Origin of the sequence: Olleya sp. ITB9, assembly GCF_001315805.1 — a bacterium.
Lineage (GTDB): Bacteria > Bacteroidota > Bacteroidia > Flavobacteriales > Flavobacteriaceae > Olleya > Olleya sediminilitoris.
Genome location: NZ_BCBW01000039.1, coordinates 57,672 through 170,803, shown reverse-complemented (window position 1 = coordinate 170,803; position 113,132 = coordinate 57,672). Strand labels below are relative to the sequence as shown.

The 113,132-nt window shown below is 31.9% G+C and carries 101 protein-coding genes and 2 tRNA genes (1 of these 103 only partly in view); 43 read left to right on the top strand and 60 right to left on the bottom strand.

All coding sequences use genetic code 11. The features are described from left to right. Positions 1 to 26: 26 nt before the first annotated feature. Positions 27 to 635: a superoxide dismutase gene (locus tag ITB9_RS11960; RefSeq protein WP_054852425.1), complete on the bottom strand. Its 609-nt coding sequence runs from the start codon at positions 633 to 635 to the stop codon at positions 27 to 29. Positions 636 to 827: 192 nt separating this feature from the next. Here ITB9_RS11960 and ITB9_RS11955 point away from each other — a divergent pair, with 192 nt between their 5' ends. The 5 genes from ITB9_RS11955 (at position 828) to ITB9_RS11935 (ending at position 10,460) form a co-directional block, all read left to right on the top strand. Then, positions 828 to 3,971, top strand: a complete 3,144-nt coding sequence (locus ITB9_RS11955) for an exodeoxyribonuclease V subunit beta (protein ID WP_054852418.1) — start codon at positions 828 to 830, stop codon at positions 3,969 to 3,971. Between the two features lie 72 nt (positions 3,972 to 4,043). After that, the gene (gene kbl, locus ITB9_RS11950; RefSeq protein ID WP_054852417.1) at positions 4,044 to 5,237 is read left to right on the top strand and encodes a glycine C-acetyltransferase; all 1,194 of its coding nucleotides are present in this window, start codon (positions 4,044 to 4,046) and stop codon (positions 5,235 to 5,237) included. Between the two features lie 124 nt (positions 5,238 to 5,361). Further along, positions 5,362 to 6,804: an OmpA family protein gene (locus tag ITB9_RS11945; protein ID WP_054852416.1), complete on the top strand. Its 1,443-nt coding sequence runs from the start codon at positions 5,362 to 5,364 to the stop codon at positions 6,802 to 6,804. A gap of 69 nt (positions 6,805 to 6,873) precedes the next feature. After that, on the top strand, positions 6,874 to 9,621 hold the full coding sequence (locus tag ITB9_RS11940) for a PD-(D/E)XK nuclease family protein (RefSeq protein WP_054852415.1): 2,748 nt from the start codon (positions 6,874 to 6,876) through the stop codon (positions 9,619 to 9,621). Then, a complete protein-coding gene (locus ITB9_RS11935; protein ID WP_054852414.1) occupies positions 9,621 to 10,460 on the top strand; it encodes a S9 family peptidase in 840 nt (279 codons plus the stop codon). Before ITB9_RS11940 ends, ITB9_RS11935 begins: the two co-directional genes overlap by 1 nt. Before the next feature lie 65 nt (positions 10,461 to 10,525). Here the strand turns inward: ITB9_RS11935 and ITB9_RS11930 are convergent, their stop codons facing one another. After that, positions 10,526 to 11,323, bottom strand: coding sequence for a universal stress protein (locus ITB9_RS11930; protein ID WP_028607183.1), 798 nt, complete (start codon positions 11,321 to 11,323; stop codon positions 10,526 to 10,528). Positions 11,324 to 11,418: 95 nt separating this feature from the next. On the opposite strand from ITB9_RS11930, the gene ITB9_RS11925 reads away from it, so the two are divergent. After that, a complete protein-coding gene (locus ITB9_RS11925; RefSeq protein WP_054852413.1) occupies positions 11,419 to 12,744 on the top strand; it encodes an MATE family efflux transporter in 1,326 nt (441 codons plus the stop codon). 34 nt (positions 12,745 to 12,778) lie between these two features. Further along, complete coding sequence (locus ITB9_RS15665) at positions 12,779 to 12,946, top strand: hypothetical protein (RefSeq protein ID WP_187294272.1); 168 nt, start codon at positions 12,779 to 12,781, stop codon at positions 12,944 to 12,946. An 84-nt stretch (positions 12,947 to 13,030) separates the two neighbouring features. On the opposite strand, the gene ITB9_RS11920 is transcribed toward ITB9_RS15665, so the two are convergent. Beyond that, positions 13,031 to 13,672 carry a 2OG-Fe(II) oxygenase gene (locus tag ITB9_RS11920; RefSeq protein WP_054852412.1) on the bottom strand — a complete coding sequence of 214 codons (642 nt, stop codon included), beginning with the start codon at positions 13,670 to 13,672 and terminating at the stop codon, positions 13,031 to 13,033. Between the two features lie 93 nt (positions 13,673 to 13,765). Between ITB9_RS11920 and ITB9_RS11915 the strand changes: the two genes are divergently transcribed. Both ITB9_RS11915 and ITB9_RS11910 read left to right on the top strand, forming a co-directional pair. Beyond that, the gene (locus ITB9_RS11915; protein ID WP_028288972.1) at positions 13,766 to 14,218 is read left to right on the top strand and encodes a 6-carboxytetrahydropterin synthase; all 453 of its coding nucleotides are present in this window, start codon (positions 13,766 to 13,768) and stop codon (positions 14,216 to 14,218) included. 134 nt (positions 14,219 to 14,352) lie between these two features. Then, entirely contained in the window at positions 14,353 to 15,108 is a 756-nt protein-coding gene (locus ITB9_RS11910; RefSeq protein WP_054852411.1) for a UDP-2,3-diacylglucosamine diphosphatase, read from the top strand. Here the strand turns inward: ITB9_RS11910 and ITB9_RS11905 are convergent. Genes ITB9_RS11905 through ITB9_RS11895 form a run of 3 tightly spaced genes read right to left on the bottom strand, consistent with a single transcriptional unit; the run spans position 15,105 to position 18,527 of the window. Beyond that, positions 15,105 to 16,376, bottom strand: coding sequence for an MFS transporter (locus tag ITB9_RS11905; RefSeq protein ID WP_054852410.1), 1,272 nt, complete (start codon positions 16,374 to 16,376; stop codon positions 15,105 to 15,107). The two genes, ITB9_RS11910 and ITB9_RS11905, sit on opposite strands and share 4 nt — an antisense overlap. 1 nt (position 16,377) lies before the next feature. Beyond that, positions 16,378 to 18,069, bottom strand: a complete 1,692-nt coding sequence (gene recJ / locus ITB9_RS11900; RefSeq protein ID WP_054852409.1) for a single-stranded-DNA-specific exonuclease RecJ — start codon at positions 18,067 to 18,069, stop codon at positions 16,378 to 16,380. 38 nt (positions 18,070 to 18,107) lie between these two features. After that, positions 18,108 to 18,527 (bottom strand): OsmC family protein, encoded by a 420-nt coding sequence (locus tag ITB9_RS11895; RefSeq protein WP_028607189.1) that lies wholly within the window; start codon positions 18,525 to 18,527, stop codon positions 18,108 to 18,110. A gap of 61 nt (positions 18,528 to 18,588) precedes the next feature. Here ITB9_RS11895 and ITB9_RS11890 point away from each other — a divergent pair, with 61 nt between their 5' ends. Beyond that, a complete protein-coding gene (locus ITB9_RS11890; RefSeq protein WP_054852408.1) occupies positions 18,589 to 19,179 on the top strand; it encodes a carboxymuconolactone decarboxylase family protein in 591 nt (196 codons plus the stop codon). Positions 19,180 to 19,249: 70 nt separating this feature from the next. Here ITB9_RS11890 and ITB9_RS11885 read toward each other — a convergent pair whose 3' ends face one another. Both ITB9_RS11885 and rsmI read right to left on the bottom strand, forming a co-directional pair. Then, positions 19,250 to 19,594 (bottom strand): HopJ type III effector protein, encoded by a 345-nt coding sequence (locus tag ITB9_RS11885; protein ID WP_054852407.1) that lies wholly within the window; start codon positions 19,592 to 19,594, stop codon positions 19,250 to 19,252. A gap of 13 nt (positions 19,595 to 19,607) precedes the next feature. After that, entirely contained in the window at positions 19,608 to 20,282 is a 675-nt protein-coding gene (gene rsmI, locus ITB9_RS11880) for a 16S rRNA (cytidine(1402)-2'-O)-methyltransferase (protein WP_054852406.1), read from the bottom strand. A 93-nt stretch (positions 20,283 to 20,375) separates the two neighbouring features. Between rsmI and ITB9_RS11875 the strand changes: the two genes are divergently transcribed. Continuing rightward, positions 20,376 to 23,765: a gliding motility-associated C-terminal domain-containing protein gene (locus ITB9_RS11875; protein ID WP_054852405.1), complete on the top strand. Its 3,390-nt coding sequence runs from the start codon at positions 20,376 to 20,378 to the stop codon at positions 23,763 to 23,765. Here ITB9_RS11875 and ITB9_RS11870 read toward each other — a convergent pair. Genes ITB9_RS11870 through ITB9_RS11860 form a run of 3 tightly spaced genes read right to left on the bottom strand, consistent with a single transcriptional unit; the run spans position 23,754 to position 25,815 of the window. Next, entirely contained in the window at positions 23,754 to 24,134 is a 381-nt protein-coding gene (locus ITB9_RS11870; RefSeq protein ID WP_054852404.1) for a DoxX family protein, read from the bottom strand. The two genes, ITB9_RS11875 and ITB9_RS11870, sit on opposite strands and share 12 nt — an antisense overlap. Positions 24,135 to 24,155: 21 nt before the next feature. Further along, entirely contained in the window at positions 24,156 to 25,025 is an 870-nt protein-coding gene (locus tag ITB9_RS11865; RefSeq protein ID WP_054852403.1) for a DUF4238 domain-containing protein, read from the bottom strand. Between the two features lie 58 nt (positions 25,026 to 25,083). Further along, positions 25,084 to 25,815 (bottom strand): hypothetical protein, encoded by a 732-nt coding sequence (locus tag ITB9_RS11860; protein ID WP_054852402.1) that lies wholly within the window; start codon positions 25,813 to 25,815, stop codon positions 25,084 to 25,086. 121 nt (positions 25,816 to 25,936) lie between these two features. On the opposite strand from ITB9_RS11860, the gene ITB9_RS11855 reads away from it, so the two are divergent. From ITB9_RS11855 to ITB9_RS11825, 7 genes are all read left to right on the top strand, one after another. After that, positions 25,937 to 26,584 carry a thymidine kinase gene (locus tag ITB9_RS11855; RefSeq protein ID WP_054852401.1) on the top strand — a complete coding sequence of 216 codons (648 nt, stop codon included), beginning with the start codon at positions 25,937 to 25,939 and terminating at the stop codon, positions 26,582 to 26,584. Beyond that, positions 26,577 to 27,683 carry an alanine racemase gene (gene alr / locus ITB9_RS11850; protein ID WP_054852400.1) on the top strand — a complete coding sequence of 369 codons (1,107 nt, stop codon included), beginning with the start codon at positions 26,577 to 26,579 and terminating at the stop codon, positions 27,681 to 27,683. Before ITB9_RS11855 ends, alr begins: the two co-directional genes overlap by 8 nt. 96 nt (positions 27,684 to 27,779) lie before the next feature. Continuing rightward, a complete protein-coding gene (mscL, locus tag ITB9_RS11845; RefSeq protein ID WP_054852399.1) occupies positions 27,780 to 28,181 on the top strand; it encodes a large conductance mechanosensitive channel protein MscL in 402 nt (133 codons plus the stop codon). Between the two features lie 147 nt (positions 28,182 to 28,328). Next, entirely contained in the window at positions 28,329 to 29,318 is a 990-nt protein-coding gene (locus ITB9_RS11840) for an aspartate-semialdehyde dehydrogenase (protein WP_054852398.1), read from the top strand. A gap of 101 nt (positions 29,319 to 29,419) precedes the next feature. Beyond that, on the top strand, positions 29,420 to 31,594 hold the full coding sequence (locus ITB9_RS11835; protein WP_054852397.1) for a prolyl oligopeptidase family protein: 2,175 nt from the start codon (positions 29,420 to 29,422) through the stop codon (positions 31,592 to 31,594). Positions 31,595 to 31,690: 96 nt separating this feature from the next. Then, on the top strand, positions 31,691 to 32,947 hold the full coding sequence (locus tag ITB9_RS11830) for a hypothetical protein (RefSeq protein WP_054852396.1): 1,257 nt from the start codon (positions 31,691 to 31,693) through the stop codon (positions 32,945 to 32,947). Between the two features lie 67 nt (positions 32,948 to 33,014). Further along, the gene (locus tag ITB9_RS11825; protein ID WP_054852395.1) at positions 33,015 to 33,926 is read left to right on the top strand and encodes an ABC transporter ATP-binding protein; all 912 of its coding nucleotides are present in this window, start codon (positions 33,015 to 33,017) and stop codon (positions 33,924 to 33,926) included. A 76-nt stretch (positions 33,927 to 34,002) separates the two neighbouring features. Here the strand turns inward: ITB9_RS11825 and ITB9_RS15895 are convergent, their stop codons facing one another. Then, complete coding sequence (locus ITB9_RS15895; protein WP_054852394.1) at positions 34,003 to 35,724, bottom strand: WYL domain-containing protein; 1,722 nt, start codon at positions 35,722 to 35,724, stop codon at positions 34,003 to 34,005. 503 nt (positions 35,725 to 36,227) lie between these two features. Here ITB9_RS15895 and prfH point away from each other — a divergent pair. From prfH to ITB9_RS11790, 6 genes are all read left to right on the top strand, one after another. Then, a complete protein-coding gene (gene prfH, locus ITB9_RS11815; RefSeq protein ID WP_054852424.1) occupies positions 36,228 to 36,923 on the top strand; it encodes a peptide chain release factor H in 696 nt (231 codons plus the stop codon). Positions 36,924 to 36,928: 5 nt separating this feature from the next. Then, positions 36,929 to 37,480: a hypothetical protein gene (locus tag ITB9_RS11810; protein ID WP_054852393.1), complete on the top strand. Its 552-nt coding sequence runs from the start codon at positions 36,929 to 36,931 to the stop codon at positions 37,478 to 37,480. Positions 37,481 to 37,629: 149 nt separating this feature from the next. Then, positions 37,630 to 37,712, top strand: a tRNA-Tyr gene (locus ITB9_RS11805). Positions 37,713 to 38,404: 692 nt separating this feature from the next. Next, entirely contained in the window at positions 38,405 to 39,505 is a 1,101-nt protein-coding gene (locus ITB9_RS11800; protein ID WP_054852392.1) for a slipin family protein, read from the top strand. A gap of 131 nt (positions 39,506 to 39,636) precedes the next feature. Further along, positions 39,637 to 39,960 carry a DUF6331 family protein gene (locus ITB9_RS11795; RefSeq protein ID WP_054852391.1) on the top strand — a complete coding sequence of 108 codons (324 nt, stop codon included), beginning with the start codon at positions 39,637 to 39,639 and terminating at the stop codon, positions 39,958 to 39,960. Further along, positions 39,944 to 41,347: an RtcB family protein gene (locus ITB9_RS11790; protein ID WP_054852390.1), complete on the top strand. Its 1,404-nt coding sequence runs from the start codon at positions 39,944 to 39,946 to the stop codon at positions 41,345 to 41,347. Before ITB9_RS11795 ends, ITB9_RS11790 begins: the two co-directional genes overlap by 17 nt. 48 nt (positions 41,348 to 41,395) lie before the next feature. On the opposite strand, the gene ITB9_RS11785 is transcribed toward ITB9_RS11790, so the two are convergent. From ITB9_RS11785 to pdxA, 12 genes are all read right to left on the bottom strand, one after another. After that, the gene (locus ITB9_RS11785) at positions 41,396 to 41,857 is read right to left on the bottom strand and encodes a hypothetical protein (protein WP_054852389.1); all 462 of its coding nucleotides are present in this window, start codon (positions 41,855 to 41,857) and stop codon (positions 41,396 to 41,398) included. Further along, positions 41,835 to 42,533, bottom strand: coding sequence for a monofunctional biosynthetic peptidoglycan transglycosylase (gene mtgA, locus ITB9_RS11780; protein ID WP_054852388.1), 699 nt, complete (start codon positions 42,531 to 42,533; stop codon positions 41,835 to 41,837). The genes ITB9_RS11785 and mtgA overlap by 23 nt, the downstream gene beginning before the upstream one ends. 4 nt (positions 42,534 to 42,537) lie before the next feature. Then, positions 42,538 to 43,650, bottom strand: a complete 1,113-nt coding sequence (locus tag ITB9_RS11775) for an FAD-binding oxidoreductase (RefSeq protein ID WP_054852387.1) — start codon at positions 43,648 to 43,650, stop codon at positions 42,538 to 42,540. A gap of 21 nt (positions 43,651 to 43,671) precedes the next feature. After that, positions 43,672 to 45,027 (bottom strand): hypothetical protein, encoded by a 1,356-nt coding sequence (locus ITB9_RS11770; protein WP_054852386.1) that lies wholly within the window; start codon positions 45,025 to 45,027, stop codon positions 43,672 to 43,674. Between the two features lie 6 nt (positions 45,028 to 45,033). Continuing rightward, the gene (locus tag ITB9_RS11765) at positions 45,034 to 46,890 is read right to left on the bottom strand and encodes a hypothetical protein (protein WP_054852385.1); all 1,857 of its coding nucleotides are present in this window, start codon (positions 46,888 to 46,890) and stop codon (positions 45,034 to 45,036) included. Positions 46,891 to 46,925: 35 nt separating this feature from the next. Then, complete coding sequence (locus ITB9_RS11760; protein ID WP_054852384.1) at positions 46,926 to 47,603, bottom strand: hypothetical protein; 678 nt, start codon at positions 47,601 to 47,603, stop codon at positions 46,926 to 46,928. Positions 47,604 to 47,694: 91 nt separating this feature from the next. Beyond that, entirely contained in the window at positions 47,695 to 49,047 is a 1,353-nt protein-coding gene (gene accC / locus ITB9_RS11755; protein WP_028288942.1) for an acetyl-CoA carboxylase biotin carboxylase subunit, read from the bottom strand. A gap of 82 nt (positions 49,048 to 49,129) precedes the next feature. Further along, on the bottom strand, positions 49,130 to 49,612 hold the full coding sequence (gene accB, locus ITB9_RS11750; protein WP_028288941.1) for an acetyl-CoA carboxylase biotin carboxyl carrier protein: 483 nt from the start codon (positions 49,610 to 49,612) through the stop codon (positions 49,130 to 49,132). A gap of 34 nt (positions 49,613 to 49,646) precedes the next feature. Beyond that, positions 49,647 to 50,642, bottom strand: a complete 996-nt coding sequence (locus ITB9_RS11745; RefSeq protein ID WP_028288940.1) for a beta-ketoacyl-ACP synthase III — start codon at positions 50,640 to 50,642, stop codon at positions 49,647 to 49,649. Between the two features lie 176 nt (positions 50,643 to 50,818). Beyond that, on the bottom strand, positions 50,819 to 51,019 hold the full coding sequence (gene rpmF, locus ITB9_RS11740) for a 50S ribosomal protein L32 (protein ID WP_027879374.1): 201 nt from the start codon (positions 51,017 to 51,019) through the stop codon (positions 50,819 to 50,821). Between the two features lie 9 nt (positions 51,020 to 51,028). Further along, positions 51,029 to 51,568 (bottom strand): DUF177 domain-containing protein, encoded by a 540-nt coding sequence (locus ITB9_RS11735; RefSeq protein WP_054852383.1) that lies wholly within the window; start codon positions 51,566 to 51,568, stop codon positions 51,029 to 51,031. 72 nt (positions 51,569 to 51,640) lie between these two features. After that, complete coding sequence (pdxA, locus tag ITB9_RS11730; protein ID WP_054852382.1) at positions 51,641 to 52,687, bottom strand: 4-hydroxythreonine-4-phosphate dehydrogenase PdxA; 1,047 nt, start codon at positions 52,685 to 52,687, stop codon at positions 51,641 to 51,643. Positions 52,688 to 52,753: 66 nt separating this feature from the next. On the opposite strand from pdxA, the gene ITB9_RS11725 reads away from it, so the two are divergent. Then, a complete protein-coding gene (locus tag ITB9_RS11725; RefSeq protein ID WP_054852381.1) occupies positions 52,754 to 53,344 on the top strand; it encodes a riboflavin synthase in 591 nt (196 codons plus the stop codon). On the opposite strand, the gene ITB9_RS11720 is transcribed toward ITB9_RS11725, so the two are convergent. Then, positions 53,333 to 53,560, bottom strand: a complete 228-nt coding sequence (locus tag ITB9_RS11720) for a PID-CTERM protein-sorting domain-containing protein (protein WP_028607206.1) — start codon at positions 53,558 to 53,560, stop codon at positions 53,333 to 53,335. The two genes, ITB9_RS11725 and ITB9_RS11720, sit on opposite strands and share 12 nt — an antisense overlap. 216 nt (positions 53,561 to 53,776) lie before the next feature. Further along, complete coding sequence (locus tag ITB9_RS11715) at positions 53,777 to 55,321, bottom strand: hypothetical protein (RefSeq protein ID WP_054852380.1); 1,545 nt, start codon at positions 55,319 to 55,321, stop codon at positions 53,777 to 53,779. Between the two features lie 147 nt (positions 55,322 to 55,468). Here ITB9_RS11715 and ITB9_RS11710 point away from each other — a divergent pair, with 147 nt between their 5' ends. The 4 genes from ITB9_RS11710 to leuB are packed head-to-tail and all read left to right on the top strand — an operon-like array spanning position 55,469 to position 59,751. Beyond that, on the top strand, positions 55,469 to 56,644 hold the full coding sequence (locus ITB9_RS11710) for a 2-isopropylmalate synthase (protein ID WP_082396190.1): 1,176 nt from the start codon (positions 55,469 to 55,471) through the stop codon (positions 56,642 to 56,644). A 1-nt stretch (position 56,645) separates the two neighbouring features. Beyond that, positions 56,646 to 58,028 carry a 3-isopropylmalate dehydratase large subunit gene (gene leuC / locus ITB9_RS11705; RefSeq protein WP_054852423.1) on the top strand — a complete coding sequence of 461 codons (1,383 nt, stop codon included), beginning with the start codon at positions 56,646 to 56,648 and terminating at the stop codon, positions 58,026 to 58,028. A 2-nt stretch (positions 58,029 to 58,030) separates the two neighbouring features. Next, positions 58,031 to 58,621, top strand: a complete 591-nt coding sequence (gene leuD / locus ITB9_RS11700; protein WP_054852379.1) for a 3-isopropylmalate dehydratase small subunit — start codon at positions 58,031 to 58,033, stop codon at positions 58,619 to 58,621. An 11-nt stretch (positions 58,622 to 58,632) separates the two neighbouring features. Continuing rightward, on the top strand, positions 58,633 to 59,751 hold the full coding sequence (gene leuB / locus ITB9_RS11695; protein WP_054852378.1) for a 3-isopropylmalate dehydrogenase: 1,119 nt from the start codon (positions 58,633 to 58,635) through the stop codon (positions 59,749 to 59,751). Between the two features lie 212 nt (positions 59,752 to 59,963). Here the strand turns inward: leuB and ITB9_RS11690 are convergent, their stop codons facing one another. From ITB9_RS11690 to ITB9_RS11680, 3 genes are all read right to left on the bottom strand, one after another. Beyond that, positions 59,964 to 60,305: a P-II family nitrogen regulator gene (locus ITB9_RS11690; protein ID WP_054852377.1), complete on the bottom strand. Its 342-nt coding sequence runs from the start codon at positions 60,303 to 60,305 to the stop codon at positions 59,964 to 59,966. Positions 60,306 to 60,385: 80 nt separating this feature from the next. After that, positions 60,386 to 61,711 (bottom strand): ammonium transporter, encoded by a 1,326-nt coding sequence (locus ITB9_RS11685; protein ID WP_082396187.1) that lies wholly within the window; start codon positions 61,709 to 61,711, stop codon positions 60,386 to 60,388. A 38-nt stretch (positions 61,712 to 61,749) separates the two neighbouring features. Next, positions 61,750 to 62,736 (bottom strand): outer membrane beta-barrel protein, encoded by a 987-nt coding sequence (locus ITB9_RS11680; protein WP_054852375.1) that lies wholly within the window; start codon positions 62,734 to 62,736, stop codon positions 61,750 to 61,752. A 443-nt stretch (positions 62,737 to 63,179) separates the two neighbouring features. Between ITB9_RS11680 and gltB the strand changes: the two genes are divergently transcribed. Both gltB and ITB9_RS11670 read left to right on the top strand, forming a co-directional pair. Next, a complete protein-coding gene (gene gltB / locus ITB9_RS11675; RefSeq protein WP_054852374.1) occupies positions 63,180 to 67,676 on the top strand; it encodes a glutamate synthase large subunit in 4,497 nt (1,498 codons plus the stop codon). Between the two features lie 3 nt (positions 67,677 to 67,679). Beyond that, positions 67,680 to 69,146: a glutamate synthase subunit beta gene (locus tag ITB9_RS11670; RefSeq protein WP_054852373.1), complete on the top strand. Its 1,467-nt coding sequence runs from the start codon at positions 67,680 to 67,682 to the stop codon at positions 69,144 to 69,146. A gap of 191 nt (positions 69,147 to 69,337) precedes the next feature. Here ITB9_RS11670 and argH read toward each other — a convergent pair whose 3' ends face one another. The 17 genes from argH to mce form a co-directional block, all read right to left on the bottom strand. Then, a complete protein-coding gene (gene argH / locus ITB9_RS11665; protein WP_054852422.1) occupies positions 69,338 to 70,612 on the bottom strand; it encodes an argininosuccinate lyase in 1,275 nt (424 codons plus the stop codon). Positions 70,613 to 70,713: 101 nt separating this feature from the next. Next, positions 70,714 to 71,775 (bottom strand): M20 family metallo-hydrolase, encoded by a 1,062-nt coding sequence (locus ITB9_RS11660; RefSeq protein ID WP_054852372.1) that lies wholly within the window; start codon positions 71,773 to 71,775, stop codon positions 70,714 to 70,716. Next, positions 71,772 to 72,548, bottom strand: a complete 777-nt coding sequence (gene argB / locus ITB9_RS11655) for an acetylglutamate kinase (RefSeq protein WP_187294271.1) — start codon at positions 72,546 to 72,548, stop codon at positions 71,772 to 71,774. The genes ITB9_RS11660 and argB overlap by 4 nt, the downstream gene beginning before the upstream one ends. 166 nt (positions 72,549 to 72,714) lie before the next feature. Beyond that, complete coding sequence (locus ITB9_RS11650) at positions 72,715 to 73,650, bottom strand: N-acetylornithine carbamoyltransferase (protein ID WP_054852371.1); 936 nt, start codon at positions 73,648 to 73,650, stop codon at positions 72,715 to 72,717. Positions 73,651 to 73,737: 87 nt separating this feature from the next. Then, positions 73,738 to 74,868 (bottom strand): aspartate aminotransferase family protein, encoded by a 1,131-nt coding sequence (locus ITB9_RS11645; protein WP_054852370.1) that lies wholly within the window; start codon positions 74,866 to 74,868, stop codon positions 73,738 to 73,740. Continuing rightward, a complete protein-coding gene (gene proC, locus ITB9_RS11640) occupies positions 74,865 to 75,665 on the bottom strand; it encodes a pyrroline-5-carboxylate reductase (RefSeq protein WP_054852369.1) in 801 nt (266 codons plus the stop codon). The genes ITB9_RS11645 and proC overlap by 4 nt, the downstream gene beginning before the upstream one ends. Positions 75,666 to 75,825: 160 nt before the next feature. Further along, entirely contained in the window at positions 75,826 to 76,803 is a 978-nt protein-coding gene (argC, locus tag ITB9_RS11635) for an N-acetyl-gamma-glutamyl-phosphate reductase (protein WP_054852368.1), read from the bottom strand. A gap of 3 nt (positions 76,804 to 76,806) precedes the next feature. Beyond that, positions 76,807 to 77,991 (bottom strand): argininosuccinate synthase, encoded by a 1,185-nt coding sequence (locus tag ITB9_RS11630; protein ID WP_054852367.1) that lies wholly within the window; start codon positions 77,989 to 77,991, stop codon positions 76,807 to 76,809. Further along, entirely contained in the window at positions 77,981 to 78,607 is a 627-nt protein-coding gene (locus ITB9_RS11625) for a GNAT family N-acetyltransferase (protein WP_054852366.1), read from the bottom strand. Before ITB9_RS11625 ends, ITB9_RS11630 begins: the two co-directional genes overlap by 11 nt. A 431-nt stretch (positions 78,608 to 79,038) precedes the next feature. Beyond that, positions 79,039 to 80,307 carry a threonine ammonia-lyase IlvA gene (gene ilvA / locus ITB9_RS11620; protein WP_054852365.1) on the bottom strand — a complete coding sequence of 423 codons (1,269 nt, stop codon included), beginning with the start codon at positions 80,305 to 80,307 and terminating at the stop codon, positions 79,039 to 79,041. A 41-nt stretch (positions 80,308 to 80,348) separates the two neighbouring features. After that, positions 80,349 to 81,851 (bottom strand): ketol-acid reductoisomerase, encoded by a 1,503-nt coding sequence (ilvC, locus tag ITB9_RS11615; RefSeq protein ID WP_054852364.1) that lies wholly within the window; start codon positions 81,849 to 81,851, stop codon positions 80,349 to 80,351. Positions 81,852 to 81,873: 22 nt separating this feature from the next. Then, positions 81,874 to 82,404, bottom strand: coding sequence for an acetolactate synthase small subunit (ilvN, locus tag ITB9_RS11610; protein WP_054852363.1), 531 nt, complete (start codon positions 82,402 to 82,404; stop codon positions 81,874 to 81,876). Between the two features lies 1 nt (position 82,405). Next, positions 82,406 to 84,139, bottom strand: coding sequence for a biosynthetic-type acetolactate synthase large subunit (ilvB, locus tag ITB9_RS11605; protein ID WP_054852362.1), 1,734 nt, complete (start codon positions 84,137 to 84,139; stop codon positions 82,406 to 82,408). 29 nt (positions 84,140 to 84,168) lie between these two features. After that, complete coding sequence (gene ilvD / locus ITB9_RS11600) at positions 84,169 to 85,845, bottom strand: dihydroxy-acid dehydratase (protein WP_054852361.1); 1,677 nt, start codon at positions 85,843 to 85,845, stop codon at positions 84,169 to 84,171. A gap of 312 nt (positions 85,846 to 86,157) precedes the next feature. After that, positions 86,158 to 87,801 carry a S8 family serine peptidase gene (locus ITB9_RS11595; protein WP_054852360.1) on the bottom strand — a complete coding sequence of 548 codons (1,644 nt, stop codon included), beginning with the start codon at positions 87,799 to 87,801 and terminating at the stop codon, positions 86,158 to 86,160. A gap of 195 nt (positions 87,802 to 87,996) precedes the next feature. Next, positions 87,997 to 88,073: transfer RNA gene (locus tag ITB9_RS11590), tRNA-Ile, on the bottom strand. A 56-nt stretch (positions 88,074 to 88,129) separates the two neighbouring features. Continuing rightward, positions 88,130 to 88,531, bottom strand: coding sequence for a methylmalonyl-CoA epimerase (mce, locus tag ITB9_RS11585; RefSeq protein WP_028607225.1), 402 nt, complete (start codon positions 88,529 to 88,531; stop codon positions 88,130 to 88,132). Between the two features lie 84 nt (positions 88,532 to 88,615). On the opposite strand from mce, the gene rbfA reads away from it, so the two are divergent. After that, the gene (gene rbfA / locus ITB9_RS11580; protein WP_028288910.1) at positions 88,616 to 89,011 is read left to right on the top strand and encodes a 30S ribosome-binding factor RbfA; all 396 of its coding nucleotides are present in this window, start codon (positions 88,616 to 88,618) and stop codon (positions 89,009 to 89,011) included. After that, positions 89,012 to 90,217 carry an FtsX-like permease family protein gene (locus tag ITB9_RS11575; protein ID WP_028288909.1) on the top strand — a complete coding sequence of 402 codons (1,206 nt, stop codon included), beginning with the start codon at positions 89,012 to 89,014 and terminating at the stop codon, positions 90,215 to 90,217. A 139-nt stretch (positions 90,218 to 90,356) separates the two neighbouring features. Here ITB9_RS11575 and dusB read toward each other — a convergent pair whose 3' ends face one another. Then, a complete protein-coding gene (dusB, locus tag ITB9_RS11570; protein WP_028288908.1) occupies positions 90,357 to 91,352 on the bottom strand; it encodes a tRNA dihydrouridine synthase DusB in 996 nt (331 codons plus the stop codon). Between the two features lie 70 nt (positions 91,353 to 91,422). Between dusB and ITB9_RS11565 the strand changes: the two genes are divergently transcribed. The 3 genes from ITB9_RS11565 to ITB9_RS11555 all read left to right on the top strand — a co-directional run bounded on the left by ITB9_RS11565 (position 91,423) and on the right by ITB9_RS11555 (position 93,988). After that, positions 91,423 to 92,172 carry a prolipoprotein diacylglyceryl transferase gene (locus tag ITB9_RS11565; RefSeq protein WP_054852359.1) on the top strand — a complete coding sequence of 250 codons (750 nt, stop codon included), beginning with the start codon at positions 91,423 to 91,425 and terminating at the stop codon, positions 92,170 to 92,172. A 96-nt stretch (positions 92,173 to 92,268) separates the two neighbouring features. Continuing rightward, positions 92,269 to 93,660 (top strand): radical SAM protein, encoded by a 1,392-nt coding sequence (locus tag ITB9_RS11560; RefSeq protein ID WP_054852358.1) that lies wholly within the window; start codon positions 92,269 to 92,271, stop codon positions 93,658 to 93,660. 109 nt (positions 93,661 to 93,769) lie between these two features. Continuing rightward, positions 93,770 to 93,988, top strand: coding sequence for a hypothetical protein (locus ITB9_RS11555; RefSeq protein WP_051431100.1), 219 nt, complete (start codon positions 93,770 to 93,772; stop codon positions 93,986 to 93,988). Between the two features lie 7 nt (positions 93,989 to 93,995). On the opposite strand, the gene ITB9_RS11550 is transcribed toward ITB9_RS11555, so the two are convergent. Further along, on the bottom strand, positions 93,996 to 96,395 hold the full coding sequence (locus ITB9_RS11550) for a TonB-dependent receptor domain-containing protein (RefSeq protein WP_054852357.1): 2,400 nt from the start codon (positions 96,393 to 96,395) through the stop codon (positions 93,996 to 93,998). A 158-nt stretch (positions 96,396 to 96,553) separates the two neighbouring features. Here ITB9_RS11550 and lepA point away from each other — a divergent pair, with 158 nt between their 5' ends. Then, positions 96,554 to 98,350, top strand: a complete 1,797-nt coding sequence (lepA, locus tag ITB9_RS11545; protein WP_028288903.1) for a translation elongation factor 4 — start codon at positions 96,554 to 96,556, stop codon at positions 98,348 to 98,350. Positions 98,351 to 98,404: 54 nt separating this feature from the next. Here the strand turns inward: lepA and ITB9_RS11540 are convergent, their stop codons facing one another. Beyond that, a complete protein-coding gene (locus ITB9_RS11540) occupies positions 98,405 to 100,249 on the bottom strand; it encodes a sodium:proton antiporter (protein ID WP_054852356.1) in 1,845 nt (614 codons plus the stop codon). 169 nt (positions 100,250 to 100,418) lie between these two features. Between ITB9_RS11540 and ITB9_RS11535 the strand changes: the two genes are divergently transcribed. The 5 genes from ITB9_RS11535 (at position 100,419) to ITB9_RS11515 (ending at position 107,910) form a co-directional block, all read left to right on the top strand. Further along, complete coding sequence (locus tag ITB9_RS11535; RefSeq protein WP_054852355.1) at positions 100,419 to 101,267, top strand: universal stress protein; 849 nt, start codon at positions 100,419 to 100,421, stop codon at positions 101,265 to 101,267. Then, positions 101,264 to 103,450: a SulP family inorganic anion transporter gene (locus ITB9_RS11530; protein WP_054852354.1), complete on the top strand. Its 2,187-nt coding sequence runs from the start codon at positions 101,264 to 101,266 to the stop codon at positions 103,448 to 103,450. Before ITB9_RS11535 ends, ITB9_RS11530 begins: the two co-directional genes overlap by 4 nt. A 74-nt stretch (positions 103,451 to 103,524) precedes the next feature. Further along, positions 103,525 to 104,385 carry an MBL fold metallo-hydrolase gene (locus ITB9_RS11525; RefSeq protein ID WP_054852353.1) on the top strand — a complete coding sequence of 287 codons (861 nt, stop codon included), beginning with the start codon at positions 103,525 to 103,527 and terminating at the stop codon, positions 104,383 to 104,385. Positions 104,386 to 104,406: 21 nt separating this feature from the next. Then, positions 104,407 to 106,023, top strand: coding sequence for a S8 family peptidase (locus tag ITB9_RS11520; RefSeq protein ID WP_028288898.1), 1,617 nt, complete (start codon positions 104,407 to 104,409; stop codon positions 106,021 to 106,023). Positions 106,024 to 106,086: 63 nt separating this feature from the next. After that, positions 106,087 to 107,910, top strand: coding sequence for a M1 family metallopeptidase (locus tag ITB9_RS11515; protein WP_054852352.1), 1,824 nt, complete (start codon positions 106,087 to 106,089; stop codon positions 107,908 to 107,910). Between the two features lie 75 nt (positions 107,911 to 107,985). Here ITB9_RS11515 and ITB9_RS11510 read toward each other — a convergent pair whose 3' ends face one another. Beyond that, the gene (locus tag ITB9_RS11510; RefSeq protein WP_054852351.1) at positions 107,986 to 108,285 is read right to left on the bottom strand and encodes a hypothetical protein; all 300 of its coding nucleotides are present in this window, start codon (positions 108,283 to 108,285) and stop codon (positions 107,986 to 107,988) included. Between the two features lie 134 nt (positions 108,286 to 108,419). On the opposite strand from ITB9_RS11510, the gene ITB9_RS11505 reads away from it, so the two are divergent. Continuing rightward, a complete protein-coding gene (locus ITB9_RS11505) occupies positions 108,420 to 108,923 on the top strand; it encodes a hypothetical protein (RefSeq protein ID WP_054852350.1) in 504 nt (167 codons plus the stop codon). A gap of 75 nt (positions 108,924 to 108,998) precedes the next feature. Here the strand turns inward: ITB9_RS11505 and ITB9_RS11500 are convergent, their stop codons facing one another. The 10 genes from ITB9_RS11500 to ITB9_RS11460 form a co-directional block, all read right to left on the bottom strand. After that, positions 108,999 to 109,337 (bottom strand): hypothetical protein, encoded by a 339-nt coding sequence (locus ITB9_RS11500; RefSeq protein ID WP_054852349.1) that lies wholly within the window; start codon positions 109,335 to 109,337, stop codon positions 108,999 to 109,001. A 102-nt stretch (positions 109,338 to 109,439) separates the two neighbouring features. Next, positions 109,440 to 109,715, bottom strand: a complete 276-nt coding sequence (locus tag ITB9_RS11495; RefSeq protein ID WP_054852348.1) for a hypothetical protein — start codon at positions 109,713 to 109,715, stop codon at positions 109,440 to 109,442. A gap of 2 nt (positions 109,716 to 109,717) precedes the next feature. Further along, positions 109,718 to 110,098 (bottom strand): zincin-like metallopeptidase toxin domain-containing protein, encoded by a 381-nt coding sequence (locus ITB9_RS11490; RefSeq protein WP_054852347.1) that lies wholly within the window; start codon positions 110,096 to 110,098, stop codon positions 109,718 to 109,720. Beyond that, positions 110,050 to 110,289, bottom strand: a complete 240-nt coding sequence (locus ITB9_RS15500; RefSeq protein WP_148638450.1) for a hypothetical protein — start codon at positions 110,287 to 110,289, stop codon at positions 110,050 to 110,052. Before ITB9_RS15500 ends, ITB9_RS11490 begins: the two co-directional genes overlap by 49 nt. A gap of 155 nt (positions 110,290 to 110,444) precedes the next feature. Next, positions 110,445 to 110,726, bottom strand: coding sequence for a PepSY domain-containing protein (locus ITB9_RS11485; RefSeq protein WP_054852346.1), 282 nt, complete (start codon positions 110,724 to 110,726; stop codon positions 110,445 to 110,447). A 275-nt stretch (positions 110,727 to 111,001) separates the two neighbouring features. After that, positions 111,002 to 111,301 carry a hypothetical protein gene (locus ITB9_RS11480; RefSeq protein ID WP_054852345.1) on the bottom strand — a complete coding sequence of 100 codons (300 nt, stop codon included), beginning with the start codon at positions 111,299 to 111,301 and terminating at the stop codon, positions 111,002 to 111,004. A gap of 239 nt (positions 111,302 to 111,540) precedes the next feature. Then, positions 111,541 to 111,834 carry a hypothetical protein gene (locus ITB9_RS15495; RefSeq protein WP_148638447.1) on the bottom strand — a complete coding sequence of 98 codons (294 nt, stop codon included), beginning with the start codon at positions 111,832 to 111,834 and terminating at the stop codon, positions 111,541 to 111,543. 302 nt (positions 111,835 to 112,136) lie between these two features. Continuing rightward, complete coding sequence (locus ITB9_RS11470) at positions 112,137 to 112,529, bottom strand: hypothetical protein (RefSeq protein WP_054852343.1); 393 nt, start codon at positions 112,527 to 112,529, stop codon at positions 112,137 to 112,139. A gap of 1 nt (position 112,530) precedes the next feature. Continuing rightward, positions 112,531 to 112,716, bottom strand: coding sequence for a hypothetical protein (locus ITB9_RS11465; protein ID WP_187294270.1), 186 nt, complete (start codon positions 112,714 to 112,716; stop codon positions 112,531 to 112,533). Between the two features lie 159 nt (positions 112,717 to 112,875). Continuing rightward, positions 112,876 to 113,132, bottom strand: the 3' portion of a protein-coding gene (locus ITB9_RS11460) for a hypothetical protein (protein WP_028607243.1). Its footprint extends 115 nt past the window's final position; 257 of the gene's 372 nt are visible here — the last part of the coding sequence; its start codon lies off the right edge, out of view — the gene reads right to left on this strand; it ends in the stop codon at positions 112,876 to 112,878.

The following is a 113,132-nucleotide window of genomic DNA, read 5'->3' as shown; positions in this document are numbered from 1 at the left end:
CTTTTTTATAATGATTGCTAAACGTCTTATTTAGCCTCAGCGTAACGTTTTTCTACTTCGTTCCAGTTAATTACATTAAAGAAAGCTTCAATATAATCTGGTCTTCTGTTTTGGTAGTTTAAGTAATAAGCATGCTCCCAAACATCTAATCCTAAAATAGGTGTTCCTTCACAACTTACTCCTGGCATTAATGGGTTATCTTGATTTGGTGTAGAGCACACTTCAACCTTACCTCCTTTATGCACACATAACCAAGCCCAACCAGAACCAAATTGTGTTGCTGCAGCTTTACTAAAAGCATCTTTAAAAGCATCAAAACTTCCGTAAGCAGCTTCAATAGCATCTTTTAAGCCTCCAGACAAACGTCCTTTGTCTTCCGGATTCATAACTTCCCAAAATAATGAGTGGTTATAAAAACCTCCTCCATTATTTCTAACAGCCATATTATTCATATCTAAATTAGCAAGAATATCTTCAATAGATTTTCCTTCTAAATCAGTACCTTCTATTGCACCATTTAACTTGGTTGTGTAACCGTTGTGGTGTTTAGAGTGATGTATTTCCATTGTACGTGCATCAATGTTTGGTTCTAATGCATCATACGCATATTTTAGTTTTGGTAATTCAAAAGCCATAAGTGTATGTTTTTTAGTGTTAATATTCAATTATTTCAAAATTAAACATTAAAGCTTTCAATTGAAAATATTTATTGAATCTATTATTTCTATTTAATAATATTTTAACAAGCCTATTTAATTATTAAAGATAGTCTCAAAATATATTTAGCAACCATAATTTTGTTATTATCTTGTCTAAAATTATAGTAAATGTCAACAACTACACCCTTTAAAGTTTATGATGCTTCTGCTGGAAGTGGTAAAACCTATACACTAGTTAAGGAGTATTTAAAATTGTTATTTACTAATAAATTTAATGATGGTTTTAAGCAAATTTTAGCCATAACATTTACCAATAAAGCGGTTGGCGAAATGAAATCTAGAATTTTAGATACCTTACACCAATTTGCAAACCCTAACATTTTAGAAGGTAATGACAGTATGTTTTTGGCTATTTGTAGTGAGTTACGCTTAGAGCCTAAAACAGCACACAATAAAGCAATTGCAATGTTAAATACAATCATGCATAATTACGCAGCTTTTGACATTTCTACCATAGATGGTTTTAACCATAAACTAATCAGAACCTTTGCTCATGATTTAAAAATACCAATTAATTTTGAAGTCGAGCTTGACACACCAACCTTACTTAATCAAGCTGTTGATAGTCTGATTGCAAAAGCTGGCACAGACAAAAAACTGACTAAAGTTTTAATAGATTTTGCTTTAGAAAAAGCTGATGATGACAAAAGTTGGGATGTTTCAAGAGATTTTAACAGCACTGCCAAAGTACTTATTAATGATAACGATATTCCTTATTTTGAAAGTATCAAACATAAAACTATTGAAGATTTTAATGCATTAAAATCAAATTTAATTCAACAAATTAAAGCTAGTGAAACCCTAATATCCGAATCTGCAAAGGCTATTTTGGACATTTTTGCTGCTAATGGATTAGACAAAGCAAGCTTTACAAGAGGCACATTATTTAATCATTTTGTAAAAGCTTCCGTTTTAGACTTTGATAAGCTTTATGACAATTTACTAGCTAAAAATATAGCTGAAGGAAAAATTTATACAGCTAAATTGGATTCCGCGAAAGCGTTAATCATAGACCAATTATTACCAGATATAGATCGTGCTTACCATAAAATTAAAACTGCTGTTTTTGATTTAAAGTTTAAAAAATCAGTATATAAAAGTAGCACACCTTTATCTGTTTTAAATGCTATAAATCAAGAACTAAACACTATAAAAGAAGACGAAAATAAGTTGTTAATATCCGAATTTAATACACTTATTAGTAAAGAAATTAAAAATCAACCAACACCTTTTATTTACGAACGTTTAGGTGAAAAATTTAGACATTATTTTATTGACGAATTTCAGGACACATCAGAAATGCAGTGGACTAATTTAATTCCTTTAATAGAAAACACATTAACAGGTCAAAACCTAAAAGGTCAACAAGGTACAGCCATGCTGGTTGGAGATGCTAAACAGGCTATTTATAGATGGAGAGGTGGAAAAGCAGAGCAATTTATTGGACTGACACAAATGGACAACCCGTTTCCTATTGAAAAAAATGTTGTGCGATTAGAACACAATTACCGAAGTTTTAAAAACGTAATTGATTTTAACAATCAGTTTTTTGATTTTTTATCTTCTAACAGTTTTAGCAATTCAGAATATGCCACATTATACAAAAATGCACCGCAAAAACCTGTTATAAAACATGATGGTTATGTACACCTTAATTTTTTAGATATTCAAAAAGAAGATGATCAGGACGTATTATTTCCAGAAACTGTTTTAGATACCATCACTAATTGTCTAAACAATAATTACCAACTAAAAGATATTTGTGTTTTAGTACGAAAGAAAAAAGAAAGTGTAGCTATAGCAGAATTTTTAAGCGATAAAGGCATACGTATTACTTCATCTGAAACCATGTTAATAAACAATTCTGAACATGTAAGGTTAATTGTTAACGTGTTTAGACTTCTGGTAAACCCAAATAACCTAGAAGTTAGAGTCAGTGTTTTAGACTACATTGCAGATCAAAACAATATTGAAGACAAGCACCTATATTTTAAATCAAATTTAGACTTAGATCTTCAAGAGTTTTTTGACAATTTAAAGCAATATAATGTTGATTGTAATCCAAATTATCTTATCCAATTATCGCTATATGACTTAACCGAAACCATAGTAAGAAGTTTTAATTTAGCGCAAACATCCAATGCATACATCCAATATTTTTTAGATGTTGTTTTAGACTATTCTCAAAAACAAATTTCTGATATTCCTGGATTTTTAGACTATTATGATTCTAAAAAAGATACTCTTGCAATAGTTTCTCCAAACAATCAAAATGCGGTTCAAATCATGACCATCCATAAATCAAAAGGCTTGGAGTTTCCGGTTGTTATTTTTCCTTATGCTCAATTGGATATTTACAGAGAAATAGAACCAAAGGAGTGGTTTCCGTTAAATGAAACAAACTACAGTGGGTTTTCAAAAATATTACTAAACTATAATAAAGATTTTGAATTCTTTGGATCTATTGGAGAAGCAATACACACAAAACATAGGTCAGAACAAGAATTAGACAACTTAAACCTTTTATATGTTGCGTTAACAAGACCTGTAGAACAACTATATATTATTTCTAAAAAAGAAAAAGAGACCAAAACAGGTGTCACTTTAAAAACATATTCCGGCTTATTAACAAACTACTTAATGCATAAGGGATTGTGGAATGAAAACCAATTAGAATATACTTTTGGTAATCCAAAAAGAGAAATAACACCAGATGCAAACATTGAAACCAGCAAAGAAATTGAACAATTTATAAGTGTAGATAAATTGGATCATAATATTAAAATAATCACTAAATCTGGATTTTTATGGGATACAGATCAGCAAAATGCCATAGAAAAGGGTAACTTAATACATGATATTATGGCTGATATTAATACAAAGGATGATATCGATAAGGCTATAACAAACTACTTAAATGATGGTTTAATAAATAACAAGCAAGCAACTCTTTTAACTCAAACTATAAATCAAATAATAAATCATGAAGAAATAGCGCAATACTATACAAATGATTACCAAATTTATAACGAGCGTGATATTATATCAAAATCAGGAGCAATTATAAGACCAGATCGCTTAGTCATAAAAAACAACACAGTAAGTATTATTGATTACAAAACTGGGCTTCCTGACCCTAAATACAGAGAACAACTAGAAAACTACTCTGATATTTTAAAAGAGATGGATTATAAAATTGATCAAAAAATATTGATTTACATAAACGAAAATATAAAATTAGTAACCTATTAAATCAAAAGAATTTTAACAACACATAACTATAAAGCAAACATTAATTAAATTTGCACTACTAAAACAACAAACATGTATAGCAGTATCAAACAACATTTACAACAAGAAATACAAGATATAAAAGATAATGGTCTATTTAAAGAAGAGCGTATAATAACCTCTGCACAAGGTGCCGAAATAACTTTAAATACAGGTGAAACAGTCCTAAACTTTTGCGCAAATAACTATTTAGGGTTATCATCTCATCCAGAAGTAATTAAAGCAGCACAAGACACCATGGACACTCATGGATTTGGAATGTCTTCTGTTAGGTTTATTTGCGGTACACAAGACATACACAAAACCTTAGAAGAAAAAATAGCCAATTTTTATGGCACTGAAGATACCATACTTTACGCAGCAGCATTTGATGCCAATGGTGGTGTTTTTGAACCTCTATTAGGTAAAGAAGATGCAATTATATCAGACTCTTTAAATCACGCTTCAATAATCGATGGCGTTAGACTATGTAAAGCTGCGAGATATAGATATCAAAACAATGATATGGCAGACTTAGAAAAACAACTAATTGACGCTAACAAAAATGGAGCAAGATTTAAAATTATTGTTACCGATGGTGTATTTTCCATGGATGGCTTAGTAGCTCCTTTAGACAAAATTTGTGACTTAGCAGACAAATATGATGCAATGGTTATGATTGATGAATGTCATTCCGCTGGTTTTATTGGAGAAACAGGTCGAGGTACATTAGAAGAAAAAGGTGTTATGGACCGAATAGATATCATTACCGGAACTTTAGGTAAAGCTCTAGGAGGAGCAATGGGAGGATATACAACAGGAAAAAAAGAAATTATTGAATTGCTACGTCAACGTTCTAGACCATATTTATTTTCAAACTCATTAGCACCTGCTATTGTTGGAGCGTCAATTAAAGTTTTTGAAATGCTAGACAAAGACAATTCGCTTAGAGACACTTTAGAAGAAAATACAAATTTTTTCAAAAAAGGAATGAAAAATGCAGGTTTTGACATTATAGATGGTGACTCTGCAATTGTACCAGTTATGTTATATGATGCAAAATTATCTCAAACCATGGCAAATATGCTTCTAGATGAAGGTATTTATGTTATTGGATTCTTTTTTCCAGTAGTGCCTAAAGAAAAAGCAAGAATACGAGTGCAGTTATCTGCTGCTCACACAAAAACACATTTAGAAAAAGCCATCAAAGCCTTTATTAAGGTAGGTAAAGCACTGGAAATTATTTAGAAACAATCATAATTGGGTCGCAAAAAGAGGATATAATCAATATTTTTATATATTTGTCTTTGTTAATATTATTTAACAACTTATTTTTGCTTCTAATTAACACTTAAAAATTAAATTTTTGAATATGAAAAATCTTAGCAGATTATTGTTCACAATGTTACTTCTAACAAGTATGGGTAACGTTATGGCTCAAGACGAAAACAACCCGTGGGCTATTAACTTCGGTATCAACGCAGTAGATGTATATCCTGTAGGAGAAGATGCTCCTCAAGGAGGATACTTTGAAGAATTCTTTAACGTAGAAGATCACTGGAGTATATTACCTTCATTATCAACTATCTCTGTTTCTAAATATGTTGGAGATAACTTCTCTATACAAGCAGGTGGTTCTATCAACAGAATTAACAAATGGGGACAAACAGAAGACAACTTCACAAACCCTAGTTTAAGAGTTAATGATTTAGCATATTATGCTGTAGATGGTAACGTAAGATACCATTTTGCAAATATAATTGGATCTTCAAAATTAGACCCTGCAGTTGGTATTGGAGGTGGTTACACATGGATCGAAGAAGGTGCATATAACACATTCTCTACAGAAGCTGGTTCTAACAATTCAGTTGGTGCAGGAACATTAAACGCATCTTTAGGATTAACTTACTGGTTTACTGACAACATTGGTTTTTACGTAGAATCAAAATATAAGCATTCTTTTGAGGATTACTTAACTAAGCATTTCCAACATTCTGCAGGATTATCTGTTAGATTTGGAGGAACTGACACTGATGGTGACGGAATATATGACAAAAACGATGCTTGTCCAGATGTACCTGGTTTAGAAGCTTTCAACGGTTGTCCTGATACTGATGGTGATGGAATCGAAGATGCAAAAGACTCTTGTCCAAACGAAGCTGGTTTAGCTGAGTTTAACGGATGTCCTGACACTGATGGAGACGGTGTAGCAGATAACAATGATGACTGTCCAACAGTTAAAGGTTTAAAAACATTAAAAGGTTGTCCTGATGCTGATGGTGACGGTGTAGCTGACGCTAAAGATAAATGTCCAAGTGAAGCTGGTCCTGCTGCAAATGGAGGATGTCCTTGGCCAGATACTGATGGTGACGGTGTATTAGACAAAGATGATAACTGTCCTAAAGAAGTAGGTACTGTAGCAAACAATGGTTGCCCAGAAGCTCCAGCTGTACCAGACCAAGTTGTATTAGATAAATTAAATAGCTATGCTAAAACTATCTTATTTGACACTGGAAAATCAAGCTTCAAAAAAGAAACTTACTCTGTATTACAGTCTATTACTGCAATATTAAAAGAATACCCAGAGGCTAACTTTACAATCGAAGGTCACACTGATAGCGTTGGAAGTAAAACTACTAACCAATCATTATCTGACTCTAGAGCTAACGCTGTAATGGCTTACTTAATCGAAAACGGAATTGATTCTGCTAGATTAAATGCTTACGGTTTTGGTGAAGATTACCCAATCGACAGCAACAAAACTAAAGCTGGAAGAGTTAACAACAGACGTGTTGAAGTAAAACTTAAAAAATAAGTTTTAGTCAAACACTAAATTTTATAGAAAAACGCTTCGGGAAATCGAAGCGTTTTTTATTTTTATATAATGACAAACTTTATTCAAGATGTAATTCTAGATTTAAAAAATCAAAACGCATCTTTTAGCGATCTAATCTTTATACTTCCAAGTAGAAGAGCTGGTGTGTTTTTGAGAAATGAATTAAGCTTGGTGTTAAATCAAACAATATTAGCTCCTAAAATTCTGAGTATTGAAAACTTTGTAGAAGATTTGTCCAATTTAAAATCAGTAAGTAATACTGAATTACTCTTTCAATTTTATAATACATATTTAGAGTTAACACCAGAAAACCAAAGAGAACCATTTGATGCTTTTACAAAGTGGTCTCAAATTATACTTCAAGATTTTAATGAGATAGATCGTTATTTAATCCCTCAAAAAAAAATATTCGATTACCTAAAAGCTATCAAGGATTTAGAACATTGGTCACTTCAAGCTAACCAAACTGAATTAGTGACTAATTACTTAAGTTTTTGGAATAAATTAAATGACTACTACACACACTTTACAAAAAAATTAATTGACAACCGTCAAGGCTATCAAGGACTATTATATCGTGAAGCTTATAACAATATAGAGTCTTATATTGAAGAAAGTAATTCAAAACACGTATTTCTTGGTTTTAATGCGCTTAATGAAGCAGAGGAACACATCATACAAAAATTAATTAAAAATCATTTAGCATCGATTTATTGGGATACGGATCAAACATTTATTGAAAATAAAATACATGATGCTGGCTTATTTATTAGACAGCATAAAACTAATTGGAGTGTATTTGAAAAACAACCGTTTAATTGGCTAAACAATTATTATAAAACGGATAAAAACATCAACATATATGGAGTACCTAAAAATATAGGGCAAGCTAAAGCTGTTGGAAAAATACTAGATAACTTATCAAGCACAGACCCAAATCTAAAAAATACAGCAGTTGTTTTAGGAGATGAAAACCTATTAATTCCAATACTTAACTCGGTACCAAAATCTGTAGATGTTTTAAACGTGACTATGGGATTTCCTTTAAAGACTATACCCTTAGCTTCTTTATTTGAACATTTATTTAACCTTCAAAAAAAGCATAATAACAAACTTTATTATAAAGAAGTTATTAGCCTATTATCACACCAATATATTCAACCATTATTTAATAACGGAAGTGCAATTACACTTATTGATACAATAAATAAAAACAATATAGTGTATTTAAACGAAACTTCGTTGTTAGAAATAACTAAAGAGGAAACTTCATTAATAAAGCTACTGTTTGGAAATTGGAAAAATAACCCAAATATAGGTTTAGAAAATTGTTTCGAACTAATAACAACAATTAAAGAACAACTTTCAGAAGATAAAAAAACAAACCAATTAGGTTTAGAGTATCTATTTAGGTTTAACACCTTGTTTAATGAAGTAAAACGTTTAAACGACACATATAATCACATTAAAGACATTAAAGGTTTATATAGTATTTACAAAGAATTATTAAGCTCTGAAACTTTAGATTTTCAAGGAGAACCGTTACAAGGTTTGCAAATAATGGGAATGTTAGAATCACGTGTACTTGATTTTGAAACTGTTATTATTACCAACGTAAATGAAGGTATTTTACCATCAGGAAAAACAAACAATTCTTTTATTCCTTTTGATGTTAAACTAGAAAACAAACTACCTACGTACAAAGAAAAAGATGCAGTTTACACCTATCATTTTTACCATTTGTTACAACGTGCTAAAAATGTTTACATTTTATATAACACCGAAATTGACACATTATTAGGTGGCGAAAAAAGTAGGTTTATCAATCAGCTAGAATTAGAAGGCATACATAAAATTAATCATCAGATATTAACACCAAAAATTCCTAATTACAAAAAAGAATTAGCTGTAATTACTAAAACAGAATCTATAATTAGTCAACTAAAAACAATTGCGCAAAAGGGTTTTTCTCCTTCATCATTGACAAGCTATGTTCGTAATCCTATTGATTTTTACTATCAAAAATTATTAGGAATCTCTGATTTAGAGGAAGTGGAAGAAACCATAGCTGCAAACACATTGGGTACTGTTGTGCATAATACTTTGGAGGCTTTATATATCCCTTTAAAACAACAGTTTTTAACAGTAGAAATTATAAAATCGCTCAAACCTAAAATTGATGAATTAATTACCAAGTATTTTAAAGAAGAATATAAGGATGGTGACATGACTAAAGGAAAAAACTTGATTGTTTTTGAAATTGCTAAACGTTATGTTTTAAACTTTTTAAACCTTGAGATAAAATCATTAGAAGCAGGAAATACTATCAAGATAATAGATTTAGAAGCCCAAAGCAACCAAGTCTTTACAACAGTTAAAGGTTTAAATTTTTCTATAAAATTACGAGGAACTGTTGATAGAATAGATGAATTTAATGGCGTTACAAGAATTATAGATTACAAAACAGGTAAAGTAGACCAAAGCAAGGTTTCGGTTATTGAATGGGATGATGTATTGACAGATTATACTAAATACAGCAAATCATTTCAGGTATTAATGTATGCCTATATGCTAAAAAAAATGAATCTTGTAGAGTTACCTTTAGAAGCAGGTATAATTTCATTTAAAAACTTAAGTGCTGGTTTTATTCCTTTTACAAAAAAAGAACAAGTTAGAGGTGGTAATAAAACAACACTAATTACAGCTGAAATTTTAGAAGAATTTGAAATTCAACTACATAAATTAATTCTAGAGATTTTTAATCCAGAAATAGATTTTATAGAAAAAGAATTATAATGGAAATTAAGAATGAAGTTTTAAATAGAAAAGCACAAAAACCAATTATTTTTGATTTGTTTTTTAAACAAACTAACAAACCTAAGGCGTTGGTTATTTTTTGTCATGGATATAAAGGTTTTAAAGATTGGGGACCATGGGATCTTGTTGCGCAACATTTTAAAAATAACGATTTATTTTTCGTGAAATTTAATTTTTCTCATAATGGAGGAACAGTTAAACAACCTATAGACTTTCCTGATTTAGATGCTTTTGCAGAAAATAATTACAGTAAAGAGCTGCAAGACCTTGATGATTTAATTAACTATTTACTGAGTCAAAATAATGACTATTTATCAGAAATAGACATTAATAATATTACACTAATTGGACATTCTAGAGGTGGAGGCATAGCAACTATTAAAGCATCTGAAGACTCTAGAATAACCGACTTAATAACGTGGGCTAGTGTCTGTGCATTTGGAAAACGAACATCTACTACAGGAGATTTAAAGCAATGGAAAATTGATGGTGTAAAATATGTTTTAAACGGAAGAACAAAACAGCAGATGCCGCATAATTATCAATTTTATTTAGATTATAAAGCCAATAAAGAGCGATTAAACATAGAAAAATGTTGTAAAAAAATAAAGATTCCACATTTAATAATTCATGCTATTGATGATCCATCTGTTAAATTTGAAGAAGCTAAAAATCTTCATAAATGGAACCCAAATAGCAAATTATTTAAATTAGAAAACAGTAATCATGTGTTTGATGGTAAACACCCTTGGGAGGAAAAGAATCTTCCTAAAGCTTTGGAAGCAGTAACAAAACAAAGTCTAATGTTTATTACCTAACCATATACTAAACACCATAATGATTATTATATAGTATTGATAATAAATATTCAAACAAAGTACTTTTATTTCAAACCACTTAGCACTAAAACAGGAAAACTAGCAATGTAAAAATCACGCTTTAAAATGCTGTTTTTTTCCCACATTTTATTAAAAAAACCACGTTTACGTCTAACTACACAAAGTAAATCTGGATTTACTGCTTGATGATGCTCTAAAACACCTTGGTATGTCGTTGCATTTTCTGTTTCAACTTTATGATCAATTAAACTATCAAGTTGGTTATTTACTACAAAATCTTCGGTTTTATTAAAAGAAGTTTTTACAAGTAATAAATTTAAAGAAGCATTAAAATGTTCTTTTATATTAATTAAAGGTTTTAAAGCATCAACCTTTTGTATTACTGTAGATTTTAGTGCAAATAAGACAGAGTGAATAGGCTCAAACACATAGTTTTCAGGAACTATAATAGCAGGTATATTGGTTTGCTTAATGATTTTACCAGAAGTTTTGCCTAAATACACATCGTCTTTATCAGAGTTTGTTCTTGGCTCAACTAACAACAAGTCAATATTTAAATTAGAGCAGACGTCATTTAATGTTTTAATTAACTTTCCTTTTAAAGCCTTAACCTCAATATCTACATTTTTAGTATCTAATTTTGAAACTAATTCATTTAAAAAATCTAAACTGTCACGTTCTAAAATCTCATCTACCTTAGTCATTGATCCTGACATGGTGTATACATTATAAATTTGTACAATATATAATTTAGCCTCAAACTGTTCTGCAAAATCAACTGCATATTGTAAATGACTTTGAGCGTTTTGAGAAGATCCTACTGCAACTAAAATAGAGTTCATAAAATATGTGTTTAGAATACAAAAATAGAGAAATTAATTAAGTTAATTTAAACCAAAGTTTTACGACCTTTACATCTTAACATTCAGTTTACATTTTGAGTCTTTCCATAAGTATAAAACATATAAATAAATTGGCTATTCCAGCTTTAATTGCTGGCATATCAGAGCCCATTTTATCATTAACAGATGCTGCTGTTGTGGGTAATATTCCTGCCAATGCAACAGTATCTTTAGCTGCTATTGGTATTGTAACCACATTTTTATCAATGTTAATTTGGGTTTTAGGGCAAACGCGTAGCGCTATTTCTTCAATAATATCACAACATGTTGGAGCTAATAAATTAGAGCAAGTCAAAAATTTACCAGCTCAAGCTATTTTAATAATCACCACTTTAAGTTTAATTATAATTGCAACCACCTACCCTTTTGCCTCACAAATATTTAAACTATATAATGCCTCTGGTTTAATTTTAGACTATAGTGTGAACTATTATAAAATCCGTGTATTTGGATTTCCGTTTACATTATTTGTTATAGCAGTGTTTGGCACTTTTAGAGGTTTACAAAACACTTTTTACCCAATGATAATAGCTATTATTGGAGCTAGTTTAAATGTAATTCTAGACTTTGTATTGGTTTATGGTATTACAGACCTAATACAACCAATGCATATTAAAGGTGCGGCTTATGCAAGTGTGATAGCACAAATTATAATGGCTATAATGTCAGGTTATTTACTGTTAACCAAAACCTCAATTCCTTTACGTGTTACGTTTCCGTTTAATAAGCAAATCAACAATTTTGCTTTAATGATATTAAACTTATTTGTACGCACATTAGCACTAAACATAACCTTATATTTTGCAACAAAATATGCGACAAGTTATGGCGAAAACTACATTGCAGCTTACACAATTGCTATTAATTTATGGTTTTTAGGCGCTTTTATAATAGACGGTTATGCAAGTGCTGGTAATATTTTATCTGGCAAATTATTAGGCGAAAAAAGCTATAATTTATTAATACAACTTAGCAACACTTTAATTAAAATAGGAATACTACAAGGTATTGTAATAGCTGTTTTAGGTACCATTTTTTATTACCCAATAGGACAGATTTTTACAAAAGAACCCGAAGTTTTAAATCAATTTTACAATATATTCTGGATCGTATTAGCCATGCAACCACTATGTGCATTAGCCTTTATTTTTGACGGAATGTATAAAGGTTTAGGTCAAATGAAAGTTTTACGAAACCTATTATTAATATCCACAATATTGGTTTTTATACCTGTATTATTAATAACAGATTATTACAATTTAAAACTAACAGGAATTTTTATAGCTTTTACCTTTTGGATTATAGCTCGTGGTGTACCGTTAATTATATATTTTAGAAAACAATTTTTACCACTTACTTAAAACACGTAACTTTACAACATAAATTTAACAAAAAATGTTGTTAGCACTACTGCAAGTAAATATTGAAGAAAAAATTAAAAACGCTCCAAATGACAACTATCAAATTGGTATTTTAATTGGATCCTATTTACCATTAATTGCGTTAGTAATAATAGCTTATTTGTTATATAGATATAATAAAAACCGAAACAAAGCACAATAAAACATGAGCGATTTACTTTTTCCACTACTAGCACTATTTGTTATCATAGCCTACTTTTATAACAAGTTTCGTAATCGTAGATAATTAACGCGTTTTAAGCCAACCAGTAATACTTAATCTTTTAGTATGTACTGGTTTGACTTCGTGTTCTAAAATTTGGCTTTCAAAAATTACAACACGACCAGGAAAAGGATAAATAACGCGCTCTACTTCTTTACCATTTTTGTTTAAATACAACACTAATTCTCCACCATTTTCAGGTAACCAATCTTCATGATTTAGATAACATACAAAAGACAATTTACGTCTATCATCATTTTTAAACGTATCCAAATGACGCTTATAAAATGTACCTTTGGGGTAAATCGCATAATGAAACTCTTTATGTAAAATCCCTAAAAAGCATGTCTTATTTAAGTAATCAACTAGACTATTAATTTTACTAAAAAACAAAGTCTCGGCTATATTAGCCTTAACCTCATCAATCCATAAAATAACATCACCTCTAATAGATTTAACAATAAGTTCATCAAATTTATTACCTATAGCAGCCTTTTTAAAAGCATCTTCCTCATATTTTTCAGTAATAGACGCACGCAAAACACTTACATCCTCAGTACTAAAAAAATCATCAATAATTGCAAATTGTTGACTAGCAATATCACTAATAATACGTTCATACTGTACGTTTTCAACAAAATCTAAAGCCTCAAAAAGCTGACTCATAATGGTCTAAAATTTAAAAAAGTGCGCAAATGTAATCTATTAACCCTTCGCTTTTACAAAATCAATATCTTTGCACAATAAATAATTAAGTCAATGAGCAATATTCGCATAACAAAACAATTTACTTTCGAGACAGGACACGCATTATATGGTTATGACGGAAAGTGCAAAAACGTCCATGGACACAGCTACAAACTAGACGTTACAGTAATAGGCACACCAATATCTGATAAAAACAATGTTAAATTTGGAATGGTAATAGACTTTACAGATTTAAAAAAAATAGTAAAAGAAGACATCGTAGATGTTTTTGATCACGCCACTGTATTTAACAAAAACACACCACACGTTGAGCTAGCCAAAGAGCTTCAAGACAGAGGACACAATGTATTATTAGTAGACTATCAACCAACTAGTGAAATGATGGTTATAGATTTTGCCAAAAAAATCCAAGACAGACTACCAAACGACATTAAATTACACTCACTAAAACTATCCGAAACCGCAACCAGTTACGCGCAATGGTATGCCAGTGATAACCAATAAATAATTTGGGCGTTACCACAAGGGTCGCGCTATCACTACTCGCTCTCTGCGAGGAGCTCAAACAAACCGTTCTATCGCTAACGCACACACCAGCCAAAAACAAACCTAAAACACTAAATAAGTATCTTTGCCATATGCAGATTCCAAAAGGAAAAAAAATATATTTTGCCTCAGACAACCATTTAGGAGCACCAACACAAGCGCAATCCTTACCACGTGAAAAAAAGTTTGTAGCATGGCTAGATATGGTTAAACAAGATGCAGCAGCAATATTCTTACTAGGAGATATGTTTGATTTTTGGATGGAATACAAACGGGTTGTACCAAAAGGATTTACAAGAACCTTAGGTAAACTAGCCGAAATTAGTGATTCCGGAATACCAATCTACTACTTTGTAGGTAACCATGACCTTTGGATGAATGGTTATTTTGAAGAAGAATTAAACATACCAGTATACCATAAACCACAAGAGTATACCTTTAATAATAAAACCTTTTTTATAGGTCATGGTGACGGTTTAGGACCAGACGACAAAGGCTATAAACGCATGAAAAAAGTGTTTACAAATCCAATTGCAAAATGGTTATTTCAACGCTTACTACATCCAGATTTTGCATTACGATTAGGACAGTATATGTCTGTAAAAAATAAAATGATTTCTGGAGACGACGATGCTAAATTTTTAGGAAATGATAAAGAGTGGTTAGTCCAATACTGCAAACGCAAACTAGAAACTAAACATCGTGATTTTTTTGTCTTTGGGCACAGACACTTACCTTTAAATATAGACTTAGGTAACCAATCAAAATATGTAAATTTAGGTGACTGGATTCAGTATTTTACCTACGGAGTTTTTGATGGTAAAAACATGGAGTTAAAAGAGTATTAATGCTCTTCCTTTTCGTGCTCTTCAACATCTTTTGTTAAATCAAGATCACGAAGTGGTTGATTTTTAACACCAATTATAGCAACAATTATAAGTGTAGCTGTCCCACCAAATATTACTGCTAATGGAGCACCTAAAAGTTTGGCAGCAATACCACTCTCAACAGCTCCTAACTCATTAGACGACCCAACAAACATCGAGTTAACTGCACCTACACGACCTCTCATATGATCTGGCGTCTTTAATTGCAGAATAGTTTGTCTTACTACCATTGAGATTCCGTCAAAAACACCTGCTAAAAACAACATTAAAACACTAAGCCACATTAATTTTGAAGCACCAAAAACTATCATACAAATCCCAAAACCAAAGATAGAAACCAGTAACTTTTTACCTGTGTTTTTTGTTATAGGAATGTAAGTTGTCGCCAACATTGTCAAAATACTTCCTGAGGATAATGCAGCATTTAAAATACCTAAACCTTTTGGCCCAGCATCTAAAATATCTTTTGCAAAAACTGTAAAAATAGCGACAGCTCCTCCAAACAAAACAGCAATCATATCTAATGTTAATGCACCTAAAACCACCTTGTCGTTAAACACAAAACTAAGTCCTGCTTGTAAGCTTTCTTTTACTGTTTCTTTATTTCCGCTATTTAAAATTGGCTTTTTATTAATTAAAAACACCAATACTAAGGACAACATTACTAAAAAGAATATAATACCAAGTGTATGATGTACACCAATCCAAGCTATTAAAAATCCTGCAGATAAAGCTCCAAAAACACTTGCTCCTTTCCATGTACTACTACTCCATGTTGCTGCATTAGGATAAATCTTTTTAGGCACAAGTAAGGCTATCAAAGAAAAAATAGTTGGACCAAAAAAGGCTCTTAAAACACCTCCAAAAAACACCAATGCATAAATACTATATAAAATAGTTGGCATTTGCCAAGTGGCTTCAATAGTATTGGAGGTCAACCAAAACAGTCCAAAGCTAATTAAAGAAAATAGCGTAATACAAAGTGCAAATAGATTTCGTTTTTCTTTTTTATCTACAATATGTCCAGCAAAAGGAGCAAGAAAAAAAGCTGGCAAAAACTCGCATAAACCAATAATAGCAAGACTTAATTTATTATTAGTCATAGAGTAAACTTGCCATTCTATTACCACAAATTGCATAGACCAACCAAAGACTAAGGCAAATCTTACTAATAAAAAGATATTAAACTCTCTTATTCTTAATGCTGCGTAAGGATCATTTTTAGCCATATTATTCTTTTATATCTCTAATTTTTAATTGCAAGGACACGTTTCCATTCCAATGGTTTTCATCTACTGAATAAACAGCCTTAAATAATTGTCTATTCTTAATTAAATGTAATCTATCTCCTAGATTAAAACCAATACAAACAAATTTTTCAGGTCCAGATTGTGTCGCTGTAAACCTAATGTGCTTATCGTCTTCACCAACACACTTACCATAACCTGTATCTTTTAAATTTTCGGTCATAAAAACTGGTGACATATTTCCTGGACCAAATGGAGCAAATTGACTAATTATACGCCAAAATTTATCTGTAATATCTCCTAATTCTAATTGGCTGTCTATTTTTATTTCTGGAGTTAATAATTGCCTGTCAATTGTCTTGCTAACCTGATCTTCAAACGCTTGCTTAAAGGCTTCGTAATTTTCTTCTTTGAGCGTTAAACCAGCTGCATACATATGTCCTCCAAATTGCTCGATATGTTCAGAGCATGCTTCTAAAGCATTATAAACATCAAAACCAGTAACAGATCGTGCAGAAGCTGCTAGTTTATCTCCACTTTTAGTAAATACTAAGGTTGGTCTGTAATACGTTTCAATTAATCTTGAAGCAACAATACCAATCACGCCTTTATGCCAATCTTCTTGATAGACAACAGAAGCCAACCTATCTTCTTCTTTATTTTGTTTAATTTGTTCTAAAGCTTCAACAGTTATAATCTTATCAGTTTCTCGTCTATCGGAATTAAATTCTTCAATTTCTGCAGCATAAGTTATAGCTGCATCTAAATCCATTTGTGTTAATAAGTCTACTGCATATTGACCATGTTTCATACGTCCTGCAGCATTAATACGTGGTGCAATTGTAAACACGACATCTGTAATGGTTAACGTCTCTTTTTTTAATTGATTGATAATTGCTTTAAAACCTGCTCTTGGGTTTTGATTAACGACTTGTAAACCAAAATAAGCCAATACACGGTTTTCTCCTGTTATTGGTACAATATCTGCACCAATTGCTGTAGCTACTAAATCTAAATATGGAATTAAATCTTGTATTGTTTCGTCTGAAGTTTCAGCTAATGCTTGTATTAATTTAAATCCAACACCACAACCACACAATTCTTTATATGGATAATTACAATCGCTTTGTTTTGGGTCCAAAACAGCAACTGCATTAGGCACTTGACTTCCTGGTCTGTGGTGATCACAAATTATAAAATCAATACCCTTTTTTTCCGCGTAAGCGATTTTATCTATTGCTTTTATACCACAATCTAATGCAACAATTAGTGTAAAACCATTGTCTTCTGCAAAATCAATTCCTTTATATGAAATCCCATAACCTTCATCATATCTATCAGGAATATAAGTTGCTATGTTAGGTGTTTTGGTCTTTAAATAAGAAGACATTAGTGCTACCGAAGTTGTACCATCTACGTCATAATCGCCATAAACCATTATATTTTCTCCTGCTTTAATAGCTGCTTCAATTCTTGCTACAGCCTTATCCATATCCTTCATTAAATAAGGATCATGAAGTTGGTTTAAATTAGGTCTAAAAAAGGTTTTTGCGTCTTCAAAATTAGTAATACCACGTTGCACCAAAAGTTTAGCTATGGCTTGATCTACATTTAAAGCCTCTTGCAATTGCTTGACAGTTTCAGGATTAGGTTTTGGTTTTAAAGTCCAGCGCATGTAGTCAAATTAAAAAGGGTGTAATTGCTTTAGCAAATTTAATTGTTATGAAATATTATATTAATCTTCACGTCTGCAAATTGTCTAAACATTTCCATGACTCCACAATATTTTTCGGCAGACAAATCAACCGCTTTTTTAATTTTAGACTCGTTTAAATCCTTACCTGTAAAATGATAATCTATTGTTACTGTGTGATATGTTTTTGGATGCTCATCTGTTAATTGTCCTTCAACAACCATTTTATAATCATCAACCTCAACTTTCATTTTTTCTAAAACAGAGACTACATCTAAGCCAGAACAACCTGCTAATGATGATAACATTAAGGCTTTTGGAGATAATCCTTCACGTTCTTGACCTTCTACATCTGTATCCATCATTACATGATGACCACTTGGGTTATCAGAATCAAATAACATATTCCCTTTCCAATTGGTTGTAATTTTATGCGACATAATTAAATTATTTTTCGTTTATTGATATCAATCAAAAATACTATTTAAAAACGAAAAAACGATGCCATTAGTAACACCTTTAACAGCAGATCACGATTTAGAAACTAAAGAATTGGCTACATTCTTTAACGAAACCCTTGGGTTTTGTCCAAATTCTGTCTTAACCATGCAACGTAGACCTGCTATTAGTAAAGCCTTTATCAATTTAAACAAAGCTGTAATGGCTAATGAAGGTCGAGTAACCTCTGCTTTAAAACGAATGATTGCTTGGGTTAGTAGTAATGCCACAGGATGCAGATATTGTCAAGCTCATGCTATTAGAGCTGCAGAACGCTATGGAGCAGAGCAAGAACAGTTAGACAACATTTGGGAATACCGTACACATCCTGCTTTTAATGATGCAGAACGTGCTGCTTTAGATTTTAGTTTGGCTGCAAGTCAGATACCTAATGCTGTAGATAGTGATATACAAAAGCGTCTACACGACCATTGGGATGAAGGAGAAATAGTAGAAATGCTAGGTGTGATTTCGTTATTTGGATACCTTAATAGATGGAACGATAGTATGGGAACAACTTTAGAGAATGGTGCTATTGATAGCGGAAACCAATATTTAGGAAAACATGGGTTTGAAGTTGGAAAACATGCTTAATTAAACAAATTTACTTTTACAATAAAAGCCTTGTTAGTACTAACAAGGCTTTTTTGATTTTTATTAATATCTATTTTTTAGTTAATGGATCGTTTTCAAAATCCAAACCTTCAAAACCTGTTTTTATAAAATTTCTTATGTTTTGGTGTCCTGATCCACTTGGGTCTTTCAATACCTCATCAAAATAATATTGACCAAAACAGGCTAAAGTTTCGGTTTTAGATAAATTTTCTGCTTTAGCAAATGCAAAAACTTTACATGAACCTGAATTTTGTCCTTCGGCATTTTGTAACGTACCGTTTGTGAATGCTGTTGGTGTAAAATTAAAGTAAGTGTCCACTACGTCCATTGTTTCCGCGAAAGCGATAGTATTAGGAGCTGTTTTTAATTTTGTTTTAAACTCTTGAATGGTCATTTTTTAATATAATTTATTTAGATTTTCCTGCTACAACTATAACTATTTCACCTTTTGGCGGTTTATTGGTATAATGTTCTAATACTTGTTTTGCTGTACCACGAATGGTTTCTTCATATAATTTGGTTAATTCTCTAGAGACTGATACTGGTCTGTCCTCTCCAAAATACTCGCAAAAATGTCCTAATGTTTTATTTAGTTTATGTGGACTTTCGTAAAAAATGATAGTTCTGGTTTCTTCGGCTAAAAGTTTTAATCTGGTTTGACGTCCTTTTTTAACTGGTAAAAACCCTTCAAAAACAAACTTATCGTTAGGAAAACCACTGTTGACCAATGCTGGTACAAATGCTGTTGCACCTGGTAAACAGTCTACTTCAATATCATGCTCTACGCAAGCTCTAGTTAATAAAAAACCTGGATCTGATATTGCTGGTGTGCCTGCATCACTAATTATTGCAATGGTTGTACCTGCTTTTAATTTTTGTATTAAGCTGTCTACCGTTTTATGCTCATTATGCATATGGTGACTTTGCATTTGTGTTGTGATTTGGTAGTGCTTTAATAATTTTCCTGAGGTACGTGTATCTTCAGCTAAAATTAAATCGGCAGCATATAAAACTTCTATTGCTCTAAAAGTCATGTCTTTAAGATTGCCAATAGGTGTTGGGACTATGTATAATTTACTCATTTTCAATTAAATCAGATTCAAATTTACAATCTTTTTGATATATAAGAAGCAACCTTTTGCTAAATTAGACATCTATTAATTAACCAAACAAAAATGAAAAACTCGCTATTCTTCATCTTTTTATTAATATCTAATTTTTTATCTCAAGCACAAAGCACAGATTTATCTATTGTGGTTGAGGCTCAAGATTTATCAGGTAACGCTCTGTCTCTGGCTAATATCTATCAAGAGTTCCAATATATAATTACTGTTTTTAATTCTGGTAGTAATGTTAGCAATGCTACGTTTAATCAAATAATTGACAATAGCGTTGCCATACAAAGCTATACTAGCATAAATCAGACTGGTGGAGCAAGTCCAATAAATCCAATAACTATAACCGGAAATACTATTGATGCAACTATTGCTAGTTTACCTTCTAATAGTAGTGTAGCTTTAAAAGTAATTGTGAGAGTGCCTTTAGGTTCTGGTGGTATTGCGACTAATGTTAATGTTTTTCCGCCTGACGGAACAACAGACAGTGATACGTCTAATAATACTTCTATTATATCTATTGATATTGTTGAAATCCCTATAGATTTTACAGTTACTTACAACCAAATTAATCCAACTGCTGGAAACAGTATTAATAACTGGAACGAATCTATAACCTACCAATTTACGATCACTAATAATAGCAGTGTAAGCTACCCTTTGATGGGTTTTAAAAATATATTTACCAATAATCTGAGTACATTTTATGGTTACCCATACTTACAACTTTTAAGTGTTAATTGTACTTCTGCTTCTAACGGAATGAATTGTATTGATACCTCAAACCTAAATGGTAATCCAACTTATCTATCTTCATCTTTAGAATTATTTAATTACACCTCAGCAATCGAGTTTTTACCTGGAGGATCTATGGTTTTTGAAATGGAAGTTTTATTTCTGGACCCTTATTGCGCTACCATATTGTCTGATTTAGATTTGTCTAGTTTTGTTGAATTAACTTTAAGTCCCTCTGACATCAACCAATCACCTAATCAATCTAACAGTATAAACAATATTTTACTAGAATCTTTTATATGTCCTGAAGCAGATTTATGTATTTCTACAGTACAAACTAATCCGGACGCTACTCAAGAAGTTAGCTGGAATGAAGAAGTTACTTTTGTTACTGATGTTTGTAATATGGGTCCAGAGGATGCGTATATGCGTTTCTTTTTACAAAATTTAACTTCAGATGTAAATTGGCAAATCCAATCTATTACTTGTAATAGCACTACTGGCATGATTTCTTGTACTGACTTTACACTTAGTGATCAAAATTCTTTCTGGGAAAGTAGTGAGTTTATACTACCTGCTAACTCTACTATAACAGTTACTACAGTTGCAATATTTTTTGAACCAGACTCTTGTACTCCTACAACAGAAGACTACACCAATGTGCATATTAGAAGTGGTGTAAATTTATTAGACAACAGTATTATAGACCCTAATATCACTAATGATTATGATAGTGATTTTGTTTTACTTCCTCCTTTACCTTTATGTGATGTAGAAGAATTTGCAGATTTATCAATTACTAAAACACAAGTTAACCCAGAATTACCTGCTGGTATAAATAATGACAATACTATTGAATGGGGAGAAGTAACCTATAATGTTGTTGCAACAAATAATAGTAATGAGGATACAATAATAGAGTTATCTGATTTTTTAAATGATGGATCACCAGGAACATTGGTATCTGTTACTTGTTTAGAAACAACAGGAACTGCTTCTTGCTATACTATAGTTAATGAGAATGTTGGTGTTTTTATGGATGGTATTCCTGAAGATGGAGTTAATGATGTGTTTTGGCAAATTACTGCTGATGAAAATGTAACACTTCCTGCACAAAGCTCTATAACTTACCAAGTGGTTATAGATTGGGCTCCAGAATGCACAACAAATGATATCACTGTCAGAAACAACGCTACAATAGCTAGTGTTGACAACCCAAATGAAATTAATACAAGTGATAATACTGTTATGGTTGTTACCTATATGGCTCCTTGTATAGATATTTTAGTACAGACATATCCTGAGTTTACTTCGGTTGATGTGGATACTGCATTTAATTGGATTATAGATATTACCAACAGTAATTCTGGCTCAAGTGCTACTAATATCGATTTTGAAGATGTTTTAGGACCACAATTTACCATAAACGGATCACCAAGTTGCAACGTTACAGTAGCTACAGCAAGTTGCACACCAACATTAACCGTTTCTGGTAATACCGTAAATGGAATTATACCTATTATGGAAGCAGGATCTACAATACAAATAGTTATACCTGTTTTAGCTCCAAGTTTTGGTGGTGCTTTTACCAATACTGCACAAGCTATAGGTAATAGTAATGAAAATAACGAGCTAACACCAGAAACCAATTTGTCTATTAGTAATATGCAAGTTATAGCTCCTACAGTACTTAAAACGTTTACTCCAGATCAAATTATTGTAGGACAAGAAAGCACCTTGACATTTACTGTTTTTAATATTTCTGGTAATGCATCGCAATCCAATATAGCGTTTACAGACAATCTACCTACAGGTATGACAATAGCTGGACCAGTTAATTGGTCAGAACAAAATGGTTGTTCAGCAACTTTTAATAGTAATATAGGTGACACAAGTTTTAACGTTACTAATTTAACATTTCCTAATGGAGTTGAAAGCTGCACTTTTGAGGTTATTGTTACATCAAATACTGAAGGCGAATTTATAAACAACAGTACTAATTTTAGTGATTTAAATAATATAGATAGCGCTTTAGCTAATGCAACATTAACTGTATTAGAGGACAATACTGATGTTGACATACAGATATTAAAATCTGTAACACCATCTGAAGCCTCAATAGGAAATACAGTACAGTTTACTATTGCTGCCACCAATTTAGGAACTACAAATGCAACAAATATTGAAATTTTAGAGATGCTTCCTTTAGGCTACGCGTTTATTTCTGCTCAGACAAGCATGGGTAGTTACAATAATATTGACAACTTATGGAGTCTAAGTAACTTGCTTCCTAATCAATCCGAAACTTTAACCTTAAATGCCCAAGTTGTGTCATCAAACGACTTATTAAATCAGGCTAGTTTAGTTAGTGTCTCAGAGGTAGATAGAGATGATAGTAATAATGAAGATCAAGCCGAAGTTAATGTTAACAACTGTTTAAATATACCAAGCGGTTTTTCACCAGGTAACGATGCAACAAATGATACCTTTAAAATCCCTTGTATTGAAGACTATCCTTATAGCAGTCTAAATATTTATAATAGATACGGAACATTAGTATACCAAAATAATAACTACAACAACACCTGGAACGGAATGCCAAATTCTGGTCCTTTAAACCAAAATAGAAAACTACCCATAGGTACCTATTATTATGTTTTTACCATAAAAGCAATAACCAAACCCTTTGTAGGATATGTGTATTTAAACTACTAATTTTTTATCACGCGCTTCTTTACCTAAAAAATATGATATCAACACCAAAAATATTGTAAAAAATGACATTCCCAACAAACCATGCCCTGCATTATAATGTGCAACAGTTGCTAATACTACATCAAAGAAAAAACCTGCATAAGCCCATTCTGTAAGCCATATATTTTTACGCAATAAAATTATTACAACGCCTAAAACTTTAATAATAGCTAGTGGTATTACAATGTAAGTTGGGTAGTTTAAACTTTCAAAAAAGCCCTCTACCATTTTAGTATTAAAAAAATACATTTGTGCAGAGTATATAAATATTCCACAAACTAAAATTGTAGATATCCAATATATAATGGATTTTATAGAGGTTTGTTTCATGTCGGTGTTGTGTAACGTTTTTTATTTCAGTTTGTTAAATATGTTGATTTTTAATTCTTCAACAGAAATATTATACTTCTCAAAATTATTTTCTAAAATATCAATGTATCTTTCATCTGTGCAACTAACATATTTTATAGCCTGTTTATATACTAAAGTATCAACCATAAGTCTTAAATAAGCAGGGAATTTTTCTCTTCTGTTAGTTTTTATAAATAACCTATTTCCAGACAAAGGAAAAAGGTAATCATCTTCATAGACTTTTGGCATTACATTTTTTTCGAAAATCACAGGATTATCAGAACATAAGTATGGAAACTTGTCCGTACTTTCTATAATTGTGTATGGTGTTCTACATTCAAATCCTCTCATCGAGTCCATTAAAGAATTATAATACTTGTATACATTTAAAAATTGTTCGCTATTTTTTAATTCCTCTTCAAGTTTTTTGTCATTAATTCCTTTTTTGTCTTTTATTGCTAATCCTAAAGTGTTTAAATTATTGTTTTTTATGAAGTCTTTTAGTTCTTCTTTTCTATGAGGTAAACGCCAATACATTAAACTTACAAAGTGATTAAGAGCAGGCATATCATCTTCGTCTACATTGAAACGGTTATCATTGTTAGAGGAATTAATTTTGTCGATAAGTTTTGCTGCATTATTATCAAAATGGCTATAATGTTCAGTTTCCAAAAAATCTGTTTCAGATTCATTGAATTTTATTGTGTTACCATCTTTTTCAAAAAAGTAAGATTCTGGTGAAAATTCCTTTCCATTTTTAATAAATCTTTTTTCTTGAACATTATATATTTTAAACTTATTTGATTCTTTGGTAAAACCTTTTAAGTAAAAAACTGGTAAATAATGATGTCTCCAAGATTGATTTTTCATTCTAATTGCAATGGTTGGGGCAAATGTTACACAACGTTATGTATTGTAGACTAATTAATTATTCAAACCTAGAAGCTATGATTGCCATAAAACGGATTTCATAATCTTCTTTTCCTATCCAGTTATTGTATTCTGGTTTAACAACGTTATTTATTAAATTATTAGCTTCATCTAAAGAGGTTGATGTATTTAATTGTGATAATACTCGGTTATAATCATCTGGTTCACCATCAAACAAATGCTTGATAAACGCTAATTTATCATTTAGTCCAATATTTAATCCTGACTTAAGTTTATCGTTTAAACTCTTTTTTTCGTCTGCCAAAGATTTTATAACTGGTTCAAATACAGGAGTATCTCCAAAGTTTGAAGTAATGTCTTCAAAATCATTTTTTTCAAATTCTTTTTTAGGGATAACCGACTCAATTAACGAATCTACTTGATGGGTCTCCTCAGGCATTTGCGCAACTATATCTTTAATTTTTTCCATTAATGGCTCTGTGATTTCTTCGCCTTCGTCTTCATCTAAATGGACATACGTTTTATTATCCACTTCAATATTATCGCTAATTTTATTATTAAATGCAGAATCTAACATATCAAAAAACGAAGAGTCATTACCAATTGTTGGTAAGGTATCGTCTAGATTTTCGCTAGCAAATTTTAAAACAGTAAGTTTTTCATACAAAGCAGCAACCTCAGCATGCATTTTGTTAACATCATCTTTACCACCTAGTTTTAGAATTCTATGAGCAATACTCATTAGCTCTGCTTCCAATTTCTTCTTCATGGTTTTATTTTTTTTATATTTTTTTTCAATTTATTGCAAGTTGGCCTTTTGATTTTTAATAAATTTGACCCACCTTTATATAAAACGTGAATGCTTTACGTTTTAGTGCTAAATTTACAAAATGTTTCTTGAAAATACAGTAAATCAAAAAGAACAATTTGGATGGATTGAAGTCATCTGTGGATCAATGTTTTCTGGTAAAACTGAAGAGTTAATCCGTAGGCTTAAGCGAGCCCAATTTGCAAAACAAAAAGTAGAAATCTTTAAACCTGCAATTGATGTGCGTTATGATGAAGAGATGGTCGTATCCCATGACTCTAACGAAATTAGATCCACACCTGTACCTGCTGCTGCCAACATACCAATATTAGCCGACGGTTGTGATGTTGTTGGTATAGACGAAGCGCAATTTTTTGACGATGGGATTGTTAGAATATGTAATGACCTTGCCAATAAAGGGATAAGAGTTATTGTTGCTGGATTAGATATGGACTTTAAAGGTAATCCATTTGGGCCAATGCCAAACCTAATGGCAACTGCAGAATATGTTACAAAAGTACACGCTGTATGCACCAGAACTGGTAATCTTGCACAATATAGCTTCAGAAAATCTGCTAATGACAGCCTAGTATTATTAGGCGAAACTGATGAGTACGAACCTTTAAGCAGAGCTGCTTATTACAAAGCAACAATGCGAGAAAAAATTAAAAATATTAATGTTGAAGATCCTCAACAAATAGATACAAATCCAGAAGCATCTAATGGATAACGTCCAAGAAACTATTCTAGAAATAGATTTAAAAGCACTACAACACAATTTTAAGTATCTAAAATCTAGACTACATAATAACACCAAGTTTTTAGCAGTAGTTAAAGCCTTTGCTTATGGTAGTGATGCTGCTGAAGTAGCCAAATATCTTGAACAATTAAATATAGACTATTTTGCTGTAGCCTATACCTATGAAGGTGTTGCTTTGCGTGATGCAGGTATCACAACACCCATTTTAGTGTTACATCCTCAACCTATAAGTTTTGATGACATTATTAAACGATGTTTAGAACCTAGCATATATTCTCAACGTGTTTTAGATTTATTTATCGCTTCCGCAGAAATCCATAAACAACATAACTATCCTGTTCATTTAAAATTTAACACAGGTTTAAACAGACTAGGATTTGGGCAAAAAGACATACCAAAAATAGCACAAGCTTTATCTAAAACCGAAGCGATTAAAGTAACTAGCTTATTTTCTCATTTAGCCGAAAGTGAAGTACTTGATGATACAGATTTTACAAAATCACAAATTGAAAGCTTCACTAAAATTTATAAAGATGTTTATGCAACTTTAAGCTATAAACCATTTTTACACATTTGTAATACTTCTGGAATTATAAATTATCCAGAAGCACATTTTGACATGGTAAGAAGTGGGATTGGGTTAAACGGTTTTGGAAACGACCCAGAAGTTAACAAACACCTAAAACCTATAGCTGCATTAAAAACAAACATTTCTCAAATTCATCATATAAAAAAAGGTGAAAGTTTAGGTTATAACAGAGCCTTTATCGCTCAAGAAGACACCAGGACAGCAACCCTACCATTAGGTCATGCAGACGGGATTAAAAGACAATATGGAAACAAAAAGGGCTTTGTTACCATAAATAATCAAAAGGCTTTTATACTAGGTAATGTTTGTATGGACATGATAATGGTTGATGTTACTAATATTAAATGTAAAGAAGGAGATCAAGCAATTATTTTTGACGACAAACATACTGCCGAGGATTTAGCAGGACAAGTCAACTCCATTTCATACGAATTACTTACAGCTGTATCTCAACGAGTAAAACGTGTCATACGTCGATAACAATTTGTTAGTCGACCAATGATTTTGCTTGTTTTGTTAAAATTTTAACTAAATTCGAAGTAATTAATATTAACTAACAATTTAAATTTTAAAATTATGCTTAAAGAATTTAAGAATTTTATCATGACAGGAAACGTAATTGAATTTGCGGTTGCTGTAATTATGGCTGGAGCCTTAGGACAAGTAATTAATGGATTTGTAAATAACATTGCAATGCCATTTGTAGGTCACTTTGCAGGAGGTATTGATTTTGCAGCAAAAAAACTTGTACTTGATGAAGCTGTAGTAGATGCTGCTGGTGTAGTTACAAAACCAGAAAATGCAATCATGTATGGTACTTGGATTAACACAATTATTAACTTATTAATTGTAGGATTTATAATGTTTTTAATTGTTAAAGCTTACAATAAAACTAAAAAACCAGTTGAACCAGCTGCACCTGCAGGACCAACTGACAACCAATTATTAATGGAAATTAGAGATGCTTTAAAAAAGTAATCTAAATTTTATTATTATCACTAAAAACCGATTTTTAATTAAAATCGGTTTTTTTATGTCTTTTTTTTACGAAAAAATTAAGACTTTTTATATTTTTAAATACTCTAAATACGCTAATTTTAACCTTTAATTTAATTAGTATTTAAAATGAGAGTAGCAGTAGTTGGAGCAACCGGAATGGTTGGCGAAGTAATGCGTAAAGTATTAGAAGAAAGACAGTTTCCTATAACAGAATTTATTCCTGTAGCGTCAGAACGCTCAGTAGGAAAATCCATTGCGTTTAACGGTAAAGATTACACCATAGTAAGCTTAAAAGATGCAGTAAATGCCAAACCTGATATTGCTTTATTTTCTGCAGGTGGAAGTACATCTTTAGAATGGGCTCCAAAATTTGCAGAAGTTGGAACCACTGTAATTGATAATTCTTCGGCTTGGAGAATGGACGAAAACAAAAAATTAGTCGTTCCAGAAATTAATGCTAATCAGTTAACAAAAGACGACAAGATTATTGCTAACCCAAACTGCTCTACCATTCAAATGGTAATGTGCTTAGCTCCTCTTCATGAAAAATATAAAATTAAACGTATTGTAGTTTCTACATATCAATCTATTTCTGGTACAGGTGTTAAAGCTGTTCAGCAATTAGAAAACGAATTAGCTGGTGTTGACGGAGAAATGGCTTACCATTATCCAATATTTAAAAATGCAATTCCACATTGTGATGTTTTTGAAGACAATGGTTATACCAAAGAGGAATTAAAACTGGTCAATGAAACCAGAAAAATATTAAACGATAATACTATTGCTGTTACAGCAACAGCTGTTAGAATACCTACAGCTGGAGGTCATAGTGAGTCTGTAAATATTGCTTTTGAAAACGATTATGATTTGACAGAAGTAAGAGAATTACTAAGTCAAACAGATGGTGTTGTAGTACAAGACAATGTAGACGTAAACACCTATCCAATGCCACTTTATGCCAATGGTAAAGACGAGGTTTTTGTAGGTCGTATTAGACGTGATTTATCTCAAGAAAACTCAATTAACATGTGGATTGTTAGTGACAATTTACGTAAAGGTGCTGCTACAAATACAGTACAAATAGCCGAATATTTAGTTAAAAATAAATTAGTGTAAACACTACACATATTTTCTGTAATTTATTAAAAAGCGTTTGTTTTAGTTAACAAACGCTTTTTTGTTTAAATTTATGATCACAACCAAAACGTATTTTAAAAATGAAAAAAATAGCACTTGGCTTATTAACATTGTCCATAATTATGTCCTGTAAAGAAGAACAAAAACCACAAAAACAAACCAAAAGAGATATAGTTGTAAACTACCCTACTACAAACAAAGTAGATACTGTTACTAATTATTTTGGTACAGACGTAAAAGATCCTTACAGATGGCTAGAGGACGACAGAAGTCCAGAAACTGAAGCTTGGGTAAAAGCAGAAAACAAAGCAACACAAGACTACCTAAAAAACATTCCGTACAGAAAAGAATTAAAACAACGCCTTGAAAAGCTATGGAATTACGAAAAAATAGGAGCTCCTTTTAAAGAAGGAGACTACACTTATTTTTACAAAAATAACGGACTACAAAACCAATATGTAATTTATAGATACAAAACAGGCGAAGACCCAAGTAACGCAACAGTATTTTTAGATCCAAACACATTTAAAGAAGACGGAACTATTTCTTTAGGAGGTACAAGTTTTTCTAAAAACGGAAAGATTTTAGCGTATTCAATCTCTGAAGGAGGAAGTGATTGGCGTAAAATTTTAGTAATGGATGTTGAGTCAAAACAAATTATTGAAGACACTTTAGTAGATATTAAATTTAGCGGAATGTCTTGGTACAAAAACGAAGGTTTTTACTACTCAAGCTATGACAAACCAAAAGGGAGTGAATTATCTGCAAAAACAGATCAACACAAAGTATATTACCATAAACTAGGGACACCTCAAAAAGAAGATCAATTAATTTATGGTGGTACAGAAGATGAAAAACATAGATACATTTATGGAAGTGTTACTGAAGATGACAAATATTTAATTATTTCTCCAAGAGTTTCAACCTCTGGAAACAAATTATTAATTAAAGATTTAACAGAACCTAATAGTAACTTTAAAACAATTCTTAATCATACAGATAGTGACACTTACATTATCGAAAACGAAGAAAGTAAGCTGTTTATAGTAACAAATTTAGAGGCTCCAAACCAGAAAATAGTAACTGTTGACGCTGCAAACCCAACTCCAGAACATTGGGTAGATTTTATACCAGAAACTAAAAATGTTTTAAGTCCTTCTACTGCTGGTGGATACTTTTTTACAGAATATATGGTTGATGCAGTATCAAAAGTAATGCAGTATGATATGACAGGAAAATTAATAAGAGAAGTTAATTTACCTGGCATTGGTAGCGCTGGAGGTTTTAGTGCTAAAAAAGAAGACACTAATTTATACTACTCATTTACCAATTACGTTACTCCTGGAAGTATCTATAAATATAATATTAAAGAAGGCTCATCAGAATTATATCGTAAACCAGACATAGATTTTAATCCAGAAAATTACGAAAGTAAACAAGTATTTTATGCTTCAAAAGATGGAACAAAAGTACCAATGATTATTACACATAAAAAAGGTTTAGAACTTGACGGAAAAAATCCAACAATTCTTTATGGATATGGTGGGTTTAACGTTAGTCTAACACCAAGTTTCAGTATTGCTAATGCTGTTTGGATGGAACAAGGTGGTATATACGCAGTGCCAAATCTTCGTGGTGGCGGAGAATATGGAAAGGCTTGGCATGATGCAGGAACTCAATTAAAAAAACAAAACGTTTTTGACGATTTTATTGCTGCTGCAGAATTTCTTATTGATAACAAATATACTTCTTCAGACTTTTTAGCTATTAGAGGAGGATCAAATGGTGGTTTATTGGTTGGTGCAACCATGACACAACGTCCAGATTTAATGAAGGTAGCTATACCTGCTGTAGGTGTTTTAGATATGCTACGCTATCATACATTTACCGCTGGAGCAGGTTGGGCTTATGACTATGGTACAGCAGAGGACAATAAAGAAATGTTTGACTACTTAAAAGGTTACTCTCCTGTACACAATGTAAAAGAGGGTGTGCAATATCCTGCAACTATGGTCACCACTGGTGACCATGATGACAGAGTAGTACCTGCGCATAGTTTTAAGTTTGCTGCAGAATTACAAGCTAAACAAACAGGAACAAACCCAACATTAATTAGAATTGAAACTGATGCTGGTCATGGTGCAGGAACACCTGTTAGTAAAACCATAGAGCAGTATGCAGATATTTATGGTTTTACTTTATATAATATGGGATTTGATGTTCTTCCAACAGAAATTGAAGAATTTAAAGACTAATAACCAATACGTTAATAAAAAAAGGTGACTAATATTTTCTATTTGTCACCTTTTTTTATATTTGTTAAACCTTAACTAACCCAAATAATAATACTGATGAAAAAAACCATCCTACTGGTCTGTTTCGCAATTACATGTTTAAACATCAAAGCACAAAAAGCAGATGTAAAAACAAAAGAAATTAAAGCTACTTTTGAACAGCCAGAATTTCTTAAAAACATTAAAACTTACAGTTATACTATACAAGATGATGGTACCTACTGGAACTACACACCCACAGCACAAAACCCAACGTTAGCATCAAATACTGATGGTATAAATCTTAGTGGATTAGAACGTGTAAAAGATAGTGCTGACTTACAAATTGTTGTTGGTTTTTCAGGAAATCAATTAAAAACCAGTCCTGCTTTATACGTTTTACAAGGTACTTATCACATTATGGTACTAAATAAGAATAACAAATTATTGTTAACCATAGAAGAATCTGTTGAAAAAAATGTTAATGCAGGAGACAATAGATACAGCATAACAAACCGAGACTCTAGAAACATAACTAAAGCCCTTATTGTAACAGAACATGTAGAAAAACTTTTAAAGGAATACGAACATTTATTTTCAGGTACTGCAGACTTAAAAGTACCTTTTGGACTATTTAAGAAAACTAAAGGTGGTGTAGCAGAAAGTTTTAATAAAACTTCAAAACCGTTAATAGACTCAATCATTTCAAACAGTAATAATATTGAAAATATAGATAAAGCCATTACTTATTGGACAGAGCAATTAGAAGTAGATTTTGGAAAAAAAGTAAAAGACAAAATTAAAAACCGAGTAATTTATGCCAACTTAACGTCGGCTAATTTACTTAAAAAAGATTTAGATGCTGCTCTAACTAATTTTGAACTTGTTAAGGAAAACACAGGCTTTTTTGACACTTGGACATCTAGCTACAAAACCATTTTTAATCGTTTTGAAAGCTTTAAAGCAATAGGCAATCCTGATAAGCTTACAACCATTAAGCTTACACCTACAAGTACATACCTTATAACACTTCCTGCTGGTAAATACACCTACAAAAGCAGAGAGGCAATTAATTATCATAAAATTGAAATTGAAAATTTTGTACCTAACGTAAAATCTGGAATAGCGTCTTTAGACTCAAAAGTAAAACCAAAAATTTACGTCTATGAAAACGAAACAAAAAAAATTCGTCATTTTGGAGATGGAAACAATACCATCGTTACAGATGAAGGTGAAAAAATTGTGTTTAAATTACACAAAGGAGAATATAAAGCCTGTACCAAACAGGACGATGGTACTTATAAAATCTATAATCGAAATACTATTATAAAATAGTATACTCTTTTTAAAAATTAAAAACCGCTCAAGTTAATGAGCGGTTTTTTTATGTTATTTTTGTTATATGCTTCAAGTAAAAAATCTTTCATTTTCATTTAAAAAAACTCCTGTTTTAATAGGTATTGATTTTACTGTAAAACAAGGTGAAAACGTCGCTATTATTGGCGAAAGTGGCTCAGGAAAAAGCACTTTATTAAATCTTATTTATGGCGAATTTGATTTAGAACAAGGTGAAATATTCTGGAATGAGCATCAAATTTTGGGACCAAAATATAACTTAGTTGTTGGTTACGAATTTATGAAATATGTCTCACAAGAATTTGACTTAATGCCTTTTATTACTGTTGAAGAAAACATAGGCAAACATCTTTCTAACTTTTTTCCTGAAGAAAAAAAAGCTCGTACTGCAGAACTTTTGGAAGTTGTAGAGCTAACAGAATTAGCAAAAACCAAAGTAAAAACCCTGAGTGGAGGACAAAAACAGCGTGTTGCTTTAGCACGTGCTTTAGCTAAACAACCAGAAATTATTTTATTAGACGAACCCTTTAGTCATATTGATAATTTCCAGAAACAATCTTTACGCAGAAATGTGTTTAAATATCTTAAAGACAAAAATATTACTTGCCTTGTTGCAACACATGACAAAGAGGACGTTTTGGGTTATGCAGATAGAATGATTGTTTTAAACAATCACAAAATAGCTGTTAACAACAGTCCTGAACAATTATTTTTAAATCCCGAAACACCTTTAATTGCTTCATTTTTTGGAGAATTTAATATAATAGACAATACTATTGTTTATGCACACCAATTAAAAATTGTTGAGCAATCAAATTTAAAAGCAACAGTTATTGAAAACTATTTTAAAGGTAGTTATTACTTGGTTGAAGCCTACTTAAACGACGACATAGTGTTTTTTGAATCAAAACACAAACAAGCTTTAAACAAAATTGTTCATCTTGAGATTTGCAAATAAGGTCAATTACCTCAACAACAAACGTGTAAAAACACAGTTAAATCTTAACAAGGCAAACCTTGAAATAAATGAATAATTAAAAATCTTCACGTTCAGCATATTGCAACCCTTCAGGTAATTCGATTGAAGAAAATTCTAAATGTAAAACTCGCCTTGATTTCTGAGAGGTTGTTTTTGATGAAGCGTGTAATAAAAAAGGTTTCATTAATTGAACACCTCCCGAATTAACTTCACTTAAAAAAGGAATTGAATTATTAGAAATCAATTTGATTTCTTCATCATTCAATCGTTTATTATGTGATCCAGGAATCACTTTTAAAGCACCATTTTTAACCGTAACATCATCTAAATGTATACGCATTGCAAACGTATTTTTAGATATTTTTTCAGGAGGACACACACTAACAACACCTTGTTTATTAGTCCAAGACTTAAAACCATCTATCTCTTTTTTTTCTAAAACATTTATTGGCACATCTTGATGCCAAGTGACATACCAATTATCATTAGTGGATTTATCAAAATAAATTGCTTTTGTTAAAAAAGCCCCTTTATCAATGGATTTAATAACTTTTATAAAATTTTTATTAAATAAAATAGCTTTTATTTCTGGTATCTTTTTAAGCACCTCACGCATTCCAAAAGAGGCTTCGTCATTAGACTTAAAATAAGCATCAAATTTTGCCTTTAATTTTCTAATGTCTCTTTTTGTATATACATGATTTAAAATTCCAAAACCTTTATATTCTAATCGTCTTGCAATAGTCCGTAAATTTTTGTCGCTAATTTCAGTTTCATAAGCATCAACAGCATTATATAACCGTTCTTTTATATTTCGTTTTAAACGTTCTGGAGCCAAAACTTTGATACCTTCACCTAAACCTAAAATATCTTTTTCTAACTCAAAATTTAACTGAACCATTAATGATATTGTGACACCATAATTATCACGACTAATTTCTTTTTGCGAGTGATGTAAAGGTTTTGTCAACACATAAGGCGCTTGCTTATGGGTAACATAAAGCAATACAGTTTCAGGTTTTAAATTTGGACTAACCGACACTCCAATAGCATTATTATAATATGTTTCAGAGTTAAAATTAGTGTCTAAAACAAATTTAACATCGCTTTTATCGACAGACAAAATTCGGTCTAAAGCCAAATTCATAATACCTTCATTTTTATTTCGTCTACCAATGACAAACCATCTATTTCTAAACTCTTTTAACAAATAAGGATAAAAAATAAACGTGCTTTCACTTCTAGCTTTAAAAGATTGATATGTAATATTTATTGTTTGTTTTTTTTGGATAAATTGATACAGTGTATCCAAAAACTCTAAGCCTTTTAAATTTTCATTTTTTTCAAAATCAATTAATGATTTTTCATGTGTCTTTTGTGTATAAACATGATCTTCTAACTTTTGAACCATACTACCCAATTCATTAAAATGAGAAAACCCTTGAAATTGTTTTAAAAACGAAACTGCTTCAGATAATTTTTCCAAATCATGGTTAGAAATTGGACTGTTTGTAATACTGTAATTAACATCTTCATACTTATAATATTTTCTGTTATAAACAACAATTGGTGCATTGTAACCTAATTTATCACTACGCATCATTTGTAAATCCAATTGCACTGTACGTTTACTAACATCTACATCTTTGCCTTCATAGTCATATAACGCATCAGAAACCGCTTCAATTAAATCATTAAGTGTCCATTGTTTAAATGTATTTTGAAGACATTTATCAATGGTTTTATATCTAATTAAAGCATTTTTATTAACTGCCATTTTAAAAAATATTTGCTCTAATTTATGACAAAATATTTAGTACGCAAATATATTGCGTAAACATGAAACACCTTCAACATCTAATTTTAAACAAAAATTTCTTGCTTTTTTCAAAAAAATATAATACTTCGTATTATGAGGCTAAATTTTAACCACTTAGAAAAATAAATTTGGAAAATTCGAAAATAAATGTAGATATTTGCAACGCATTTCAACCAAAACTAAGTTGAATTAAAAAATTAGAAACTATGAGTTTATTTATAACATATCAAAACGATCCAAAAGGAATTCTTCCTTTTGTGACGCTTCGTGATTATCGTTAGATAAACTTTTCAATTTTATAAATGAAACATCCGAAGCAACTTAAAAACTGTTTCGGATGTTTTGTTTTCCAGTATTAGCAAACCTGCTAAGCACATTTCCAAAATAGTAAAACACAAACTGAATTGTATTTAGCATGCCAATAACGCATGCTTATATCCATCTCAGAAAATAATATTACAATGAAAACTAAAATAATACAAATCACCTCTGGTCGTGGACCAGCTGAGTGTTGTTGGGTTGTAGCGCAAGTATTAAAATACTTTATAGCTGATTTAAAACACAATAACATTAATTATAAAATAATACAAAGAGAAAAAGGTATTGAAAACTTGACACTTCAATCCGTCACAATTCAATTACAGGCAAAATCCTTAGATCGGTTTTTAAGCCAATGGATTGGAACAATACAATGGATTGGCGTGTCAGCTTTTAGACCTCAACACAAACGTAAAAACTGGTTTATAGGAATGTATTTAATAAATCAGGATCAAGAGTTTAAAATCAATGACAACGACATTATTTACCAAGCCACAAAAAGCTCTGGACCTGGAGGACAACATGTAAACAAAGTAAGCTCTGCAATAAGAGCCATTCATATACCAACTAAAACACAAGTGTTGGTTATGGATAGTCGCTCTCAGCATCAAAACAAAAAAATTGCTAAAATACGTTTACATGAAAAAGTAAATCAAATGCAGTTGGACCAATTAAAATCTAGTACTAAAAACCAATGGGAAAACCACTTAAATATAGAAAGAGGAAACCCAATACAAATTTTTAAAGGCTCTGATTTTAAAAAAAATACAATTGTAAAAACATTTAAAAAACAACGCAATACCTTAAAAAAAGAATTGCGAAACCAATTAAACAACTAAAAATAATGGACACTAATTTGTTAAATAATTACGTGCTTAAAGCCATAGACGCTTATCCATATGAGCTAGAAGAAACCGTAGAGAATCTAAATTATGCCTTGTCATACCAAAGTAATAACGCTTATGCGTTGTACTTAATGGCACGTTTGCAAGCAGAACAATTTGGAGACTACATAATGGCTAAGCAATATTATGCTGAAGCTTTAGCTAGTAAGATGGATTTTCAGAAAGTCTATCCAAGATACATACAAGTCCTTTTGGATAATGAAGATTTTGATGAAGCCCAAAAACTAATAGATTTTGCCTTAACAATTAAAGGTATTGACAAAGGAAGTATTTGGTGCAAACAAGGTCAGCTTCATGAAATTAAACTAAAACACAAAAAAGCTATTAAAGCACTGAAAACAGCAAAGCAATTTGGATTTAATAACGATTTTATTAGCTATATAGACACAGAGATATCAAGAAATAAAAGCAAGATAAAATCTAATAAGAAAACCTCAAAAAGCAAAACAAAGAAAAAAAAGTGCTGTAATAAGAAGAAAAAACAAAAGTAATTTTAAGTACGCAAAAACATTGCGCAATACTGTATAATATTTGCAGTGTAATTAAAAAGAAGTCTTTTGGAATCTGACTTTAAAAGTAACGCTCTGCTAGATAATGAAGCTAGCAGAGCTTAATAAAAGTTCTTTAAAATATTAAAACTGGAAGTATTGAGCAATTGGTTGGCTCGCCTGACTGTAAATCAGGTCTTTTATTAGCATGTAGGTTCAAGTCCTACTACTTCCACATCAAGTAAGTCTTGTTACGTGTTTCGATATAGCACTATTGTATAAATCCTTGCGGTTTCGCATCAGGTATTTATATCCAACTTGACTTGAAGGCTTTAAGGTTATTTGGCCAAATAAATAATCTCCTCTATGTACACAGGTTCGAATCCTGTCTTCCGTAACAGGAAGTAGCTAAGTCTGGTTAAGCAATAGACAATTTTGTAGGTTCGAGTCCTACCAAAACCAAATGGTTTTGTGGCGAAACGGTAAACGCACTGTATTTAGGTTACAGCAATTAGGATGGACTAAAAATCCATAATTCAACAAAGAAGGTCACTTTAAAAAATAGACCATCATTGTGTGTCTCACATAAAACGACAAAAAACAAAGCAAAGGACGACTAGCTTAAACACTTGTTGTTAAAGCAGTCTAGAAAACACCTTGAAATACAATTGTATTTTAAGACAATTTAGGTTTCCTTTTAAAGATTAACTTTTCATTAAATAGTTTGAAAGTTTTTCAACTAAAAATGATAAATCATCCGCAAAACGTTACTTAAATTACTTTTAATCGCTTGTATTTCCGTAGTTAGAAAGATCGTTGTCTTTTGCTTTGTTTTACCAAGAATAGTCATTTCAGCTAGACTGAAATTCTATTATAAATGTTTAATCATTCTGTAAAAATAAAACGCAGAATAAAAAATTAGAAATCATGAAGAGAGTAAGAATTCATGCAGGCAACGTAGGTTTAGTATTTAAAAATGGTGATTACAAACGTGTCATTACACAAGGCGTACATTGGTTAATGTTTAACGAAAGCGTTATAACATATAGCTTAACATCTGCTTTTAATTCACCAAAAGCATTGGATATCTTACTTAAAGATGATGCTTTGGCAAACAAGTTACATGTTATAGATATTGAAGACAATCAAATAGTATTGGTATATAGCAATAATAACTTTAAACATGTATTAACAGCTGGTCGTCATGCGTATTGGAAAGGAGTAATTGACTACAAATTTATTACGGTAGATTTTAACAATATTACCATTCCAAATACAATTGACAAAGCATTATACACCAATAATGCGTTGCGACAATACATAAGAAGCTTTGAGGTTGCAGCACACGAAAAAGCAGTTATGATTGTAGATGACACGTTTGATAAAATTTTAGACCATGGTACATACCATTTCTGGAGAAACAATCAAACCATCAAAATTGATAAAGCAGATTTACGTCAATTACAATTAGAAATTACTGGTCAAGAGCTATTAACCAAAGACAAAGCAACTGTACGTATTAATTTTTACGCACAATACAAAGTTACAGATATTGAAACTGCGTTAATGCGTAATAAAGATTACGAAAAACAATTGTACACTAATTTACAATTAGCATTAAGATCTTTTGTTGGCACGTATACTCTAGACGAGTTGTTAGAGCAAAAAGATAATATTGCAAAAGCAGTATTAGAAGACGTAAAAACACAAGCTACTAAATTAGGAGTTACTGTGTTACACACAGGTATTAGAGATGTAATTTTACCAGGTGACATGAAAGATATTATGAACCAAGTATTAATAGCTCAGAAAAAAGCACAAGCTAATGTCGTAACAAGACGTGAAGAAACAGCTTCAACCAGAAGCCTATTAAATACTGCAAAATTAATGGAAGACAACACCATGTTGTTTAAGTTAAAAGAAATGGAATATGTAGAAAAAATTGCTGATAAAATTGGCGAAATTACAGTCGCTGGAAACGGTAATGTAATCGAGCAATTAAAAGATATTTTTTCTGTGAATAAGTAAGGTTGTGGCGTAACCCAAACCAAAAAGGGTTTGGGTCGCGCTTTCCGCTAAATCTTTTGCAAAAAAAGCAAAAGGATACCGCATCAATCGCTTACGCAACAATCAGCTAAAATATTATACCACCCAAAAACATGGAAAAACATTTAGTAATTGACGATTTAATAAATACCCAAAAACAATTTTGGCTTGATTTACAAGTACATTGTATTATAGAATGTTGTGGAATAGATGCGCTTGAATTAAATAATTCTCATTTTATAACAATTGTAAATAAATATGGTGCGCTAAATATTATAAAGTATTTCATAAAAATACTTAAACATCTTAATTATTCACTTAACGAATTTGTATCAAGTAAGCTATTAAATATTTACGAAGACAAGATGGATTTTTCTAATAGAATATTAAAGTTATTAGAAAAAATAACAGAAAACAATTATGGAAACAAAGAATAAAATAACAGGAAACGATTTAATCCAATTAGGATTTAGACAAGGAAAATGGATGAAAGACGCCATTACACATATAAATAAGAATCAATTAGACCAAAAGCAAATGGAAACATATTTAGAGCAATTTAAATCTCCAGACCCAATTGCATTACATGTAAAATCAGTAGATTTTTCTATTAATATTAAAGCAGAAAACGACTTAGAAAAAGACAATGTTTTTAAAGTCGTAAACTCTATGCAAACCTTAATGAAAACACCAACATTAGTTGATGGAGCCATTATGCCTGATGCTTGTCCTACAGGTCCAGACGGAACCATTCCAGTTGGTGGAGTTGCAGTTGCAAAAAACGCAATACATCCAGGAATGCATAGTGCAGATATTTGTTGCTCTGTCATGTTAACCGATTTTGGTAAAGCAGATCCAAAAACTATTTTGGATGCTGCACATGCAAATACACATTTTGGTCCAGGAGGAAGAGATAGAGAGAATCAGTTTAGATTCCCTGATGAGTTATTAGATGCTTTTGAGTCTAATAGATTAATTGGTGATAAAGACATGATTAAAATGGCAAGAGCACATTTAGGAACTCAAGGAGATGGTAACCACTTTTTGTTTGTTGGTCAATCTAAAAAAACAGGAAACACCATGATGATTACGCATCATGGATCTAGAGGTCCTGGAGCAAGATTATATACCAAAGGAATGAAAATTGCAGAACGTTTTAGAAAAGAGTTATCTCCAGATACAATGAAACAAAACGCGTGGATTCCTTTTAATACAGAAGAAGGTCAAACGTATTGGGAAGCTTTACAAGTTATAAGACAATGGACAAAAACAAACCACGAAGTATTGCATAATGCTGTAGCTGAAACTTTAGATATTGAAATTGAAAACAGATACTGGAACGAACACAACTTTGTGTTTAAAGATGGCGATTTGTTTTACCACGCAAAAGGAGCAACACCTTTAGATGCTAAGTTTATGCCTGACATTACTGGTCCAAGATTAATACCTTTAAACATGAGTGAACCTGTTTTAATTGTGGAAGGAAACACCACTAAATCTAATCTAGGTTTTGCACCTCATGGAGCTGGTAGAAATATTAGCAGAACACAGCACAGAAAAAGTAAAACTGGTACAATTATGCAAATTTTTAAAGAAGAAACTAAAGGTTTAGATGTTAGATTTTTCTCTAAAGAAATTGATATTACCGAGCTACCAAGTGCATACAAAAACGCACAAACCGTTAGAAACCAAATGGAAGAATACGGTTTAGGTAAAGTTATTGACCAAGTTATGCCTTACGGTTGTATTATGGCTGGAGATTGGCAGAAAAATGCACCTTGGAGAATTAAAAGAGACAAGAAAAAACAAAGAAATAGAAAGTAAATTTTAGAAGGGAAAAGTAGGCTGATTTAGGTTGGTCTGCTTTTTGTATTAATATACCTCTGTAATAGTAAACTCTTGCTCTCTAAACACAATATTATCTCCAATAGTTTTACCCAATAATAATTGTGCAATTGGTGTATTAGCTGCAATAGCGTAAAATTTATTACTATCCACTTGTAACTCTCCAGCACTAATAGCAATATAATAATTAGCTTTAGTTGTAAACACAACACTACCTAAACCAATAATTTTAGAATGCTTTTCGGTACTTATTTTAACTAGCAATTGATTTACTTTTTGGATTTGCGCTAACTGCTTACCAGCCTTTTCACGTTCTAATTGTACCATTGCACGACCCGTTTCGTGTTTATCTCCTGCACTACTTTTAGTTTCAGAAGTTAACGATTCTTGTAACTCTTCAATTGTGTTACTAATTATATCTAATCTGTTTTGTGTAAACTGGACACATTGATTATGTAAACTAGATTTAATCTTTTGAGTTGTTTTCATCTTCAATTTTATAATTTAAAGCACCATAAAAATTCATCTGTGTTGTAATCCAGGTCTTTCTTGATGCTATGTATTTGGTCACAGGATTAGCCTTATATTTCCTAGGACTTGGTAATATAGCAGCAATTGCAGAGGCTTCTAATTTTGATAATTTAGAAGCAGGTTTTTTAAACCAATAATGTGCAGCAGCTTCTGCACCATAAATACCATTTCCCATTTCGATGCTATTTAAATAGACTTCCATGATACGTTGTTTGGACCAAGTCAACTCTATTAAAAACGTAAAATAAGTTTCTAAACCTTTACGCAACCAGCTTCTTTCTGGCCATAAAAACACATTTTTAGCTGTTTGTTGACTTATTGTACTTCCGCCTTTTATACGTTTTCCTTTTTTATTGTCTTGGTAAGCTTTTTCAATAGCCTTTAAATTAAACCCATTATGTTTTACAAACGTTTGATCTTCGCTACAAATAACTGCTAACTGTAAGTTTTTTGATATACTTTCAATAGGTTGCCAATCGTGCTTTAAAACTTTAGGACTATCTTTTTCAAAATATCTTATAACCATCAAAGGTGTTATTGGCACTGGAAACCACTTAAAAACTAATACTAATCCAAAAGTTATTATAACAAACCAAACTGCTATTTTAGCCAAAAATCTAAAAAATCTATTCATTAGTTTAATTAATAAGGTTTGCTAAATCTTCACCAATCAAGCTACCAATAGCGACTCCCATTCCGCCTAAACGCACACCACAATAGACGTGATTACTAAGCTGTTTTACAATTGGCTTTTTTTGATGTCCAACTCCCATAATTCCGCTCCAGCGATAATCAATTTCAAAATTAGTGGCAGGTAAAATAGTAGACTTTAAAAGCGATTCAAGTTTATTTTGTATTAAATCTGTTTGATTTAAATCCGTCGTTTCTTCAGCTTTAAAATCTAAATTTCGACCACCTCCAAAAAGGATCCGATTGTCAATATTTCTGAAATAATAATACCCTTCATCCAAATGAAAAGTTCCTTTTACATGAAGATTTTTAATTGGTTTTGTTATTAAAACCTGAGCTCTAGCTGGTTTAACTTTTGGTATATTTAAACCCGAAGCAAAACCATTTGTTGCAATTAATAATTTTGAAGTTGAAAAACTAAATTGATTAGTTTCTATTTTTACAGCATTTGTATCCTCTGAAAAATTAGTTACCAAAATATTATTTAAAATTTTAATGTCATTTAAGCGTACTTTACGCAGCAAAGCCTCCATCATTAATCCTGTGTCTATTTGTCCCTCAAATTGATTAAAACTGTACTGAGATTTGATGTTTTTAAAGCCAAAGGCATTAGGTTTTAAACTAAAAACAGGCTTTTTAAAAATTGGACTCAATAATGCATTAACCTCGTTTAGTTTAGCTTCACATGTTTCAAATAAACTAGTGTCTTCTGTAAAAAGCTCATAACCTCCTAATTCTTGATAATTTATAGTTTTATCACCTAAATTATCTCTTAATTTTTGTAAGCCTTTTTTTCGGTTGTTAACCAAATCTATAACCTCTTGCTCTGTGTGAGTTTTAAGGTCATCAATAATTTCGCTTAAGCTTCCATAACAAGCAAAACCAGCATTTTTGGTACTTGCACCTTGTGGTAAAGTCCCTTTTTCAAGAACTAAAATATTAGCTTTAGGAAAACGTTTTTTAAGTTGTAATGCGCAATTTAAACCTACAATACCACTACCAACAATAGTATAATCTACGTTGGTTAACCATGATTTAATTTCCCAGTAACTTAATGTCATTGTAGCAAGGTAGTAAATAGTTTATTGTTTTAAACTAAAAATAAACTGAGCCAAAGCATTAATGTTTTTATCTTTTAAATCTATTTGACCTTCAATTGCAATGGTTTCATCTGGATTACTAACTCCTGTAATGGTTAAGTTTTCAAGTTTATCAAAATAGGTGTTTAATAACGGAAAATAATTTTGTTGCTGCAGTTTTTCAAAATCTATATTAAAATCTAAAACATTAGAGGATTTGATATTTAGAGGTGCGTAATTTTTATTTAAGTCTGTACTAGCGTACAATCCGTTGTCTGTAGCATCAATTTTAAATTGATATAAAGGAAACACTCTTTTACTTAATTTACCTTGTCTAATTATTGTTAATTTCTCTAAATAATTATATAATTTTTGTCCTAGTGATGACAACTGAACATTAATTTCTGGCACTTGCTTTTGTACAGCTGATACAGTTTCGACTTTTTCAAAATCATCATTATACTCGTAAGACACTACAGAATCTGTTTGATAGGTTGCCTTAGCGACTTCTAATGCTAAATGCCCATTATAATACGTGTTTAAACTATCTGTATCCACATCTTGATTATTATGTTTAAATGACACATAATTGATAGTGGATACTAAATTAAGATCTAAAGTTATGCTAGCATCCTCTGAAAATGTTGTTCCAGACAACGTTTTTGGAACATCAAAAAATTGAGACAACACCAAATTACCATTTAACTGTGCTTGACCTGATTTAAAGTTTATATCTAAATTATTATCCTTTGTCAAATAACTGATATGCGAGTCTGCATCTTTAATTTTAGACCACAATTCACCATTACTATCTAACGATTTACCTTCTACCAAAAGCTCTTGAAAAACTTGATTAACATCTGTTGGTTGGTCACTATAAGCTAATACACAACGGTTGTTGTTATAAGCAATTTGTAAGGTGTTACTTGTATTACTTGATACGACATAGTTAGCTTGAGACCTAAAGTTTACAATTTTAAATTTTTGTGAAATAAAGTTTTTAAAGTCAGATGAATCTGAAATTTTTAAAGATGAAAATACAGATGTTTTAGGTTGGTTTTTTATAGTATATAAAAAGATATTAGAAGGAATATTAAACCCTTTACCTTGATCTGGACCATCTTCTTCAATCGTATCTTTTTCTGTTTTATTTTGAAGGTAAAAATCACTATTAGTTATAGCATTAACAAGCATTGATTGACCAATACCATCAATATCTATTTTAACAATCTGATCTGCGTTTTCATGTATCACATCTTTATATGACTTATAATCACGAAACATTAAAAACCCTTTAAAAACTAAGAGCAGCACTATTATAATAATGGCTGCTCTTTTTATAACTTTTTTAAAATTCATTGAGTTTTACTTTGCTATATTTTCAATAATATCAAAAATATATTTTAATGCATTTTCTTGGCTTGATGGCACACCTATTACCATATTTGTATTAACAGTATTTCCTTTAATTTTTGAAGCTGTTATGTATGCATCTTCAGAAGTGTTTAAAAACCACTCTAATTTACCTGATCTATCAATTCCCATTTCTTCAATTGGTAATTGATCTGCTAATTGTTGTGCACTAACATACATTGAATAGTTGTTTTTCGACATAATATTTTTATGTTTACTTGACACTTTAGCATTAAAAGTACCTGTTACTATCTTTTTCATCTCTACAGCTGACGTACCAACAAATATGATATCATCCTTGATTAAAAAATGTAATGATATTGGACTGCTTTTTTCTTTAAAAGTATAAAAGCCATCATTAAATGTTACAAACTCTTTATTTTTTGAGTATTTAATTAATTTAGTAATTATTTCAGAATCATCACTTGAAGCCATTAATAAAAAATCTGGTAATGTTTCTGTTTTCTTTTTTTCAACTTCAACATATTCGTAATCATCATTATACTCATAAGTTGTATATGTTACTTCTTGTTTAGAAATACCAGATAATAAAAACAACATATCTCCTTTAAGTACCTCTGCAACTGCTTCTTCATCTAATAACAATGAAAACAAATCAATTGCCAATACAGCCTCTTCACCATAATATGGCATATTTTGATAAATAGATTTCATTAATTTTGGATACTCTTCTAACATTGCTTTAGTATCCATAGCATAACTCATGTATGCAATCATTTTATCTTCATTAACATAATCAAAAAACTTTTTATTAAGTTTTCTAGAGCTCATTTTTTTATAGCTTTTAGCCATCATATCTGACATCGTGTACTTTGTATTAAGCATCATTTTGTCATCCTCCAAAAATAACTTTGCAGTTAAATTATTGTCTGCATACATCGCTCCTAAATTAAATCCTGCTAAATCTCTAAAATAAGCAGATCCTAGCATTTGAGAATATATTTTACCAAAATCGTTTACCCATAAAGTCGCTTCTGCTGTATTATCAATACTACTTAAATAAGATTTATTTTTTAGTATAGAATTAGCTTCGATTTGTAATAAAACTTCTTTTGCTTTTTTTAAATCCCACTGTTTAGACAATGTTCTTTTAATATCATAATTATTATTATAGCTATCATAATAATTATAAGTATTATTATCTTCTGTAGACTCTATAACTGTTTCTTCGATTTCTTCTTCTTCATAGATCTCTTCAGAAGCTTCCTTAACTGTTTCTGCTTCTTCAACCTCTATTGCTTCTGTTACAGCATCATCTGTGTAACCATAAATATTATCAGGCTTAAGACCATAACGTTTGGCTACTGTTTTATCATTAAAATAAGAATCAACAAGCGATCCTTCTACAATTACCAATGTATTATCATTCCAGATAATACCGCCTTCGCTATTATCTTTAAAAGATCGGATTCCGTTATTATTAACAAATTCATGTCGACTATTTGTGTTTTTGACAAAGGCATCAAATTTATCACCATTACTTACAGGAATAATAAAAGCATTATACATAATACTATCATTTACCTGAAAAAAGTAATGAGAGGATGCTTTAATGTTAATTCCAAAATCTTCAATACTACTATAATCAGCTTCTTTTCTAGAAAGCTCTTTAAGCATCTCTTGCATGACAAAAGAGTTATTCAACTCTTCAATAGACATTAACTGTGTTAAGTTCTCTCCTTTTATGGATGCTACAATTGATGCCTCTTTTGGGACTTTTGTTATAGTGTTTTGTGCAAATACAATTGATGCTGTAAACAGCATTACTGCTGTAAATAATTTTTTCATTTAATTTCGAATATTAAGTTTAAGTGTTGGTTATTTTATTTTGATAATTTTATTTGAGTACTTAAGTTTCCGCTTCCGTCAATAATTTCCATAGCATTTAGACGTTGCATAACTGCTTTTTTAGATTTAGAAACTTTAGCTTTTGGGTTGTTTTGAGACAATACAGTTTTATCAAATCTATAAATAGCTGTATATGATGCATCATCAAACACTTTTTTATTTTTACTATTTAATTTGCTGTATTGTTTTTTAATCTGATCAGAATAAGTATATTTTCTTTTAAATTGACTGTTATTTTTATCAAAAAAATAAGATGAAATCACCATTTTATTTTTTTGTTTATTGGATACATTAGTCGCAATCTTATTTATCTTGTCTACATCTTTAAAATTACATTTAACCGAAAAAATAAAGTTTTCATAATCGGCAGTTTTAGTAACATTTGTAATACCGTCAGCTTTATTAAGCTCGGCAACAATATCGTTTAACCCTTTTTGAATATCTTGTCTTGAGGGTACTTTATATCCATTTATTGAATCTAACAACATGATTGAAGCAATCTTGGACTTGCTTTTACTTAAGTTAAGCGTGTAAGTCATGGTTCCAGAACCGTCACTTTTAAGATCTATTTCCTCTATGACTTCAAAACAAGAGGTTATTGTTATTAGTGTTACTAGTAAAACACAGATTTTAAATAAGTTATATGGTTTCATAAAAGCGATTTTTTTTGAAAAATCAAATATACAGAGGTTTTAGTTTATAAATAAAAAAACTCCGAAAGAGATTTCGGAGTTTTAATTTTATTTAATTTTCTTCTTGCTTTTGCATGACAAAATCTTCCATGAATTTTGTAGTATAATTACCAGCAATATAATCAGGATGATCCATTAACTGTCTATGAAAAGGTATTGTTGTTTTTATACCTTCAATAACAAACTCATCTAAAGCACGTTTCATTTTGTTAATTGCTTCTTCACGTGTTTGTGCAGTAGTAATTAACTTTGCAATCATCGAGTCGTAGTTTGGCGGAATACTATATCCTGCGTAAACATGTGTATCTAGACGTACACCATGTCCACCTGGAGCATGTAATGTAGTGATTTTTCCCGGAGAAGGACGGAAGTCATTAAAAGGATCTTCAGCGTTTATACGACACTCGATTGAATGTAAATTTGGAGTATAATTTTTACCCGAAATTGGCACACCAGCTGCTACTAATATTTGCTCACGGATTAGGTCAAAATCAATTACTTGTTCAGTAATTGGATGCTCAACTTGAATACGTGTATTCATTTCCATGAAATAAAAGTTTCTGTGTTTATCCACTAAAAACTCAACAGTTCCTGCACCTTCGTATTTTATGTATTCGGCTGCTTTGACAGCTGCTTCACCCATTTTTTTACGCAATGCTGTTGTCATAAAAGGAGAAGGAACTTCTTCTGTTAATTTTTGGTGACGACGTTGTACAGAACAATCTCTTTCTGATAAGTGACAAGCTTTACCAGTACTATCTCCTACAATTTGTATTTCAATATGACGTGGCTCTTCAATAAGTTTTTCCATGTACATATCATCATTTCCAAAAGCAGCTTTTGACTCTGTTCTAGCAGACTCCCAAGCGTTTTGCAAATCTTCTTCTTTCCATACAGCACGCATCCCTTTACCTCCACCTCCAGCAGAAGCTTTTAGCATGACTGGATAACCGGTTTCTTTAGCTACTTTTACACAGTCTTCAAAGTTTTCTATAACTCCTTCACTTCCTGGGACAACAGGTACTCCTGCAGCAATCATTGTTGCTTTTGCATTAGCTTTATCTCCCATTCTGTCAATCATTTCTTCAGAGGCACCAATAAATTTGATTTGGTGTTCTTCACAAATTTTAGAAAATTTTGCGTTTTCAGATAAAAATCCATAACCTGGATGTATGGCATCTGCATTTGTAATTTCTGCTGCTGCAATAATGTTTGACATTTTCAAATAAGACTCGCTACTAGCTGCTGGTCCTATACAAACTGCTTCATCAGCAAATTTAACGTGTAGGCTTTCTGCATCAGCAGTACTATATACTGCTACTGTTTTAATGCCCATTTCTTTACAGGTTCTAATAACACGTAATGCTATTTCACCTCTATTGGCTATTAATACTTTTTTAAACATCTTTTTTAAATTAGATAATTAGACAATTGGATTATTTGATAATTAAAACTGTTTAAACAGTATTAATTCTAATAATCTAAAATTAAGATGGGTCTACTAAAAATAATGGTTGATCAAACTCTACAGGTGAAGAATCGTCAACTAAAATTTTAACTATTTTACCTGATACTTCAGATTCTATTTCGTTAAATAATTTCATAGCTTCAATTATACAAAGCACATCACCTTCACCAATAGTTTGCCCTACTTCTACAAATAATGGTTTATCAGGGGATGGTTTTCTATAAAACGTACCTATTATTGGTGATTTTACTGTAATATATTTAGAGTTTTCTTCTGCTTTAGGAGCTGCTGTTTCTGGCGCTGCAGGTGTTGCTACTGGAGCAGGTTGCATAGCTTGCTGCATTGGCATTTGTGCTTGCATTGGCACTTGTTGGACATACGTTGTTTCTGTCTCAGAACCAGTTCTGATAGTTATTTTTACATCGTCAGTTTCTAATTTAACCTCACTTGCTCCTGATTTTGCAACAAATTTAATTAAGTTTTGAATGTCTTTTAAATCCATAATTATAAGTTATTAATTAAGTTTTTTAGTTAGTTTATGAGTTGTAAGCCCATTTTAGATATATTGAGCCCCAAGTAAATCCACCTCCAAAAGCAGCAAACACTAGGTTGTCTCCTTTTTTAAGTTTAGATTCAAAATCGTTAAGTAATAATGGTAAAGTTGCAGATGTTGTATTACCGTATCTGTGTATGTTTTTTAAGACTTTATCGTCTTGTAAGTTCATTCTGTTAGCTGTAGCGTCAATGATGCGCATGTTAGCTTGGTGTGGCACTAACCATGATACATCATCATGAGATAAGTTATTACGTTGCATTATTTTTTCGCAAACGTCTGCCATATTTGAAACCGCAAACTTAAATACCGTACGTCCATCTTGGTGTACAAAATGTTGTTTGTTGTCTAGGGTTTCTTGAGATGGAGGTAATATTGACCCTCCTGCTTCTATTTTTAAAAACTCGCGTCCTGTACCGTCACTTCTTAGATATTCATCTTGAAATCCTAAACCTTCTGTATTTGGCTCTAGCAAGACTGCTCCAGCTCCATCTCCAAAAATAATACAGGTTGCACGATCTGTGTAGTCTATAATAGAAGACATTTTGTCTGCACCTATAAGTAACACTTTTTTATATCGTCCAGATTCTATATAACTTGTTGCTGTAGATAATCCGTATAAAAAACTAGAACATGCTGCCTGTAAGTCATAGGCAAAAGCATTAGTTGCTCCAATTTGTGTAGCAGTATACACTGCAGTTGAAGCTACAGGCATATCTGGAGTAGCAGTAGCTACTATAACTAAATCTATCTCTTTTGGATCTAGATTTTGTTTTTTCAGCAGGTCTTTAGCTGCGTTTATGGCTAAGAAAGAGGTTCCTTGGCCTTCTTCCTTAAGGATTCTACGCTCCTTAATACCTGTTCTGGAGGTAATCCATTCGTCATTAGTATCTACAAGGGTTTCTAATACCTTATTAGATAAAACATAGTCTGGCACATAGGCACCAACAGCAGTAATTGCAGCAGAGATCTTGCTCATATTTTAGCTATTTTAGTCAAAAAAAGGTCTAAAAATGACCCTATTCAACTTAATTTTATTAAAATTAGTCATTTACCGACTATTTCGTGCAAAGTAAATGCTTTTTAACGTAAAGAAAAACAAATCATAAAAAAAACGCCCACAAGTGAGCGTTTTATTGTATGCGTGCATAGTAATTATGCTACGTTTTCTTCTACTGAATTGTCAATTAAAACTTGACCTCTGTAGTAAAGTTTTCCTTCACTCCAGTGAGCTCTATGGTATAAATGAGCTTCACCAGTTGTTGGGCAAGTTGCAATTTGTGGCGCAGTTGCTTTATAATGTGTTCTTCTCTTATCTCTTCTTGTTTTCGAGATTTTTCTTTTAGGATGTGCCATTTTATATAATTATTTATCCGTTAATAGTTTTTTTAATGTATTCCAACGAGGATCTGTTTCCTCTTTGTCTTCTTTTTTATCTTTTAGCTTTGGGCTAAGTTCTTCTAATTTATCTAATATTTCAGAATCTAACGTTCCGTCTTCAACACCTGGATGAATACGCTTACTAGGTAGTGCTAACACTACTAATTCATAAATATACTGTTGTACATTTATTTCATATTCACCATGAGGAATAATTAATATATCAATGTGATCATCGTTATATTCTTCCCCAAATTTTATTACCAAATCAAACTGATTTGCTATTGGTAGGTCAAAAGGCTCATTAGTAACATCACAATTGACATTAACTGTTCCTGAAACTTGAAAATTTAACTCTAGTAAAGTTGCTTTTTTTTCTAAAAGCAAATCTACTTTAATATCACAGGAGTTAAAATCCTCATATTCAAAATGATCAAAGAACGCTTGTTCAATTTTATAGTCAAAATGATGTTTCCCTACTTTTAAACCTACAAATGGTATTGTAAATTCTTTTAATTGCTTCATTACCACATCTGTTTTGAGCCTGCAAATATATAAAATTTTCTTTACTTCTAAGACTTATAAACATTTTTTTGTTTATATCTTTCTTTTAGAGAATCTTAATGGGTTTTTATTAAGCTCTTGATATTCTTTTCTATTATTAAATATATGTATTCCTGTAAAGATTGCTTCTTTAAAAGAATTTACATCTGCAGTACCTTTTCCTGCTATTTCATAGGCTGTACCGTGATCTGGACTAGTTCGCACACGATTTAAGCCTGCTGTATAATTTACACCTTGACCAAAAGATAATGTTTTAAATGGTATTAATCCTTGGTCGTGATAAGAAGCTATAATGGCGTCAAAGTTTTTATAATTATCAGATCCAAAAAAGCTATCTGCTGCATATGGACCAAAAACCAGCTTACCTGAAGCTTTAATTTTTTGTAAAGTTGGCCTTAAAACAGTATCATCCTCTTCTCCAATAACACCATTATCTCCTGTATGTGGATTAATACCTAGTACTGCTATTTTAGGTTTATTAATTTTAAAATCTTGTTTTAAAGAATTATAAACTGTTTCTACCTTTTTTTCAATAAGTTCTGGTGTAATATGTGTTGCAACATCTTTAACAGGTACATGATCTGTTAATAGTCCAACCCTTAATCCTTCTGAGACCATAAACATTAAACTATCACCTTCTAATTCTTGATTTAAATAATCTGTATGTCCTGGAAATTTAAAAGATTCCGATTGAATATTATGTTTGTTTATTGGTGCTGTGACCAATACATCAATTGTGTTTTCTTTTAACGCTTTTGTAGCTTCTTCAAGAGATTTAATAGAATAAGCTCCTATTTTTTTATCCTCTTGACCAAATTTAATAATCACATTTTCTTTCCAGCAATTTAAAACATTAACACGACCAGGAATAGCCTGATTTACATTATGTATACCATTTAAATTAATATTTAATTTAAAATGGTTTTTAACAAAACTCATAGTTTTAATAGAGGCAAAAATAATAGGTGTACAAAAATCTAACATTCTATTATCTTCAAAAATCCTTAAGACAATTTCTGCTCCAATACCGTTTAAATCTCCAATCGAGATTCCTAATTTAATATTTTCTTCTTTCTTCATTAATACTACTAACTATTGTTTGTAAATTTACCAAAGCAAATTTAACCAAATAATACGATTAAGTAGATGTTTACAGGAATAATTGAAACCCTTGGTACAGTCAAGCAACTAACTAGACTGAAAGATAATTTAGATATCACTATTGAAAGTACAATTACTAACGAACTTAAAATTGATCAAAGTGTAGCGCATAATGGTGTTTGTTTGACTGTTGTCGAAATAAATAAAAACCAATACAAAGTAACTGCCATAAAAGAAACTTTAGACAAGACCAATATTGGTGACTTGCAATTAAATGATATTGTAAACATCGAGCGCGCAATGAAGCTTGGGGACAGACTAGATGGCCATATTGTACAAGGACACGTAGACCAAACTGCAACTTGTGTTGAAGCGTCAGAAACTAATGGAAGTTGGCTATATACTTTTGAATACAATCCAAAATTAAATAACATTACTATTGAAAAAGGATCTATTACAGTTAACGGAGTAAGTTTAACGGTTGTAAACTCGCAAAAAAACAGTTTTAGTGTTGCTATTATACCTTACACACATGAACACACTAATTTTAAGCACTTTAAAATTGGAACTAAAATAAACTTAGAATTTGATGTAATAGGTAAATATGTAAAACGATTAAATGAATTAAACGTTTAAAGTTTTTTGTTTCATTATCAGCTTATAAACTCCATAAACCATACCTAAAGCAATTAAAATAACTAAACCACCATCTATAGGAAGACCAGGAGGTGGTGTGCTAGCTGCGCCACCAGGAGCTGCTGGCATTGGAGGTGTCGCAATATTTTGCGACACTACCACTGAACTTATTAACAAAAATAAGACAGGTACGATTAATGTTTTTATTTTTTTCATTGCTAATTTGAGGCTGTAAATGTATAAAAAAAACGTCTCTAACAAAACTTTTAATTTGGTTTTTTAATCAAAAGCATCTTTAAAACGCTTTTTTTTTCGCTGAAATACAATTATTCAAGTGTTTTTACCGATTAATGTCAATTAATTTACATTTATATAATATAACCTTTTTATGACTTATTTATTATATCTAAATCCTAATCTATTATAGTAATCCTATTCGTACATTTTTAAATATTTATCTTTTACTACTTGACCTACTGGTTTATTATCAATTTTACTTTCTAACCAAGAAATGACATCTAGATATAAAAATGCACGACGCTCAAATGGATGACCTTCATATTGCTTTAAAACTTCCAACAATTTAATAAATTCTTTTTTTATGTCCTGAGGATAAACATCCTGCAAGCCTCTAATAAATTTAATCATTTCTTTTTGCACTTCATGCAAATCATTCATTTTAATTAAAAACTTATAGGTACTACGAAGCAAAGCTTCTAAATGATAATCTAAACCAGCTTCATAATGTGCTACAAGATTTAATACTCTTGAAAAACACAACAAATCTTCACGCATGGATAACGATTTGTTAGAAATAATTTTATCTAAATAAAAGATGCACTCTTTATTATTACCTGCTCCAAAATGCAAACTAGCAAACTTATAGTAAAAGACCATTTTATGATGCTCGTCTATCTTACTACTAAATTTAATTAACTCTGTTTCAATTTGCGGTATTAACGTTAAACCTTCTTCAAAGCTTCCATCTATAAAAAATTGATTGATTTTATGAAAATTACCATATAAAAAGACTAGAGAAGAGACATTTTCATCTTTAGGAAAATGTTTCTGATTAACAACCTCATAGAATTCGTCTAATTTTTTTATAAATTTCGGCTTATTCTTGATAAAATATAAAGACTCTAATAAATAATTGTTTCCTTTTAAAAAAAACACAGGATTTAAACTAATCATATTTGGGTTTTCATAAAATAAATCCACCCACTTTAAGGCATACTTATAGCAGTTCAAAAAATCTTGCATTAAAAAACTATACCACAAATAAGCTTTGTATAACCATAATTTTTCTCTGAAACCTAAATCAGCACGCTTTACTTTAGGCAGCCTGTCTTCAAAATAAGTAGTTACCGCTTGACTTTCTTCTTCATTTTTAACATAACCTGTTTTTAAAATTATACTATATAATTGTAATGATAAATTAGACAATTTACTAGTTATTACATTAGCTTCACTTAATGACTTTGCCTGTACGGTCAACTCGTCTGCACGACTACTTATACTTCTAGTTATGTATTGTGACTCAATAACCTTTTCAAGCTCTACAATTTCGTAAGCCAAATTTTTCTCCTCATTAACAATTGCAAGCTCTTTTGCTTTATCTAAAATTTTAAGACTTTGTTTATACAGTCCCTTGTGGTATAAAATAGAAGCAAAATCTAATTGCTCTCTTATTTGAGAACGTATATTTTGATGAGACGGGTTGAGCTTTAAACTAATTAGTATTTGCTTGTACAAATGTGCTTTAACATTGGCCAATTGCTGTTTTTTAACAACTCCGCTTTTCAATATAACAGCCTCGTTGTAAGAGTGTGCTTTATCTAAAAGGTTAAATAAATTTAAAAATTTAGAATCCTGATTAACACCAAGCCTTCCCACATACAGCTTAAACTGTCGTTTTTCCGACTTGGTTAAAGATTTAACTAATAAAAATAAATTATCTTTTTGATCTTTAGTCATCAATCTGTTTTTGTTTTAATAATCTGATTATCAGTACTTTATATGGTTAATTTAAGCTTGAACATCGTAGTAATGCACTTAACAAGCCTACAAACGGTTATCCAAAGTATAAATTAGTAATTCAATAGAAAAATAATTCTCTCGAAAATGTCGAAAAATAAAATACAAATATTTGACACTACACTAAGAGATGGCGAGCAAGTCCCTGGATGTAAACTTAATACAGAACAAAAAGTTATCATCGCCAAACAGCTTGACAAATTAGGTGTAGATGTCATAGAAGCAGGATTTCCGGTATCTAGTCCAGGTGATTTTAAATCAGTTGAAGCCATATCAAAAATAGTGAAAAACGCGACAGTTTGTGGATTAACACGATCTGTTGAAAATGATATTAAAGTTGCTGGAGAAGCATTAAAACATGCTGTAAAACCCAGAATACACACAGGAATAGGAACCTCTGACTCTCATATAAATCATAAATTTAAAAGCAACAAAGAAGACATTATACAACGTGCTTTTGCTGCTGTTAAATATGCAAAATCTTTTGTGGAAGATGTCGAGTTTTATGCTGAAGACGCAGGTAGAACAGATAACGAGTATTTAGCAAGAGTGTGCGAAGCTGCTATTAAAGCAGGAGCAACAGTACTAAATATACCAGATACAACAGGTTACTGCTTACCAAGTGAGTATGGTGCAAAAATTAAATACCTAAAAGAAAACGTAAAAGGTATTGAAAAAGCTATTTTATCTTGTCATTGCCACAACGATTTAGGTCTGGCAACAGCAAATTCCATAGAAGGTGTCATTAATGGAGCAAGACAAATAGAATGTACCATAAACGGAATAGGTGAACGCGCAGGAAACACTGCTTTAGAAGAAGTTGTTATGGTATTAAAACAGCATCCTTATCTTAATCTTGATACCAATATTAACACCCAAATGCTTTATGGGCTAAGCCAACTAGTATCAGACAGTATGGGAATTTACACACAGCCAAATAAAGCCATTGTTGGGGCAAATGCTTTTGCACATAGTTCTGGAATCCATCAAGATGGCGTTATAAAAAACAGAGCTACCTATGAGATTATCGACCCAAAAGATGTTGGTGTTACAGAATCTGCTATTGTATTAACAGCAAGAAGCGGAAGAGCTGCTTTAGCATACAGAGCAAAAAATGTAGGCTATGAGCTTACCAAGCTTCAATTAGATGATGTTTATGCAAACTTTTTATCTTTTGCTGACAGAAAGAAAGAGGTAAACGATAATGATATTCATCAAATAATCGAAACAAGTAATGTTTATCAACAAATTAAATCAGCTTAAAATGGGACAAACATTATTTGATAAAGTTTGGGATGCACATGTGGTTGATACAATTAAAAATGGCCCACAAATACTATACATTGACAAACACCTTATACATGAAGTTACCAGCCCACAAGCTTTTAACGAACTAGAAAACAGAAACATTCCTGTTTTTAGACCACAACAAATTGTCGCTACAGCAGACCACAACACACCAACTCAAAATCAACACCTACCAGTAAAAGATGAATTGTCAAGAAAACAACTAAAACAATTGTCCGAAAACTGTAAAAAAAACAATATAACTCTATACGAGCTAGGCCATAAATACAATGGAATTGTACATGTCATGGCTCCAGAATTAGGCATCACTCAACCTGGTATGACTATAGTTTGTGGTGACTCACACACATCAACTCATGGTGCTTTTGGCTCTATAGCTTTTGGTATTGGTACCAGTCAAGTAGCACAAGTTTTTGCTAGCCAATGTTTATTACTAACTAAGCCAAAAAGCTTAAGAGTAACCGTTAACGGTACACTTAAAAAAGGCGTACTACCAAAAGATGTTATACTATATATTATTTCAAAATTAGGCACAAATGCTGGCACAGGATACTTCTGTGAATACGCAGGAGATGTTTTTGAAAACATGTCTATGGAAGGCAGAATGACTGTTTGTAATATGAGTATCGAAATGGGAGCACGAGGAGGCATGATTGCACCAGACCAAACCACTTTTGACTATGTAAAAGGAAAAGAATTCGCACCTAAAGGCGAAGCGTTTGAAAAGAAAGTTAAGTATTGGAAAACACTACCAACCGAAGCAAACGCAACTTTTGATAAAGAATACACGTTTGAAGCTTCAGATATTGAACCAATGGTAACCTATGGTACAAATCCTGGAATGGGAATTAAAGTCACAGAAAATATCCCTACACTAAAAGACGCTTCATTTGAAAAATCTTTAAAATATATGAATTTCAAACAAGGTGAATCTCTAATCAATAAACCTATTAATTTTGTATTTATTGGAAGTTGCACAAATTCTAGAATTGAAGACTTTAGAGTTGCTGCAAGTTTTATAAAAGGAAAGAAAAAAGCCAATAACGTAACCGCTTGGTTAGTTCCAGGAAGCAAACAAGTAGAAACCCAAATAATTGAAGAAGGCTTAAAAACTATTTTTGATGACGCTGGTTTTGAACTGAGACAGCCAGGTTGTAGCGCTTGCCTAGCAATGAATGACGATAAAATACCACAAGGCGAGTATTGCGTTTCAACATCAAACAGGAATTTTGAAGGTCGACAAGGACAAGGTTCAAGAACGATTTTAGCCAGTCCACTTGTTGCTGCAGCTACCGCTGTAGAAGGTAAAATTGTAGACGTCACTAAACAATTAAATTAATTATGGAAAAGTTTAAAACATTACAATCAACAGCTATTCCATTAGCCATAGAAAACATTGATACAGACCAAATTATTCCTGCTAGATTTTTAAAAGCTACAGACAGAAAAGGTTTTGGTGATAACGTATTTAGAGACTGGAGATTTAATAAAGACGAAACTACAAACAGTAGCTTTGTTTTAAACAGCCCTAAGTATAATGGTCAAATTTTAGTTGCAGGAGACAATTTTGGTTGTGGATCAAGCCGAGAACATGCTGCTTGGGCTTTAAGCGATTATGGACTTAAAGTAATTGTATCTAGTTTTTTTGCAGATATCTTTAAAGGTAATGCATTAAATAACGGACTATTACCTGTTCAAGTTTCAAAAGACTTTTTAAAAGTACTTCTTGACATAGTCACTAAAAATCCAGAAACACAACTAACGGTTGATTTAGAAAAACAATCTATATCTGTTAAAGGAACTTCATTTAAAGAATCCTTTGAAATTGACGCTTATAAAAAAACATGTCTAATTAATGGCTATGATGATATTGACTATCTATTAAGCAAAAAAGAAACTATCAAAGCTTTTGAAGCTAAAAAAACCTACTAACTATATACAACATGAAAATTAATATAGCTGTTTTACCAGGAGACGGTATTGGTCCAGAAGTTACAAACCAAGCCATCAAAGTATTAAAAGCAATTGCTTTAGAATTTGACCACACCTTTTTGTTTAAAGAAGCACCTGTTGGCGCTATAGCAATAGACCAACAAAACAACCCATTACCAGATCAAACATTAGATTTATGCAAATCTAGTGATGCTATATTATTTGGAGCTATTGGAGATCCAAAATATGATAACGATCCTACCGCTAAAGTAAGACCAGAACAAGGCCTATTAAAACTAAGAAAAGAATTAGGGCTATACGCCAACATAAGACCTGTAAAAGCTTACGACATGCTACTAGAGAAGTCTCCTTTAAAAAGAGAAATTATTGAAGGCACAGATATTAGCATTTATCGTGAATTAACAGGAGGAATCTATTTTGGAAAAAAACACCTTAGCGAAGACGGAAACACTGCGTCTGATTTATGTGAATATTCTAAATATGAAATAGAACGCATTGCACATTTAGCTTTTAAAGCTGCCAGAAATAGAAAACAAAAAGTCACCTTAGTAGACAAAGCCAACGTGCTAGAAACATCACGTTTATGGCGCAAAGTTGTAACTAATTTAGCCAAAGGTTATCCAGATGTCACTTTAGACTTTTTATTTGTAGACAATGCTGCTATGCAAATGATACTTAACCCTAATCAGTTTGATGTTATTTTAACCGAAAATCTTTTTGGAGACGTCATTAGCGACGAAGCTAGCGTGATTGGAGGCTCTATTGGATTATTAGCATCTGCATCTGTTGGAAATAAACATGCTATGTTTGAACCAATCCATGGCTCATACCCTCAAGCCACAGGTAAAGATATAGCCAATCCTGTAGCATCAATCTTGAGCGCAGCAATGTTATTAGAACATTTTGACTTACACGACGAAGCCAACCTAATTAAGAAAGGTGTAGAAAAGTCACTAAAGCTAGAAATTACTACACCTGATTTAAACACATCTTATGATAATATCACAACATCTAAAGTTGGTGATTTTATAGCTGATTTTATTAGTAATCCAAATGATTCAAATATTAATTTTAACAATATTCACTTAGGACAATCTACTATTATATAATCACTTACATTTTATAAAAAAATGCCTGATATTGTTGTATCAGGCATATTTTTACTTTACACATAAAAACAATACTTAAAAAAAGCCCAAAAACTAGACGATTCGAGGCTTTTTTAACAAACTAACTAAAGATTAATATTCACATAAACAGTAGATCTGGATAGGATCTTATATTGTTTATTTTAGAATATTAAGCGTCTTTGATGTTTTAATTATCTTAATGTTTTATTTCCTTTTTCTTTAGTTCTTATTTTATATGCTTCATCAATAGTTGATACAAAAATTCTACCATCACCAATTTGCTCTGTACAGGCAGCTTCCATTATAGCCTTTATTGTTACTGCTTCAAAATCATCATTAACTATGATTGATAAATAACTTTTTACAGAAGTCATTTTAGCTTTTTCAGAAGACATCAAATCTAAATAGTCAGCATTTTCTTGACCAACTCCTGCAACTTCCCAATGCGTAAAAAAATCAACTCCAACTTCATGCAACGCCTCTTTGACTTCACTAAATTTAGACTGCCTAATAATAGCTTCAACTTTTTTCATATTTATCTTTTAAATTTAAGATACACAGTCCTTAAAAAACTATAAGGACTATGTCATCACACTTAAAACAAACTATTATTTTATCCTCTATCTCGTTTACCTGGATAAGCGATTTCACCATGCTCTGATAGATCTAAACCTACCAATTCTTCTTCTTCTGTAACACGAAGTCCCATTGTAGATTTTAATATTTTAAATATTATAAATGATAACACTATAGACCAAACCGCATAAGCTAAAACTCCAATTGCTTGAGATCCTAATTGACTAGCTCCTCCACCGTTAAACAAACCTATTCCTTTATCTCCATCAATACCCCAAAGCCCAATCACTAAAGTTCCCCAAGCACCTGCTACTCCATGTACAGATACTGCACCAATAGCATCATCTATTTTTAATTTTTTCTCTATAAATTCTATTGAAAACACGACTATAATTCCGCCTATCAATCCAGCAAATATTGCTCCTATTGCAGACATATTTCCACATCCAGCAGTAATACTTACCAAACCTGCCAATGCACCATTTAAAGTTTGTGGTAAATTTGGTTTACCATACCAAATCCAAGTTGTTACTAATGCACCAAGTCCACCTGCTGCTGCTGCTAAATTTGTAATTAAAACAACGTTTGAAGCTCCAATTGCATCGGTTCCTCCCCAAGCTAATTGAGATCCTCCATTAAATCCAAACCATCCTAACCACAATACAAAAACCCCTAAAGTTGCTAATATTTGATTATGACCTGGAATTGGCATAACTTTTCCGTTAACAAATTTCCCTATTCTTGGTCCAACCATAAAAGCAGCAATTAATGCTGCCCAACCACCAACAGAATGAACAATTGAAGAGCCTGCAAAGTCGATAAAACCAATATCAGCTAACCATCCTCCTACGACACCACCTTCCGTAGCACCTTTCCATTGCCATCCACCTGCTATCGGGTAAATTAACGCTGTCATCATTATTGAAAATATTGCATATGTAGAATACTTTGTTCTTCCTGCTATCGCACCAGATACTATCGTTGCTGCTGTTGCTGCAAACATTGTTTGAAAAAACAAATCTGCTCCTTCTCCCTGCATTAGTCCACTCCAGAAAAACCATCCATTAGATGTATCTCCATACATAAGCGAGTATCCCACAAGCCAATATGTTAAAGATCCCACACAAATATCAAGCAAATTTTTCATTGCAATATTTGCAGCATTTTTAGACCTAGTCATTCCTGTTTCTACAAGAGTAAAACCTGCTTGCATAAAAAATACCAAAATACCTGATATAAGCATCCATAGCATTCCTAAATCTCCGTTAATTGCAGTTACTGCATCCTCTACATCTTTTGTTGTTGCTGCCACAACATCTTGAGTGGCCATTAAATTTGGTAAAAATGATAATAAATTATCCATAATAATAGTTTGTTGTTTTATAGTTAGTTATTCTTATACTAAAATTTGTAAATAGCTGCCACAACGAAAGAACCCAAGCTTTTTGTTGCCATTAAATCTGTATCTATAAAAATATCTTCAGACCCACTATCTAATCTAAATTCTGGTTTTACAATTAAATCTTCATCAATCACATAACTTCCGGTAAGCGTTACAGAAAACACACTTGGATCATCATCAATAGACTCGCTTTGAGTTTGAAAATATTCACCTCTTAATCCAACAGTAAAATCATCACTTAAACTAAACTGCGGATACAAATCAACACCATAAAAACCCTCTCCATCATTATCAGCATAAGCCGCATTAACACCTATAAAAAACTCGTCTGAAGCATCAAAACCTCCAGTATAATCTACTTCAAAACCTAATCCAGCATCATCATATAATAGATTTAAAAACTGACCACTATACCCTAATTGAGCTCCAACAGCATAACTTCCATCAGGATTAAACTCGGTAACATCTGTCTGATTAAACACACCAAGCATCAAACTAAAATCATCAGACAATGTAAAGTCTGCCTTAATACCTGTATGAGAAAAAGGACCATTAGAAAACAAATAAGACGTACTATAGTTAAAGTTTCCCGCAGGAGCAATAACCTCATAACCTAAAAATGTATTAAACTTACCTAGTGTAAACTTAGTGTTTTCACTAATATTATAAAAAGCAAATAATTGATTTAAAACCGTTGCACTTGCAGCTTCTCCTCTTGGTCCAAACACTAAATCAGCAACAGCACCAACTCGACCTTTCTCGTAAGACGCAATAATATTACCCATACCTAAAGAAAAACCTGCTGTATCTGCAAATGATGTTTCAGGAGCTATTTGATTCTCATCATTTGGAGCTGTTAAGTTAGCTCTATAATAAGCATCTACACTCCCTTCAAAAGAAAACTTTTTTTCAAGACCATCAGAATCATCCTGAGCAAATAATGTAATAGATAAAAGCAAAATAGCCAGACTAGTTAATTGTTTCATAAATATCAATTTTTTAGTTAGTATACATTTCAAAACTATATTAAAATAATATTAACCCCTAAAAAAATAGGGGTAACTAATAAATTTTTATGATTTTGCTAAACCGAACCCTGTTTTAAGAAGGGTGAAATAAAAAATATAGTTGTTTTTTGTTAAATCAACAAAAAACAGTATTCACATTTATTCAAAAAAGAAGCTTTTAAATAAATTAATTCAATTTTTTAATATTAACTCAATCGATTTAGTGATAAATTAGTTAAAAAAAATACAATTATTTATATTATGTAATTCTCAAAAAAAAGTAATTAAATTTTATATACATTAATATATGTGCAACAAAATCAGAATATCCTAAAAGTGTTTTCTCTTTTTTCAAATTTGACTGATAGCGTGTATCTTAGGTAAAAAATAAGGCACAAAAAGCCTTGAAAATTTCACTTATTATGCTTAAAAAACAAGGACTTTATTTACCAGAATTCGAACACGACAATTGTGGTGCAGGATTTATATGTAGTCTAACCGGAAAACGATCTAATGACATCATCCATAAAGCACTTGAAATACTAGTAAAATTAGAGCATCGTGGCGCTGTAAGCTCTGATGGTGTTACAGGTGATGGAGCAGGTATATTAATTGATATTCCGCATAAATTTTTCAAGATTTTTTGCGAATTTGAACTACCGGAATCTGGAGACTACGCAGTGAGTAATGTTTTTCTTCCAAGAAAGGAAAATCAACGTCAATTTTGTATAGATATTTTTGAGAAAGAAATCCAAAATCAAGGACTAAATTTAATTGGATGGAGAGACGTACCTGTTAACAGTAAAGTTTTAGGAAAAGTAGCCAAAGAAACCGAACCTTTTGTTAAGCAAATATTTATAGGTAAAGCTAACAATGAACAAACCGAAAGAGATTTTAATATAAAACTATATGCTGCACGTAAAATTGCAGAACACACAATATACGACTCTAAACTATCGGAATGTAAATATTTCTATCTACCTAGTTTATCCACAAAAATTATCATTTTTAAAGGCTTATTAATGCCTGAGCATATTAATGAGTATTATCTGGATTTATTCAATTCGGCTTTAGATACACGTTTAGCATTAGTACACCAACGTTTTTCAACTAATACATTTCCAACTTGGGATTTAGCACAACCGTTTAGATACATTTGTCATAATGGAGAAATAAACACTGTTAGAGGTAACGTTTCTAGAATGTTTTCTCGTGAAGAAATCATGGAAAGCCCATTATTTGGTGACGACATCAAAAGGATAATACCAACAGTATTAAAAGGAAAATCAGATTCTGCAACCTTAGATATGGTTGTTGAGCTGTTATTAATGACTGGTCGTTCGCTACCTGAAGCAATGATGATGTTAGTACCAGAAGCATGGGAAAAAAACCCAAACATGTCTGACGCTAAAAAAGCATTTTACGAATATAATTCTTGTCTAATGGAACCTTGGGATGGACCAGCTTCCATACCTTTTACAGATGGTAATTTTATTGGTGCTGTTTTAGACAGAAATGGTTTACGTCCTTCACGTTACACAGTGACTAAATTAGGTAATGTTATTATGTCTTCAGAAACTGGTGTTGTAGATATCAAACCTGAAAACGTAGAATATCATGGTCGTTTAGAACCAGGAAAAATGTTTTTAGTAAACATGAATGAAGGTCGAATTGTTAACGATGAAGAAATAAAAGAAGAAATTGCTGCAAAACACCCTTACAGAAAATGGTTAAACGAAAACCTAATTCATTTAAAAGATATTGAAGCCAAACAAGGACCTATTAAATATGATGAAATCGACCTTAAAAAACGTGAAGTTATTTTCGGATATACACAAGAGGATTTCAACACTATTATTCGTCCTATGGCGCAATTAGCAAAAGAGCCAATAGGATCTATGGGAAGTGATACACCTATTGCTATCCTATCCGAAAAACCACAGTTAATTTACAACTATTTTAAACAAATTTTCGCACAAGTTACCAATCCACCTTTAGATGGTATTCGTGAAGAGTTAATTACGGACATCAGTTTAACCCTAGGAAGCGATGTTAATATTTTTGATATCAACGCAGATCACTGTAAAAAGTTAAAAATCCAAAATCCAGTAATTTCAAAACACGATTTAGATAAAATTAGAGATTACGATACCAATCCTAACTTTAAGGTTGAATCTATTTCTATGCTATATGAAGTAAATAAAGGGTTAAACGAATTAGAAGTTGCACTTGAAAACTTAGTAAACAAAGCATCAAAAGCAATTGATAATGGAGCAAATATTATTATTCTTTCTGATAGATTTGTAGACGAAAATCATGCACCAATTCCTGCGTTATTAGCTTGTTCTTATGTGAATCATGCGCTTCATAAATTAAAAAAACGCTCAAAAATTAGCTTAATTATTGAGTCTGCAGAACCTCGTGAAGTACATCATTTTGCCTTACTATTTGGTTATGGAGCAAGTGCTGTTAACCCTTATATTGTTAATGAAATTGTTCAAAAACAGATAGAAAATCAAGATGTTACAGACTTAGAATATTTAACAGCAATTAAAAACTATAACAAAGCAGTTGGAAAAGGTATCTTAAAGGTTATGAACAAAATTGGGATTTCTACCTTAAACTCTTACAGAGGATCTCAACTATTTGAATGTATCGGAATTAAATCGTCTACAGTCGAAAAATATTTCCCAAATACAACCACTCGTATTCAAGGTATTGGTTTAAAAGAAATTGAACAAGAAATTGTAAAACGTCATAAAAAAGCATTCCATAAAAATATAGAACCTAATATTGAAGCTGGTGGAGATTACAGATGGAGACGTGGACAAGAAAAACACATGTTTAACCCATTAACCGTTGCCAAACTTCAAGAATCGGTAAGAACCAATAAAGCCTCTACTTTTAAAGAATATTCAGAATTAATAAACAACCAATCAAAAAGTTTAATGACTATTAGAGGCTTGTTTGAATTTGATCAATTTGACCCAATTCCTTTAGAAGAAGTAGAACCTTGGACAGAAATTGTAAAGCGTTTTAAAACTGGAGCTATGTCTTATGGCTCTATTAGTAAAGAAGCGCATGAAAATTTAGCGGTTGCCATGAATAGAATTGGAGGGAAATCTAATTCTGGTGAAGGCGGAGAAGATCAAGAACGTTTCTACAAAACCTCGCAAGGTGATTGGAAAAACTCAGCAATAAAACAAGTGGCTTCTGGTCGTTTTGGTGTGACTTCAAATTATTTAACTAGTGCCAATGAAATTCAAATTAAAATAGCACAAGGTGCAAAACCTGGCGAAGGTGGTCAATTACCTGGACCAAAAGTAAATCGTGAAATTGCAAAAACAAGAAACTCTACTCCTTATGTAGGATTAATTTCACCACCACCACATCATGACATTTATTCTATTGAAGATTTATCGCAATTAATCTACGATGTAAAATGCGCTAATCGCGAAGCTAGAATTAACGTCAAACTAGTATCTGAAGTTGGTGTTGGTACTGTAGCTGCAGGAGTTGCTAAAGCTAAAGCAGATGTTGTTTTAGTGTCTGGTTTTGATGGTGGTACTGGTGCTTCTCCTTTAACATCGTTACGTCACGCAGGTTTACCTTGGGAACTTGGTATTGCAGAAGCACAGCAAACCTTAGTAATGAACGATCTTAGAAATCGTGTGGTTTTAGAATGTGACGGACAACTAAAAACAGGACGTGATGTAGCTATCGCATGCTTATTAGGAGCTGAAGAATTTGGTTTTGCTACTGCGCCTTTAGTAGCATCTGGTTGTATCATGATGCGTGTTTGCCACTTAAACACCTGTCCTGTTGGAATTGCAACTCAAAACCCAGAACTACGTAAAAAGTTTAAAGGCAAACCAGAACACGTAGTAAACTACATGTATTTTGTAGCACAAGAATTACGTGAAATCATGGCTAAATTAGGGTTTAGAACTATAAATGAAATGGTTGGTCAATCTCAAAAACTAAATAGAAATAAAGCGATAGATCATTATAAATCTTCAGGAATTGATTTAACACCAATTCTTCACAAAGTAAAAGTTGATGAAGAGGTACAGTTATTTAACACTTACTGTCAAGATCACAATTTAAATGCGCATTTAGATTTTAAAATTATCAAACAAGCACACCAAGCTTTATTTAGAAGACAAAAAACACATTTTGAATTACCCATAACAAACATTGATAGAGCAGTTGGAGCTATTATTAGTAATGAAATCTCAAAAATTTATGGTGCGGATGGCTTACCAGAAGATACAATTGACATTAAATTTAGTGGTTCTGCTGGGCAAAGTTTTGGAGCATTTGCCACCAAAGGGTTAAAATTCACAGTTCACGGAAATACTAATGACTACTTAGGAAAAGGTTTATCTGGAGGAAAATTAATTATTAAAGTTCCAGAAAAATGTACCATTGTTCCAGAAGATAATATCATTACTGGAAACGTAACGCTTTATGGAGCAACATCTGGTGAAGTATATATTAACGGAAAAGCTGGAGAACGTTTTTGCGTTAGAAACTCTGGTGCAAAAGCAGTTGTAGAAGGTATTGGAGATCATGGTTGTGAATACATGACAGGTGGTGTTGCAGTAATTCTTGGCGCTGTAGGTAGAAACTTCGGAGCAGGAATGAGTGGTGGTGTTGCTTATGTTTTAGACGAAGACGGAACGTTTAAGAAAAACTGTAATTCAGACGATTTAAATATCGATCCTGTTGAAAATGTTGAAGACCAACTACAACTAGAGCAGCTTATTGAAAATCATTTCCTTGCAACTGGAAGCCCTTTAGCAAGACGTATTTTAGATGATTGGAAAAACTACCTTCCAAAATTCAAGAAAGTATTACCAGAGGAATACAGACAAGCCTTATTAAGATTAGAACAAGAAGAATTAGAATTAGCGTAAATTATGGGAAAGATAACAGGATTTTTAGAGTTTAAGCGCCAAAACGAAAGTTATATAGCGCCAGAAAAACGCATAGAGAATTACAAAGAATTTACGATTCCGTTACCAGAAGACCACATGAAAAATCAAGGCGCACGTTGCATGGATTGCGGTATTCCATTTTGCCATAGCGGTTGTCCACTAGGTAATTTAATTCCAGATTTTAATGACAAAGTCTACAAGGGAAAATGGAAAGAAGCTGCCGAAATTTTACATAAAACAAATAACTTTCCAGAGTTTACAGGAAGATTATGCCCAGCACCTTGCGAAGAAGCTTGCGTTTTAGGTATTAACGAAGATCCTGTAACTATTGAGAATATTGAGAAAAACATAGTTGAAACCGCCTTTAACGAAGGATGGATTACAGCACAACCACCAAAATTAAGAACAGATAAAACGGTTGCTGTTATAGGTTCTGGGCCTGCTGGTTTAGCTGCTGCACAACAATTAAATCGCGCAGGACACAATGTAACTGTATTTGAACGTGACGAAAAAGTTGGTGGCTTATTACGTTATGGTATTCCAGATTTTAAGATGGAAAAAAACGTAATAGATAGACGTGTTGCTGTTTTAGAAGAGGAAGGAATCACCTTTAAAACCAATGCACATGTTGGTGTTAATGTAGATGCTAATCAACTTAAAGACGATTTTGACGCAGTAGTTTTATGTGGTGGAGCAACGGTAAGAAGAAGTATCCCAATTCCTGGAGCTGATTTGAAAGGTGTCACGCAAGCAATGGATTTCTTAAAGTTAAACAATCAATATGTAGATGGTTTAGTAGAATTCAAAGACATTATTTCTGCAGAAGGAAAAGACGTCATTGTAATTGGTGGTGGAGACACAGGAAGTGATTGTATTGGAACCTCTAATCGTCATGGAGCAACTTCGGTTACAAATTTTGAAATATTAAGTAAACCTACTGAAGGTCGTCCAGCACATCAACCTTGGCCGTATTGGCCAATGAAGTTAAAAACAACCTCATCACACCAAGAAGGTGTAGAACGTTTTTTTAGCATTTCTACTAAAGAATTTTTAGGAGACAAAGAAGGCAATTTAACAGGATTAAAAACCGTTGAAGTCGAATGGATTTTCACTCCAGGTGAAAGACCGCAACTTAAAGAAGTGGAAGGTACTGAAAAAGAATGGAAATGTAATTTAGCATTATTAGCACTTGGTTTTACAGGAGCTGAAAAAACGCTAGCAGAACAATTTGCATTAAACATGGATTTTAGAACCAATATTGAAGCCTCTACCAAAGATTACAAAACGAACATTCCTGGTGTTTTTGCTGCTGGAGATATGCGTCGTGGACAATCTTTAATTGTTTGGGCAATTTCTGAAGGAAGACAAGCAGCGTATCATATAGACACGTATTTGATGGGAGAGTCCTGTTTACCTTTAAAGGATGATAGCGATTTGCCTCGAGTTTAATACATGGAAAGACGATTAATACTTTGACTCAATTAGAAAGATTGCTTCGTTTCTCGCAATGACGTGCAGCTCGTCATTGCGAGGAGGTACGACGAAGTAATCTGCTTAACTGAAGCAATAAAACTCTTTAAAACTAAAATTTTACAAAAATTAGAGAGATTGCTTCGTTCCTCGCAATGACGCAATTAACACTACTCAGGATACTTGCCTCTAATCCCATCTAAACACAAATTACCAATACTACCAACATGCGTGTGTTTTTTAGAGGTATCAGGCACATAAGTTCCACTTTCCACTTCGCCTCCAATTTTCTGATATGCTTCTCTAAATGGCATGCCTTCTACTACCAACGTATTAATATTATCTACTGTAAAAAGATATTGGTACTTAGCATCGTTTAAGTCTATTTCTTTTACAATGACTTGCTGAATAGCATAATTAAAAATATCTAACAAATCTTTTACATCTTCAATTGCTGCAATTATATTTTCTTTTAACAACTGAAAATCTCTATGGTATCCACTTGGCAAATTATTAGTGATTAATACCATTTCATGATGCAATGCTTGAATTTTATTTGCTTTACCTCTAATCAATTCAAAAACATCCGGATTCTTTTTATGTGGCATAATGCTACTTCCTGTCGTTAACTCGTCTGGAAAGGCAATAAAGCCAAAATTCTGACTATTATACACACAAATATCCATTGCAAAACGCGCTAAGGTATTACACACACTCCCTAAAGCTAAAGCAATAGTACGCTCGCTTTTTCCTCTGCTCATTTGTGCAGCAACGACGTTATATTTTAAAGTAGAAAACTTTAATTCTTTAGTAGTTAACTCTCTATCAATAGGAAACGAGCTTCCGTAACCTGCTGCAGAACCTAATGGATTTTGATCTACGCTTTTCAAGGCTGCATTTAACAAGTACACATCATCAATTAAAACCTCAGCATAGGCAGAAAACCATAATCCAAAAGAAGATGGCATTGCTACTTGTAAATGTGTATAACCAGGAAGTAAAGCTTCTTTATGCGTTTCCGCCAAACCTAAAAGTGTTTCAAAAAAAGTATTCGTTTTTTCGTTAATTTCTTTTAAACTCTCTTTATAGTATAACTGAAGTGCAACTAAAACCTGATCGTTTCTAGAACGTGCTGTGTGGATTTTTTTTCCAACGTCCCCTAAGGTTTTTGTTAGTTCGTATTCAATTTTAGAATGTACATCTTCAAAGGAATCCTCAATAACAAACGTTCCGTTTTCAATGGTTTCAGCAATGGCTTGCAATCCGTTTTTTAATTGTTCTAATTCTTCCGAAGAAATAATTCTAATAGACGCTAACATAATAGCATGTGCTAACGATGCTTGCACATCATACTTTGCAATATGTAAGTCAATCTGTCTATCGTTTCCAACAGTAAATTGTTCTATTTTTTTATCGATACTAATTCCTTTGTCCCAGAGTTTCATGATTTTATTTTTTATTGTCATTGCGAGGAAGAATGACGAAGCAATCTGTTCCTTAAACATGAGATTGCTTCACTATGTTCGCAATGACGTTTCACTTTTTTTTAAAGTACTTTTTCTAATAATTCTATATAAATTCTAATACCTTCTTCAATTTCATTTACATAAATAAATTCATCTGCAGAATGGGAACGCGTGCTATCTCCTGGTCCTAACTTTAAAGACGGACAACTTAATACTGCCTGATCGGATAAAGTTGGCGAACCATAAGTGCTTCTACCAATTTCTATTCCCGCAATTACCAATGGATGATCGATTGGAATGGACGATGAATTTAATTTTATACTACGCGGAATAATACTATCACAAGGTGCTTCTTTCTGTAAAATATCGACAATGTCTTGGTTAGAATATTTATCGTTTACACGAACATCAACCACTAGTTTCACATCTGCAGGAACCGCATTATGCTGCTTTCCTGCATTTATTTGCGTAACAGTCATCTTTACATCTCCCAAAGCTTCCGAAGTTTTATCGAACGTGTAATTTTTAAACCATTCTAAAACTGGAATTGTTTTATAAATGGCGTTATCGTGATTTGGATGCGCAGCATGACTTGGCGTTCCTTTTACGATTGCATCAAACACGACTAAGCCTTTTTCGGCAACAGCCAAATTCATTAAAGTTGGCTCTCCAACAATAGCGACATCCACTTTTGGAATAACCGACAACATACTATTTAACCCATTGTCTCCACTGCTTTCTTCTTCTGCGGAAGCGACAATAACCAGATTAAAATTTAGATTTTCTCTGCTATAGAAATAAGCAAACGTTGCTAACAAACTCACCAAACAACCTCCAGCATCATTACTACCTAAACCATATAATTTTCCGTTTTCAACAATGGCTTTAAAAGGATCTTTGGTGTAGCCATTATTTGGTTTTACAGTATCGTGATGCGAGTTTAATAACAACGTTGGTTTGCTATCGTCAAAATGTTTATTGGTTGCCCAAACATTATGTTTTGTTCTTTTAAAAGGAATATCCTGTTGCACAAACCATTGCTCAATATGTGCTGCTGTAGGGCCTTCTTCTGAAGAAAAAGACTGCGTTTCTATCAATTGTTTTAATAAAGCAATTGCTCTTGTTGTTAGTTTTTCTATCATTTTGAAATGGTTGTGTGTTTATTATTTTTATCGAAAAGCATTTCTGATTTACCAATACAAACTTTTTGAACTTGATTATTTACAGCATGAAAACAGTTGTTTAATTTTGGCAGCATGCCTTCATAAATAATACCGTTTTTAATTAACGGTTGGTAGGTTTTAGTATTGATGTTTTGGATAACAGAATCGTCATTATTTACATCTTCTAAAACACCCTTTTTTTCGAAGCAATAATATAATTCAGTTTTATATTTTGTTGCGAAACCTATTGCTAATTCCGAAGCAATCGTATCTGCATTGGTATTTAATAATTGCCCGTTTTTATCATGAGTAATCGCGCAAAACACAGGTGTAATTGTATTATTCAAAAGAATTTCTAAGGTTTCTGTATTTACCTTTTTGACGTCTCCAGCAAATCCATAATCGATAGGTTTAGATGGTCTTAAATCTGAAACTATCGTATTGCCATCTGCTCCTGAAAAACCAATAGCATTACAACTGTTAGCTTGTAATTGTGCGACTATAGTTTTATTGATTTTTCCAGCATACACCATGGTGATAATATCTAAAGTGACTTGATCGGTTACTCGTCTTCCGTCAATCATTTTAACCTCAACTTGCATTTGTCGTGCTAATTTAGTTGCTAATTTACCACCACCATGCACTAGGATTTTAGGAGAATCTATAGTCGCGAATGCTTTTAGGAATTGCTGTAAAGCGTTATCATCATCGATGATGTTTCCTCCAATTTTTATGATTTTTAGTGTTTTCATGCTTATTCTTCTTTTGATGTGATACTGAAATGAATTCAGTATGACGTGACGGATTAACATTAACTTATTGCTTACTTTAAAAGCTCAATCGTCAAGCTGAACTTGTTTCAGCTTCTCATTATTTACTAATTGTGTGATACTGAAATAAACTCAGCATGACGTAACATTACAATTTCCCAAAAATTTGCTTCAAGACAATTTGCGCAGCAAAAGTCCTATTAATAGCTTGTTTAATTACAACAGACTGTTCACTATCTAAAACCGCATCTTCAACAACCACATTACGTCTTACAGGCAAGCAATGCATAAATTTTGCATTACCCAACTTCGCTTTTGTCATCATCCAATTTTCGTCTTGACTAAGTACTTTTCCGTAATCTTTATAATTACTCCAGTTTTTCACATAGACAAAATCGGCATCTTTTAAAGCCTCTTCTTGATTGTGATTTATTGGTGTGTTTTTTGTGATTGCTTCGCTTAACTCATAACCTTCAGGATGTGTAATGGTTAAATTGACATCCAAGTTTTGCATCATTTCTATAAACGAATTAGCAACTGCCTGTGGCAATGCTTTAGGGTGTGGCGCCCAAGACAAGACTACTTTTGGTTTTGCTTTTTTTGATAATTCAGTAATAGTAATCGCATCTGCTAATGCTTGTAAAGGGTGTGCTGTAGCACTTTCCATATTTACAATTGGAACCGTTGCATATTTTATAAAGCTGTTAATCACAAACTCACTTTCATCTTTTTTCTTATCCGTTAAACTTGGGAATGCTCTTACAGCAATTACATCTCCATATTGCGAAATCACTTGTGCTGCTTCTTTAATATGTTCTGACGTGTTTGCATTCATGATTGTACCATCTTCAAACTCTAGATTCCAAGCGTCATTTACGTTTAAAATCATCACATCCATTCCTAAGTTTTTTGCAGCTTTCTCCGTGCTTAATCGCGTTCGTAAACTGGAATTAAAAAACAGCATCACTAATGTTTTATGTTTTCCTAAATCTTGGAATTTAAAAGGATTATTTTTTAATAAAATCGCGTCCTTTATGGTTTCTTGAAGATTTGATATGTCTTTTATTTTGGTATACTTTTTCATCTATTTATTACTTTAATCTTACTGAATTTAGTTCAGCTTCTCATTATTATGTGATTCTGAAACTAGTTCAGAATGACGTTACTCAAGCTAGCCTTGTAACTCACTTTTTAAAGCCTTAAAAAACAAATCGACATGTTCTTTTTTGATGGTTAAAGGCGGAAGAATTCGTAATAAATTAGGATTCTTCGCACTTCCAGTAAATATCTTATGTTCAAAAATTAGCTTTTTACGTAGTTCAGCAATCGGGAAATCAAACTCCAACCCTAACATTAATCCACGTCCTTTTATGTTTTTAATTGCCGAAATTTCTTTTGCTTGCTCCAGAAAATAAGCTGAGATGTCTTTAGTATTTTGCATCAAATCCTCTTCTTCAATAACTTCTAATACAGTCGAAGATGCAACACACGCTAAGTGATTCCCACCAAAAGTGGTTCCTAATAAACCAAAAGAGGCTTTAATATTTGGGTGAATTAAAATCCCACCAATCGGAAAACCATTCCCCATGCCTTTGGCAATCGATATAATATCTGGAGTTACATTATATTTCTGAAACGCGAAGAAATCGCCAGTTCTACCAAAACCAGATTGCACCTCATCTGCAATAAAACACGTATTGTATTTTTTGCATAATGCATCCAAACCTTCGTAGAATGCCCCAGTACTTTCGTCTAATCCTCCAACACCTTGAATACACTCAATAATTACTGCACAAACATCGTTTTTAGCTAGTGCTTTTTCGACACCTTCTAAGTCACCTAATGCCAGAATCTCAACCTCTTGCTGTGCATTAATTGATGCTATAATCTTCGCATTATCGGTTGCTGCAACAGCTGCTGATGTACGACCATGAAAGCCATTTTTAAAAGCAACAACTTTTTTCTTTCCGTTGTGGAATGACGCCAGTTTTAAAGCATTTTCATTGGCTTCTGCTCCAGAATTACATAAAAACAATGCATAATCTTTGCAGCCTGAAAAAGCGATTAATTTTTTAGCCAAAGCGACTTGTAAAGGATTCTGAATCGAGTTACTATAAAATCCTAATTTGGCTACTTGATCAGAAATGGCAGCCACATATTTTGGATGCGAATGCCCAATAGAAATCACCGCATGTCCACCATATAAATCTAAATATTTGGTGTTGTTTTCATCGTAAACAAAAACATCTACACCCTTTACAGGTGTGATATCAAACAAAGGATACACGTTAAATAAACTCATATCTGCTCTTCTTTAATGTTACTAATCTTGTTAAACGAGGCAATCATACCTTGTATTAAAGACGAACTCAATCCTTTGTGTTCCATCTCATTCAAACCTTCAATCGTACACCCTTTTGGCGTCGTTACACGATCTATTTCCTCTTCCGGATGATTCCCGTTGGTAATCAATAAACTCGCCGCACCTTCGCTGGTATACATCGCTAGTTCTTGCGCTTCTTTAGCATCAAACCCTAACTGAATAGCAGCCTGTGTTGTTGCTCTAATTAAACGCATCCAAAACGCAACACCACTTGCACAAACCACAGTAGCAGCTTGCATTTGACTTTCCGGAATACTCAACGAATGTCCTAAACGGTTAAAAATAGCTTCAGCAATTTTAATGCGTTTTGATCCTTGCACATTACTACACAAACACGTCATCGATTTCCCAACTGCAATCGCGGTATTTGGCATCGCACGAATGATAAATTTATCCGCACCAACTTGCGCTTCAATCTTAGGAATTAGAAAACCTGTAATAGTCGAAATCAACACGTGTTTCTCTGTTAATTCCGGCTTAATGTCATTTAATATTTGCTCAAAATGAGCTGGTTGCACTGCAAAAATGATGATATCAGATTGCCTTACAGCTTCAGTATTATCCGTTGTTAAATGCACATTTTTATAACCATCAAATTCTTGAATCTCATCCAAATTTCGTTTGGTTAAATACAAACTAGTAATCGCATTGTTGGTAATCAAACCTTTTGCGATGGACTTTCCTAAGTTTCCTGTTCCTATAATTGCTATTTTCATTTGTTTGTTTTTTTTGTTTAGGCGTTACCACAAGGGTCGCGCTTTCCGTTATATCTTTTTTGCCTTGTTCTCGATACAAATTTGCTCATGCTTCACAAATCCACTCGAACTGACGTCAAAAAAGGATGCCACTTCAACCGCTAACGCAGCTGCAGTACTTTTAAAAATAAGTTGCTTTCAATTTTAAACCTTCTGTTTCATCAAAACCAAACATTAAATTCATGTTTTGAATGGCTTGTCCTGAAGCGCCTTTTAACAAATTATCAATAATGCTTGTGACCAATAATTTGTCTTCATGCTTATGTAAATGAAGAATACACTTATTGGTATTTACTACTTGTTTTAAATGAATTTCATCTTCTGAAACTACAGTAAACGCAGCATCTTTATAAAAATCGCTGTACATTGCTTTTGCGTCTTCCAAGCTTCCTTTAAACTTAGTGTACATGGTTGCAAAAATCCCTCTAGAAAAATCGCCTCGATTTGGCACGAAATTAATCTCCGAATTAAAGTTAGATTGCAACAGTTTCACCGATTGATTAATCTCTCCTAAATGTTGATGTGTAAAAGCCTTATAATGCGAAAAGTTATTATCTCGCCAAGTAAAATGTGTGGTTGCAGATAATGATGTTCCTGCTCCAGTTGCACCTGTAACTGCATTAATATGCAAATCGTTTTGTAAAAATTCAGCTTTAGCTAAAGGCAATAATGCTAACTGAATTGCTGAGGCAAAACACCCTGGATTTGCAACATAATTAGCGCTTTTAATCGCTTCTTTATTTAATTCGGGTAAACCGTAAACAAACGTTTTACCTTCAAAAATGGCGTCTTTAGTTAACCTAAAATCATTACTTAAATCAATGATTTTAGTTTCAGCAGAAAATGAATTGTTCTCTAAAAATGCTTTAGAATTTCCGTGACCTAAACACAAAAACAACACGTCCACTTTTGAGTTAATTTCACTTGAAAATACCAAATCTGTACTACCAATTAAATCTTGATGTACTTTATATATCTTATTTCCAGCATTAGAGGTACTGTAAATAAAATTGATGTTTGCTTTTGGATGATTTAACAACAATCTAATAAGTTCTCCAGCTGTATAACCAGCTCCACCAATGATTCCTATTTCTATCATAGCTTATGAGTTTACTTGTTGATAGATTTTGTTCTGATTCCCTACAATTTTGATAAACCCTTTAGCTTCATCTGCAGTCCAACCTTTATTTTCTTCACCATAACTTCCGAATTTCGCATTCATTAAATCATGCTTAGATGTAATACCATCTAAATTGAAATGATATGGTTTTAGCGTTACAAAAACATCTCCTGAGACTTTGTCTTGACTGCTTTGTAAAAAAGCTTCCATGTCACGCATAACAGGATCTAAATATTGACCATCATGCAGATGCATTCCGTAGAAACTTGATAAATAATCTTTATGTTGCAATTGCCATTTCGTTAAGGTGTGTTTCTCTAACAAATGGTGTGCTTTTATAGTGATTAAAGCTGCAGCAGCTTCAAAACCAACACGACCTTTTATACCAACAATGGTATCACCTACGTGAATATCTCTACCAATTGCGTAGGCAGACGCAAGGTTGTTTAGTACTTCAATATTTACTTCTGATGCGTTTTCAATTCCGTTAATAGCAACCAATTCACCTTTTAAAAAGGTTAATGTTACTTTCTCTTCTTCGGCATGTTTTAATTGTGATGGATAAGCACTTTCTGGTAATGGTTTTTCTGATGTTAATGTTTCTTCTCCACCAACACTAGTTCCCCAAAGTCCTTTATTAACAGAATATTTTGCCTTTTCCCAAGACGCTTCGATACCGTTTGCTTTTAAGTAATCAATTTCTTGTTGTCTGCTTAAACTTCCATCTCTAATTGGTGTAATAATTTTAATATGTGGTGCTAAGGTTTGAAAAATCATATCAAAACGGACTTGATCGTTTCCAGCTCCTGTGCTTCCGTGTGCGATATATTCGGCATCAATACTTTTAGCATATTCAATAATTTCGATAGCTTGTATAATACGTTCAGCACTTACTGATAATGGATAGGTGTTGTTTTTCAGCACATTTCCGAAGATTAAATACTTGATCACTTTATCGTAATACGAAGCAATTGCGTCAATATTTTTATAGGTTGATACTCCCATTTTATAGGCCTTACTTTCTATCTGATTAATCTCTTCTTTGGTAAATCCTCCTGTATTAACACTTACTGCGTGCACATCGTATTCCTTTGATAGACTTACTGCGCAATAGGAAGTATCTAATCCACCACTATATGCTATTACTAATTTGCCTTTATTTTTCATTTTTATCTTTTTTTAAAAACATGGTTTGCTTGATATTTTTTAATCTGGTCCACACTTTTTTATCGTATTTGTGTTGGTGAGTTTGTTTTACTTCTTTTGAAGGATCGTACAGCATGCCTGTACATAAACACATTTTCTGTTCTGTTCTTGTTAAAACATCAAAGTTTTTACATGTTTGACAACCATTCCAGAAACTTTGATCTGTGGTCAATTCTGAAAACGTCACTGGTTTATAGCCTAAATCGCTATTCATTTTCATAACTGCTAAACCTGTGGTGATACTAAATACTTTAGCATCCGGAAATTTGGTTCTAGAATGCTCGAATATTTTCTGTTTGATTTGTTTAGCTAAGCCAATATTTCTAAAATCCGGATGTACAATTAACCCTGAATTAGCCACAAATTTACCATGGCTCCATTGTTCGATATAGCAAAATCCTGCAAACTTATCGCCTTCTAAAGCGATAACAGCATTACCGTTTTCCATTTTGGTAATGATATATTCCGGTTTACGTTTTGCAATACCAGTGCCTCTAACTTGAGCAGCATCTGCAATGGTTTGGCAAATAATATCTGCGTAAACACTATGCGATTTATTAGCAATAACAATTTCCATTGTAATTGGTTTTAATAATTAAAAAAGTAATATTTTGATTTTGAGATTCCTGTCTATGCAGGAATTTTGTTTTGAATGGAGAACCGGACTCACCTAAGTTCTATAAATAGAAGCACACCCTTAAGGGCGTCGACGTAAAATTGGACGCACAACAATCCTGTTATTATTTCTAATAACTGTATTTAAAAAAGGAAATATTTGTGTTGAATTGTTCACTGTCTGAAAAAAAATAAAAACTATTAACTAAAAGCTTGAAGTATGCATATTAGCGACGTCGTCTGCGTAATAGCAAACTTGTGGGTCTTTCGTTTTTATTTAGAGTTGTAAACATGATGCAAACGTATAATTTAAATTAATACAAACATTTAATTTTTGTGCTTTTTAATGAATTTTTGCGAATTTGAAAGTTTTTAAGCTCATAATTATCAAAATCATACTAAAAACTGAAACAAATCTGGTTTATCATTTAGATAATCTCCATAAAAATTATGACGCTTCATTTTTGTAATTAAAGGCTCTAAATTATTTGGAGATTTTAACTCAATTCCAACCACAGCAACATCATTTTCTCGGTTTACTTTTTTGGTGTATTCAAAGTGTGTAATATCATCTGTTGGACCTAAAATATCCACTACAAATTCGCGTAAAGCACCTGCACGTTGCGGAAATTTAATTATAAAATAGTGTTTTAAATTAGCATGTAATAATGCGCGTTCTTTAATTTCTGGAGTACGCGTAATATCATTATTACTTCCACTTATAACGCAAACTATATTTTTACCTTTAATTTCTTCTTTAAAATAATCTAAAGCAGATAAACTTAAAACTGCTGCAGGCTCTGCAACAATTGCTTCTTTATTATATAAATCTAAAATAGTTTGACAAATTTTACCTTCATCTACAGTAACCACACGATGTAATGTCTCTTTACAAATGGCAAAATTTAAATCACCAACACGCTTAACAGCTGCACCATCAACAAAACTATCAATCTCATCTAACTCCGTGTTTTTATTATTTCGTATTGAAGTTAACATCGAAGGTGCGCCTTTTGGCTCTACACCTATAATTTTTGTCTGTGGTGATAACAACTTAAAAACGGATGATAACCCTGAAGACAAACCACCTCCTCCAATAGGTACAAAAACGTAATCTATTGGGTGAGACTCCGTTTGATTTATAATCTCTAAACCTACTGTTGCTTGACCCTCAATAACTTTTTTATCGTTAAATGGGTGAATAAACGCTTTGTTTAAACGCTTGCAATCTTCCATCGCTGCATGGTAAGCATCATCAAAGGTGTCGCCAATTAATACAACTTCAATATACTCTTCTCCAAACATTTTAACTTGTTCCACCTTTTGATTAGGAGTTGGAGAAGGCATGAAAATGGTCCCTTTTATTTTTAACAATTTACAAGATAACGCCACGCCTTGTGCATGGTTTCCTGCACTTGCGCATACAATTCCTTTTTTAGCTTCAGCTTTAGTTAAAGAAGACATTTTATTGTAAGCACCTCTAATTTTATAAGAGCGTACTTGTTGTAAGTCTTCGCGTTTAAACATGATGTTTGCTTCAAATTGCTTTGAATATCTCATGTTTGAAATTAAAGGAGTCACAGCAGCAACGCCTTTTAATTTTTTGGCAGCAGCTTCAACAGCTTCTAATGTAGGCCTGTATGTTGTTGTGGTGTTTTCCATGTTTTATGAGATCCTGAAATTAATTCAGGATGACAATAGATTTAAGCTAAAACTGATTCTTCTGATTTTACATCAGATTTTATAATTTTCATTGCAGTCATTGCTGCTCTTAATCGTTTCCCAACTGTTTCGATTGGATGATTTCTAATGGCATCGTTTACTGCTATCAACTCGATATTATCAACACCTGTTGTTGTAGAAAATGATTTACCAATTATATCTGTTTCGACTGTTTTCATGAAATCGGTTAACAATGGTTTACATGCGTGATCAAATAAATAACAACCATATTCAGCAGTATCAGAAATTACTCTATTCATTTCAAATAATTTTTTTCTGGCAATGGTGTTTGCTATTAATGGTAATTCATGAAGCGACTCGTAATAAGCTGAGTCTTCAATTATTCCTGCACTTACCATAGTTTCGTATGCTAGTTCTACACCAGATTTTACAAAAGCTACCAATAACGTTCCATGGTCAAAATATTCTTGCTCAGAAATATGCTCTGTTGTTAACGTCGTTTTTTCAAAAGCAGTTTCACCTGTTTCTGCTCTCCATTTTAAAAGATTTACATCATCATTTGCCCAATCTTCCATCATGGTTTTAGAGAAGTGACCCGAAATAATATCGTCCATATGCTTCTCGAATAAAGGACGCATGATGTCTTTTAATTCTTCAGACAATTGGTATGCTTTTATTTTTGCTGGATTGGATAAACGATCCATCATATTAGTAATTCCACCATGTTTTAAAGCTTCAGTAATAGTTTCCCAACCAAACTGAATTAATTTTGCAGCATAACCAGGCTCAATACCTTCTGCGACCATTTTATCGAACGATAAAATTGCTCCTGTTTGTAACAAACCACATAAAATGGTTTGCTCACCCATTAAATCACTTTTTACCTCAGCCACAAAAGACGATTCTAAAACACCTGCACGATGACCACCAGTTGCAGCTGCATAAGCTTTTGCTTGAGCCCAACCTTTGTTTTCTGGATCGTTCTCTGGATGCACAGCAATTAGTGTTGGTACACCAAAACCACGTTTATATTCTTCTCTAACTTCGGTTCCTGGACATTTTGGAGCAACCATAATTACAGTTATATCTTCTCTTACTTTAGTGCCTTCTTCTACAATATTAAATCCGTGAGAATAACTTAGCGTAGCGCCTTTTTTCATTAAAGGCATTACAGCTTTTACAACATTTGTGTGCTGTTTGTCTGGTGTTAAGTTTAATACTAAATCTGCAGTAGGAATTAACGCTTCATACGTACCAACATTAAATTCGTTATCCGTAGCATTTTTGTAAGACGCACGCTTCTCATCAATAGCTTGTTGCCTTAATGCATACGAAATATCTAAACCTGAATCACGCATATTTAATCCTTGGTTTAAACCTTGTGCACCACAACCAATAATTACAATTTTTTTGCCTTTTAATGCATTAACACCATCTTCAAACTCTGAAGCATCCATGAATCTACATTTACCTAATTGATCTAATTGGTTTCTTAATGATAATGTGTTGAAATAATTTGACATTGTCTTTTATTTTAATTGTTGGTTATGCTTGAAAAGCTTCTAGCATTGTTGATATTTTCATTTCGTCTTTTGTAACAGCAATACGTCCTGAGCGTGTAAATTGCATGATTCCAAAAGCACTTAATTCTCTATATAATAATTCTATTTCTTCTTTACGTCCTGATTTTTCAATAACAAAAAATTCACGATTTACTGTTACAATTCTAGCGTTGCTCTCTTTAATTATATTCTGAATTTGTCGCTCTTCAAACAATAAATCAGATTTCATTTTAAAAATGCAAGACTCTTGATAGATGGTGTCTTCATCTGTATGAAAATAAGCCTTAATAACTTCGACTTGTTTTTCAATTTGACCAATTATTTTTTTCATTTGGTCTTCAGTAATAATAACCACAATTGTAAATTTTGAAACACCTTCAATTTCTGAAACCGAAGAGTTTATGCTTTCAATATTTATATGTCTACGTTGAAATATTGCCGAAATACGATTTAATAATCCTATATTATTTTCGGTGTAAACCGAAACAGTGTATATTTTGTTTTCTGCTTCCATATTATTCTAATCTTACGTCTGAAACTGATGCTCCTGTTGGTATCATTGGAAACACATTGTCTTCCTTTTCTACACAAACTTCTAAAAAGTATGGTCCATCTGTGTTTATCATTTTAGCGACCGCTTCCTCTAAATCTTCACGCTTAGTTACTTTTTCGGCTTCTATAAAATAGCCTTTAGCAATGGCTACAAAGTCTGGATTGGTCATTTCTGTAGACGCATAACGTTTATCGAAAAACAACTGTTGCCATTGGCGAACCATACCTAAAAACTCGTTGTTTAAAACCACAATTTTTACAGGTACTTTTTGCTGAAAAATAGTACCCAATTCCTGAATAGTCATTTGGTAACCACCATCACCAGAAATTGAAATTACCTCACGCTCTGGAGCTGCCATTTTTGCTCCAATTGCAGCAGGCAAACCAAAGCCCATTGTACCTAATCCACCAGAAGTGATATTGCTTCTTGTTTTATTGAAATTGGCATAACGACAGGCTATCATTTGGTGTTGACCAACGTCTGTAACAATTGCTGCATCACCTTTAGTTTGCGAATTAATTTCTTTTAAAACTTCACCCATTGTTAAACCTTCTTTTGTAGGATAGATGTCGTTTTTTATTACTTTTTCGTATTCAATAGCATATAAATCCTTAAATTTTTGATGCCATTCTGGATGTGTTTTTTCATCTAAAAGCGGAAGTAAGGCAGCTAAACTTTCTTTTGCATCACCTAAAACTGCCACATCTGTTTTAACGTTTTTATCAATTTCGGCAGGATCAATTTCAAAATGAATCACTTTAGCCTGTTTAGCGTATGTAGATAAACTTCCGGTTACACGATCGTCGAAACGCATACCAATTGCAATTAAAAGGTCGCAGTCGTTAGTTAAAACATTTGGTGCATAATTACCATGCATACCAACCATACCAATATTTAAAGGATGAGATGTTGGAATTGCTCCTGCACCTAAAATGGTCCAAGCAGATGGGATTCCTGCTTTTTCAACAACCGCTTTAAATTCGGCTTCAGCCTGACCTAAAGACACACCTTGACCCCAAACAATCATTGGTTTTTTAGCAGCATTAATTAATTTTGCAGCAGCATCAACCTCACTATGATTTAATTTAGGAATGGGAATATAACTTCTAACACCTTGACATTTTTCGTATTTAAAATCGAACTCTTCGAATTGAGCATCCTTTGTAATATCTACTAAAACAGGACCTGGACGTCCACTTTTAGCAATATAAAAGGCTTTAGCCATAACTTCAGGAATCTGAGATGCTTTTGTAACCTGACAATTCCATTTTGTAACTGGTGTAGAAATACCAACGATATCTGTTTCTTGAAATGCATCACTGCCTAATAAATGTGACGCTACTTGACCTGTTATACAAACCATTGGTGTACTATCTATTTGTGCGTCTGCTATACCTGTAATTAAATTGGTTGCTCCTGGTCCAGAGGTTGCAATTGCGACACCAACTTTACCCGAAATACGTGCATAACCTTGAGCAGAATGTGTTGCACCTTGCTCATGACGGGTTAACACATGGTGAATTTTATCTTGGTATTTGTAAAGCTCATCATAAACTGGCATGATTGCTCCTCCAGGATATCCATAAAGGATATCTACACCTTCGGCTAACAAACATTTTATAATTGCTTCACTTCCAGAAATACGCTCTGTAGTTTGCGGTGTGTTTGTTTCTTTCTTTATAGTTTTTGTATCCATATTGTTCTATTTTGGATAATTAGTTTTTTTTAAAACTCGTCAGTTACACATCCTTTTGATGCTGATGATACCGTTTTAGCATATTTGTATAATACACCACGTTTAAACTTTAAATCTGGTGCTTTCCATTCTTGTGTTCTTTTTTGTAAATCTTCTTCTGTAACCTCTAAAACAATGGAGTTTGTTTCGGCATCAATGGTAATCATATCGCCATCTTTTACTAAAGCTATGTTGCCACCTTCTTGAGCTTCTGGAGTAATGTGCCCAACTACAAAACCATGCGTTCCACCAGAGAAGCGACCATCTGTAATTAATGCTACATCTTTACCTAAACCTGCTCCCATAATTGCAGCAGTTGGCTTTAACATTTCTGGCATTCCTGGCCCACCTTTTGGACCTTCGTAACGTATTACGACAACATCTCCTTTTTCTACTAATCCATCACGAATGCCATCATTGGCAGCATATTCGCCTTCAAACACTTTAGCTTTACCAATAAAACTTAAACCTTCTTTTCCTGTAATTTTAGCGACAGAACCTTCTGTGGCAAGATTACCATAAAGCATTCTTAAATGACCTGATATTTTTATTGGTTTTTCAATTGGCTTAATAACATCTTGACCTTCTTTTAGATCTTTTACATCCAATAAATTCTCTGCAATTGTTTTTCCTGTAACGGTTAAACAATCGCCATGAATTAATCCTTTTTTCAATAAATATTTTAAAACCGCAGGAATTCCGCCAACAGCATGAACATCTTCCATTAGGTATTTTCCGCTAGGTTTTAAGTCGGCTAAAAATGGTGTATTATCGCTTATATCTTGAAAATCTTTTAAAGTGAAATCGATATCTGCAGCTCTTGCAATTGCTAAAAAGTGAAGTACTGCATTTGTAGAACCTCCTAATATAGTAACTAATCGTACTGCGTTTTCTAGAGATTTACGTGTAATAATATCTGAAGGCTTAATATCCTTTTCTAATAACACACGCATGGCTTCACCTGCTTTAACAGACTCTTCTTTTTTATCATCACTTAATGCTGGATTAGACGAGTTAAACGGTAAAGTCATCCCTAAAGCCTCAATAGCTGAAGCCATAGTATTTGCAGTATACATACCACCACAAGCTCCTGCTCCTGGACATGCTTTTTCGACTATATTTTGATATTCTGTTTCTTCCATGGTTCCAGCAACTTTGCTTCCCCAAGCTTCAAAAGCAGAAACGACATCTAGTTTTTTTCCATTATGGCAACCAGAATCAATGGTACCACCATAAACCAAAATGGATGGACGATTTAGCCTAATCATGGCAATTAAAGCTCCTGGCATATTTTTATCGCATCCAACCACTGTAATCAAACCATCATAACTCATGGCTTGTACTACGGTTTCCATAGAATCTGCAATAATATCTCTAGATGGTAATGAGTAACGCATTCCTGGTGTTCCCATAGAAATACCATCACTTACTCCAATAGTATTAAAAATAAGCCCAACAATATCTTGGTTTTTAGTACCCTTTTTAGCCAATTTAGCTAAATCATTAAGATGCATGTTACATGGATTACCTTCGTATCCTGTACTGGCAATACCAATAATAGGCTTAAAAAAATCTTCTTTTGTTAATCCAATAGCATGCAACATGGCTTGTGCTGCTGGCTGTGTTGGGTCTTGGGTGACTGTTTTACTGTATTTATTTAACTCCATTGATGGTCGACTTCTATTTAAATATTAATCTAAATTAGAGGTTTGACATTTGGAAGATGGTTTTTTTAAAAAAAATAGACTAAGGCCAGGTAATAAAAATACAAATTAAACAATTGACAACCAATGTGTTATGTGTTTTATAATATGACACCCAAGGTTCTTATTTTTTAAAAAAAAGAACTAGATATTAAAACAATAGGCCATACTACGAAACATAATATATGTGTTATTTTGAAAATCAAATTTTACACTTAGTTATTGGACTTTAACAAAGTAGTTAAACTTGGGTAAATAGATTTTATGACTTAAAATTTATTTAGTATTGCTAATACTATCTGCCATAATTAAAGCATTGTAAGCATTAACAATTTTTCCAGACTTTGATAACTTATTAAAAGGTGTTTTAATTGAATCATTCCTTGTTAGCTTAACAGGAAAAGTATATTCTACACCACTATCCATTATAATATGCTTTATTTCTGATGCTGTAAGGTTTGGGTAATATGAATAAATAAGTGCTGCAATTCCTGATGTTACAGCAGCTGAAGCTGACGTACCTGTAACAAATTTGTATTTTTTTTTCTTTGATGAAGTTGTAAAGATTTTACTTCCTGGCGCAAAAACATCAACATCACTATTTCCATAATTGGAAATAGCAACAAATAGATTTTCATTTGCTAAATAATTGGAAGCTCCAACCATCAAAAAATTATCTGAAACCTCATCTCCATTATCTTCATTATCATTAGGATATAGCTCATTATAATCATTTAAGTTATAACTAGAATTCCCAGCTGAAGAAATAATAAGTACGTTATTTTTCTCTGCATATTTAAAGGCATCAAAAACCCAATTTTTATACAAAGAAAACTCTTTTCCAAAGCTCATATTAATAATTTTTGCCCCATTATCAACAGCGTAACGGATACCTAATGCAATGTCTTTATCATGTTCATCACCAAAAGAAGCAACACAGATTGGCATAATTTTAATATTACTATAAATACCTTTCGACCCTATATCATTATTTCGATTTGCAGCAATTATCCCAGCCATAAGTGTTCCGTGATCAAAAAAACCAACGTCACTATTTACAATAGGATTTCCATATTTAGTATCGCTCAAATCGTCAGAATCATCACCAATTAATAACCGATCATTATAATCAAAATTTAATAATTTATTAAGTCGCTCTATTCCTTTAAGTTTATAGTCTTCAAAATAATCATCAGTAAAATCATTTTTCATATAATAATCCACCCATGAAATATGCATTTGCAAAACAGAATCTTTAGGGTAAAGCTGTTTCAAACTATCTAAATCTTTAACAGAATATGTTTTATCTTTAAAATACTTCGCCAATGTTTTCTCTGCATTTCTTTTGTCTTTATATTCTGTTTTTATAAAGCTAGTATCCTCAATAGCATAAGCATAGCGTTCTAAATATTTCTTTTCAGCTTTTTTATAATTTAAATAAAAAGAAGAGTCTATGTTTATTTTATTTTCTGTGTTATTATAAATAGAGTTATATTTTTTTAAGATACGTGTATATTCATAATTGACAAACTTAGTCGTTTCTCCTTTTTCGCTTCCTAAAAAATTCCAACCATTTACATCATCTATATAACCGTTTTTATCATCATCTTTTTTATTGTTGAAAACCTCTTTTTTATTTCTCCAAATATTATTTTTCAAATCTTCATGATTAATATCTATTTGCATATCAATAACAGCCACAATAATATCTTTTCCTTTTTTATCTTTTAAAATCGTATTGTATGCTTTGTCCAGACTTATACCTGGAATAGAATCATCAATAATATCTTTATGATACCAAATTTTTAACTTTTTTTCAGAAAGATTTTTGATTGGTATAACTTTTTCTTGCTTTGATATGTAATTGTAATTCTTACACTGAAAAAATAAAAAAGGTAATAATATATACAAATTCTTCATTGGAAATGGCTAAACAGCTTTAATGTTTGATTTTACAAATCTAAAAAGTCAAAAATAACTTTTTAGATTTTAAGCAAATAATTCACATACAATAATCCAATTTTTAGAACTTTTTCTTTTCTATTTTTTTTAGGCTTTGAAAATAAAAACTATTAAAAACAAAAAAACCGATTCAAATTAATGAATCGGTTTTAATGGTGGTCCCACATGGGCTCGAACCATGGACTTTCTGATTATGAGTCAGATACTCTAACCAACTGAGTTATAGGACCCGAAATTGGAGTGCAATATTACTATTTATTTTAAAGTCTTACAAGTCTTTTTTAAATTATTTGATCTCTTGACAAAGTTCTATCAGTACTCCGTTAGACGATTTTGGATGTAAAAATGCAACTAACTTATTGTCTGCTCCCTTTTTAGGGGTTTCATTTAAGACAATAAATCCTTCAGATTTTAATCTTAAAATTTCTGCATTTATATCATCTACAGCAAAAGCAATGTGATGAATTCCTTCTCCTTTTTTCTCTAAAAACTTTGCAATTGGGCTTTCTGGCTTAGTAGCCTCTAATAATTCTATCTTATTTGGTCCAACTTCAAAAAAAGAGGTATTAACACCTTCGCTTTCTACAGTTTCAATTTTATAGTGTGATTTGCCAAAAAGTTTTGCAAAAAGTGCATTAGATTGCTCTAAATTTTTGACTGCTATACCAATATGTTCTATTTTTTCCATCTTATTATATAATTTAAGGTATAATAATTGCTTAATTATGCCTTAAAAGTAATATATTCTTGTAATAACAACTATTTTTGCAGTATGGAAGAAAGTCAAAGACAAAAAAAAATAGCTTCGGTTTTACAACGTGATTTAGTAGACATCCTTCAAGGTGCTGCTACACAAGGTGGAATGCGAGGTGTAATTATATCTGTATCTAAAGTTAGAGTAACTGCCGATTTAACAGACGCTAAAGTGTATTTAAGTATTTTCCCTAACAATAAGGCTAAAGAGCTTTTAGAAGGAATTAGAGCTAACAAACCCATGATTAGACATGAGTTGGCACAACGCACAAAAAATCAATTGCGTAGAATGCCTGTGTTAGAATTTTATGTAGATGATAGCTTAGAGCACATTGATAAAATTGAAAAATCGCTTAAAGGTGAAGATAACCCAATCCAAAACCCAGATTTACTTGATAACCGTAAAAAGGGATAATTGAATTTTTCATTATACATAGCTAAACGCTACATACGTAGTAAAAGTAGTAACAACGCCATAAACTTTATTACAATAATTGCTATTGTAGGTATTGTTTTAGGTGCAGCTTCTTTATTTATTGTTTTATCTGGTTTTGCAGGATTACGTGATTTTACTTTAGAATTTTCTAGTATTATAGATCCTGATTTAAAAGCCGAAACAACCATAGGCAAATCCTTTACTATAAATACAGATCAAGACAAACAGTTACAAGCTATTGATGGTGTTGCTAATTTTTCTAAAATAGTTGAAGAGCGTATCATTGCTTCTTCTGATGGTACTAATCATCCTGCTTACATCAAAGGAGTAGACGAGAATTATCAAAAAATAACAGCTATTGACTCTGTAATACCATATGGTAATTGGTTATATCCAGATACACCGCAAATTGTTTCAGGTTGGGCTATTTCCAATCGTTTATCTTTTTTTATAAACGATTACAATAAAACTATAACCTTATCTGTGCCAAAACCAGGTAAAGGCCAAATAAGCTCTCAAAGCCAAGCCTTAAACCAAGTTAATACGGTTAATGTTGGTATTTATGATATAAACGAAGAACTAAATAACAAATACATATTTGCGTCCATAGAGACTGCACGTCGTCTTTTAAATTATCAACCAAACCAAGTAACTAGTTTAGAGTTTAAATTAACAGAAAACGCAGACGAAGACGTTGTTAAAGCTAAAATTAAAACCATTTTAGGTCAAAACATTATCTTAAAAAACAAAGACCAACTAAACGATGCTATCTATAAAATGTTAAATACCGAAAATTTAGCAGTTTATTTAATCTTTACTTTAGTACTAATTATTGCATTATTTAATGTAATAGGCTCTATTGTTATGATGATATTAGATAAAAAGAAAACCTTAAACACCCTTTTTAACCTTGGAGCTTCGGTTAAAGACATCCGAAACATCTTTTTTTATCAAGGTATTTTAATGACGTTTATTGGCGGATTTATTGGACTATTAATAGGTTACATTGTAATACAATTACAAGCAAGCTATGATTTAATTATGATTACTCCTAGCCTACCTTACCCTGTAGCAATTCATTTTAAAAACTTTATAATAGTCATGCTTACAATTTCTGTTTTAGGTCTTATTGCCTCAAAAATTGCAGCTTCACGTATTACACGAGACTTAGTAAAGACTAATTAAAATTTGGGCAAGTTGCCTTAACAGGCAAACAGGCTCACGCAACTCGCTCTCTTCGAGGAGCTCAAACACATTGCTTCATCCTTCTTGCGCTTACTGTTATATTTAGTTAGCGCTTTGCTTAACTAAGTAAGCATATAAATTAATTTGTAAACTGAAAATCACCAAACTTTTCTAAAACCTCATCAAAAGCAGCAAAAACATCTGCTGAAGCATCACTAGTTACCATTTTCATGCGGTGTTCTTTAAAATGCGGAATACCTTTAAAGTAATTTGTATAATGACGTCTGGTTTCAAAAACCCCAAGGATTTCTCCTTTCCAATCAATAGACATTTGTAAGTGTCTTCTAGCAGCTTCTACACGCTCTTGCATAGTGATTGGTCTGTAATGTTCTCCTGTTTCAAAAAAGTGCTTTACTTGTTTAAAAAACCAAGGATTACCAATTGTTGCACGACCAATCATACAACCATCTAAACCATATTGATCACGCATCAACATTGCTTTTTCCGGACTGTCTACATCTCCATTTCCAAATACAGGAATATGCATACGTGGATTATTTTTTACAGCTGCAATAGGTTTCCAGTCGGCTTCACCTTTATACATTTGTGCTCTGGTACGACCATGTATTGCTATAGATTTTATACCAACGTCCTGAAGACGTTCTGCAACCTCAACTATTTTAATAGAGTCATGATCCCAACCTAATCTGGTTTTAACGGTAACAGGTATATCTGTACGTTTAACCATTTCGGCTGTTAGTTGCTCCATTAAACAGATATCTTTTAAAATACCAGCACCTGCACCTTTACTTACAACTTTTTTAACAGGACAACCAAAATTAATATCTATAATATCCGGTTTAGACTCTGCTACTATATCTATGGTTTGTAACATACTATCTAGATTAGCTCCAAATATTTGAATACCAACAGGACGTTCTTTTTCGTAAATATCTAATTTCATAACGCTTTTTGCTGCGTTACGTATTAAACCTTCACTACTTACAAACTCTGTATACACAACATCTGCACCTTGCTCTTTACACAACGCTCTAAATGGTGGATCTGACACATCTTCCATTGGTGCTAACAACAATGGGAAGTCAGGAAGTTCTATATTACCTATTTTTACCACGATACAATTTTGGTGCAAAATTAGTGTTTTTTAGGTAATTGTGTATATTTAACTAATAATCTATCATTATTTGGACCTACCCTTCAACCCTGAGCTTTTTGGCATTAACATAAATATTCATCTTATATTAGAATATCTCGCCTTTTTTATAGCGTATAGATATTATGTGTTTTTAAGAAAACGCAGTACTGATGTTATTAATAGCAATAATAGACTCTCTATTATTTTAGGTGCTGCTTTAGGTGCTTTAATTGGCTCAAGATTGGTTGGGTTTTTAGAAAATCCTTTAATTGAATTTACATTAAAAAACGCCATTACATTACTAAACACAAAAACCATAATGGGTGGTTTGTTTGGCGGTTTACTTGGTGTGGAATTGGCAAAAAAAATAATTAGCGAAAAGCAATCGTCTGGAGATTTATTTGTGTTTCCTATAATTTTAGGAATCTTTATTGGTCGTATTGGTTGTTTTTTATCTGGTATTAACGAGTTTACTTATGGTAAAGTAACCACTTCTGCTTTTGGAATGGATTTAGGTGATGGCTTACTACGCCATCCCACGTCTTTATATGAACTTGTCTTTTTAACTATATTATTTATTGCTTTAAAAACTATACACAAAACCTTCCGATTAAAAAATGGTGATTTATTCAAGCTTTTTATGCTAAGTTATTTTGGTTTTAGATTTTGTATCGAGTTTTTAAAACCTAATGTATTTTATACTTTTGGCTTAAGCAGTATCCAAATATTATGTGTAATTTGTTGGTTGTATTACAGCAAGTTTATTGTTAGTCTATTAATTGGCAAACACCTGCGTTAGCGATAGAAACGGTATCCTTTTTTGAGGTACGATAAAAAAGATTTAGTGGATAGCGCGACCCTTGTGGTAACGCCAAAATAACATAATTTATAGAAAATGCCAGTTAGAAATTATACCTATTACGACTTTACATTAAGCTTGTGTCCTGAGTGTTTAAAACGTGTGGATGCTAAAATTGTCTTTGAAGATGATAATGTTTACATGTTAAAACGTTGCAAGGAACATGGCAATAGCAAAGTGTTAATTGCTGACGATATCGCGTATTATAAAAACATACGCAACTACAATAAGCCTAGCGAAACCCCTTATACTTTTAATACTAAAACGGATTATGGTTGTCCTTATGATTGTGGTTTGTGTCCTGACCACGAGCAGCACAGTTGTTTGACGGTTGTTGAGGTGACGGATCGCTGTAATTTGACTTGTCCGACGTGTTATGCAGGCTCATCTCCAACCTATGGGAGACATCGTACTTTGGACGAAGTTAAAGCCATGTTGGACACTATTGTTAGAAACGAAAAGGAGCCTGATGTGGTACAAATATCTGGTGGAGAGCCAACCATACATCCTCAGTTTTGGGAAATTATGGATTACGCCAAAACGTTGCCAATTAGGCATTTAATGCTGAACACCAATGGGATTAAAATTGCTAAAGATTTCGCTTTCGCGGAAAGACTAAAAACCTACGCTCCTGACTTTGAAATTTATTTACAATTTGATTCGTTTGAAAACAGTGTATTGCGCGAGCTTCGTGGTGCCGATTTAAATGATATCCGTAAACAGGCTATTGAAAACCTAAACAAATTAAACCTATCAACAACTTTAGTGGTCACACTACAAAAGGGATTAAATGATGGCGAAATTGGTAAAATTATTGACTATGCTTTAAAACAAAAATGTGTTAGAGGTGTGACCTTACAACCAACTCAAATTGCTGGTCGATTAGATAATTTTAATCCAGAAACGGATCGGATGACCATTACTGAGGTACGTCGAAAAATAATGGAACAAACCACTATTTTTAATGCGGACGATTTACTTCCTGTACCTTGTAATCCTGATGCTCTGGTTATGGGTTACGCACTTAAACTAGGCGATGAAGTGTTTCCGTTAACGCGTTATATTAATCCAAACGATTTATTAGATAATAGCAAAAACACTATTATTTATGAGCAAGATGAATCACTGCAAGGTAAAATGATAGAGTTATTTAGCACAGGAAACTCGGTTGAGGTTGCAGAAGAAAACCTAAAATCTATCATGTGTTGCTTACCAAATATTGATGCTCCAGAGTTAGGGTATGATAATTTATTTAGAGTAATTATTATGCAGTTTATAGATGCTTATAACTTTGATGTTAGAGCTATTAAAAAATCGTGTGTGCATATTGTAGATAAAGACAATAAAATTATCCCTTTTGAAACCATGAATTTGTTTTATCGTGATGATAAAAAAGCACGCTTAGAACAACTTAGAAACGAGCTATAAATGTCTATCGTGTTTATACCGTATTTACTATTATCTAATAATAGTTTAAGTAACTCTGAAAATATTTTTATATAACTGAAGACAAATAAACCTTTTAATAAATAATACTATGACTACATTTTTTTTAATCGAGGCTACAGGAGGTGGTGGTGGCTATGGAGGTATTGTTGTGTTTTTTTTAGCTTTAATGTTAATTCCTCCAATTTTATTTTGTGTAATTGGTTTTTATTTACTCAAAAAAAATAAAAAAGCAGCTAAAGTATTATTTATACTAGCTGCTGTTTATTTAATTATAAGCTTAGGTGTCTGTGGAAGTATGTTAAGCTAAACTTTTGCTATTTTAAGCGGTTACGCTCTGTATGGCTTTTAGTATTTTGATTAGTTTGTAATGTGGTGTTACCAAACTTATAGCTAAATCCTAGTTTTACGTATCTTGTATCTAAATCATGAAATACGTAGTTATTTTGATTTGCAAATCTACTTCTTGACCCAATATCTTGTAGATTTGGTATATCCGAAAACATTAAACTTACCGATCCTTTATTATTTAAAACCTTTTTACTTAAAGATAAGTTTGAAAATAAAAACGAGTCACCAAAAACTGTTCCTTGTAAAAATTTAGTAGAATATGCAAGAGACAAATTAACGGATAAACTATTATCTTTTAGCATACTAAAGCTACTACTTAGCTCTGAGTAGTTAATCCATTGATTAAAATTATAGGTTTGATTATTATAATTTATATCCAAATCGTGATTATAAATACTGTTTAAAAAATAAACTGAATATTTATTAGATATGTATAAATCTGCTAAAAAATCAAGACCATACTCGTTAATACTTTTAATGTTGGTTGGAGAAAACACAAACAGGTTAGCTGCATTATCTTGGATAGGTAACTCTACAATTTGATTAGAAATGGTTTTATAATATGCTTCTATTGTAAAACTATTATTTATAGTAGTTCCAATGGTTGAATAAGTTGTAAATGAAGGTCGTAAATCAGGATTACCGGTTACTATAGTATTATCGTTTAAAAAGAAATTAAATGGGTTAAGATTGGTGTATTTTGGTCTTTGAATAAATCTACTAAAACTAGCATGTAAACTAGCTTTATCAAAAGCTTCCCAACTAATATTAAATTTAGGAAACCATTCTAAATAATCTTGGATATTTGTGGTATTTGTTTCCGGAGAAAACCCTTCAATATTAGTTTGCTCTAACCTTAATCCACCAGAAACACTCCATTTATCCCAACTTTTGTCGTAACTAATATAACCTGCAAAAACGGATTCGTCATAATCAAAAGCATTTGTATTAGCTGTATTTAAAGTTTGGTTTCCAGTGGTTTGATCAATATCAAACTGCGTAATATCACTATAGGTTTTAATATTAGACATTTTAATACCCATTGCTAAATTAGCACTATCATCTAATGCTAAATCATAATCTAGTTTAGACGATAAAATTTCGGTAGTTTGATTATTTAATGTTTTAAATCCTGTACTAAAATCTGATGTTGGATCTTGAAAGTAGTAATCCGAATTTACATGTTGATTTCTTTGGTAATCATACGTTGTATAATGCGCGTTAATTGAAAGTTTAGACTGGTCAGTAAACTTTAGCTTATAATCTAAATCTGTACCTATATTATACTTATCATCTTGAGATGAATTATGGGATCTAAAATTATAATTGTCTGAACCTTGCAAATCGTTTACAACAGTGTTACCCTTTGTATTGTAATCAAAATACGGTAAATACAATACATTTGAAGTCAAGCTTAATGTATTATCATCATCAATAAAATAATCGAAATTTAAATTAGCATTGTGCGTTTTTGAAGTTGTATTTCTGTTTAAATCTGTTTTCCAAAACTGAGAAATAATATCGTTATTTTGATAAGTAATTTCTTCTATATTGTTTCTATTAACTTTACTGTGTTTATAATTATAATTTAAATTAATATTTAATTTATTAGTTTTATAAAACTGACTTAAACCACCTGTATATCTAGGAAAAACACCTTGCGTATAACTTGTATTAACTACACCTCTGTAACCCATAATTAGGTTTTTACCCATAATAATTTTTAAAACTACTCCGCTTGAAGCATCATATTTTGCTGGTGGATTTGTAATAACTTCAACTTTTTGAATAGAGTTTGCAGATGAGTTATCTAATAACGTTGACAACTCAGATGCAGATAAATTTACCTTTCGGTCGTTAATATAAATTGTTGGATTGGTGTTTTTAACCATTATATCATCATTCATAACTAAAACTCCTGGTGTACTTTTTAGTACATCAAGTACTGTACCTTCAATTAAGGCTGTATTTTCCACATTAAATACTAACCGATCAACTTGTTTAGTAAAAGTTGGTTTTTTAACGTTAACAGTTACTTCTTCTAAAGTTTCAGTTGATGGACTTAATATTATTGTAGCAACAGACTGACTAGAATCTAATATTATATTCTGACTTTTACTATCACATCCTACATAAGACACCTTTAAAGTATAACTTCCTGATTGTAATGAAGTAATATTATATTGCCCAGCATCATCAGTACTTGAACCTGAAATAATTTCAGAAGCATCTGCATTATAAAGTATAGCATTTGCGTAAGCTATTGGTGTATTATTGCTATCTACAACTTGTCCAGAAATGGTTAAATCCTGTGCAAAGCCAGTTACAGAAATGCATAAAAAAAGCAAAAAATTAAAGCGATTCATTATAAATAAGTTAAAAGCGCAAGATAATAATAGCAAAACTTATATAACTGTGGTAAAAACCATAAATTTAAGTCTCTTTGTATTAATAAGAAAAATCAAAAAAAGCTCAATAATTACTTTATATTTGCAACATCCTTAATTTATAAGGAGATTTGACTATGAAGAACATCAGAAATTTTTGCATTATTGCACATATTGATCACGGAAAAAGCACATTAGCCGACCGTTTATTGGATACAACAGGATCAGTAACTGCTAGAGAAAAACAAAACCAGCTTTTAGATAATATGGATTTAGAGCGCGAACGTGGTATAACCATTAAATCGCACGCTATTCAAATGGATTACATATACGAAGGTGAAGAGTATGTTTTAAACCTAATTGACACACCAGGTCACGTAGATTTTTCTTATGAAGTATCAAGATCTATTGCTGCCTGTGAAGGTGCATTACTAATTGTTGATGCTGCACAAAGTATACAAGCACAAACCATTTCTAATCTTTACTTAGCTTTAGAAAATGATTTAGAAATTATTCCTGTACTTAACAAAGTAGATTTACCTAGTGCAAATCCTGAAGAAGTTACAGATGATATCGTAGATTTATTAGGTTGTGATCCCTCTGAAGTTATTCATGCTAGTGGTAAAACTGGTTTTGGAGCAGAAGATATATTACAAGCCATTATTGAGCGTATTCCTGCACCAAAAGGAGATCCTGAAGCACCATTACAAGCTTTAATATTTGATTCGGTTTACAATACATTTAGAGGTATTGAAACGTATTTTAGAGTCTTTAATGGTGAAATTAAAAAAGGACAAAAAATTAAATTTGTTGCCACAGGAAGAGATTATAATGCAGACGAAGTTGGTACACTTAAACTTACTCAAATAGCAAAACAAACCGTTAAAACTGGTGATGTAGGATACTTAATTACAGGTATTAAGACTGCAAAAGAAGTTAAAGTTGGAGATACTATTACTGACTTTGAAAACCCAACGACTAATATTGTCGAAGGTTTTGAGGACGTAAAACCAATGGTATTTGCTGGTATTTATCCAGTTGATACTGAAGATTATGAAGAGTTAAGAAACAGTATGGAAAAACTGCAACTTAATGACGCCTCTTTAGTTTTTCAACCAGAAAGCTCTGCTGCATTAGGTTTTGGTTTTAGATGTGGATTTTTAGGAATGTTACACATGGAAATCATTCAAGAACGTTTAGAACGTGAGTTTGATATGACTGTAATTACTACTGTACCTAACGTATCGTATCACGCATTTACCAATAAAAATCCAGACGATGCTTTTATTGTTAACAACCCAAGTGATTTACCAGATCCTTCAACAGTAAACCGTGTTGAAGAACCTTTTATTAAAGCAACCATTATTACTAAAGCGGACTTTGTTGGTAATGTTATGAGCTTATGTATAGAAAAACGTGGTATGATCATGAATCAAACCTATTTAACCACAGAGCGAGTAGAATTAACCTTCGAAATGCCTTTAGCAGAAATAGTTTTTGATTTTTATGACAGATTAAAAACAGTATCAAAAGGATACGCTTCTTTTGACTACCATCCAATAGGTATGAAAGTATCTAAACTAGTCCGTTTAGACGTCTTATTAAATGCACAACCAGTAGATGCCTTATCAGCTTTAATTCATGCAGATAATGCGCATAATATTGGTAAAAAAATGTGTGAAAAGCTAAAAGAATTAATTCCACGTCAACAGTTTGACATTCCTATTCAAGCAGCAATTGGAGCCAAGATTATAGCAAGAGAAACCGTAAAAGCATTACGTAAAGATGTAACTGCAAAATGTTATGGTGGAGATATTTCGCGTAAGCGTAAATTATTAGAAAAACAGAAAAAAGGTAAAAAACGTATGCGTCAAGTAGGTAATGTAGAGATACCTCAGCAAGCGTTTATGGCTGTTTTAAAGCTAAACGATTAAATTAATAATTACTACATATAAAAAAACCTTCATTTTAAAATGAGTTTTTTTGTTTTATACTGTATCTACTTTTTCGACATCTAGAGGTTTTCCTAGATAGACTAGGTAATACCCTTCTTTAGCCTCTTCAATCTCTGTATTGTAAGATGATATTATATGCAGTTGTCCTTCATCATCTTTAATAAATAATGGTATAATGTCTTTATCCTTTTGAGTGGTGCCAATAAGATCTTTTAAATGATCTTTATCAATAATTTCAATTTCTTGTATACTAGGAAAATTTCTAGTTACTTCTGTTAATGTATTAAAGTCATCCGTATGAGAAAATAATCCTTCATGTGGATTGTTGTTGTCATCTAGCATTTCTTCGGTAGATACTAACCTAAAAGCACCATTTTCTCCAAATTGCTTACTAAATTTATTAATAGCGTATTTATTAATATCGTTATTTCCTGTTAAAGCCATTAAATAACCAACATCGTTAAGCTCTATATTATCAGTTAATGTTTCTGAATAAATATTAGTATTAATAGCCTCTAAACCAAGCTCCTTCGCTTTATTAATATTATTTTGATTACTATCTATTAATACAACATGTCTACCATGAGACTCTAAATAATGACCAATTAAACGTGATACTTTTGATGCTCCAACAATTAAAATTCCGTTAGACTGTGTTAAAAACACACCAACCAATTTAGCAAAAAGTCTTGCTGTTGTTGCGTTTAAAAGTACTGTACCAAGTACAATTACAAATACTAAAGGTGTAATATATTCTGCACCATAAACCCCTTTGCTAGCCAATTTTAAACCAAATAAAGAAGCAATACCTGCAGCGACTATACCACGTGGACCAACCCAACTAATAAAAAGTTTTTCGTTTAATTTTAATTTAGAACCATGTGTACTTAAAAACACACCTACAGGTCTAACTATAAAAACTATAACAGCAAATAATGCAGCTGTTTTCCAATTATAAATTAAAAGTAACTCACTATAATTAATATTAGCAGCTAGTAAAATAAATAGTATAGAAATTAATAAAACACTTAAAGATTCTTTAAAGTATAAAAGGTCTTTTAAGTAAGGAGAGTTAGAGTTACCTAAAACCATTCCCATAACTACAACTGCCAGTAATCCAGACTCATGTGCAAATACATCAGACAAGACAAAAACACCTAAAACAGCTGCTAAAGCAAACACATTTAATAGGTAATGTGGCACCCATTTTTTATTAATTATAAAGTTTAAAGCGTGTGCAAAAGTAAATCCAAAAGTAGCTCCAAACAATACAATTTTACCAAACTCGATTAAAGCGGTTTTAGTAAACTCTCCTCCTGCATCAACACTAATAAACTCAAAAACCAATACTGCAACTAAAGCACCTATTGGATCTATTAAAATACCTTCCCATTTTAATACTGCAGAGATGTCTTTTTTTAACGGAATGTTTCTTAAAATAGGAGTAATTACCGTTGGACCTGTAACAATAATAAGACCAGAAAACAAATACGAAATCTCCCAAGACAGCCCAAAAATATAATATGCAGCAGCTCCAGCTCCAAAAAAGGTAACCAATGAGCCTAAAGATATTAGCTTAGTAATTACTGGTCCAACATTTTTAATTTCGCTCATTTTAAGTGTCAATCCACCTTCAAATAAAATAATACTAATGGCTAAGGACACAAAGTAAAATAAACTTTCACCAGGAAACAGACCTTCTTCTCCATTCCAAATTGGTTCAATCCATTTAGTACCATCTTCGCTTAAAAATTCGGCAGCAATTGGACCAACTAATAATCCAATTAAAATTAAAGGTAAAATTGCAGGAATCTTAAATTTCCAAGCAACCCATTGGGCTAAAATCCCTAAAATAATTATTCCTCCTAACTCTATCATTCAATTTCGTTTTTGTGAAAATACTAATTCTTTAATTCTTCATCTATAATTTAAGTCAAATTTAGAGTAAAAAGTTAGTTTTTACCTACCACAGCTCATGTTAGCTTATTTTTTTAAGCTAAAAAAATAGTATCTTACCGCTTTATCATTAATAACTTTAATTACACAAGTGTCATTTACACCTTTTAAAACTATTGGTCTTGGTATAGCTTTTTCACCAAACCTAAAAGCAAATCTTTATGAAGCAGCACGATTGTCTTTATTTTTTAATGCTAAGCTAGTTTTAATACATGTAGGCTCAAAGTCAGAAGATAAAATAAAAAAAATTAATACTATTCTTGATTTTTTTAAACCCGAAAATTTAGATTATCAAGTCATATTTAAATCTGGTAATCCTGTTAATGTTATTTTAAATGCTTCCGCAGAAAAAAATATAGACCTTCTAATTATTGGCGCTGCAAAACGCGAAAAACTAGTAAAATATTACGTTGGGTCCATTGCTAGAAAAATCTCGAGACAAGCAAAATGTAGTTTACTGCTGTTAATTAATCCATCAATTGAAAGATTGCCTTGTAGACATATTGTGGTTAATGGTATTGAAGATCCAAAAACACAACAAACCATTGAGACTGCTTTTTATGTTGGTTCAAAACTTAATGCAGAAAAATTAACTATTGTTGAAGAAATTAAACAAAACGAAATTGCTGTAAAAGTAGACGATGATAAATCTTTAAGACATGCTAACATTATCAAACAACGTCTTAGACAACGTGAAAACTCTAGGGTTAATCATATTATTGAAGATTTACCGCAAGAATACACCTCAAATATTACCGTAAAATCTCAGCCAATATTTGGGACTCAAGGCTACTCTATTGGTCATTATGCACAAATCTCTAGAGCAGATTTATTAGTCATGAATGCACCAACAAAAATGACCTTTTGGGACCGATTATTTCCGCATGATATAGAACATATTTTAACCGAACTTCCAACAGACGTCCTAATTATTCAATGAGCCCAAAACAAAATAACATAAAGACTTTTTTAAATGCATTACCAAAAAATATTTTTTCTGGTTTTGTGGTTAGTCTTATTGCTTTACCCTTAGGTTTAGGATTAGCTATGGCTAGTGATGCACCACCAATTGCTGGTGTTATTGCTGCAGTAATTGGTGGTGTTACGGTTTCTATTTTAGGTGGTAGCCATGTAACTATTGCTGGACCAGGTAATGGATTAGTTGGCGTTTTATTAGTTACCATAGCAACTTTAGGATTAGAAAGCGCGTATGCAGCAATAATATGCTCTGGTATATTGTTATCTATCTTAGGTTTTTTAAGATTAGGAAAACTAGCAGATTTCTTTCCATCTTCTGCTATTCAAGGTATGTTAGCTGCTATTGGATTGATAATTTTAGGAAAGCAATTTCATATTATGTTAGCCCATAGGATAAAACGTGAAGATACAATGGATTATCTTTTTGAAATTCCATTTACCCTTAACGATGCAATTCATTATGAAAACACAGGACTAATTTTTGCTGCCTTAGCAGGTTTTATTAGTTTTTTGATAATGATATTTTACTCCAAAATAAGAAACAAATATCTACAGCTTATACCTGCTCCAATGTGGATTGTTATTTTATCCATTACATTTAGTTATTATTTTGAGCTTGTTGCGCACGAAGCTAATCCAATAGCTAGTAATTATATGATTTCTGGTATCCCTCAGTTTTCAGAGATCATCTCACAAATACCAACGGTTAACTTTGGCAAAATTGGTAGCTTCTCGTTTTGGTCAAGTGTTTTAGCATTAACATTAATAGCGAGTATAGAGTCTTTACTTAGCATTAAAGCAGTAGATAAATTAGATCCAGAAAAAAGAAGAAGTAATGTAAACCGAGACTTAAAAGCTTTAGGCTTAGCCACTATAGGAAGCGGTTTTTTAGGAGGTCTTAATGTGGTTACAGTAATTGCACGAAGCTCTGTAAACGTTAATAATGGAGGTACAAATAGGTCTTCAAACTTTTTTCACGCTTTGTTTTTAGTCATTTTTATAGTCCTATTTAGCACACAATTGACACGTATACCATTACCTGCTTTAATGGCTATCTTGGTATTTACAGGTTACAAATTAGCATCACCAGAAAATATCAGAAAAATATTTAGAATAGGTAAAGAGCAACTTATAATATTTTTTGTAACCCTTTTAGTTACCTTAAAAATAGGATTAATTTCAGGTATTTTATGTGGTGTATTAGTCACTTTTGTTATTCATGTTGTATTAAATAAAAGTGTGTCTTTATTTGCTAGAAATTGGTTAAAACCAAGTGTTTTAATGTTTCAAGAAGATGATCATTATTACATTAGTGTAAAACATTTTTGTAGCTTTTTAAACTACTATAAATTAAAAGATAAGCTAAATGCCATTCCAGAAAACGAAGATGTTATTGTAGATTTTTCGTTATGCCAATTTGTAGATCATACCGTTATGGAAAACCTAAATAATTATCAAGATTTATTTAGTAAACGTGGTGGTAACTTTGAAGTATTAGGACTTGATTTACACGATACAGACTCTAAGCATCCATTTGCTTTACGTCGTTTACTTCCTGTACCAAATGTCATTAAAAACAGCTTAACAAGACGTCAAAAAACTATTGAAGAACTCTCTGTAAGTTTTAACCTAAACTACAAATCTCAAAAAGAAAAGCAAACTTTATTTTTAGATAATTTCCTGTTTTTCAGAACCAAAAAAATCAATCATATTTACAACCAACTTAGTAATCAAGAGCAATCTTTAAACGTATTTGATATCGAATTTTCTGAAGGTGAATTTATTGCTAAAGAAGTCGTACGTAGTACTATGCTTCATATTAAATTAAATAAAAATATTCCAGAATTTACTCTAGACAGAGAAGGTTTTCTAGAAAAAATATATGCTTTTGCAGGTTTTAAAGATATTCCTATTAAAAACCATTCCGACTTTTCTAATCGTTTTTATCTTTTAGGAGAGGATACCAAAGCTATCCAACACTTTTTTACAGATGAAATTACTCACTTTTTTGAAAGCAATCCGTATTATCATATTGAGTCAAATGGTCATGATTTATTAGTTTTTGGTCGTCAAAGATTAGCAAGTATTAAAGAGCTAAAAGCACTTTATGATTTTGGAAAAAGGTTAAAAGAAGTCGTTTCTTAATAAAAACTTAATATTACCTCAATTCTATTGTATATTTAGTAATTTGCGTCGTGTTTTTTAACTAAATATTCATCATGAAATTATACCCAATACAAGCTGGTCATTTTAAACTAGATGGAGGAGCCATGTTTGGTGTTGTACCAAAATCTTTATGGACCAGAACTAATCCTGCAGATGCTAATAATATGATAGACATTGCAGCACGCTGTTTACTAATAGAAGATGGCAACCGTCTGACATTGATTGACACAGGAATGGGTACTAAACAAAGCGAAAAATTTTACGGCTATTACAATTTATATGGAGACGATACACTTGAAAAATCACTAAACACAGCTGGATTTTCAACTAATGATGTCACAGATGTTTTTATGACACATCTTCATTTTGACCACAGTGGTGGTGCTTTTAATTACAATAAAGATCGTACAAAATTAGAATCCGCTTTTAAAAACGCACATTTTTGGAGCAATAAAGACCATTGGAAATGGGCAACAGAACCTAATAGACGTGAAGTCGCTTCGTTTTTAGAAGAAAACATACTTCCAATGGAACAAAGTGGACGATTAAAGTTTACAGATATTCCTGATAATGATATATTAAAAAATTCAGCATTAGGTTTCGACATCTTTTATGCCAATGGACATACAGATAAGCAAATGATACCTATGATTAATTATAAAGGTAAAACCATTTGCTTTATGGCAGATTTATTACCAACCGTTGGACATTTACCATTACCCTTTGTAATGGGTTATGATACAAGACCATTACTGACGTTAGACGAAAAAGAAAAATTCTTGAATCTAGCAGCAGATAACAATTATTACTTATTTTTGGAACACGATGCACATCACGAGATTATCACTGTGCAACATACAGAAAAAGGCGTTAGACTTAAAGACACCTATACCTGTAATGATATTTTTAATTAACAACTCAAACAAATTTTAATAATGAAGATTACCTATAAGCCAATTTTATTATCAGCTTTTGCTAGTATAGTACTATCTAGCTGTGGTGGTGGTGCACCAATATTATCAACACCTATTGAGAATATAGACAACACACCAATTAAAGAATCACCATTAACCGAAGCTGAAGCACATAATTGGGGACACTTAGACCTAGTTAAAGATACTATTCCTGGTATGAGTGTTGATAAGGCTTACGCCGAAATTATTAAAGGTAAAAAAGGACAGCAAATTATTGTTGCAGTCATAGATTCTGGAATAGACATCACACACGAAGATTTAGATGGTGTGATTTGGACTAACCCTAAAGAAATTGCTGGAAACGGAATAGATGATGACAAAAATGGATACATAGATGATATCCATGGTTGGAACTTTTTAGGTGATGCTTATGATGAGCAATTAGAAATGACGCGTATTGCTGCAACCTTAGATACTAGTATCCCAAGATACGCTGAAGCTAATGCTAAATTAGAAGAAGACTACCAACAAGCCTTAAGTGGTAAACAACGTTACGACCAAATATATGCTCAAGTTAGTAGTGCAAATAAAGTATTAACTGCTCACTTTAAAAAAGCAGATTATACTCCAGAAGAAGTTAATGCTTTAACACCTACTGAAGGTTCAGAATTAGCTACTGCAGTAGCTACTGCAAAATTTATGTATGGTAACGGAATAACATCTATAACTGAAGCAGAAGAGCAAGTTAAAGGTGGTGTAGAATATTATGCTGATCAATTAAACGCAAATCTTAATAAAGAGTTTAAAGGTCGTACAACTGGAGATAATCCAGATGATTTTAATGACAAGCCTGGTTATGGAAATAACAATGTTATGCCAACAAAAAAATCTGAAAGTCATGGGACACACGTAGCTGGTATTATTGCTGCAGAACGTAACAATGGTTTAGGTGCAAATGGTGTAGCTAACAATGTGAAAATCATGGCTATTCGTGCTGTACCTAATGGTGACGAGTATGATAAAGATATTGCTAAAGCAATTAGATATGCTGTAGACAATGGAGCTAAAGTTATTAATGGTAGTTTTGGTAAAAGCTTTTCTATGCATCCAGAATGGGTAAGAGACGCTATTAAATATGCAAGTGATAAAGGTGTAATATTTGTACATGCAGCTGGTAACTCTAGCGAGAATGTAGATGTTGAAGCTAATTTCCCTGATGATAACGTCAACTTTGTTGAAGTATCAAACACTTATATTAGAGTTGGATCTTTAGCACCAAGTTATGGTACTAAATTAGTCTCTGGTTTTTCTAACTACGGAAAGAAAAATGTAGATGTATTTGCTCCTGGATCTGAAGTATACTCTACCACTCCAGAAAACGAATATAAAGCAATGGGAGGAACTAGTATGGCATCTCCTGCTGTAGCTGGTGTGGCTGCATTAGTTTGGTCTCAGTACCCAAAACTTAAAGCTTCACAGGTAAAACAAATTATATTAGACTCTGGATTAGCAGTACACTCTCAAGTAATTGTTGGTGGTGATGCTAAAAACGTACAACCATTTGGAAACTTAAGTAAATCAGAAAAAATTGTAAATGCCTATAACGCATTAGTTATGGCTTCACAAATTTCTAAATAACACACTATTAATTTTAAAAGCCTCAAGACCTCTTGAGGCTTTTTTATTTCAATTTAAACTATAATGAAAAAACTACTTCTTTTAGTTACAGCTTTTGGTATACTTACTGGTTGTAAGTCCACCAAAACAATTACTGCAACTACAGCAAATGAAACTAAAACACAGTCTACATACTGGCAACAACATGTAGATTATAAAATGGATATTGATATGGATGTTAACACCTATCAATACAAAGGAAAACAAACTTTGGTTTATACCAACAACTCGCCTGATGTTCTGGATCGTGTATACTACCATTTATATTTTAATGCCTTTCAACCAGGTAGTGAGATGGATGTACGTTCTCGTACCATTGCAGATCCAGACAGACGTGTTGGAGATCGTATTAGTAAACTAGCTCCAAACGAGATTGGATATATTAAAGTAAATAGTTTAAAACAGGATGGTAAGACTATAAATCATGAAACTGTTGGAACTGTTTTAGAGGTCGCTTTAGCTAAACCAATCCAACCTGGTCAAAGTGTAACTTTTACAATGGATTTTGATGCACAAGTACCAAAACAAATAAGACGTTCTGGTCGTGATAATGCAGAAGGTGTTGCATTATCTATGACGCAATGGTATCCTAAATTAGCAGAATATGATTTTGAAGGATGGCATGCTCACCCATACATTGGACGTGAGTTTCATGGTGTTTGGGGAGATTTTGAGGTTAACTTAACCATAGACAAAAATTATGTAGTTGGTGGTACTGGATACCAACAAGGTGAAGCAGAAGTAAAAGGAAACAAAAAAACATTACGTTTTAAAGCTCCAAAAGTACATGACTTTACTTGGGCTGCAGATCCTGACTATATCCATGATACTATGCAAGTCCCAAATGGACCAATGCTTAACTTTTATTACAAAAAAGATTTACCTGCAGAAAACTTACAATTTTGGAAAGACTTACAACCAAAAACTGTACAATTAATGCAGTATTTTTCTGAAAATATTGGTAAATATCCATATGATCAATATTCGGTAATACAAGGTGGAGATGGTGGTATGGAGTATGCTATGTGTACTTTAATTACAGGTAAACGTAAATTTGGAAGCTTAGTTGGTGTTACTGCACATGAGTTAGCACATACTTGGTTTCAGTTTTTATTAGCCACTAATGAGGCTAAACATGAGTGGATGGACGAAGGTTTTACTAGCTATATTAGTGACTATGCAGTAGATGCTATTAATAATACTAACTTAAAAAATCCAGCAGCTGGAGCTTATAATGGGTATTATTATTTAGTAAAATCTGGTAAAGAAAAGCCACAAACAACACATGCAGATCGTTATGATACTAACATGGCTTATGGGATTACAGCTTACAATAAAGGGTCTGTGTTTTTATCTCAGTTAGGGTATGTTATTGGTAAAGAAAATTTAAAGCAAACACTTAAAAAATATTTTGATGACTTTGCATTTAAACACCCAAGACCGATTGATATTATTCGTACTGCCGAAAAAGTTTCTGGATTAGAGCTAAACTGGTACTTAACAGACTGGACACAGACTACAAACACCATTGACTATGCTGTAGCTTCAACTGAAGAAAACAATAGCATTACAACCGTTAATTTAGAGCGTAAAGGTTTAATGCCAATGCCTTTAGATATTGAAGTAGAATATACAGACGGAACAAAAGAGCAATTTTACATACCATTACAAATGATGCGTGGCGAAAAACCAGTAGCAACAACAACTAAAGTATTAAACGATTGGGCTTGGGCAATGCCAACCTACAGTTTTAGTATTAGTAAAGCAAAAAACATGATTAAGTCTATTACTATAGATCCAAATCAATTAATGGCAGATGTAGATAAAACTAATAATACTTTAAACTAGTGTTATTTTAAATTGAAATAAAAAAAGCTACAACTTAAGTTGTAGCTTTTTTTTATCTAACGAATAATTAAAAAATTAATTACAGTTTCCTGAAATTTCTAATTTTTCAAACCCAACGATAAATGCTTTACCTGATACTGTTGTTCTGATGTTGGTTACTCCATTAGAACATTTACCATTTAATTCTGATAAAGCATTACCTGATTCTTTTTGAACATCCATTGGAGTTAATCCAAAAATGTTAACACCTTTTTTTACTACACTTACTTCTTTTCCTGCTGTTTTGTACTCAGATGGAGTTGATACTACACCCATTGTCCCACAACTTGTAGTTAAAAATAAAGAGGCTACAGATAATACTAATAATTTTTTCATTTAAATTGTTGATTAAGTTTATTATTAGGTTCAAATCTATAAAAAAAAATGAATAATTCATATCTAAAAATTATCTATAATACATCTAAATAATAAACCTTTATATTTGAATAACTTAACTAAAAACCAAATTAATGAAATCATTTACAATACTTTTATTGCTACTAATTACATTTAGTTGTAAAGACGAAAATAAAACTACCGAAACTTCGGTTGAAACCGATACAAAAACAGAAATAACAAACACGAAAGTTAAATCAAAGACTGTTACTAATAACTCATCAATTGCATTTCTTTCAAATGTAAAAAGTTTAGAAAACGATAACTCTGCTAACCCAATTGAAACATTTCAAAAGACTGCTAAAAATTCTGCGAAAGCTATAATAAACTTAAACAAAGAAACTATTAAAACAGCTTTAGAAAAAGCTAAAAGTTATACTTCTGCTGTAATAACAGTTGAAAATCATACGATTGTAAAACTAAATTTAGAAGACTGTAAACCATCAGGTGCTTGGGCTTCTTGTATGCCTAAAGCCGAAGGTTATATTAAGAAAGGAGAATTAGTATATCAAAACGATTACGCCAATAATATTATTGGTTTACCTGATAGCCAAGAGCGTTTATTGTATTTGTTTTAGTGGTTTTTGACTACAGAAACTATTACTTAAAATTTAAAAGCTACAATAATTAAATTGTAGCTTTTTTTTTATAAATTAATCAGAATCCCAAATACCAGAATCAGGTTTTTTTAATAACCCTAATTTGTTTTTATCTTCTAAATATAATTTAATGTTTTCTTCAACACTTATAGCTGTCATCATTTCGTAAATATCTAAACTATCTTTCTCAATGATTAAAGGACCATTACCACCAAGTCTGCTTTCTTCATTTAAAGATTGATAAAAGAAAACCCATCCAAAATCATATTCTTTAGTTTGATTTTCTATAATTTTGACATCAAATTCAATATCTGGAAATGTTTCGTTATACATTAGGTTTAAAAACTCAATATATTCGTTTACTTTGCTTTTTGCTTGTTCTATAGTATACATAATTTTCTGATTTTTAACTTGTGACTCGTATTTTAAAATACCTTTTGTTAAATATATAGTATAAAAAAAAGCTACTTGTTACAGTAGCTTTTAATCAAAGGGTTAAATATCTAAATATCCATGAGGTGCAATAATATATAGCGGTTCGCCTGATATAGCATCTATATATAAGCCAAACCCTCTTTCTTCTATTCCCCATAATTGAGCATAACTATAAATATAAACATCTAATACTTGACCTTCTCTTTTGCCAAAACGAATTTCTTTTTTCTCAATTAATCTCATCTCATCTATGTTTTCTGTTAATGAAGAGTATTCTATTTTATTATTAATAATATACTCTTCTGCTATTTTTTTTATCTCTTCTTTAGTTTTCATTATTATTTTTTATTTAATAATTCTTTTATTTTTATTTCTTTTCTAATACTAGGTATTTTATTGATGTCAAAATCAAAATTTATTGGATTTATTCCATGTCTATCAAATGGCTTATCATTTAGATAATCAATTGCATGAATTAACTCATCTTTTGTTAAGTATTCTTTATATTCAATTAATTTATCAAAAACCCATTTTTCTTTTATTACTTCACCTGGTGTTCTATATCCTCCCAAATCATAATAATTTTGTAAGCCTATCGTTTTAGAGTGCCTGAAATACATAAATTCATATAAAAATTTATATACTGTAGCTTCTTGCCTTAAAACAATTTTTATCTTTTTACCATCAGTAATAAATATTGCAGCTGCACCTTCAGGCATTTTTGCAGGCTTTCCTCCATTAAGAAAAAACCGCTAATCTCTTCTGCTCCTTTAATAGGATGTATCTCAAAATCAACCTTATGTGTTTTAAGAAATTTTTCTATTTCATTTAAATTAGATTTAGTTAATCTTTGTCCCAACCTTCTACCTCTGCCCGAAACAAAACCTAATTCAGAAATTTCTCCAACCACTTTTTTACTCTCCTCAATTAGCTCGTCAATATTTTTAACTACATCATCACTGTTTTTAAGTTGGGTTTGTACTTGCTTTCCGTATTTTAAAATACCTTTTGCTAAATATACAGCATAAAAAAAGCTACTTGTTACAGTAGCTTTTTAAAAACTAATTACTCTCTATCTTCTACAGAGCCATGTGGACCTAGTGTTTTTATAATCTCTCCAGTATCTGCATCAATAATTATACAATACAATATAATGTCCATAGACTCTACTTCATAACAAACAGTAAGTGTATTTTTTATAATACTATTACCTTTTTCATCTGTTCCAATGTCATTATTTTCAACATATCTAACCTTTTCAATCTCTGTATCTAATTTAAAAAATCTTCTTTTCTTTTTCTTAAGATATTCCTTTGCAATTTTAATTGCTTTCTCTTTTGTTATCATTTATTTTAAATTTAATATTTTATCTATATTTATTTCTTGCTTCTTGTTGGTGATTTTTGAAATATCAAAATCAAAATCTACTATAGTTGAATTTCCATTCCAATAATATATTGTATTCATGTATTCTCTAGCCATTTGCTGGCGCTAGTCTGTGACGTGTACACACAACGGTAATTAATCTAACCAAATACTTTTATAAAATACAAAAGCCACAATAATTAAATTGTAGCTTTTGTTATTTTCCAATCTTTAACGTCACTCGTCACAGACAAGTGCTAGCTTTGGATTCGTTTACTATACTCTTTCCAATCAAACTCAAAGCCAATATTACTAATTGCCTCTTTAAATATCTCCTCAAAATCTGATTCTACACTTATGGCATGCTCATACCATCCTTTTGAGAACTCAGAATATTCGTCATTAAAGGCTTCTCCTTGTGTACGCATACCTTTATGAGTACTAGCTAACCAATATTTTACTTTTTCTTCTCGACTTAATTTTGGATATTCTTCTGTCCAAAAAGCATTAAATCTTATTTGTCTTTCTTCTGTAAATTTTTCAAAATCTGATTTCATAATATTTTTATTTTTCTATTAATTCAAAAAAGTGATCTCCATTAACCTCTTTATAATTTGTAACTTTAAATTTTCTGTTCTGTAAAAGAAGTAATTCCTTTGCTGGCGCTCGTCTGTGACGAGTGCACACAACAATACGTAATTTAGTTAAATACTTCTCTAAAATACAAAAGCTACAATAATTAAATTGTAGCTTTTGTTTGTTCTACTAATTTTTACCTTCTAGTCACTGACTAGCATTAGTTTGAGCTATTCTCAGGGAATTTAACTTCAAATTCTTCTCCTATTTGATTATCGTTTTCATCAACCTCATACCACTCGAATTGATGTACTAAGTTATCATTTCTTAATTTCTCTGTGAAAAGGTTAATAAAGTCTTGGGCTTCTTCAAGAGCGCCTTTTAATTCAGCGTCAAACAGAAAACCTTTATGACCATCTTCATATATATATATATCAAGTTTTTCATCTTCATAATGTATAACTTTTTCTACATCAGCAGCATATCTATCTCTTACTTTTGATGCGGTCAACATGTTTTTCATTAAAGAAATAAATGCTTGATATTCTATTTCTATATAACCTCCTATTAAATATCTTTTTTTCATAATTATTTTATTTTTAAATCTGGTTTTAAATTTAATTTTCCCCTTTGCTGGCGCTCGTTTGCGACGAGTGCACACAACAATATGTAATTTAGTTAAATACTTTTGTAAAATACAAAAGCCACAATAATTAAATTGTAGCTTTTGGTATTTTCCAATCTTTAACGTCACTCGTCACAGACGAGCGCTAGCAGGTGATTGCAAATCCGAGCGATCGGGTTTTTGAAGTTTTATTATTCAGACCAAAAATCTTCTTCGTAAAAGTCTTCGCTTAAAAGGTTTTCATCTTTGTCATATGACCTAATCCATTTAGCCTCTCCGTTAGAATAGTTTTCATACTTGATAACTCTTTTTATTTCGTTATTTAAATTATATTCTATTGTTTTTATTTCCAAATTTTTATTATCATAATAATTTTCAATTTTAAATTGAAAATTATTATCTTGATCATAAAATAATCCAACTCCTTTAGTACCTGTTTCAAGAATAATATCCTCTTGATTTATTGAAAATTTTAATTTTTTATGATTTAAATTTTTGTCCTCTAATACATTATTTACAACTACAGAATTATTTATATCATCTACAGTATAATTAACAATTGTTTCTAATATTTCTTTATTCATTTTATTTAAGTTTTAAATATGGAGGAGTGTCTATATCACTTCCTTGTTTAATAATTGATATTTGTATAGGTTTTCTGTTTTTAAATGATTGATATTTTAAAAAATCAAAAGTATTCCCTTCTATTTGGTCAAAAGAAAAAGAACTTATTTTCCTTTTTTTTAATTCGTTTTCGAATTTCTTTGACACCCTTTTGTAGCGTTTAATATTTTCAGAAAATAATTCTCCCTTTGCTGGCGCTTGTCTGTGACGAGTGCACACAACAATACGTAATTTAGTTAAATACTTCTCTAAAATACAAAAGCCACAATAATTAAATTGTAGCTTTTGGTATTTTCTATTTTAAAATTAATCTTCTGGAAATTTAATTTCAAACTCCTCTCCAATATCGTTGCCTTTTCCGTCTCCTTCTGCATATTCAAAAGAATAATAAGGTATCCCTTGATTTTGTAACAGGTCTTTAATAGAGTTTATAAAAAGATGGGCATTATCTATTTCTTTTTTATATTCACAATCAAAAATCAGGGTTTCTCCTTTTTTTTCGAGTTCATTACCATGAATATATATATAAATATGTTCATCTTCATATCCTATTTCATAACCAA

What these genes read in the sequence shown, in the direction of transcription:
- ITB9_RS11960 (WP_054852425.1), bottom strand. Translation starts at nt 635, where the DNA reads ATGGCTTTTGAATTACCAAAACTAAAATATGCGTATGATGCATTAGAA.
- ITB9_RS11955 (WP_054852418.1), top strand. Translation starts at nt 828, where the DNA reads ATGTCAACAACTACACCCTTTAAAGTTTATGATGCTTCTGCTGGAAGT.
- kbl (WP_054852417.1), top strand. Translation starts at nt 4,044, where the DNA reads ATGTATAGCAGTATCAAACAACATTTACAACAAGAAATACAAGATATA.
- ITB9_RS11945 (WP_054852416.1), top strand. Translation starts at nt 5,362, where the DNA reads ATGAAAAATCTTAGCAGATTATTGTTCACAATGTTACTTCTAACAAGT.
- ITB9_RS11940 (WP_054852415.1), top strand. Translation starts at nt 6,874, where the DNA reads ATGACAAACTTTATTCAAGATGTAATTCTAGATTTAAAAAATCAAAAC.
- ITB9_RS11935 (WP_054852414.1), top strand. Translation starts at nt 9,621, where the DNA reads ATGGAAATTAAGAATGAAGTTTTAAATAGAAAAGCACAAAAACCAATT.
- ITB9_RS11930 (WP_028607183.1), bottom strand. Translation starts at nt 11,323, where the DNA reads ATGAACTCTATTTTAGTTGCAGTAGGATCTTCTCAAAACGCTCAAAGT.
- ITB9_RS15665 (WP_187294272.1), top strand. Translation starts at nt 12,779, where the DNA reads ATGTTGTTAGCACTACTGCAAGTAAATATTGAAGAAAAAATTAAAAAC.
- ITB9_RS11920 (WP_054852412.1), bottom strand. Translation starts at nt 13,672, where the DNA reads ATGAGTCAGCTTTTTGAGGCTTTAGATTTTGTTGAAAACGTACAGTAT.
- ITB9_RS11915 (WP_028288972.1), top strand. Translation starts at nt 13,766, where the DNA reads ATGAGCAATATTCGCATAACAAAACAATTTACTTTCGAGACAGGACAC.
- ITB9_RS11910 (WP_054852411.1), top strand. Translation starts at nt 14,353, where the DNA reads ATGCAGATTCCAAAAGGAAAAAAAATATATTTTGCCTCAGACAACCAT.
- ITB9_RS11905 (WP_054852410.1), bottom strand. Translation starts at nt 16,376, where the DNA reads ATGGCTAAAAATGATCCTTACGCAGCATTAAGAATAAGAGAGTTTAAT.
- recJ (WP_054852409.1), bottom strand. Translation starts at nt 18,069, where the DNA reads ATGCGCTGGACTTTAAAACCAAAACCTAATCCTGAAACTGTCAAGCAA.
- ITB9_RS11895 (WP_028607189.1), bottom strand. Translation starts at nt 18,527, where the DNA reads ATGTCGCATAAAATTACAACCAATTGGAAAGGGAATATGTTATTTGAT.
- ITB9_RS11890 (WP_054852408.1), top strand. Translation starts at nt 18,589, where the DNA reads ATGCCATTAGTAACACCTTTAACAGCAGATCACGATTTAGAAACTAAA.
- ITB9_RS11885 (WP_054852407.1), bottom strand. Translation starts at nt 19,594, where the DNA reads ATGACCATTCAAGAGTTTAAAACAAAATTAAAAACAGCTCCTAATACT.
- rsmI (WP_054852406.1), bottom strand. Translation starts at nt 20,282, where the DNA reads ATGAGTAAATTATACATAGTCCCAACACCTATTGGCAATCTTAAAGAC.
- ITB9_RS11875 (WP_054852405.1), top strand. Translation starts at nt 20,376, where the DNA reads ATGAAAAACTCGCTATTCTTCATCTTTTTATTAATATCTAATTTTTTA.
- ITB9_RS11870 (WP_054852404.1), bottom strand. Translation starts at nt 24,134, where the DNA reads ATGAAACAAACCTCTATAAAATCCATTATATATTGGATATCTACAATT.
- ITB9_RS11865 (WP_054852403.1), bottom strand. Translation starts at nt 25,025, where the DNA reads ATGAAAAATCAATCTTGGAGACATCATTATTTACCAGTTTTTTACTTA.
- ITB9_RS11860 (WP_054852402.1), bottom strand. Translation starts at nt 25,815, where the DNA reads ATGAAGAAGAAATTGGAAGCAGAGCTAATGAGTATTGCTCATAGAATT.
- ITB9_RS11855 (WP_054852401.1), top strand. Translation starts at nt 25,937, where the DNA reads ATGTTTCTTGAAAATACAGTAAATCAAAAAGAACAATTTGGATGGATT.
- alr (WP_054852400.1), top strand. Translation starts at nt 26,577, where the DNA reads ATGGATAACGTCCAAGAAACTATTCTAGAAATAGATTTAAAAGCACTA.
- mscL (WP_054852399.1), top strand. Translation starts at nt 27,780, where the DNA reads ATGCTTAAAGAATTTAAGAATTTTATCATGACAGGAAACGTAATTGAA.
- ITB9_RS11840 (WP_054852398.1), top strand. Translation starts at nt 28,329, where the DNA reads ATGAGAGTAGCAGTAGTTGGAGCAACCGGAATGGTTGGCGAAGTAATG.
- ITB9_RS11835 (WP_054852397.1), top strand. Translation starts at nt 29,420, where the DNA reads ATGAAAAAAATAGCACTTGGCTTATTAACATTGTCCATAATTATGTCC.
- ITB9_RS11830 (WP_054852396.1), top strand. Translation starts at nt 31,691, where the DNA reads ATGAAAAAAACCATCCTACTGGTCTGTTTCGCAATTACATGTTTAAAC.
- ITB9_RS11825 (WP_054852395.1), top strand. Translation starts at nt 33,015, where the DNA reads ATGCTTCAAGTAAAAAATCTTTCATTTTCATTTAAAAAAACTCCTGTT.
- ITB9_RS15895 (WP_054852394.1), bottom strand. Translation starts at nt 35,724, where the DNA reads ATGGCAGTTAATAAAAATGCTTTAATTAGATATAAAACCATTGATAAA.
- prfH (WP_054852424.1), top strand. Translation starts at nt 36,228, where the DNA reads ATGAAAACTAAAATAATACAAATCACCTCTGGTCGTGGACCAGCTGAG.
- ITB9_RS11810 (WP_054852393.1), top strand. Translation starts at nt 36,929, where the DNA reads ATGGACACTAATTTGTTAAATAATTACGTGCTTAAAGCCATAGACGCT.
- ITB9_RS11800 (WP_054852392.1), top strand. Translation starts at nt 38,405, where the DNA reads ATGAAGAGAGTAAGAATTCATGCAGGCAACGTAGGTTTAGTATTTAAA.
- ITB9_RS11795 (WP_054852391.1), top strand. Translation starts at nt 39,637, where the DNA reads ATGGAAAAACATTTAGTAATTGACGATTTAATAAATACCCAAAAACAA.
- ITB9_RS11790 (WP_054852390.1), top strand. Translation starts at nt 39,944, where the DNA reads ATGGAAACAAAGAATAAAATAACAGGAAACGATTTAATCCAATTAGGA.
- ITB9_RS11785 (WP_054852389.1), bottom strand. Translation starts at nt 41,857, where the DNA reads ATGAAAACAACTCAAAAGATTAAATCTAGTTTACATAATCAATGTGTC.
- mtgA (WP_054852388.1), bottom strand. Translation starts at nt 42,533, where the DNA reads ATGAATAGATTTTTTAGATTTTTGGCTAAAATAGCAGTTTGGTTTGTT.
- ITB9_RS11775 (WP_054852387.1), bottom strand. Translation starts at nt 43,650, where the DNA reads ATGACATTAAGTTACTGGGAAATTAAATCATGGTTAACCAACGTAGAT.
- ITB9_RS11770 (WP_054852386.1), bottom strand. Translation starts at nt 45,027, where the DNA reads ATGAATTTTAAAAAAGTTATAAAAAGAGCAGCCATTATTATAATAGTG.
- ITB9_RS11765 (WP_054852385.1), bottom strand. Translation starts at nt 46,890, where the DNA reads ATGAAAAAATTATTTACAGCAGTAATGCTGTTTACAGCATCAATTGTA.
- ITB9_RS11760 (WP_054852384.1), bottom strand. Translation starts at nt 47,603, where the DNA reads ATGAAACCATATAACTTATTTAAAATCTGTGTTTTACTAGTAACACTA.
- accC (WP_028288942.1), bottom strand. Translation starts at nt 49,047, where the DNA reads ATGTTTAAAAAAGTATTAATAGCCAATAGAGGTGAAATAGCATTACGT.
- accB (WP_028288941.1), bottom strand. Translation starts at nt 49,612, where the DNA reads ATGGATTTAAAAGACATTCAAAACTTAATTAAATTTGTTGCAAAATCA.
- ITB9_RS11745 (WP_028288940.1), bottom strand. Translation starts at nt 50,642, where the DNA reads ATGAGCAAGATCTCTGCTGCAATTACTGCTGTTGGTGCCTATGTGCCA.
- rpmF (WP_027879374.1), bottom strand. Translation starts at nt 51,019, where the DNA reads ATGGCACATCCTAAAAGAAAAATCTCGAAAACAAGAAGAGATAAGAGA.
- ITB9_RS11735 (WP_054852383.1), bottom strand. Translation starts at nt 51,568, where the DNA reads ATGAAGCAATTAAAAGAATTTACAATACCATTTGTAGGTTTAAAAGTA.
- pdxA (WP_054852382.1), bottom strand. Translation starts at nt 52,687, where the DNA reads ATGAAGAAAGAAGAAAATATTAAATTAGGAATCTCGATTGGAGATTTA.
- ITB9_RS11725 (WP_054852381.1), top strand. Translation starts at nt 52,754, where the DNA reads ATGTTTACAGGAATAATTGAAACCCTTGGTACAGTCAAGCAACTAACT.
- ITB9_RS11720 (WP_028607206.1), bottom strand. Translation starts at nt 53,560, where the DNA reads ATGAAAAAAATAAAAACATTAATCGTACCTGTCTTATTTTTGTTAATA.
- ITB9_RS11715 (WP_054852380.1), bottom strand. Translation starts at nt 55,321, where the DNA reads ATGACTAAAGATCAAAAAGATAATTTATTTTTATTAGTTAAATCTTTA.
- ITB9_RS11710 (WP_082396190.1), top strand. Translation starts at nt 55,469, where the DNA reads ATGTCGAAAAATAAAATACAAATATTTGACACTACACTAAGAGATGGC.
- leuC (WP_054852423.1), top strand. Translation starts at nt 56,646, where the DNA reads ATGGGACAAACATTATTTGATAAAGTTTGGGATGCACATGTGGTTGAT.
- leuD (WP_054852379.1), top strand. Translation starts at nt 58,031, where the DNA reads ATGGAAAAGTTTAAAACATTACAATCAACAGCTATTCCATTAGCCATA.
- leuB (WP_054852378.1), top strand. Translation starts at nt 58,633, where the DNA reads ATGAAAATTAATATAGCTGTTTTACCAGGAGACGGTATTGGTCCAGAA.
- ITB9_RS11690 (WP_054852377.1), bottom strand. Translation starts at nt 60,305, where the DNA reads ATGAAAAAAGTTGAAGCTATTATTAGGCAGTCTAAATTTAGTGAAGTC.
- ITB9_RS11685 (WP_082396187.1), bottom strand. Translation starts at nt 61,711, where the DNA reads ATGGATAATTTATTATCATTTTTACCAAATTTAATGGCCACTCAAGAT.
- ITB9_RS11680 (WP_054852375.1), bottom strand. Translation starts at nt 62,736, where the DNA reads ATGAAACAATTAACTAGTCTGGCTATTTTGCTTTTATCTATTACATTA.
- gltB (WP_054852374.1), top strand. Translation starts at nt 63,180, where the DNA reads ATGCTTAAAAAACAAGGACTTTATTTACCAGAATTCGAACACGACAAT.
- ITB9_RS11670 (WP_054852373.1), top strand. Translation starts at nt 67,680, where the DNA reads ATGGGAAAGATAACAGGATTTTTAGAGTTTAAGCGCCAAAACGAAAGT.
- argH (WP_054852422.1), bottom strand. Translation starts at nt 70,612, where the DNA reads ATGAAACTCTGGGACAAAGGAATTAGTATCGATAAAAAAATAGAACAA.
- ITB9_RS11660 (WP_054852372.1), bottom strand. Translation starts at nt 71,775, where the DNA reads ATGATAGAAAAACTAACAACAAGAGCAATTGCTTTATTAAAACAATTG.
- argB (WP_187294271.1), bottom strand. Translation starts at nt 72,548, where the DNA reads ATGAAAACACTAAAAATCATAAAAATTGGAGGAAACATCATCGATGAT.
- ITB9_RS11650 (WP_054852371.1), bottom strand. Translation starts at nt 73,650, where the DNA reads ATGAAAAAGTATACCAAAATAAAAGACATATCAAATCTTCAAGAAACC.
- ITB9_RS11645 (WP_054852370.1), bottom strand. Translation starts at nt 74,868, where the DNA reads ATGAGTTTATTTAACGTGTATCCTTTGTTTGATATCACACCTGTAAAG.
- proC (WP_054852369.1), bottom strand. Translation starts at nt 75,665, where the DNA reads ATGAAAATAGCAATTATAGGAACAGGAAACTTAGGAAAGTCCATCGCA.
- argC (WP_054852368.1), bottom strand. Translation starts at nt 76,803, where the DNA reads ATGATAGAAATAGGAATCATTGGTGGAGCTGGTTATACAGCTGGAGAA.
- ITB9_RS11630 (WP_054852367.1), bottom strand. Translation starts at nt 77,991, where the DNA reads ATGAAAAATAAAGGCAAATTAGTAATAGCATATAGTGGTGGATTAGAT.
- ITB9_RS11625 (WP_054852366.1), bottom strand. Translation starts at nt 78,607, where the DNA reads ATGGAAATTGTTATTGCTAATAAATCGCATAGTGTTTACGCAGATATT.
- ilvA (WP_054852365.1), bottom strand. Translation starts at nt 80,307, where the DNA reads ATGGAAAACACCACAACAACATACAGGCCTACATTAGAAGCTGTTGAA.
- ilvC (WP_054852364.1), bottom strand. Translation starts at nt 81,851, where the DNA reads ATGTCAAATTATTTCAACACATTATCATTAAGAAACCAATTAGATCAA.
- ilvN (WP_054852363.1), bottom strand. Translation starts at nt 82,404, where the DNA reads ATGGAAGCAGAAAACAAAATATACACTGTTTCGGTTTACACCGAAAAT.
- ilvB (WP_054852362.1), bottom strand. Translation starts at nt 84,139, where the DNA reads ATGGATACAAAAACTATAAAGAAAGAAACAAACACACCGCAAACTACA.
- ilvD (WP_054852361.1), bottom strand. Translation starts at nt 85,845, where the DNA reads ATGGAGTTAAATAAATACAGTAAAACAGTCACCCAAGACCCAACACAG.
- ITB9_RS11595 (WP_054852360.1), bottom strand. Translation starts at nt 87,801, where the DNA reads ATGAAGAATTTGTATATATTATTACCTTTTTTATTTTTTCAGTGTAAG.
- mce (WP_028607225.1), bottom strand. Translation starts at nt 88,531, where the DNA reads ATGGAAAAAATAGAACATATTGGTATAGCAGTCAAAAATTTAGAGCAA.
- rbfA (WP_028288910.1), top strand. Translation starts at nt 88,616, where the DNA reads ATGGAAGAAAGTCAAAGACAAAAAAAAATAGCTTCGGTTTTACAACGT.
- ITB9_RS11560 (WP_054852358.1), top strand. Translation starts at nt 92,269, where the DNA reads ATGCCAGTTAGAAATTATACCTATTACGACTTTACATTAAGCTTGTGT.
- ITB9_RS11555 (WP_051431100.1), top strand. Translation starts at nt 93,770, where the DNA reads ATGACTACATTTTTTTTAATCGAGGCTACAGGAGGTGGTGGTGGCTAT.
- ITB9_RS11550 (WP_054852357.1), bottom strand. Translation starts at nt 96,395, where the DNA reads ATGAATCGCTTTAATTTTTTGCTTTTTTTATGCATTTCTGTAACTGGC.
- lepA (WP_028288903.1), top strand. Translation starts at nt 96,554, where the DNA reads ATGAAGAACATCAGAAATTTTTGCATTATTGCACATATTGATCACGGA.
- ITB9_RS11540 (WP_054852356.1), bottom strand. Translation starts at nt 100,249, where the DNA reads ATGATAGAGTTAGGAGGAATAATTATTTTAGGGATTTTAGCCCAATGG.
- ITB9_RS11530 (WP_054852354.1), top strand. Translation starts at nt 101,264, where the DNA reads ATGAGCCCAAAACAAAATAACATAAAGACTTTTTTAAATGCATTACCA.
- ITB9_RS11525 (WP_054852353.1), top strand. Translation starts at nt 103,525, where the DNA reads ATGAAATTATACCCAATACAAGCTGGTCATTTTAAACTAGATGGAGGA.
- ITB9_RS11520 (WP_028288898.1), top strand. Translation starts at nt 104,407, where the DNA reads ATGAAGATTACCTATAAGCCAATTTTATTATCAGCTTTTGCTAGTATA.
- ITB9_RS11515 (WP_054852352.1), top strand. Translation starts at nt 106,087, where the DNA reads ATGAAAAAACTACTTCTTTTAGTTACAGCTTTTGGTATACTTACTGGT.
- ITB9_RS11510 (WP_054852351.1), bottom strand. Translation starts at nt 108,285, where the DNA reads ATGAAAAAATTATTAGTATTATCTGTAGCCTCTTTATTTTTAACTACA.
- ITB9_RS11505 (WP_054852350.1), top strand. Translation starts at nt 108,420, where the DNA reads ATGAAATCATTTACAATACTTTTATTGCTACTAATTACATTTAGTTGT.
- ITB9_RS11500 (WP_054852349.1), bottom strand. Translation starts at nt 109,337, where the DNA reads ATGTATACTATAGAACAAGCAAAAAGCAAAGTAAACGAATATATTGAG.
- ITB9_RS11495 (WP_054852348.1), bottom strand. Translation starts at nt 109,715, where the DNA reads ATGAAAACTAAAGAAGAGATAAAAAAAATAGCAGAAGAGTATATTATT.
- ITB9_RS11490 (WP_054852347.1), bottom strand. Translation starts at nt 110,098, where the DNA reads ATGCCTGAAGGTGCAGCTGCAATATTTATTACTGATGGTAAAAAGATA.
- ITB9_RS11485 (WP_054852346.1), bottom strand. Translation starts at nt 110,726, where the DNA reads ATGATAACAAAAGAGAAAGCAATTAAAATTGCAAAGGAATATCTTAAG.
- ITB9_RS11480 (WP_054852345.1), bottom strand. Translation starts at nt 111,301, where the DNA reads ATGAAATCAGATTTTGAAAAATTTACAGAAGAAAGACAAATAAGATTT.
- ITB9_RS15495 (WP_148638447.1), bottom strand. Translation starts at nt 111,834, where the DNA reads ATGTTGACCGCATCAAAAGTAAGAGATAGATATGCTGCTGATGTAGAA.
- ITB9_RS11470 (WP_054852343.1), bottom strand. Translation starts at nt 112,529, where the DNA reads ATGAATAAAGAAATATTAGAAACAATTGTTAATTATACTGTAGATGAT.